Annotated in this window: 99 protein-coding genes (1 of these 99 running past the window's edge); 55 read left to right on the top strand and 44 right to left on the bottom strand. The window is 41.0% G+C overall.

All coding sequences use genetic code 11. The annotated features are described in order from the left end of the window. Positions 1 to 201: 201 nt before the first annotated feature. The 8 genes from rhuM to MMU07_RS07560 all read right to left on the bottom strand — a co-directional run bounded on the left by rhuM (position 202) and on the right by MMU07_RS07560 (position 6,615). The gene (gene rhuM, locus MMU07_RS07595) at positions 202 to 1,212 is read right to left on the bottom strand and encodes a virulence protein RhuM/Fic/DOC family protein (protein ID WP_241125254.1); all 1,011 of its coding nucleotides are present in this window, start codon (positions 1,210 to 1,212) and stop codon (positions 202 to 204) included. Between the two features lie 35 nt (positions 1,213 to 1,247). After that, complete coding sequence (locus MMU07_RS07590; protein WP_241125253.1) at positions 1,248 to 1,580, bottom strand: hypothetical protein; 333 nt, start codon at positions 1,578 to 1,580, stop codon at positions 1,248 to 1,250. 186 nt (positions 1,581 to 1,766) lie between these two features. Next, positions 1,767 to 3,884, bottom strand: coding sequence for an ethanolamine ammonia-lyase subunit EutB (eutB, locus tag MMU07_RS07585; RefSeq protein WP_241125252.1), 2,118 nt, complete (start codon positions 3,882 to 3,884; stop codon positions 1,767 to 1,769). Between the two features lie 2 nt (positions 3,885 to 3,886). Beyond that, complete coding sequence (gene eutH / locus MMU07_RS07580) at positions 3,887 to 4,975, bottom strand: ethanolamine utilization protein EutH (RefSeq protein ID WP_241125251.1); 1,089 nt, start codon at positions 4,973 to 4,975, stop codon at positions 3,887 to 3,889. A 76-nt stretch (positions 4,976 to 5,051) separates the two neighbouring features. Next, complete coding sequence (locus tag MMU07_RS07575; RefSeq protein WP_241125250.1) at positions 5,052 to 5,198, bottom strand: hypothetical protein; 147 nt, start codon at positions 5,196 to 5,198, stop codon at positions 5,052 to 5,054. Between the two features lie 325 nt (positions 5,199 to 5,523). Further along, positions 5,524 to 6,069 (bottom strand): pyridoxamine 5'-phosphate oxidase family protein, encoded by a 546-nt coding sequence (locus tag MMU07_RS07570; protein WP_241125249.1) that lies wholly within the window; start codon positions 6,067 to 6,069, stop codon positions 5,524 to 5,526. A gap of 3 nt (positions 6,070 to 6,072) precedes the next feature. After that, a complete protein-coding gene (locus tag MMU07_RS07565; protein ID WP_241125248.1) occupies positions 6,073 to 6,372 on the bottom strand; it encodes a type II toxin-antitoxin system RelE/ParE family toxin in 300 nt (99 codons plus the stop codon). Further along, positions 6,373 to 6,615 (bottom strand): type II toxin-antitoxin system ParD family antitoxin, encoded by a 243-nt coding sequence (locus tag MMU07_RS07560; RefSeq protein ID WP_241125247.1) that lies wholly within the window; start codon positions 6,613 to 6,615, stop codon positions 6,373 to 6,375. It lies immediately after the preceding gene. Positions 6,616 to 7,037: 422 nt separating this feature from the next. Here MMU07_RS07560 and MMU07_RS07555 point away from each other — a divergent pair, with 422 nt between their 5' ends. From MMU07_RS07555 to MMU07_RS07530, 6 genes are all read left to right on the top strand, one after another. After that, on the top strand, positions 7,038 to 7,607 hold the full coding sequence (locus MMU07_RS07555; RefSeq protein ID WP_241125246.1) for an RNA polymerase sigma factor: 570 nt from the start codon (positions 7,038 to 7,040) through the stop codon (positions 7,605 to 7,607). Beyond that, the gene (locus MMU07_RS07550; RefSeq protein ID WP_241125245.1) at positions 7,600 to 8,352 is read left to right on the top strand and encodes a hypothetical protein; all 753 of its coding nucleotides are present in this window, start codon (positions 7,600 to 7,602) and stop codon (positions 8,350 to 8,352) included. The genes MMU07_RS07555 and MMU07_RS07550 overlap by 8 nt, the downstream gene beginning before the upstream one ends. Before the next feature lie 28 nt (positions 8,353 to 8,380). Then, complete coding sequence (locus MMU07_RS07545; protein WP_241125244.1) at positions 8,381 to 9,406, top strand: outer membrane beta-barrel protein; 1,026 nt, start codon at positions 8,381 to 8,383, stop codon at positions 9,404 to 9,406. A 24-nt stretch (positions 9,407 to 9,430) separates the two neighbouring features. Then, a complete protein-coding gene (locus tag MMU07_RS07540) occupies positions 9,431 to 10,228 on the top strand; it encodes a hypothetical protein (RefSeq protein WP_241125243.1) in 798 nt (265 codons plus the stop codon). Positions 10,229 to 10,241: 13 nt separating this feature from the next. Beyond that, positions 10,242 to 11,177 carry a DUF4097 domain-containing protein gene (locus MMU07_RS07535; RefSeq protein WP_241125242.1) on the top strand — a complete coding sequence of 312 codons (936 nt, stop codon included), beginning with the start codon at positions 10,242 to 10,244 and terminating at the stop codon, positions 11,175 to 11,177. 234 nt (positions 11,178 to 11,411) lie between these two features. After that, positions 11,412 to 12,299 carry a dienelactone hydrolase family protein gene (locus MMU07_RS07530; RefSeq protein WP_241125241.1) on the top strand — a complete coding sequence of 296 codons (888 nt, stop codon included), beginning with the start codon at positions 11,412 to 11,414 and terminating at the stop codon, positions 12,297 to 12,299. 190 nt (positions 12,300 to 12,489) lie between these two features. Here the strand turns inward: MMU07_RS07530 and MMU07_RS07525 are convergent, their stop codons facing one another. Next, positions 12,490 to 13,356: a 3-keto-disaccharide hydrolase gene (locus MMU07_RS07525; protein WP_241125240.1), complete on the bottom strand. Its 867-nt coding sequence runs from the start codon at positions 13,354 to 13,356 to the stop codon at positions 12,490 to 12,492. Between the two features lie 81 nt (positions 13,357 to 13,437). On the opposite strand from MMU07_RS07525, the gene MMU07_RS07520 reads away from it, so the two are divergent. The 3 genes from MMU07_RS07520 to MMU07_RS07510 are packed head-to-tail and all read left to right on the top strand — an operon-like array spanning position 13,438 to position 14,753. After that, on the top strand, positions 13,438 to 13,941 hold the full coding sequence (locus MMU07_RS07520) for a DUF6265 family protein (protein WP_241125239.1): 504 nt from the start codon (positions 13,438 to 13,440) through the stop codon (positions 13,939 to 13,941). 59 nt (positions 13,942 to 14,000) lie between these two features. Beyond that, on the top strand, positions 14,001 to 14,267 hold the full coding sequence (locus MMU07_RS07515) for a UPF0175 family protein (RefSeq protein WP_241125238.1): 267 nt from the start codon (positions 14,001 to 14,003) through the stop codon (positions 14,265 to 14,267). 3 nt (positions 14,268 to 14,270) lie between these two features. Then, a complete protein-coding gene (locus tag MMU07_RS07510) occupies positions 14,271 to 14,753 on the top strand; it encodes a PIN domain-containing protein (RefSeq protein ID WP_241125237.1) in 483 nt (160 codons plus the stop codon). Between the two features lie 4 nt (positions 14,754 to 14,757). Here the strand turns inward: MMU07_RS07510 and MMU07_RS07505 are convergent, their stop codons facing one another. The 5 genes from MMU07_RS07505 to MMU07_RS07485 form a co-directional block, all read right to left on the bottom strand. Then, entirely contained in the window at positions 14,758 to 15,567 is an 810-nt protein-coding gene (locus MMU07_RS07505; RefSeq protein WP_241125236.1) for an endonuclease/exonuclease/phosphatase family protein, read from the bottom strand. Between the two features lie 66 nt (positions 15,568 to 15,633). Next, a complete protein-coding gene (locus MMU07_RS07500) occupies positions 15,634 to 16,092 on the bottom strand; it encodes a CBS domain-containing protein (RefSeq protein WP_241125235.1) in 459 nt (152 codons plus the stop codon). A 169-nt stretch (positions 16,093 to 16,261) separates the two neighbouring features. Next, positions 16,262 to 16,843, bottom strand: coding sequence for a sugar O-acetyltransferase (locus MMU07_RS07495; protein WP_241125234.1), 582 nt, complete (start codon positions 16,841 to 16,843; stop codon positions 16,262 to 16,264). Further along, positions 16,840 to 17,586, bottom strand: coding sequence for a copper homeostasis protein CutC (locus tag MMU07_RS07490; protein WP_241125233.1), 747 nt, complete (start codon positions 17,584 to 17,586; stop codon positions 16,840 to 16,842). The genes MMU07_RS07495 and MMU07_RS07490 overlap by 4 nt, the downstream gene beginning before the upstream one ends. A gap of 3 nt (positions 17,587 to 17,589) precedes the next feature. Further along, positions 17,590 to 18,576: an isoaspartyl peptidase/L-asparaginase family protein gene (locus tag MMU07_RS07485; RefSeq protein ID WP_241125232.1), complete on the bottom strand. Its 987-nt coding sequence runs from the start codon at positions 18,574 to 18,576 to the stop codon at positions 17,590 to 17,592. Positions 18,577 to 18,958: 382 nt separating this feature from the next. Between MMU07_RS07485 and MMU07_RS07480 the strand changes: the two genes are divergently transcribed. Then, on the top strand, positions 18,959 to 19,720 hold the full coding sequence (locus tag MMU07_RS07480) for a creatininase family protein (protein WP_241125231.1): 762 nt from the start codon (positions 18,959 to 18,961) through the stop codon (positions 19,718 to 19,720). A 557-nt stretch (positions 19,721 to 20,277) separates the two neighbouring features. On the opposite strand, the gene MMU07_RS07475 is transcribed toward MMU07_RS07480, so the two are convergent. The 4 genes from MMU07_RS07475 to MMU07_RS07460 all read right to left on the bottom strand — a co-directional run bounded on the left by MMU07_RS07475 (position 20,278) and on the right by MMU07_RS07460 (position 31,288). Continuing rightward, positions 20,278 to 23,799: a VCBS repeat-containing protein gene (locus MMU07_RS07475; protein ID WP_241125230.1), complete on the bottom strand. Its 3,522-nt coding sequence runs from the start codon at positions 23,797 to 23,799 to the stop codon at positions 20,278 to 20,280. 154 nt (positions 23,800 to 23,953) lie between these two features. Continuing rightward, positions 23,954 to 25,708, bottom strand: coding sequence for a RagB/SusD family nutrient uptake outer membrane protein (locus MMU07_RS07470; protein ID WP_241125229.1), 1,755 nt, complete (start codon positions 25,706 to 25,708; stop codon positions 23,954 to 23,956). A gap of 59 nt (positions 25,709 to 25,767) precedes the next feature. Then, complete coding sequence (locus MMU07_RS07465) at positions 25,768 to 29,022, bottom strand: SusC/RagA family TonB-linked outer membrane protein (protein ID WP_241125228.1); 3,255 nt, start codon at positions 29,020 to 29,022, stop codon at positions 25,768 to 25,770. Positions 29,023 to 29,500: 478 nt separating this feature from the next. After that, the gene (locus MMU07_RS07460; RefSeq protein WP_241125227.1) at positions 29,501 to 31,288 is read right to left on the bottom strand and encodes a tetratricopeptide repeat protein; all 1,788 of its coding nucleotides are present in this window, start codon (positions 31,286 to 31,288) and stop codon (positions 29,501 to 29,503) included. Between the two features lie 68 nt (positions 31,289 to 31,356). On the opposite strand from MMU07_RS07460, the gene MMU07_RS07455 reads away from it, so the two are divergent. Then, entirely contained in the window at positions 31,357 to 31,575 is a 219-nt protein-coding gene (locus MMU07_RS07455; RefSeq protein ID WP_241125226.1) for a PspC family transcriptional regulator, read from the top strand. Here the strand turns inward: MMU07_RS07455 and MMU07_RS07450 are convergent. Together MMU07_RS07450 and MMU07_RS07445 are read right to left on the bottom strand one after the other, a co-directional pair. After that, entirely contained in the window at positions 31,572 to 32,576 is a 1,005-nt protein-coding gene (locus MMU07_RS07450) for a glycosyltransferase family 2 protein (RefSeq protein WP_241125225.1), read from the bottom strand. The two genes, MMU07_RS07455 and MMU07_RS07450, sit on opposite strands and share 4 nt — an antisense overlap. Then, positions 32,576 to 32,908, bottom strand: coding sequence for a YbaB/EbfC family nucleoid-associated protein (locus MMU07_RS07445; RefSeq protein WP_241125224.1), 333 nt, complete (start codon positions 32,906 to 32,908; stop codon positions 32,576 to 32,578). Before MMU07_RS07445 ends, MMU07_RS07450 begins: the two co-directional genes overlap by 1 nt. Before the next feature lie 191 nt (positions 32,909 to 33,099). On the opposite strand from MMU07_RS07445, the gene MMU07_RS07440 reads away from it, so the two are divergent. Further along, complete coding sequence (locus MMU07_RS07440; RefSeq protein ID WP_241125223.1) at positions 33,100 to 33,381, top strand: hypothetical protein; 282 nt, start codon at positions 33,100 to 33,102, stop codon at positions 33,379 to 33,381. Between the two features lie 54 nt (positions 33,382 to 33,435). Here MMU07_RS07440 and hisS read toward each other — a convergent pair whose 3' ends face one another. Together hisS and MMU07_RS07430 are read right to left on the bottom strand one after the other, a co-directional pair. Beyond that, positions 33,436 to 34,809, bottom strand: coding sequence for a histidine--tRNA ligase (gene hisS, locus MMU07_RS07435; protein WP_241125222.1), 1,374 nt, complete (start codon positions 34,807 to 34,809; stop codon positions 33,436 to 33,438). A 483-nt stretch (positions 34,810 to 35,292) separates the two neighbouring features. Next, the gene (locus tag MMU07_RS07430) at positions 35,293 to 35,793 is read right to left on the bottom strand and encodes a metallophosphoesterase family protein (RefSeq protein WP_241125221.1); all 501 of its coding nucleotides are present in this window, start codon (positions 35,791 to 35,793) and stop codon (positions 35,293 to 35,295) included. Positions 35,794 to 36,009: 216 nt separating this feature from the next. Between MMU07_RS07430 and MMU07_RS07425 the strand changes: the two genes are divergently transcribed. Then, the gene (locus MMU07_RS07425) at positions 36,010 to 36,435 is read left to right on the top strand and encodes a rhodanese-like domain-containing protein (RefSeq protein WP_241125220.1); all 426 of its coding nucleotides are present in this window, start codon (positions 36,010 to 36,012) and stop codon (positions 36,433 to 36,435) included. Between the two features lie 116 nt (positions 36,436 to 36,551). Beyond that, the gene (locus tag MMU07_RS07420) at positions 36,552 to 37,529 is read left to right on the top strand and encodes a pyruvate dehydrogenase complex E1 component subunit beta (RefSeq protein WP_241125219.1); all 978 of its coding nucleotides are present in this window, start codon (positions 36,552 to 36,554) and stop codon (positions 37,527 to 37,529) included. Between the two features lie 426 nt (positions 37,530 to 37,955). Here the strand turns inward: MMU07_RS07420 and MMU07_RS07415 are convergent, their stop codons facing one another. Then, a complete protein-coding gene (locus MMU07_RS07415) occupies positions 37,956 to 40,469 on the bottom strand; it encodes a TonB-dependent receptor (RefSeq protein ID WP_241125218.1) in 2,514 nt (837 codons plus the stop codon). 267 nt (positions 40,470 to 40,736) lie between these two features. Between MMU07_RS07415 and MMU07_RS07410 the strand changes: the two genes are divergently transcribed. The 4 genes from MMU07_RS07410 to MMU07_RS07395 all read left to right on the top strand — a co-directional run bounded on the left by MMU07_RS07410 (position 40,737) and on the right by MMU07_RS07395 (position 44,813). Next, on the top strand, positions 40,737 to 41,813 hold the full coding sequence (locus MMU07_RS07410) for a sensor histidine kinase (protein ID WP_241125217.1): 1,077 nt from the start codon (positions 40,737 to 40,739) through the stop codon (positions 41,811 to 41,813). Next, complete coding sequence (locus MMU07_RS07405; RefSeq protein WP_241125216.1) at positions 41,810 to 42,550, top strand: LytR/AlgR family response regulator transcription factor; 741 nt, start codon at positions 41,810 to 41,812, stop codon at positions 42,548 to 42,550. The genes MMU07_RS07410 and MMU07_RS07405 overlap by 4 nt, the downstream gene beginning before the upstream one ends. Before the next feature lie 359 nt (positions 42,551 to 42,909). Next, positions 42,910 to 43,386, top strand: coding sequence for a nucleoside deaminase (locus MMU07_RS07400; protein ID WP_241125215.1), 477 nt, complete (start codon positions 42,910 to 42,912; stop codon positions 43,384 to 43,386). 164 nt (positions 43,387 to 43,550) lie between these two features. Next, entirely contained in the window at positions 43,551 to 44,813 is a 1,263-nt protein-coding gene (locus MMU07_RS07395; protein WP_241125214.1) for an NAD(P)/FAD-dependent oxidoreductase, read from the top strand. 9 nt (positions 44,814 to 44,822) lie between these two features. Here the strand turns inward: MMU07_RS07395 and MMU07_RS07390 are convergent, their stop codons facing one another. Next, positions 44,823 to 44,984, bottom strand: coding sequence for a hypothetical protein (locus MMU07_RS07390; protein WP_241125213.1), 162 nt, complete (start codon positions 44,982 to 44,984; stop codon positions 44,823 to 44,825). 112 nt (positions 44,985 to 45,096) lie between these two features. On the opposite strand from MMU07_RS07390, the gene MMU07_RS07385 reads away from it, so the two are divergent. From MMU07_RS07385 to MMU07_RS07350, 8 genes are all read left to right on the top strand, one after another. Next, on the top strand, positions 45,097 to 47,511 hold the full coding sequence (locus tag MMU07_RS07385) for a TonB-dependent receptor plug domain-containing protein (protein WP_241125212.1): 2,415 nt from the start codon (positions 45,097 to 45,099) through the stop codon (positions 47,509 to 47,511). Positions 47,512 to 47,583: 72 nt separating this feature from the next. Beyond that, positions 47,584 to 48,003: a DsrE family protein gene (locus tag MMU07_RS07380; RefSeq protein ID WP_241125211.1), complete on the top strand. Its 420-nt coding sequence runs from the start codon at positions 47,584 to 47,586 to the stop codon at positions 48,001 to 48,003. A gap of 211 nt (positions 48,004 to 48,214) precedes the next feature. Next, positions 48,215 to 49,042 (top strand): ZIP family metal transporter, encoded by an 828-nt coding sequence (locus MMU07_RS07375; RefSeq protein ID WP_241125210.1) that lies wholly within the window; start codon positions 48,215 to 48,217, stop codon positions 49,040 to 49,042. Between the two features lie 199 nt (positions 49,043 to 49,241). Continuing rightward, positions 49,242 to 49,652 (top strand): family 43 glycosylhydrolase, encoded by a 411-nt coding sequence (locus tag MMU07_RS21820; RefSeq protein WP_418884508.1) that lies wholly within the window; start codon positions 49,242 to 49,244, stop codon positions 49,650 to 49,652. A gap of 11 nt (positions 49,653 to 49,663) precedes the next feature. Beyond that, positions 49,664 to 51,235, top strand: coding sequence for a glycoside hydrolase family 43 protein (locus MMU07_RS07365; RefSeq protein ID WP_241125209.1), 1,572 nt, complete (start codon positions 49,664 to 49,666; stop codon positions 51,233 to 51,235). Positions 51,236 to 51,872: 637 nt separating this feature from the next. Further along, a complete protein-coding gene (locus MMU07_RS07360; RefSeq protein ID WP_241125208.1) occupies positions 51,873 to 54,122 on the top strand; it encodes an outer membrane protein assembly factor BamB family protein in 2,250 nt (749 codons plus the stop codon). A gap of 222 nt (positions 54,123 to 54,344) precedes the next feature. Further along, positions 54,345 to 55,559 carry a cupin domain-containing protein gene (locus MMU07_RS07355; protein ID WP_241125207.1) on the top strand — a complete coding sequence of 405 codons (1,215 nt, stop codon included), beginning with the start codon at positions 54,345 to 54,347 and terminating at the stop codon, positions 55,557 to 55,559. 120 nt (positions 55,560 to 55,679) lie between these two features. Beyond that, positions 55,680 to 56,600: an RraA family protein gene (locus tag MMU07_RS07350; RefSeq protein WP_241125206.1), complete on the top strand. Its 921-nt coding sequence runs from the start codon at positions 55,680 to 55,682 to the stop codon at positions 56,598 to 56,600. A 405-nt stretch (positions 56,601 to 57,005) separates the two neighbouring features. On the opposite strand, the gene MMU07_RS07345 is transcribed toward MMU07_RS07350, so the two are convergent. Together MMU07_RS07345 and MMU07_RS07340 are read right to left on the bottom strand one after the other, a co-directional pair. After that, positions 57,006 to 58,937: an SMP-30/gluconolactonase/LRE family protein gene (locus MMU07_RS07345; protein ID WP_241125205.1), complete on the bottom strand. Its 1,932-nt coding sequence runs from the start codon at positions 58,935 to 58,937 to the stop codon at positions 57,006 to 57,008. 142 nt (positions 58,938 to 59,079) lie between these two features. Further along, positions 59,080 to 59,835: an LOG family protein gene (locus tag MMU07_RS07340; protein ID WP_241125204.1), complete on the bottom strand. Its 756-nt coding sequence runs from the start codon at positions 59,833 to 59,835 to the stop codon at positions 59,080 to 59,082. Positions 59,836 to 60,434: 599 nt separating this feature from the next. On the opposite strand from MMU07_RS07340, the gene MMU07_RS07335 reads away from it, so the two are divergent. Beyond that, positions 60,435 to 60,893 (top strand): helix-turn-helix domain-containing protein, encoded by a 459-nt coding sequence (locus MMU07_RS07335; RefSeq protein ID WP_241125203.1) that lies wholly within the window; start codon positions 60,435 to 60,437, stop codon positions 60,891 to 60,893. Positions 60,894 to 61,174: 281 nt separating this feature from the next. On the opposite strand, the gene MMU07_RS07330 is transcribed toward MMU07_RS07335, so the two are convergent. Continuing rightward, positions 61,175 to 62,212: a DUF481 domain-containing protein gene (locus tag MMU07_RS07330; RefSeq protein ID WP_241125202.1), complete on the bottom strand. Its 1,038-nt coding sequence runs from the start codon at positions 62,210 to 62,212 to the stop codon at positions 61,175 to 61,177. 120 nt (positions 62,213 to 62,332) lie between these two features. Between MMU07_RS07330 and MMU07_RS07325 the strand changes: the two genes are divergently transcribed. Then, a complete protein-coding gene (locus MMU07_RS07325) occupies positions 62,333 to 63,265 on the top strand; it encodes a sugar phosphate isomerase/epimerase family protein (protein WP_241125201.1) in 933 nt (310 codons plus the stop codon). A 50-nt stretch (positions 63,266 to 63,315) separates the two neighbouring features. Here the strand turns inward: MMU07_RS07325 and MMU07_RS07320 are convergent, their stop codons facing one another. The 7 genes from MMU07_RS07320 to MMU07_RS07290 form a co-directional block, all read right to left on the bottom strand. Beyond that, on the bottom strand, positions 63,316 to 63,609 hold the full coding sequence (locus MMU07_RS07320; protein ID WP_241125200.1) for a chaperone modulator CbpM: 294 nt from the start codon (positions 63,607 to 63,609) through the stop codon (positions 63,316 to 63,318). After that, positions 63,596 to 64,507, bottom strand: coding sequence for a DnaJ C-terminal domain-containing protein (locus MMU07_RS07315; RefSeq protein WP_241125199.1), 912 nt, complete (start codon positions 64,505 to 64,507; stop codon positions 63,596 to 63,598). Before MMU07_RS07315 ends, MMU07_RS07320 begins: the two co-directional genes overlap by 14 nt. A gap of 7 nt (positions 64,508 to 64,514) precedes the next feature. Further along, positions 64,515 to 65,162, bottom strand: a complete 648-nt coding sequence (locus MMU07_RS07310; RefSeq protein ID WP_241125198.1) for a Crp/Fnr family transcriptional regulator — start codon at positions 65,160 to 65,162, stop codon at positions 64,515 to 64,517. 998 nt (positions 65,163 to 66,160) lie between these two features. Continuing rightward, on the bottom strand, positions 66,161 to 67,597 hold the full coding sequence (locus tag MMU07_RS07305) for an NADP-dependent isocitrate dehydrogenase (protein ID WP_241125197.1): 1,437 nt from the start codon (positions 67,595 to 67,597) through the stop codon (positions 66,161 to 66,163). Positions 67,598 to 68,272: 675 nt separating this feature from the next. Further along, positions 68,273 to 68,566: a Bor family protein gene (locus MMU07_RS07300; protein WP_241125196.1), complete on the bottom strand. Its 294-nt coding sequence runs from the start codon at positions 68,564 to 68,566 to the stop codon at positions 68,273 to 68,275. Between the two features lie 154 nt (positions 68,567 to 68,720). After that, positions 68,721 to 69,299 (bottom strand): hypothetical protein, encoded by a 579-nt coding sequence (locus MMU07_RS07295; protein ID WP_241125195.1) that lies wholly within the window; start codon positions 69,297 to 69,299, stop codon positions 68,721 to 68,723. A gap of 91 nt (positions 69,300 to 69,390) precedes the next feature. Continuing rightward, positions 69,391 to 69,954 carry a Crp/Fnr family transcriptional regulator gene (locus MMU07_RS07290; protein WP_241125194.1) on the bottom strand — a complete coding sequence of 188 codons (564 nt, stop codon included), beginning with the start codon at positions 69,952 to 69,954 and terminating at the stop codon, positions 69,391 to 69,393. Positions 69,955 to 70,165: 211 nt separating this feature from the next. Here MMU07_RS07290 and MMU07_RS07285 point away from each other — a divergent pair, with 211 nt between their 5' ends. Next, entirely contained in the window at positions 70,166 to 70,354 is a 189-nt protein-coding gene (locus MMU07_RS07285; protein ID WP_241125193.1) for a hypothetical protein, read from the top strand. Between the two features lie 556 nt (positions 70,355 to 70,910). On the opposite strand, the gene MMU07_RS07280 is transcribed toward MMU07_RS07285, so the two are convergent. Next, a complete protein-coding gene (locus tag MMU07_RS07280; RefSeq protein ID WP_241125192.1) occupies positions 70,911 to 71,831 on the bottom strand; it encodes an AraC family transcriptional regulator in 921 nt (306 codons plus the stop codon). Positions 71,832 to 72,053: 222 nt separating this feature from the next. Here MMU07_RS07280 and MMU07_RS07275 point away from each other — a divergent pair, with 222 nt between their 5' ends. From MMU07_RS07275 to MMU07_RS07255, 5 genes are all read left to right on the top strand, one after another. After that, positions 72,054 to 73,580, top strand: a complete 1,527-nt coding sequence (locus MMU07_RS07275; protein ID WP_241125191.1) for an aldehyde dehydrogenase family protein — start codon at positions 72,054 to 72,056, stop codon at positions 73,578 to 73,580. 228 nt (positions 73,581 to 73,808) lie between these two features. Further along, on the top strand, positions 73,809 to 74,216 hold the full coding sequence (locus tag MMU07_RS07270) for a DUF779 domain-containing protein (protein ID WP_241125190.1): 408 nt from the start codon (positions 73,809 to 73,811) through the stop codon (positions 74,214 to 74,216). Between the two features lie 226 nt (positions 74,217 to 74,442). Then, entirely contained in the window at positions 74,443 to 75,603 is a 1,161-nt protein-coding gene (locus tag MMU07_RS07265; RefSeq protein ID WP_241125189.1) for a dipeptidase, read from the top strand. A gap of 67 nt (positions 75,604 to 75,670) precedes the next feature. Next, entirely contained in the window at positions 75,671 to 76,399 is a 729-nt protein-coding gene (locus tag MMU07_RS07260; protein ID WP_418884507.1) for a VIT1/CCC1 transporter family protein, read from the top strand. 467 nt (positions 76,400 to 76,866) lie between these two features. Further along, on the top strand, positions 76,867 to 79,293 hold the full coding sequence (locus tag MMU07_RS07255; protein ID WP_241125187.1) for a DUF5686 and carboxypeptidase-like regulatory domain-containing protein: 2,427 nt from the start codon (positions 76,867 to 76,869) through the stop codon (positions 79,291 to 79,293). 793 nt (positions 79,294 to 80,086) lie between these two features. On the opposite strand, the gene MMU07_RS07250 is transcribed toward MMU07_RS07255, so the two are convergent. Next, complete coding sequence (locus MMU07_RS07250; protein WP_241125186.1) at positions 80,087 to 81,118, bottom strand: DUF4407 domain-containing protein; 1,032 nt, start codon at positions 81,116 to 81,118, stop codon at positions 80,087 to 80,089. 275 nt (positions 81,119 to 81,393) lie between these two features. On the opposite strand from MMU07_RS07250, the gene MMU07_RS07245 reads away from it, so the two are divergent. Then, positions 81,394 to 82,059, top strand: coding sequence for a GDSL-type esterase/lipase family protein (locus MMU07_RS07245; RefSeq protein ID WP_241125185.1), 666 nt, complete (start codon positions 81,394 to 81,396; stop codon positions 82,057 to 82,059). A 207-nt stretch (positions 82,060 to 82,266) separates the two neighbouring features. Beyond that, positions 82,267 to 82,560, top strand: coding sequence for a thiamine-binding protein (locus MMU07_RS07240; protein WP_241125184.1), 294 nt, complete (start codon positions 82,267 to 82,269; stop codon positions 82,558 to 82,560). A gap of 25 nt (positions 82,561 to 82,585) precedes the next feature. Here the strand turns inward: MMU07_RS07240 and MMU07_RS07235 are convergent, their stop codons facing one another. The 4 genes from MMU07_RS07235 to MMU07_RS07220 form a co-directional block, all read right to left on the bottom strand. Continuing rightward, a complete protein-coding gene (locus MMU07_RS07235) occupies positions 82,586 to 83,521 on the bottom strand; it encodes a glutaminase (protein ID WP_241125183.1) in 936 nt (311 codons plus the stop codon). Next, a complete protein-coding gene (locus tag MMU07_RS07230; protein ID WP_241125182.1) occupies positions 83,518 to 84,342 on the bottom strand; it encodes a hypothetical protein in 825 nt (274 codons plus the stop codon). Before MMU07_RS07230 ends, MMU07_RS07235 begins: the two co-directional genes overlap by 4 nt. 47 nt (positions 84,343 to 84,389) lie before the next feature. Beyond that, the gene (locus tag MMU07_RS07225; RefSeq protein ID WP_241125181.1) at positions 84,390 to 85,196 is read right to left on the bottom strand and encodes a hypothetical protein; all 807 of its coding nucleotides are present in this window, start codon (positions 85,194 to 85,196) and stop codon (positions 84,390 to 84,392) included. A gap of 153 nt (positions 85,197 to 85,349) precedes the next feature. After that, entirely contained in the window at positions 85,350 to 86,750 is a 1,401-nt protein-coding gene (locus MMU07_RS07220) for a hypothetical protein (protein ID WP_241125180.1), read from the bottom strand. Between the two features lie 205 nt (positions 86,751 to 86,955). Here MMU07_RS07220 and MMU07_RS07215 point away from each other — a divergent pair, with 205 nt between their 5' ends. From MMU07_RS07215 to MMU07_RS07160, 12 genes are all read left to right on the top strand, one after another. Continuing rightward, on the top strand, positions 86,956 to 87,300 hold the full coding sequence (locus tag MMU07_RS07215; protein ID WP_241125179.1) for a PadR family transcriptional regulator: 345 nt from the start codon (positions 86,956 to 86,958) through the stop codon (positions 87,298 to 87,300). A gap of 727 nt (positions 87,301 to 88,027) precedes the next feature. Further along, positions 88,028 to 88,738 (top strand): hypothetical protein, encoded by a 711-nt coding sequence (locus tag MMU07_RS07210; protein WP_241125178.1) that lies wholly within the window; start codon positions 88,028 to 88,030, stop codon positions 88,736 to 88,738. Next, positions 88,735 to 89,442, top strand: a complete 708-nt coding sequence (locus tag MMU07_RS07205) for a hypothetical protein (RefSeq protein ID WP_241125177.1) — start codon at positions 88,735 to 88,737, stop codon at positions 89,440 to 89,442. The genes MMU07_RS07210 and MMU07_RS07205 overlap by 4 nt, the downstream gene beginning before the upstream one ends. Then, positions 89,439 to 90,110 (top strand): hypothetical protein, encoded by a 672-nt coding sequence (locus MMU07_RS07200; RefSeq protein WP_241125176.1) that lies wholly within the window; start codon positions 89,439 to 89,441, stop codon positions 90,108 to 90,110. Before MMU07_RS07205 ends, MMU07_RS07200 begins: the two co-directional genes overlap by 4 nt. Then, on the top strand, positions 90,107 to 90,730 hold the full coding sequence (locus MMU07_RS07195) for a hypothetical protein (RefSeq protein ID WP_241125175.1): 624 nt from the start codon (positions 90,107 to 90,109) through the stop codon (positions 90,728 to 90,730). Before MMU07_RS07200 ends, MMU07_RS07195 begins: the two co-directional genes overlap by 4 nt. Then, the gene (locus tag MMU07_RS07190; protein ID WP_241125174.1) at positions 90,727 to 91,434 is read left to right on the top strand and encodes a hypothetical protein; all 708 of its coding nucleotides are present in this window, start codon (positions 90,727 to 90,729) and stop codon (positions 91,432 to 91,434) included. The genes MMU07_RS07195 and MMU07_RS07190 overlap by 4 nt, the downstream gene beginning before the upstream one ends. 145 nt (positions 91,435 to 91,579) lie before the next feature. Further along, a complete protein-coding gene (locus MMU07_RS07185; RefSeq protein WP_241125173.1) occupies positions 91,580 to 92,149 on the top strand; it encodes a hypothetical protein in 570 nt (189 codons plus the stop codon). After that, positions 92,136 to 92,828: a hypothetical protein gene (locus MMU07_RS07180; protein WP_241125172.1), complete on the top strand. Its 693-nt coding sequence runs from the start codon at positions 92,136 to 92,138 to the stop codon at positions 92,826 to 92,828. Before MMU07_RS07185 ends, MMU07_RS07180 begins: the two co-directional genes overlap by 14 nt. Positions 92,829 to 92,959: 131 nt before the next feature. Then, positions 92,960 to 94,156 (top strand): hypothetical protein, encoded by a 1,197-nt coding sequence (locus tag MMU07_RS07175; RefSeq protein WP_241125171.1) that lies wholly within the window; start codon positions 92,960 to 92,962, stop codon positions 94,154 to 94,156. 296 nt (positions 94,157 to 94,452) lie between these two features. After that, the gene (locus MMU07_RS07170) at positions 94,453 to 95,046 is read left to right on the top strand and encodes a hypothetical protein (RefSeq protein ID WP_241125170.1); all 594 of its coding nucleotides are present in this window, start codon (positions 94,453 to 94,455) and stop codon (positions 95,044 to 95,046) included. Beyond that, positions 95,036 to 95,635, top strand: a complete 600-nt coding sequence (locus tag MMU07_RS07165) for a hypothetical protein (RefSeq protein ID WP_241125169.1) — start codon at positions 95,036 to 95,038, stop codon at positions 95,633 to 95,635. The genes MMU07_RS07170 and MMU07_RS07165 overlap by 11 nt, the downstream gene beginning before the upstream one ends. Beyond that, the gene (locus MMU07_RS07160) at positions 95,629 to 96,408 is read left to right on the top strand and encodes a hypothetical protein (protein ID WP_241125168.1); all 780 of its coding nucleotides are present in this window, start codon (positions 95,629 to 95,631) and stop codon (positions 96,406 to 96,408) included. Before MMU07_RS07165 ends, MMU07_RS07160 begins: the two co-directional genes overlap by 7 nt. 59 nt (positions 96,409 to 96,467) lie before the next feature. Here MMU07_RS07160 and MMU07_RS07155 read toward each other — a convergent pair whose 3' ends face one another. From MMU07_RS07155 to MMU07_RS07145, 3 genes are read right to left on the bottom strand one after another with little or no spacing between them, the layout of a single operon-like run. Beyond that, on the bottom strand, positions 96,468 to 97,400 hold the full coding sequence (locus MMU07_RS07155) for a carboxypeptidase-like regulatory domain-containing protein (protein WP_241125167.1): 933 nt from the start codon (positions 97,398 to 97,400) through the stop codon (positions 96,468 to 96,470). 4 nt (positions 97,401 to 97,404) lie between these two features. After that, positions 97,405 to 97,965 carry a hypothetical protein gene (locus MMU07_RS07150; protein WP_241125166.1) on the bottom strand — a complete coding sequence of 187 codons (561 nt, stop codon included), beginning with the start codon at positions 97,963 to 97,965 and terminating at the stop codon, positions 97,405 to 97,407. After that, positions 97,962 to 99,089: a 6-bladed beta-propeller gene (locus MMU07_RS07145; RefSeq protein WP_241125165.1), complete on the bottom strand. Its 1,128-nt coding sequence runs from the start codon at positions 99,087 to 99,089 to the stop codon at positions 97,962 to 97,964. The genes MMU07_RS07150 and MMU07_RS07145 overlap by 4 nt, the downstream gene beginning before the upstream one ends. 556 nt (positions 99,090 to 99,645) lie before the next feature. Here MMU07_RS07145 and typA point away from each other — a divergent pair. Then, a complete protein-coding gene (gene typA, locus MMU07_RS07140) occupies positions 99,646 to 101,451 on the top strand; it encodes a translational GTPase TypA (protein ID WP_241125164.1) in 1,806 nt (601 codons plus the stop codon). A gap of 454 nt (positions 101,452 to 101,905) precedes the next feature. Here typA and MMU07_RS07135 read toward each other — a convergent pair whose 3' ends face one another. Continuing rightward, a complete protein-coding gene (locus MMU07_RS07135) occupies positions 101,906 to 103,360 on the bottom strand; it encodes an NADP-dependent isocitrate dehydrogenase (protein WP_241125163.1) in 1,455 nt (484 codons plus the stop codon). Positions 103,361 to 103,586: 226 nt separating this feature from the next. Here MMU07_RS07135 and MMU07_RS07130 point away from each other — a divergent pair, with 226 nt between their 5' ends. The 6 genes from MMU07_RS07130 to MMU07_RS07105 form a co-directional block, all read left to right on the top strand. Beyond that, complete coding sequence (locus MMU07_RS07130) at positions 103,587 to 104,372, top strand: enoyl-CoA hydratase/isomerase family protein (RefSeq protein WP_241125162.1); 786 nt, start codon at positions 103,587 to 103,589, stop codon at positions 104,370 to 104,372. Between the two features lie 21 nt (positions 104,373 to 104,393). Next, positions 104,394 to 105,917, top strand: coding sequence for a lipopolysaccharide biosynthesis protein (locus MMU07_RS07125; RefSeq protein ID WP_241125161.1), 1,524 nt, complete (start codon positions 104,394 to 104,396; stop codon positions 105,915 to 105,917). Then, the gene (gene dut / locus MMU07_RS07120; protein ID WP_241125160.1) at positions 105,914 to 106,348 is read left to right on the top strand and encodes a dUTP diphosphatase; all 435 of its coding nucleotides are present in this window, start codon (positions 105,914 to 105,916) and stop codon (positions 106,346 to 106,348) included. Before MMU07_RS07125 ends, dut begins: the two co-directional genes overlap by 4 nt. Before the next feature lie 202 nt (positions 106,349 to 106,550). Then, positions 106,551 to 108,275, top strand: coding sequence for a tetratricopeptide repeat protein (locus MMU07_RS07115; protein ID WP_418884509.1), 1,725 nt, complete (start codon positions 106,551 to 106,553; stop codon positions 108,273 to 108,275). Beyond that, on the top strand, positions 108,268 to 109,005 hold the full coding sequence (gene lolB1, locus MMU07_RS07110; protein WP_241125158.1) for a lipoprotein insertase outer membrane protein LolB1: 738 nt from the start codon (positions 108,268 to 108,270) through the stop codon (positions 109,003 to 109,005). Before MMU07_RS07115 ends, lolB1 begins: the two co-directional genes overlap by 8 nt. Next, positions 109,006 to 110,035, top strand: partial view of a murein hydrolase activator EnvC family protein gene (locus MMU07_RS07105; RefSeq protein ID WP_241125157.1) — the 5' portion only. It continues 215 nt past the right edge of the window; 1,030 of the gene's 1,245 nt are visible here — the first part of the coding sequence; its start codon is at positions 109,006 to 109,008; the stop codon falls past the right edge of the window.

The following is a 110,035-nucleotide window of genomic DNA, read 5'->3' as shown; positions in this document are numbered from 1 at the left end:
TGCCTCCTGCAAAGATTTCCATTGACTTTTCTTTTCCTGACCCCGCACCGCGCGTTTTCTTACAATTCAATTCAACGTGATTCAGCTTGGAGACGGCGGGCATTTGGAGCCGTTCGCTTCCAAACTACTAGTAACTTATTAAAGATAATAAACTTTCAATTTACTCTGAACCGCCCGCTGTCTTCTAAGGTGATGTTGGACTCAGTTCTTTATTAGGTTTACTATCAGTTTAATCATCAAATCCCTTTGCTCAGGTGAACTTTGTGCTACTGCCAATGCCAATGCTACCAAGGTATTTTCATTTATTTTTCTTATTCCTCTTTCATCCAAATGATAATTGTTCTGCTCTAAGAACCATACAAATAGAAATGAACCTATTCTCTTGTTTCCATCGCTGAAGGCATGACCCTTGATGACAGAATATAACAATTGTGCAGCCTGTTCTTCAATAGTTGGATATGCCAATTCTCCAAACACTGTTTGGGAGATACTTCCCAATATCCCTCGAAATGAATCATCTTTCTCGTTCCCGAAAAGCTCTCCCGCTTCTCCTTTCTGAATCAATTCCCTCTTTAATTGGTGAATGGCCTTCTTGACATCATCATAGTTGATGACGTAAATGATTTCTTTTGAAAGGTTATCGAGCTGAAGATCTTCTGAATCATACCTATTGAGCAATTCAAAAGATTTGGAATACTTTGAAATAATATCCAAAAATCCTTCAGTCAATACTCTTTGTGACTCAAAAGTTCTTTCCCTTAAAATATCAAGTTGGTTTTCTAGCTGAATTATTTTTTGACCTTGCTTGCTCAATAATTCGCTATTGATGGCATAACCTTTAACCAAGTAATCTTTGAGTCTTTGGGTTGCCCATTTTCTGAATTCAATCCCAACAGGTGATTTCACACGGTATCCTACTGAGATCACAACATCCAAATTGTAAGCTGAAACCACCCTTTTTACTTTTCTTTCCCCTTCTTTTTGAACTTGGCGGAAATTCCGCCAAGTTGACTCTTTTTCCCATTCCCCCTCTTTGTAAATGTTTCGGATGTGCTCACCAATCGTCCTTCTAGCTTTACCAAATAACTCAACAAGCTGCTGTTCGGTGACCCAAACCGTATCTTGCTCCCCATCCAAAATGATTTCAAATTCATTATTCCCTTGGGATGGTTTGAAAACTACAATTTCAGAAATAAAGTCAACTGATTCCATATAGGAAGATAAAGTATTTTGATAAAAATTTTAGTTCATTGTTTCAAAAAACCTTTGATTTCAAAATTGCCTGGATCTTTGACAGCATATTCTATTAAGACCTTCGATCCAATTTCCTTTTTATCGATTCTCTGAGAAAGTTTTTTCTTCTGAACATAAACAGAGTCATCAACCTGATAGGATATCGTTATGATTTGAGTATATCCCATTCCTTTCGAACCATACCCGAGTACATTTTCTGTAATAACTGCTTTGGCCTCTGCCGTTTTTGTCCATGGAGCAAATGGTATTTCAAAATTATTCCATGCTAGGTATAGAAAAACTCCAAAACCTAATATTCCGATTATCCAAGGATTCTGCTTTGCCATTTTAGAATTGAGTCCAACGTTTCGCTTTCTTCCATTATAGCGGAAAGCATTCCAAAATAGCGTGCTTTCCACAATATTGTGGAAAGATCTCCTATAAAACTAAAAGAATTTTTTTATGAATCCAACCTGCCAATTAGACTTTTCCTTGGTTCTCATTCATCATTCAGAATTTTTCATTTTTCAATATTACACCTTTCCCAACCTCACCCCTGTCCCTCTCTTTTCTATGGCTTTGGCAATGATGCGGAGGATTTCTTGGGCGGCGGATTGTGGGGATTTGCCTTGGGGGTGGATGCCGCAGACGGCGGTGGTCAGGCTATGGTCCATATCCGGATCAAAAATCGAAAAACCTTCCGGGCTTGTGCCGTAGGTGATGTAGGCCGAAAGTTGGTTAAGTCCGGTACCGGGACGCTCCCCGATCAGGTGTACAATCAGTTCAGGTTGCAGGATTTGACCGATATGGTAGCCTGCCCTTACCCTGCCATTGCGGACGATGATGTCATGCCGACAATAGGTGAAATGTGTTCCATAAAGTGATTTCTTCAGCGCAGGAAGTACCTGACGGAGGTGTTCGCTGACTGCATTGGCATTCAATCCATCGGAAATGACAAATTGGATTTTCGAAGTATTACCCAATCCTTTGGCCAATTTCATCAGTTCCTGTGTGCTTTCTTTACTGATCTTTTCCCCGCTTCCCGGATGGGCAAGGTAATCTTCCCGGTCTTTGGACTCGGTATGGACATAGACTGGAGATTCGCAACAGTCCCGGATCACAGCAGCATCAAGCCCTGCAAAAAGCGCTTTCCTCGCATGGGAGAAAAGTCCATCCAGGCGCTTGGTTACAAAATCAGGATCTTCATTTTGGTTGCTTACTCCATAACCCAAGTCACATCCTTTTTCCTGCAGGTTCTTGATTTTCTTTTTGGCTTCAAGTTCCAGGTCTTCGGTGTTTCTTTTATCACCTCCGGCTTTGGTGTATTGGAAATAAAGCTTTGCGATGCGGTCTGCAGTCGGATCTGTGTTCCCTTCTTCAGTCAACGCACCAATTTCAACCATACGCTTTTGAAAAGCTGAAGAAACCATTTTGCCTGAAGACTTCCTCAACCTTGGATGCTCCCGATAAGAAGTGGTAAGGTAGCCGAGCATGGGATCTGCTTTTCCCGCCACTGCCATCAGGTACGCCGGGGATGCAAGTTGCACAATTTCGGTGGTGAGTTGCTGCAATTCGGCAGGATGGATGCCCATGTGGAAAGTCGAACACACATCCAATCCCATCACCAAGCCATGGAGTTTGGCCATAACAGTATCCTCGAGGCAAGCGCGTCGGAGTTGAGCGCCGGTGCTGAAAACCTCCGGTCCAATAAATCCTGCCACGTCATTGACAATCATCCATTTGCCGGTTTCCTGTTTGATATACCGGGCAAGGCCATAACATCTCGCCTCCAATGTAACCATATCCACACCTTGGGCGGCACCGTTAGTAACTTCCGAACCTTGTCCCGTCTCAAAGTACAATCCCTCAAAATACCTGCACAAGTCCAACAATTCATCCACATCACAGCCCAACATACCTTCCAAACCTTTGGAAGTGCCTGCCAGGCTTTGGAATCCCACATCAACTTTGGTATGGGCCATGGCAGATCTTTGCTTGACCATATCCGAAAGGACACAAAAGCGCGTGGGGAGTTGGAGCCTTTCTATGATGTTTTGGAGGAGTTTTTCTGTTCGGACGATCGTCTCCAGGTCATCGCTTGCGGGGTTGAGACCGATGATCACATCCCCACAACCGTAACAAAGTCCCTCAAGGGTAGAAAACAAAATCTCATCCTCCTCATCCCCGGGGCTGTTTGGTTGGATGCGGCTGCCAAAGTGCCTCGCCGAACCTATAGCCGCTCCAAAAACTCCAAGGGTTGAGGGCATTGGATTGAAAATACTGCGTGCGACCTGCGACAATTCCGAATCTGACATGACCTTGACCACTGCGGCAATGGCTTCACTTGGAAGTCCGGTTGCGTAGATTTTGACCCAATCAGGACCTTTTTCTGACAGGAGAATGGCCTTTAATTCAGATATCCTCAAATGGGAGATTTCTTTCAAAGCCTTTCTGTTGAGACTTTTGGCGAGAGTTTCTGTAAGCCTGTCTTCGACAAAATCAGTATCAGCGATCTGGGCGATGCTGAGGTCGGATATACGGCCTCGGGCCCTTCCCCGGATGAGTTCGTCTTGGGTTCCCCCGACCAACAAGTCCCCTTCCTTGAAGGCATTGGCTTGGGCAAAAAGAGACAATAAAGAATTGGTTTCCATTTTCAGTTGTGGTTTTTGATCAGTCTATTACTCAATACCAAAGCGAGGAGTACTGCGGTGATTCCTCCGGTCATTTTTCCCATGATCACGGGAAATATCATTTCACGCTGCACTCCTGCGGTAAATCCGAGGTGATCGCCCAATACAAAAGCAGCACTGACAGCAAAGGCGGTATTGAGGATTTTGGCTTTGGGATTCATGTCTTTGAGGATATTCAGCATGGGAATGGCATTAGCCAAAGTGGCGATCATACCAGCTGCTCCAGCCGTATTCATTCCGAGACTTTGCCCTACTTTCAAAAGCGGTTTTTCGAAAACTTTGGTCAAAAAAGCCACCATCGGAAATGCCCCTATCAGGACAATGGCGATGGAACCTACGATTTTGATCCCTTCCCAAATGGGAGTCATTCCGGGGACAATCACGATTCCGGCCAAGGTCTCTACCACAATCAATACCGTGCAAATCGTGATGAATACCATCAGCCCTTTCCCGAAATAGTCAAAAAGACGGATCATCATAGTCGGGGCAAAATACATTCCTGCGGCAATCAGAAGGGAAAAAATTACGATTGGGACAAGATTGGCCAATATCATACCCAATGAAAACCCTGCCGTCAAACCGCCCACCAGACATCCCAATGGAATCGTGACCATGCCGATCATGATGCCGGAGGCAAAATAGTGTTGGTCTTCCTTTTGGAGAATTCCCAAAGCAACAGGAATGGTAAAGACGATCGTCGGTCCCATCATGGCACCCAATATCAGCCCGGCAAATAATCCTGCTTCCTCGGTCTGCGCCATTGCCATCGCAAGCGGATAGCCACCCATGTCGTTGGCGAGGAGCGTTGTGGCAAACATGGCGGGATCGGCACCCAAAAAAGAATACACCGGAACGACCACTTTGCCCAACACATCTGCGAGAGCCGGAGCAATCGAAATGATCCCCAACATCGCAATGCTGAGCGGTCCCATGGCCATAAATCCTTCGTCGAACTTTTCGCCTAGACCGTACTTGTTACCAAAAATTTTATCCAAAGCGCCCAACACCATAAAAAGCAACATGATGTAGATGATGATGTCATTGATTCCCATAAAGGCAGGTTTGAGTAGAGGCAATCAAGATAAGAAAAGAGAGATGGAAATTTAAAAAATGGGGGAAATTATGTATTCAATTATCGGCTTTTTTGCCAGTGACCCTAAATTCTTCTTCAGTCAGGACATAAGACCGAAGACCCCCGCCTGTCGTCGGGCAGGGATGCACCGGGCATTTCAGTCCGCAGACAAGAATTAAAATAGAGATCTTATCTACTGGCATAATTAAGTATCAGATATGGAGAGAGTCCAAGTCTGAAGACTTGCACTAGCATCAAAAGTCCAAGTATGGAGACTTGAACCGGCCTGAGTAGTTATAAGTCCAAGTCTGAAGGCTTGAACTAAGGGAGGACTTGAACCGGCCTGAGTAGTTATAAGTCCAAGTCTGAAGACTTGAACTAAGGGAGTATGGAGAGAGTCCAAGTCTGAAGACTTGAACTAGGCGGGGACTTGAACTAGGCGGGGACTTGAACTAGGCGGGGACTTGAATTAGGTTGGGGTCCAAGTCTGAAGACTTGAACTAGGCGGAGGTTTGAAAAATGGCGGACTTATTCATCAAAGATTTTGGTTTCAAAGCCATCGATACTTCTTACATTTTTTTCTGCCCAATATTTCTTGATGCCCTCTTCGCCCTGTTTGTCTGCCCAGTTAGTGAGAATTGTTCTTTCTTCTTTAAAATCCATAAAGGGAACCGCAAATCCACAGGAAGTCTGCACGAGGTCAACATCCATTTCGATGATTTGTCTAGCACCGGTAAAGTCCTCGAAAAGCCGGAAATATTCTTGGAATTTTTCATCCCTATTGTGAAAAATCTGAGCTGTACCATACAACCTCAGGATCATCGGCTTGCCTTCAAAGGCACAAAACATGATGGTCATCCGGTTATTTTTGAGGAGATGGGCGGCAGTTTCATTACCACTTCCGGTGAGGTTGAGCCATACGATTTTGTTTTCTCCCAACACCCTGAAGGTGTCTGTTCCTTTGGGAGAAATATTTACCCTTCCTTCCTCGGCTGCCGTACCGACAAAAAATATTTTTTGTTGTTGGATAAAGTCAGCCAACTCAGGAGTAATATGTTCAAGTCTTTTTCCCATGGGTTAATCATTTATCCTATTTTTCAAATCCATCTTTTCATGAAGAATTCTTATGATTTCAATTTCCATTTCGGATTTGACTATATAGAATATAACATGCCTATTTGCTAAGAATCCAAGTAAATTTTGGCGGATTTTATAGTATGATTTTCCTTTTTCTGGATTGAGCGCAAGTTCTTGGCAGGTACTCAGTAAAAATTCGTAATATTTATCTGCCTGATCTTCAGACCAAACATCAAAGGTATATTCCCAAATTTCTGACAAATCCTCAACAGCTTTGTTTAATAAATAATATATGCCCATTTACTTTTTTCTCTCTTTTAAGGATTCGAGATGAAGTTTGGCATCAAAGTCTTTGGCAATGCCACTATCAATTCCAACTTGAATGGCTTTTTTCAAAGCCAAGCTTTTATTTTCCTCCTCCTCCAATAAACGTAATCCTGCCCGAATCACTTCACTTGCATTTTTGAAGCGGCCTTCATTGATTTTTGTCTCCACAAAATTCTCAAAATAGTCCCCTAGTGAAACAGAAGTATTATTTCTCATAAATATAATCTTTCTTAAAAGTACCAATTTTTGGTAACAAGCCAAAAGAAAATTAAAATTGATGTGGATAATAACTACAATAATTATTCAGCAAATTTTATTAAGCAGGATTTTTACCCCTTTACCGATTGATTATCAAGATCATTTACTAGTCAGTAAATATCCAACAGGACAGAATTTACATTTTCTTAAAATTATTTATGTAAGTACGCCATGATGACGGTAAAGTGGAAGTTCAATGTAATTTTTGGCATGAGGCTGAAATGTCCGGTACTTCCGACTTCCGTCTTCCGTCCTGCTTATAGAATAATATTGAGTTAATGGCAAAGAAGCCGATAACCAAAAAAAAATTAACCTTTTTTCACATTCCCGTGCAACCTATTTTTACCAACCTGTATCTACCTATTTGAAAGCCAACAGTAATGTTATTTAGAAAAACTTTTACCACAGAGACGGACATCATCAAAGGTTGCCTCAAGGGTGAGCGAAAAGCCCAGCAGCATTTGTATGAGTCCTACTCCAAAAAGTTTTTTGCGATCTGTCTGAGGTACGTCAAGGACCGCGACCTCGCAGAGGATGTCATGATTGAAGGCTTTATGAAGATCTTTGAAAAATTACCTCGATATGAAGCCAAGGGCAGTTTCGAAGGCTGGATGAAGCGGATCGTCGTCACCCAATCTTTACTCACCCTTCGCAACAACCGCAACCTGAGTATGGAAGTGAATATGGAAAGTCACCTTGAAACGGCTGATTCTCCCTATGAACTCAACCACTTGGAGACGGCAGAACTCATGGACCTGATACAGGATTTGCCTGTGGGATACAGGACGGTATTCAACCTCTACGCCATCGAAGGGTACAGCCATGCCGAAATCGCTGACCTTCTCGGTATCACAGAATCAACATCTAAGTCCCAACTCAACAGGGCAAGAAATACATTGAAACAAAAAATAGCCGATCAACAAATCAAAGAAAGGAGAATCAATGGCTAATACAGATAAAAACTTCGACCAGTACTTCAAAGAAAGGCTGGCCAAGCATGAAGATAAACCTTCCCAACTCGCATGGGAAAAACTTGAAAGGCAGTTGCCCCAAAAAGAAAAAGGGATTTGGTTTCCTTTGATGGGCATCGCAGCCACCTTGTTGCTTTTCCTCGCTGTAGGATATGTGGTATGGCAGTTCAACCGGGAATCTGAAGCCAACATGCCGATGACAGCAGAGGTCACTACCGAAAAGGACGATTCCAATGCTGAAATCACAGAGGAAACGGAAGCAGCACTATCAAAATCTTTGGAAGAATCCACGGTGGTGCCTGAAGAGCAAACCAAACAAGAAACAAAACATGCGCAAACTCCTCTGAAAAAAGCAATTGTTCCAAAATCAATGCAGACAGAAAAACCAAAGGAATTGTTGGCTGAAGTGACACAACCTGAGGAAAGGATAGATGAAGCCACTTTTGATACGCCAGAAATCATCATTCCTGACCTTGATATCAACGAAGCCATTGCCCAAAACGACCTTGAAAAAGAAGAGGAAGTGATGACTTACAAGATCACCATCAAGTCAAACGGAATCAAAGAGGAGCCCGAGAAGCAGGGATTCATTGCCGGAATTGAAAACAAAGTAGATAAAATCGGAGGGTTACTCAGCAAAGTAGAACAGGGTTTTGCAGACCTGCAGGATGCAAAAGACAACCTATTTGTGAGCAACAATACCTCCAAAAAAGAAAGAAAGTAACCCACCAAAATTGAAAATATAGACCATCATGAAAAAATACCTGTTATTATTTTGCTTTCTCGGACTTGTGCAGTTTGCCTTCGGGATTACGGAAAGGGAGTTTTTGGCTCCAAAAGACACCATCATCGTGGAATTTGGAACTTCGGGAAAAATCGTCCTTGTCATTGACAACAAAGATGATTTTGAAAGGCTCAAAAAAATGAATATCAATCAGATCATCTCCGAACTTGATCTTAAAATCGATGAAAAGACAGGAGAACTTGTAGTCGTGGAAATTTCAGGTCAAAAGGGAACACGGGAAATCGTCAAAGTAACTGAAGACTGGAACAAAACCGAAGTGTCTGTCGCAGGCATCCGGATATTGGTAGATGAAACAAGTCCTAATACCAAAGTCAAAATTGAAACCGGGGTGAAGAAAAAAAGTGATCCTCCTTTAAGGACTTATTTTGGACTGGATCTAGGTCTCAACAATTACATTGACAACAATGGAAATTTTCCCGGCACAAGTCAACCTTATTCTGTAAGGGGTTGGGGAAGCTGGAATGTGGGGTTGAATTTCTTTGCGAGCCAAAAGATCAGCAAAGGATTCCGCTTTGACCTTGGGATGGGTGTGCAGTGGTACAATTTCAAGTTTGAAAATACTGACTTCCAAGCTGTAAGAGGTGAAAATTCCCTAGAGTTTTTACAAAGGAATGATGTCGCAGGATTCAAAAGTAAAATCTCTGCCTCCTACCTGACTACAATGGGTCTTTTCAAAATAGACTTTGGAAGAATGACCGATCAGGGAAGAAGAGGTCTTAGGTTTGCAGTTGGTCCTTACGCAGGATACAGATTGGGAGGTACCAGCAAATATGTCTTCCGGCCGCTCGAGGGTGGTGGACGTAGAAAGGAACACCTGAATACCGGAATATTCCTAAACAACTTCCGCTACGGTATCCGTGGAGAAGTAGGATTCGGCAGGGTCAATTTCTTTACTACCTACGATCTCAACCGGATGTTCCAAGACGGTAAAGGCCCTGAACTGAATCCAATCACCTTCGGAATTATATTCTAATCCCTTTTTTCGAATACTAAGCCAATGAAAACGACCACACTGATTTTGATTCCATTGCTGTTGCTGACTTCTCTGGGCTTTGCCCAAGAAGCAGATTCAGTCAAAAAAGACACGGCAAATACCACCAACTTTACTCTTTTCAATACCGATGTCATTGTCTACAAAAATGCTGATGGCACCAAAACCTGGGAATTCAATTCCAAAGATGACAAGTATAAGGAGTACTATTCCAAAAATAACAAATCAAGCAACGGCCTGACCTTGGATATCGGTATCAATACCTGGATTGGTGATGATTCCGCTCCTGCAGTCAAACCTTGGGGAAGTTGGAATCCTGCGATCAATTATCAATATACCTACAAACCGAGCAAAAACTTCAAACTGAAATCCACCATTGGCGTCAGCTGGTATAATTTCAAATTTGAGGACAGAAACCTGCAGGCCTTAAGAAGCAACGGTGGTTTGGTTTTTGAGGAACATCCCTCAGATACAGGGACAAAATCGAAAATTTCGGCTTCCTATGCCAACCTGGCCTTGATTCCGACCGTGCAGACCACCAATGGAAATTTCAGCTTCGGAGTTGGTCCTTATGCAGGTTATAGGCTTGGAGGTAGAGGTAAATTTGTCTACCGCGATCCTCAAGGCAACAGAGTCAAAGAATTTCAGATGGGCAATATGTTTGCCACTGATTTCCGATATGGCTTGAGGGCCGAGATTTGTGTGGCGGATGTAACACTCTATTTCAATTATGATTTAAATGAAACATTCCAAGAAAACAAAGGACCTAAGCTGAACACATTGAGCTTTGGCTTCATCCTATAAAACAAAACCTACTATGAAAACAAACTTAAAATTATCAACCCTGCTGCTTTTTATCTTTTCTATGGCAGCCATTTCTCCGGTTTTTGCACAGGTCAAAACGCTCGTAGATGTCACCAAATCCTTTTCCGGAATCAATAAAATTGAAGTTTCGGGAGGTCAGTTAGAAGTGGAATACATCGGAGGTTCACAAACCGATGTTTCTGTCAATGCATTTTTGGAGTCAACCAACGCTGATCAAGACATAGTTTTTGTTACCCTCGGGGATGTCTTGAAAATCTCCCATAAGGTCATTAACAGCAACAATTGGAACAACAAAACCAAAGGTCATATCAAAATTACCGGACCGGTCGGCATAAGCCTTGACATGAAAGGAGGCTCAGGATCAATTTATGTAGAAAATGTCTCTTCAGAAACAACCAACCTGTCCGTAGGCTCGGGAAGTGTTTCTGCCAAAGATATCCGTGGCGATGTATCGGCAAATGCCGGTTCAGGGTCTATCAAAATGTACGGCATTCAAGGAAATGTCAAAGGTCAGGTCGGCTCAGGTTCAGCCAATATGGAGGATATCAAGGGCAACATCAACTACTCCTCAGGCAGCGGTGGAATCAGTGTAGAGGGTGCGGAAGGTATCGTCAACGTAAGTCTCACCTCTGGTAACGCAAAACTTGAAAATGTATCGGAGTTGGGTAATTTGAAAGTGACATCAGGTAATGTCTCTGCCACCAATGCAGGATTGGGAACAGAAACTAGATTCAGCGGAACTTCAGGGAATTTTAAAATCCAGACGCCATCCAATCTTCGCAATTTCAACTACAATCTGAGCGCCACTTCAGGTAACATCACTGTCGGAAATTCCAGAGGCGGAAGAAATCTGAATATCGATAATGGAGCAAACTCGGAAATCCGGGGAAGTATCACTTCAGGCAATATTTCTATTGTGAACCAATAATCTCTACCAAAACCACAATACTTGTCGCCGGAGGGCAAGGCCAATGCAGTCAGCGAAACTGTAAGAAGCCTCGCCATCCGCCTGTTTTTTTGTTCCAAGAATTAAATGATCCTATGTATTTACACGAGCGGTTTAAACTTTTCTTCTCTCCAAAGTTCTAAAGGTTACCAAGTTTATGTCTAACTTATGGTAATATTTTAATCCTTGTTTTTACCTCAATCCGAATTGAACCAAATGGAACCAATCAAAAAAGAAGATTTAAGCCAAGAAATTTTTGACATGTATGACTACTATGTACATGGTAAAATCGACAGAAGAGAATTTGTCAACCGCCTCTCTGTATTTGCTGTTGGAGGCTTGACGGTATCAGCGATTTTGGGATTTTTATTACCCAATTATGCTGAAGCCAAGAGATTTACCCAAGATGACCCACGCCTAATATCAGAATATGTGGAGTATGATTCTCCAAAAGGCGCCGGCAAAATGAAAGGTCTGCTGACAAGGCCTGCTGACAAAAAGGGAAAACTCCCGGGTGTAATCGTGGTCCACGAAAACAGAGGATTGAATCCCTACATTGAAGACACAGCACATCAGGCAGCTTTGGATGGTTTTATTGCTTTTGCCCCGGATGCTTTGACGCCGTTTGGCGGCTATCCCGGCACAGACGATGAGGGCAGGACCATGCAGGCCAAGCGTGACAGGGAAGAGATGTTGCAGGATTTTATTGCAGGCTATGAATTTTTGAAGGAGCATGATCTCTGTACCGGCAAAGTCGGCGTAGTTGGATTTTGCTTTGGGGGCTGGATTTCCAACATGATGGCTTCCAGAATCTCCGACCTAAAAGCAGCTGTTCCTTTCTATGGAGGACAACCAACCGCCGCAGACGTGCCTACGATCAAAGCCCCGTTACAGATCCATTTTGCGGAATTGGATACAAGGGTCAATGAAGGTTGGCCGGCTTATGAAGAAGCGCTGAATGCCAATAAAAAGAAATACGAAATGCACATGTATCCGGGAGTGAACCATGGCTTTCACAACCATTCCACTCCAAGATATGACAAGGCAGCAGCCGATTTGGCTTGGGGAAGGACTATTGATTTCTTTAAGAAAAATCTGAAGTAAGATTGAAATTTCGGTATAAAGAGAAATTTTGACCGATGACGGATGTCGGATGTAGCGGACATTACTTTCTGCTGCTAAGGATTTTACTTATCCTTATTTTGCCAATAATGTTGTGACCTATTTAAATTCCAAGTCAACAAAAAAGTCAGCGGATTCGCTGACTTTTTTGTTTTTCTAAACTCTTTTGGGACTATTCTTTCCTTGCCAGGCCGGCAAGGATATTTTTCAGTTTTTCTTTATTTCCCTTGTAGCTTTCAAGGTCAAAAAACGCCACTTTTCTGAAATCTATCGGATGGCTTTCACTTTGAAGGGCAATATATCCCGACTTCAGGGGAGTTCCGTCCACTTTGACAGCAGGATCTGATGGACTGACATTTCCTCCGCCGATTTCCGGATTGAAGTATTTCAAAACAGTATCCCCTTCCAAAATATGGTACACCACAGAATCTCCCAACACCAAAAACTGTGCAGTCACCCATTGCTCTCCATGGTAGGTTTTGGAGCTTGAATTGACACAATGTGGGGTGAATAATTCCCCATCCATATACACGTTTGTACCGGGAGTACAAAGGTTGCTCGTGGTCCTTGGATTGGTACCATCACCGCCTAAAAACTGTCCTTCTATTGAAATCGGAAAATCCTGGTCTTTTAGAATCGTTTTTGGGTCCTGACAGTGGAGCATCGCTCCGGAATTCCTCAATGCCCATCCTTCACCACCTGTTGCCTGTTCACCGACAAAACGGTATTCCACATTGAGCAAATAATGAGAAAAAGGGGTATTGAAATAGATATGGCCATATTGCTGGTCAAAGGTTTCGTATCCGTCGTACCTGACTTTCATAAGACTGTCTTCTACCCGGAAAGTATTGGCAAAGTTTTCGTTGAGGTCATGTTTGGCGATTTTGATCGTCCAATCATCTAAATCCCTGCCGTTGAAAAGTTGGATCCATTCTCCTTCTTTTTCAGCCTCTGTTTGGGATGTGCCGCAGCTTGGGAAAAAGAACAATGAAAAAAGAATGAAAGCGGCAATAACCGGATTTTGTCTTTGATAGATCATATTATTTTTGGATTTAGAAGCACAAACTGAACTGGAAAATAGACAAATATTTAATAGATTGGAATAAAAAATCCGTGGATCATGACAAATAAATCAGTGCTTCTCCTTCTGTTGGTTTTTCTCTTTTCGATCAAGGGAAATGCCCAAGAAGTCTTACATCTCGATCAGGCACAACCCGCGGGAAACGGATCAATTCAAGAACTAGATTGGTTGGCTGGATATTGGATAGGAACGGGCTTGGGTGGTGACTGCGAAGAACTTTGGTTGCCGCCTATGGACAACAGCATGATTGGAACTTTCCGGTTTATCATGGAGGGGGAACTGATTTTCTCCGAATACATGCATATGATAGAAGAAGACGGCAGACTTTCACTCAAAATCAAACACTTCAACAGAGACCTCACCGCTTGGGAAGAAAAAGAGGATTGGACAGTTTTTAAATTTATCAAAACCGAGGGCCAAACGGCTTACTTCAGCGGGATAACTTTTCACCGAGCGGGTGATGAACTGATGATCAGATTGGCAATGACCAATGAAGGTAAAAAAAGCACGGAAGAATTCAGGTTAAAGAGGAAGGATTTGTAATTGATAAGTTTTAGAGCATTTTCTGATAAACTACGTATATTTAATCAAAAGATTTAAAAATGAAAACGATAACCATCCCCGTAGAAATCCCTTCTGAACTTCTTATTGCATTGAACAAAACAAGTGAGGAATTGAAATCGGATTTCCAACTTGCGATTGCGATTTCTCTATATAAAGACCAGAAAATAACAAAAGGTAAGGCAATTCAGATTTCAGGACTTTCCCGATTTGAGTTTGAAAAAGAAATTCAGAAAATCCAGGTCCTTGATTCAGAAATTGAATTTGAACAGGTCATTAACGATATCCAAAATATCAAGAATCTTTGATGAATGGCAAAAGCTATTGTGGATACAGGGGTTTTGATCTCATTAGGTTTAATCAACAAAATTCATCTTCTCGAATTGATTTTTGGGGACTACTTTATCCCTGAAGCGGTCTGGAACGAATTGTCGAGCTATGAAAATCCAGATTTTGACAAAAGAATCTTAAGCAGTCTAAAAAGCCACATCTTTCCAATTTCAACCAAAAACCATTTATCATTGATAATGGATTATGGAGAATCGGAGGCAGTAATCCTTGTTGGTGAATTAAATGCAGATTTTTTACTAATTGATGATTTTAAAGCACGAAAAATAGCAGAATCATTAGGAATCACCTGTATTGGATCAATCGGAATAATTTTAAAAGCGAAAGAAAAAGGACTTGTTGAAGAACTTTCTCCAATATTTAAATATTGGATGGAGTCAAACAGGTTCTTTACAAAGAAACTTTTGAATCAGGTTTTGGAAAAATTTGGAGAAAATCCAATTTGAAAACTTAATTCAGTAACCTAACTTTTACCAACACCGGTTTGTGGTCGGAATATTCTACATCCAAAACCTCCACGGAAATAATTTCCCAATCCGTTTCTTTTTCTAACCAAAAGTAATCGATCCTGATTTTTGGGTCTTTGGAGGAATAGGTGTTTTGAGGATTACCCTGTTTCAATGCTGCATCTAAGAAATCTTCTGAAAGGACTGAATATCCTGTTTCCTCCGAAGTAAAATTAAAATCCCCTGTCAATACCTTTGCACCCTCGAATCCTGAAAGGATATTTTTGATTGCGACTGACTGCGCAGTCCTGTTTTCAGCAAATTCATGGCATAAGTGGGTTCCGGCAAAAGTGATTGCTTTTCCATTTCCAAAATCTACACTAGCCACAGCGAGACTCCTTCCCTCCCCTCCATTTGGAGTTGGCAAAGAATAGGCATGAAAAGTGACAGGAAGTCTACTCAGAATTCCTTCTCCATACCCCCCTTCTGAAAAGTCAATTGCCTTGGCAAAAAACGGTGTCATTGCTGTCAATTTTCCCAATTCGAGCATAACATCCATCTTTCCTTCCGGGTTATAATTTTTGGTACGGCTTGTCATGCTGTCCACTTCCTGAAGGGCAACCAAGTCAGGTTTAATGATATTGATCAGGTCTGCGATTTCCCTGATATTACCCATTCCGGGATGATATGGATCTTCTCCATGGTAGATATTATAGGTCATCAAGGTGATTTCCTTTTTGACTATGCCACTTTGGGCATATGAGTTCATACTGGAAAACATGGCTAAAATCAACAAGACATAAATCTTTTTCATAGTCCAAAGTAAAAAAGGCATGCCAATAAAAAAAGCCCTGAAATCATTTCAAGGCTTTTGCTAGGACTACCAAGTCGTGGATTTCAGTTTGGGAAAGGCTCTGATGACATCGCTCAAACTGATCTGTCCAACTAATTTTCCATCCTTCATGACAGGAAATCTCCTGATTTTGTTGTCCAAAAACTTCTGAGCTGCGTCAAAAAGAGAAAGATCGGGAGAAAGGGTCATCACATCCTTTGTCATATGCTCGCCAACAGTACCTGGAAAAGTAGGCGTATTGGAATATTTACCTTTGATGATTTCCTTCAGGCAGTCCACTTCGGATATGATACCGGCGAGATTGCCATTGGTATCCAAAACCGGCGCACCGGAGATCTTCTTTTTGGTAAGCATATCCAATACGTGATCTATCGAGTCCTCAGGACGGAAGGTGATCAAATTGGTGCTCATGTGGTCACTGACCAAGATGGGAGCTATTGCTTTTTTGGGTTCGACCACCCGCACGCCTTGAAAACTTTTTACCATAGCTGTTTTGATTATTTTGAGATTAATAATTTAAGAAATTAAAAATCTAAAACAAATTAGATAGAGATAAAAAAATCAAATTCAATATATTATATCAAATTACGCAACTTTAAAAAAACAATATTAAAATATAATCAAAAATGAAAAAACATTATACTTTCACTTATTATCACTCCAAATCACGTACCAACCGTGCCGGACTGCCCATAGCCAGCTTATTGTCAGGAATATCTTTGGTGACCAAAGAACCTGCCGCGACGGTCACATTGTTTCCTATGATTATGCCCGGAAGGATTACGGTATTGCCACCAATCCAACAATTATCTCCAATCCTTACGGGAAGTGCTTTGGTTTTGTAGGGTGCCTGATTGGATTCGGGGTTTTGGACTATCCTTTCGGTAGCCGAGATCGGATGAGTCGCCGTATAAATCTGCACATTGGGTCCGATCAGCACATTATTCCCGATGTCAATCCTATTGCAATCCAAAAAAACAGCATTGACATTGATAAAAGTATTTTCCCCAATCGAAATATGCTTGCCATAATCACAGTAAAAAGGAGCTTCTATCCACACACCTTTGCCGACTCTCCCCAAAAGCTGTTGAAGTATCCGGGATTTTTCCTCTCCATTCCGGGAAGATTCATCACTCCATTGCTTTAACAACTCTTTGGCCTGATGGTACATTTCCAGCAGTTCAGGATCCCGGGAATTATAGAATTCACCCGATAGGAGCTTTTCCCTTTCTGTCATTGGACTGCAATTTCTTTTCTAAACAGATTGACCATGTTCTGATCCACAGTCAAAACCTGTCTGAATGCCAGCGGGTCAGAGGAAAGGGAAACGGAAGGATGAAAGTAACTGCTTTGGGTAGGCCTATAGCTTTTGCAGGAGGCGTGGATTTCGCGAAGGTGCCCGTTTCGGTTCAATTGCGAGACATGTTCAGGTTTGGAGCCTCCTCCCGGCATGATGATGATATCGTCTTTGGCCATTTCCAATAACTCCAGAATATTTTCCAAACCTTTGCTCACGTCATTTTCTCCTCCGGAAGTCAATATCCTTTGAAAACCCAGGTCAATGATTGTATTCAAAGCTTTTTTCTTGTCGGCAGTAATATCAAAAGCCCTGTGGAAAGTACAGGGCAGTTCCCCGGCAACATTGATCAGGTATTTGCAGGCTTCTCTGTCCACCTGTCCGTCCTGATCCAATACCCCAAAAACAAATCCATCAGCTCCTAGATTTTTGAAAATAGCGATGTCTTTTTTCATGACATAAAGCTCCTCGGAAGAATATACAAAATCTCCCCCTCTCGGTCTCAGCATGACAAAAATCGGGATATCTACTTTTTCTTTGAGAAATGTAAGCATACCGGCACTTGGAGTTTCGCCACCTTCCCCAAAATCAGAGCAAAGTTCCAACCTGTCTATTCCATATTCCGCAGCTTTGATCGCTGCCTCCACTGTAAAAACAGGAGCTTCCAACAAGATCTTTTCCATCGCTTAGAATTTACTTTTTGAATCAATCAAAAGACCACCCCCGCTGTGGTGTCTGGCAAAATTGAATCCGGGGTGGACAGCATAGGAACCGTATTCACCGTCTTTGTTGATGGCAAGAAATCCTGCCTGAATGTCTTTGATATTGGCGGAGTTTTTGGCGATCAGTCTTCTCACCGCTTCCTCACAGGCTTCTTGGGGTGTTCTACCCTGTCGCATGAGCTCCACAATCAGGAAGCTGCCGCAGATCCGGATGATGGTTTCACCAAGTCCTGTGGCTGTGGCAGCACCCACTTCATCGTCCACATAAAGCCCTGCGCCGATGATCGGGCTGTCTCCTACCCTGCCGTGCATTTTGAATGCCAGGCCGCTCGTGGTACAGGAACCGGCCAACTTTCCGTCAGGGCCCAAGGCAATCATGCCAATGGTATCATGGTTTTCGATGTTGATGATGGGCTTGTACTTGGATTCCTTTTTCCATTCCTGGTACATTTCTTCTGCTTTTGGACTGAGAGTCTCAGATTCCATAGGGAATCCTTTTGAGATCGCAAACTGTCTCGCCCCTTCACCTGCCAACATCACATGAGGGGTTTCTTCCATGACCATTCTCGCCAGAGAAATGGGATGCTTCACCTGTCTGACAAAAGCCACGGATCCGCAGCTTCCGTCTCCTTTCATAATAGAGGCATCCAAAGTAGGTATACCTTCCCGGTCAGGAAGTCCCTGCAGTCCAACTGATAAGTTGTCCATATCCAGTTCTGTGACCTTCACCCCTTCTTCCACTGCTTCCACAAGGTTGCCTGATTTCTCCAAAACCTCCCAAGCGCGGTCATTAGCCGGCATGCCATGGTTCCAGGTGGAGAGGATAAGCGGTTTGAATTTTTCGCCGGTAGATTCCTTTACAGGATTGGCACGTGCTTGGATAATTCCGCCGGGCAAAAGTAATGAGGTCGAAACAAGGGTTTTCTTTATGAATGATCTTCTATTGGACATGGTGGTTTGGTTTGTGCAAAAAAACATTAAATTGTTTGAAGATTAAAGATTCAAAAAATTTCGGATAAATATATTTGGGATCGTTGAATTTTTTGGGGAAGTTGGGGTGGGGAAGGGGGTGTAGTGGTTGTAAGGGTTGTAGTGGTTGTAATGGTTGTCTGCTTCGCGTTGTCAGTTTGTCGGTTTATCAGGTTGTCTTAATTTCAATACTTGCTACCGGGAACTTTGTACTCAAGCCTAACCACTGATCATTGAGATTGCCTACAGCGCCTCCAGAATCTCTCTTCTTGATACTTGATTCAAACCACTGCTCACTGATCACTGAGAAGCCTAACGACTCCAGAATCTCGCTTCTCGCTTCTTAATACTTGATACTAAAAATATGAGACCTTATATCCTTGCTGAAAACAACTGGAAAAACCTCGAACACCAACGCTTTGATTTGGCCATCCTGCCTTGGGGAGCCACAGAGGCGCACAATTACCATCTGCCTTATGGGACGGACATTTTTGAAGCAGAGTCGATCGCCGCGGGAGCTGGTAAATTTGCCTGGGAAAAAGGTGCCAAAGCAATTGTGTTGCCTGTCTTACCTTTTGGGGTGAATACTGGTCAAAGCGACATCTACCTCGACATCAACATGAATCCAAGTACCCAAATGTCCATCCTAAAAGATATCCTGACGGTATTGGACAGACAAGGGGTGAAGAAATTTTTGATCCTAAACAGTCACGGTGGCAATGATTTTAAGACCATGCTGCGTGAACTTGGGCTCCAATTTCCGGAGATGTTGCTCGTCACCTGCAATTGGTATCAGGCTTTGGATAAGAGTCTGTATTTTGAGGAAGCGGGAGACCATGCCGACGAGATGGAAACTAGTCTCATCATGTACCTTCATCCGCGGTTGGTGCTGCCATTGGAAGAAGCCGGAGAAGGAAAAGAAAAGAAATCCGTCATTCCCGGCATCAGGGAAAAGTGGGCTTGGGCTGAAAGGAAATGGTCAGAAGTCACCGAAGATACTGGCATCGGCAATCCCAAAAAATCTATAGCCGAAAAAGGGGAAAGGTATTTCCACGATGTCTGCGCCAAAGTCGGTCAGCTGATCATTGACCTTTGTAAAGCGGATAGAAAGAAGCTTTATGAGTGAGTAGCTAGTATATTTTTCATTAGGGAGTTTTTGAGATTTGAAGCCAGGTTGTCTGCTGCGCGTTATCTAGAGGTTGTCGGGTTGGGAAATTTGAAATGGTTGTAGTTATTTTATTTGTTATCGGATTCGTAAAAAACCCTGAAGGGATGACATGTTTATAGAAAAATAAGGATTAAAATCCAGATTAGGTTTTGACTAATTTTAGGGCAAATTGATAGTATGGCTTTCGGCCAAAACAGGGAAGAGATTTTTTAACCACAAATAAACGGGATTTTAACAGATGGAAAAATATGAATTTTTTACCACATAGGGTCAAAGAGGACACAGGGTTGGATTGGTTGTAATTGTTCCGCCCCGGCGGACAGGTGTAGTGGTTCTAATTGTTGTCGAGATCTTATGGTGTTAAGAGTCCAAGTTTTTGATAAGCAGTTATCCGGAAAGGATGATATGTTTATAGCATGGGGTTAGAAAAAACCCGTGTAGGTTTTGACAAATTTGATTTGCAAAGGGAGGGATTGGCTTTCTGCCAAAACAGAGAATGTAATTATTAATTCCAATCAAAATTCAACCCCTACCACTCCCCCTTTATAATCTATCCCTTTCAAGCTTTTCAAATTGGATGGCAAGGAAATGGCGCCTCCTGAATTGGAAAGAAATCCTGATCTATTGTAAACCTCTATTTTTTGGGTTTTGCCATTGTCTAATTCCAAAACCAAGGTGTGGATTCCTGCCGGAACTTTGAAGACCTTGCCGGGATTGGCATTCACAGCAGCATGGACTTTCAAGGCGCTTCTGTTTTGGGTTGAGATGTAGATGTTTTTACCATCAGCCATAGTAAGTATTGCTATTGATTTGGCATCACCCGGTACTACAAATCCGCTTTCTAGGCTCCTGACAGGCTCAAATCCCCCTTTTCCGTCTCCCAACAAAACCAATCCAGTCATGGCATCATACCTGCCCGAAAACACCTCATTGCCATAGTCATTGCCTACCATAATGACATCAGGGTTTCCATCGCCATTGATGTCGTCCACCACCATGCCATTGACAGGTGCGATCTGGGCCAACAAGGGCAATTCGTGGATTCGGAACTTACCATTTCCGAGATTTTCGATATAGCTGCTCCTGTCGTAATTGCCTTGTAATATTGTAGCACCATCCAATTCTTCAGGCGTAAACAAATCTGCTTCCGTTACACGTGCATATTGCTTATACCTTTCAAATTTTCTGCGGAAAAGGGTGCTCTGCCCATACAAATCATCCCAATAGTGGGCCGGAACAGGGATATATTTATTCTCATTGTCTTTGAAATAAGTGATCGTGACAGGATCGATGCTTTTGTTGTTGTCAAAGTCTTTGGCATAGATTTTCACAGGGCGGTCCACGGTCGGGTGGTAATAATTGTTTGCTCCCATGTTACCGGCCACATAGTCCATATCCCCGTCTCCATCAAAATCCCCTGCTGCGAGGCTATTCCACCAACCTGAATGGTTTTCCAAGCCTGAATCTGTCATTTTCTCCAATTTGGAATCCCTATTTAAGAAAACGGTGATGGGCATGAGTTCGCCGGCTACCATCAGGTCCGGACGGCCATCTCCATCCACATCTGTCCAAAGGGCGTCTGTCACCATACCGATCCTGCGCAATCCGGGTGCGACGATGTCTGTGACATCTTCCAACTTACCTTGGTTGTTTTTCAAAATAAGGGATTGGTCAGGCAGTGGAAATTGGGCGATGGGAGTCCTTCCTCCAACAAAAAGGTCCATAAATCCATCCCCATCAAAATCTGCCGCACGGACCACAGTACCACTTGCTTTGAATGAGGGGAGGCTTTCTTTTTGTTCGGAAAAATTCCCTCTGCCATCATTGATGTATGTCCTGTCCTGATATTCTGCTGCATCGGGCATAAACTCCGAACTGCCGGAAACAAGGTATAGGTCTAGGTCTCCGTCATTATCAATGTCAAAAAGAAGCATCCCCATTTCCTCAAAGGATTTTTCAAGGTCAGTATCAAACATATCCTTAGAAAAAAAAGTACCGTCAGGCATTTGCAAGTTGACTACGGGAGAGTAACCCGAAGCACTACCAATGATAAAGTCTTCAAGTCCGTCACCATTCACATCTCCTACTGCCAAGCTCGGACCATATTGTGTGAGTTTGTGAGGGAGTGTTCTTTGGACATTGTAGTCGATCTTGTCAGTTTCCTGATGGACAAATTCTACCCCAAGCACAGAAGAAATTTCCGAAAGAAGAGGTGCTATTGTTTTGGAACCTAAAGGAAAATAAATGTTATTGGTATTTACTGAAGCTCCTGCATGGCTAAGTTCAATCACTTGATTGGCTAGAAGCCCCTCTGTCCTTTCGTAACGCCCGTCCGGCCACAGAATTTCTAAGGAATTGACCTTATTTATGGTGTCCAAACCAAAATGAATGATATCCTCCACAGCTGACAAATAGCCTCTGGAAAGCTGCTGTTCGTGGTATTGGAATTTCTCCTCTCCAAACCTAACAACAAGTTTTGCACCGACGCCAAAGGGATTAGAGGCAGGACCTTTCAATTTTACCCTGAGATAATTTGGTTTTTCCTCTTTTTCATTTAGGGTATTTTCAAAAACGAATGCCTGGTCATTGATGTTGTTGACCACATAATCAAGGTCTCCATCCAAATCCAAATCCACAAAAACAGCTCCATTCGAAAATGAAGACTTGTTGAGTCCCCAACTGACTCCTACATTTTCAAAAGTCCAGTCTCCTTTATTCTTGTAGGCATAATTCGGGATTTTGATTATAGGAATAGAATCCAATAATTGCCTAACTGAAGCAACACCACCTACATCTGCCCGGTAATTGGCAAAGTCCTTGTCTGTGATGTCTCTTGGAAAGCCATTAGTGATCAAAAGGTCCCTGTTGCCATCATTGTCCATGTCTACAAAAAGAGGCGACCAAGACCAATCTGTCTGATACATACCGGCCATAAACCCTATCTCACTAAAGGGGATATTTGGACCATTTCCTACATGGAGCATGTTGCGCACATGTTGGTATTCATAGCCCCACTGTTCGTTGCTGATGTAGGTCTGATAGGAATTTTTGGAGATGGTGGTTTTCTTTCTAAAATTGTTTTCCCCAAGCATATCCAAAGTAACAATATCAGGAAAGCCGTCATTGTTATAATCTGAGATGTCGGACCCCATTGAAAACATACTTTGGTGGCGGAGGTTTTCTTTAGATAGGTTAGAAAAAGTACCGTCTTGGTTATTGATGTACAGGATATCATTGGTGATGTAGTCATTGCTGATGTACAGGTCAGACCATCCATCCCCGTTAAGATCGGCAACGGCTAATCCAAGACCAAAACCTTCGATGGTAATGCCTGCCTCTATGGTCACATCTGTAAAGGACCCATCGCCATTGTTGCGGTAAAGCCTGTCATTGTTGATGGCCGAACCATCGGTGATTTTCTCTCTGTAATTGGAAGGAACGGACTTGCTTTGCTCATTATTGAGTACATAAAGGTCAAGAAGACCATCGTTATTGTAGTCAAAAAAGGTAGCCATCATACTGTTATCGGCCCCTGCTATGCCATATTGTGCAGCTGATTCAATAAAAGTAGGTATGCCATCTTCGTTCAATCCCTGATTAACAAAAAGCATATTTGCTCTTTTTTCTGGTTCTTTAAACATCGCAGCACAAACATAAATATCCAAAAACCCATCACCGTTGATGTCCACCACAGTCACGCCTGTACTCCATCTGTCTTTTGCTTCTATTCCGGCGGTAGCGCTTACATCTTTGAATTTGAATTTACCTTCATTCAAATAAAGTTTGTTAGCAACCTGATTACCTGTAAAAAACAAATCAGGCAAACCATCATTATTGAAATCCCCTGTAGCTACTCCTCCTCCGTTGAAAATATATTCATCTGTAAGGATATTGAAAGAGTCAGTTTCTACGATAAGGTTATTGAATTCTATGCCCGTCTCATTATGAGACCGAAGCTGAAAAAGGGAATTGTCTTTTTTAGAGCAGGAAGATAGAAGAAGTAACAAAAATAGGACTAGGTAATTGAGATATTTCATGTCTCTGATCGGGTTAAATAATGCTTTGGGTCAGGCTTTGAATTTACGGGTATTTATGTGATCCAAAAAAAGAAAAGTCAAAAATCAATGAACCACAAAAAAAAGAGATGACCTTTCGGTCATCTCTTTACTATGTCATGCTCAATAATTCCGATTAGAATCCAGGATTCTGAATCAAAATATCAGAGCCTACCAAGTCAATTTGGTTTTGAGGCAATGGCAACACTCGGTGTTTGATGTCATAAGCGGCACCACCACCCATTGCAGCTGGCAACAATGCACCTTCCAAAGCAAAATAAGCATCCAATTCAGCCTTGTCAGTTTTCCATCTCACCAAGTCATAGAATCTATGGCCTTCCATTCCCAATTCAAGCTTACGCTCAAATCTCACTGCAGCACGTGCTGTATTGGCATCAGTCCAAGCAGCATCATAGGTATTTACCACATAATTTGCAGCAGGAGTACCATTAGCTCTCAGGATAGGAGAATTCTTAGCCCTTGTTCTCACTTGATTTACAAGTGCCCTAGCAGCCTCAAGGTTACCCAATTCTACTTCCACTTCTGCAGACATCAACAATACATCAGCAAATCTAATGATCAGGAAGTTGATACCGGTGTACCCTGGAGTCCAAGAAGAGTTGTCCTGGAAAGAACCTTGTTCAGCTCTGCTGTACACGTATTTTTTAGGAGAATATGGTCCTCCGTTTGGTTGGTTTCTGATCCAGGCTTGACCTGGAAAATCTTGCCAATCCAAGTAAGGAATACCTCTTCTACCAGTAGTGTGGTCAACCCTAGGATCAAGTGGACCTGCATCAGGCGTAAAATCCTGTGCTGAAGTAAGGCCCATGTCACTTACCACCCTATTTGCAGGGGCATTGAATGAACCATCCAACAAAGGAAGACCATTGCTAGTTCTGAAAGAGTTTACGAATGAAAAGCTTGGCTGGAAGAATCCACAGCAGTTACCTGGTCCATTAGGTCCGGTATTGTAAGGGAAGTTCAAGTCAAACTCAGGGTTTGCATTGTTTACAGAACCTGTGTTAGCTGCTGACTGATATGCCCAAATAGACTCTTGGTGGTTGTCATTAGCACCTCTAAACATATTGTCATAAAAAGGAACCAGACCATATTTCAAACCATTGCTTGTCACACCATTTGCAATTACATCATCAAACAATGTTTTTGCAGCCTGATAGTCAGAAGCGGAACCAGTTTGATTAGCTTTGTAAAGGATGATCTTACCTAAGTAAGCCTTAGCAGCCCAAGAATTCACCCTTCCCACCTGTGGTTGAGTAGCAGGAAGATTATCCGCTGCAAATCTCATTTCAGCCTCAATGTAAGGAAGCATCTCTTGGTCGTTTTTGATTTCTTCTAGACCTTTTTTATAATCTGCTTCTTTTGGAATGATTGGAACTTTGTTAAAGTTTCTCCAAAGCTGGAAGTAGAAATGTGCTTTCAGGAATCTTGCCTGTGCTTCAATACCTGTGGCAACCGCATCAGACACATCAGGGCCTTTTACATCCAACAGACGTAACACTTGGTTTGCCCTTGCAATTCCTTCAAAATTACCATTCCAGTTTTCCTCAAGGATAGCTACGGTAGGATCCGTCTCAAATCTTTGAATAGGATTAATGGTCGCAAAATCACCGGGGTCAGTGCCTTTGTTAGCATCACCACCTCTGATACTTCCCCAAACCCAATTAGACGGAGAAGCCAATCTTTGGAATCTTCCATTAACTTGAGAGTATACTGAAATCAAAACCGCATCTATACCTGCAAGGGTACTTAGCTGGCTTTCACCTAATTGCCCGACTGGAGGAACTTCCAGAAAGGAATCGTCACAACTTGTAGCAAACAGCATCATACCTGCTGTCATCATTGCCGCGAATTGGTATTTTACATTTTTCATAATTAAACTTGATTTATGAATTTTTTTAACAACAACAATTTGTTTCACAGATTGTTTGATTAGAAACTAAGATTCAAACCCATGGTATATCCTCTTGTCACAGGATAGTTACCTACATCTATACCAAAGGCAGTATCAACGTTACCACCCACCATTGGATCCAATCCATCATAACCTGTTATAGTAAACAAGTTGTTAGCAGAACCGAATACCCTCAACCTTTCAATCTTCCATCTCTGTAGTATCTCGTTTGGAAGGGTATAACCTAAAGTAAGGTTTTGCAATCTCAAATAAGACCCATCTGCCACATAGTAAGAATTGGCTACGTTAGAAGTACTGAAGTTTGCAGTTTTTTCTACAACAGGGATGGTAGCACCTAGGTTATTTGGAGTCCAAGCATCAAGAAGTCTGTTTGAAATAGCAGCGCCTTCAAATGTCTGGAAGAAATCAGTAAACCATCTCCACTGTGCCCAGACTTTATTGCCTGCTGTTCCGTAGAAATAGGCTGCCAAGTCAAAGTTCTTGTAACCGATGGTAAAATTCAAACCTCCGGAGAATTTAGGCACTGGACTTCCCAAGAAAGTTCTGTCATCAGGAGTAATCGCACCGTCACCGTTGATATCCGCGAATTTAAATCTTCCCGGAGCAGCACCCGGCTGAGTGGCATGGTTGTTTACATCTTCCTGACTGCTGAACAAACCTTCAACTTGGTATCCAAAGAATGAAGAAAGTGGCTGCCCAACGGCATTACGGATAGGCTCAATACCCCTGAAACTTGGGTTACCCGAAGTAATGAAATCCAATCCAGGTGCTAGAAACACGATCTCGTTTTTCAACAAACCACCATTGACTTGAACTTCATATCTCCAATCTTTGTTGAAATTACCTCTAGTTGCCACCATGATATCCACACCTCTATTCATCATTTCACCAATGTTAACTGATGGTGCTTGGGCATTAAAACCTGCAGTAGAAGGAACAGGGACTGTAAATAATAGATCTCGGGTATCTTTTTGCCAGAAGTCAACAATTACATCCAATTTTCCACCAAAAGCAGTACCGTCAAAACCGATGTTTTTGGTTACTGAAGTTTCCCACTTACCATCAGGGTTGCCCAATCTTTGTCTTCTAAATCCAATGATCGCAGAACTGTTAGTACCTGCAATATCATAAGAAGAAGCTCCTACGTTACCTCCAAACAAACTGAATTGGTTGTCAGGAGCCACGTTGTTTGAGTTACCCATTTGACCCCAACCACCTCGGATTTTCAAATCATCCAACCAAGTGGCAGATGCCATAAAGCTTTCAGCAGAGATCCTCCAAGCAGCAGAGAATGCCGGGAAAACACCAAATCTGTTGTTCTCACCAAATCTTGAAGAACCATCCCTTCTTACTACCGCATCAACAATATATTTATCATTGAAGGTATACCTTGCTGTAGCGAAAAGTGAATAGAAATTTACACCCTTAAACTGACTTGAGTTGACTTGTCTTGTTGGTACAGGCAAGTTGGAAATATTCACAAAGTTTGGATCTTCGGAGAATGGGTTTTGACCCAAGCCTGAAAGGTTTCTTCCTGCACCGGTATTCAAGGCTTCTTGACCTACCAATGCTCTCACTGAATGTTGGTTCCATTTTTTGGTATAAGTCAAGGTATTGGTAAATGTCCAACGCATAACATAGCCAGAAAACTCATTGTATCCGAAAGCAGAGTTGTTTTCAGAGTTTTCGTATTGTAATCTACTGAATCCAACACCGTAGAAATTATCATATTGACCACCGATGGAAGTTCTGAAGGTCAAATCCTGGATGGGATCAACTTCAAGATAAACGTTACCGAAGGCATTGGCATTGAAGTTTCTGTTATTTTGAAGCCCTTCTCTGTTTGCCACAGGGTTTCTTGGGTTGTTGAATCCTCTTGCTGCAGTACCTGCATAGCCCCCAAATTCGTCTCTCACAGGGATAATTGACGGCATCCTGAATGCCTGTAGGATATCATTTTCGTCTCCTGATACACCCTGACCACCATTGCCACCTGTCTGTCCTAGAACAGAACGATAGGTTGCCTGGAAGTTTTGACCGATTCTTACCTTTGATCCTAGGTCATGTTCAGAGTTTGCCCTCAAGGAAATCCTCCTGAAATCGTTGCCTGTCAGGATACCTGCCTGATCTTGAATACCCAAACCTAAGAAGAATCTGCTGGTACCGTTACCGCCATAGAAACCTAAGGAATGTCTTGTTATTGGAGCTCTTCTTGTGACAGCCTCATACCAATCAGTTCCTTCACCTGTTGCTGCTCTCACCAATTGGTGAACTCGGCCTTTTCTAGGATCTGTATTGTATAATGCTCTCTGCTCATCAATTTGAGCCTGGCTAAATGGACCTGCAACGCCTGCAGCACCACCTACATTGATATAGTAAGGCAAAACTGGGGAAGATCCGGAACCGAACTGAGGGTGTCCATAATTTGGAGACCTGCCATCAATTCTTGCTTGATTTGTCTCAGCTAACCAAGTTAAATTGGCGAAATCCTGAGGATTTGCCATACTCAAACCCGCTCCCGGATCAGTAAATCCATACATACCATTGTAGTCAAATCTCAATTTCTGAGCTTTTTTGCTACCTCCTTTGGTAGTGTAGATAATGACACCGTTAGCTGCTCTAGCACCATAGATAGAGGCTGCTGCTGCATCTTTCAATACAGTAGTGGATTCGATATCGTCAGGGTTTAGGAAGTCAGTGTTTTCTACAGGCACACCATCCACTACATAAAGTGGTTGGTTACCTCCAAATGCACCAAAACCACGCACCCTAACTTGGGAGGTTGTACCAGGCTGTCCGTTAGTTACAACAGTTACACCGGCAATCCTACCTTGAAGAACCTGCTCCACGTTACCTGTTGGTATGATGGTCAAGTCTCTTGGGTTTACTGTAGATATCGCACCGGTAGTTTCTCTTCGGCTATCAATGGTATAACCTGTGATGACCAATTCTGACAGTTGTCTTTCATCCGGTGCCATAGACAAGTCGATAACAGAACGGTTTCCCACCAATTGCTCGACAGCCTTATAGCCAATAAAAGAGAAAACAAGCACACTTTCGTTGCTTGGTACATTGAGGGAGAATTTTCCGTCAATATCAGTGGCTGTACCGGTGGTGGTTCCTTTTACCAACACGGTTACGCCCGGCAATCCGTCACCGAACTCATCCAAGATGGTTCCTGTGACCGTTTTTTGAGCCAACGCCGTAGCGCTGGAAAGAACTAAGAGTAGTAGGAATACACTTAGGCTTTTGTAGAGTTTTTCCATAAACATAGATTGATTGGGTAATAATTATTAATTGATAAGATTTTAAAGTTTTTCATCAATTCAACCGATAGTGCAATCGTTTGCAAGTATCTTTAAAATAATTGCAACAGTTTTAAGGGATATAAGTCTGAATTCCCGAACTATTGCTGATTATACCTTGACAGTGAACCTGTCTCTACACCGTCTTGAATAAGTGATCCAAAACGCCAATTTAAGGGGTGCTAAAACGATTTATTTTACTCTTCAAAAAAAAAGAATGGAATCATAGGCATTGAGATTTTGGGTTAATGTTAATAGATGTTAATTTCTACGGATGCCAATATAATAGAAAATATATTAGTCCGCAACCATTTAATTAATTGTTGTTTTCTACTGCAAACGCACAACTCAGGAACTAATATAAAATGATAAAACACAAATTCAAAAGTTTTTATGCAAAAATGAAATTTGTTTGTAAGGCAAAGAATATTTGCTTTTTTGCATACTATTTAAACAGGTTTATAAAATCCTGCCCCTCTCTGTAATTTTGGAAATTAATATCATTGAGTGCCCTTTGTTTTAGGTACTCGCTTCGCTCTACAGCTTTACCAAGATTCTCCATGACGGCATCTCTATCTCTGTTTATTGCCGCCACCAAAGCCAAGCCATAAAATCCGTATCCTGTCTCCCTGTCAGCCTGAACAGCGGCTTCAAAGTTTTCCATGGCTTTCAAATAATCCTCGGATAGAAAGTAGGCAATTCCTCTATTGAAAAAATTACTTTCATTTTCGACAGTTCTGTTGAACCTGATCGTAGCTAGTCTGTAATCGCCATTGATGATATCCAAAGCTCCACGTAGTCCTTCATTATAATTCAGAAAATCGTTGGTTTCTTCCTTTTCCATGCCTGAGGCTTCCGAAATGGCAATGTAGGATTCAAAATAATCACCTCTCAATAAATAAGCCCTGCCGATGTTGTGCAATGGTATTGAACCTGGTTTGATTTTATTTGCCTGTTTCAAATTTGCAAGGGCATCGGAAATGAGAATGTTTTTTCTTCTTACATCCAACTCACGCTGAGCCATATTTAAATAGACAACACCAAGGTTGTTGTAGGAAAGTTGTGTTGGAAAAAGCTCGATAAGCTTTTTGTAAATCGCTTCCTTCTCATCGAGTTTAAGGGCATTTTGAGCGGCATAGGTAAGGTGATCTTCTCCAAATCCTTCCAATGGGGAACTGCTGTTTAGCAAGGCAAAAACACTAGCTGAAATTTCAGTATCATTAAACCTTGTGTTTTCAAGTTCAAAAGAAACTTTTGCTGACCTCAACTTTGGAAATAAATCCCTGGAAATGTTCCTATACGCCTGCAGTTTCTGCAGTGAGGCCAATTGGGATGCAAAGCTACTGCCATTCAGAAGTACATTATAAACCTCTGCTTTTTGTTCTTGGGTGATGCCCTCATAATCCGTCAATAACTGCCTGAGGTCAAACCAATCCCCAGACCTGTACATCGACTCTACCCGAACGTTTGACAAGGACCTGCTCATTTTTAGCTTTTCGGCTACAAAATCACTTCTCTTTTTTGCCAATCCCATGACATTGTCTTTAGATTCAGGGGAAGACAATCCCGTCACCACGACTTTATTGATTTTCATTCCCGGCTCTCCTTTTATGAGGTAATCAGAAAAAGCCACAGGAAACACGGGACTTGGCTTTTGCGCATTTCCAAGGTCAAAAGGAATGTAAAATTCCCTTGTTTCGGTTCGGTTCATATCCTCAAAATCCCTGAGAATATACATGCCGATATCCGGAATGGGCTGATCTGGAAGTACTTGCCCGTACCTTGTAAGAAGTGGTGTGGTTTCGAGCCCATCAGCAAGGACTTTATTTGGAGCCTGAAAAGTTCCTTTTTCTCTTTCCACCATTCCTTTGAGAACCAACTGCCCTTTTTCCATGCCGGGCAAAAAAGGAAATACAATGGTTTCATCCACTTTGGCATCAATAAGATTTTTGGTGTAAGCCCCGTCAAAGGGAATGATTTCTCCCAATCTCAAAGAACCTTCGCCATATATATATTCGGGGTAAAGGTAAATTTTTGAATCCTTGTTTAAATAGACTAGCGGAACAGCACCTTGAATCGTGATCCTTACCGAATCCCTGTGTAATTGTAATATTTCGGGTTTAGCAATGATTCCCTGCATGAGGTTGTCATAAAGGCCGGTTTTGGGGCTACACGCACCATAAATATGAAGGACTAAAAAAAATACTGTTGATTTTATCAGTTTATTAAACATTTGGCATTCAATTAGATTAATGAATTTAAATTAGTACTTTTATCAAGCTAACCAAAACCAACTAGATAATGAATGAAATTAAGCTTTTTTTTCAAGATAGGGCTTTTGGCGTATGCTATAAGCTCGGTGAACGTCTCCATTTCCCGATTGACAGTATCCGATTATTCTTTATCTACAGCTCCTTCATTACTCTAGGATCTCCTATCATCCTTTATGTAAGTCTTGCAATGATGATGAAAATCAGGAAATATTTTCGCAAGATGAACAATCCTGTGCTTTTTGACTAGAGGTCTCGATATGTCTTCTTTCTCCTTATATAGTAGTCCCACAATATCGATTTCCTAAAATTCTTACCCAGTGAAGAATTATTTGGATCTTGGATTGATGGAACCGCTGAGGTAGATTTCATTTTGTGGAATTCAACATGCGCATTCAAGACGGCTTTGCCATCCTGAATATTTCCCTTGGCTACAAATACGCAAGCGGCAAGTAAATCCAAAATTACCCTTATCAAATAGACAAAAGTAAAGTATCGATATGTCAAGTTTTGGTGAAGCATCAGCAGGTTGTTTCTGAAGTTCAGAAAAGTCTTCCAAGGATTGGACCTGTCAAGGGTTCCTCCTCCGACATGCCAAACTTTAGAAATACCCAAGTAATGGATGGTATAGCCCATTTTTTTGATCTTCCAGCAAATATCGATTTCTTCCATGTGGGCAAAAAACCTTTCATCAAATCCTCCTGCAAGAAAAAAAGCTTCGGACTTTATTGCCATACAGGCACCTGATGCCCAATCCACCTCTATGGTATCGTCGTATTGGTTCTCATCCTTTTCAATAGCATCAAAAATCCTCCCCCTACAATAAGGATAGCCTAGGCTATCCAAAAAACCACCTCCTGCACCGGCATAGTCAAAATAGCCTTTGTTGGGAACTGAAAGAATTTTCGGCTGCACAGCTGCGGACTCTTTATTTTCTTCTAAAAACCGGATCAGTTTTACATCCCAATCCTGTTCTACCTGTACATCAGAATTGAGCAAGATATAATAGTCAAAATATCCCCTTAGCAGGTTCAATGCCCTATTGTAGCCACCGGTAAAGCCAAAATTTGATCCTAATTGGATCAACCGGATATGTGGAAAATCGCTGGTAAGGAGCAATATAGAATCATCCGTACTACCATTGTCGGCCACAATAACCTGAAAAGTAGAGAATCGGACCACTGAGGGGAGAAAATTTCGCAACATCTCCACTCCGTTGTAATTCAATATGACTATTGCGGCATTTTGCATCAAAACATACTACCAAGATCCATTCCGGGAATATTTGGCATCATGCCATCTGTAGCGGATTTAAGCTCTTCTTTGATCTTGATTTCTATTGCCTCAAGTGCCTTATTGGTCGCAGCCACTATAAGGTCACTGAGCATTTCTTTATCCGAAAGGTTTACCAAAGAATCATCCATATCGATGGACATGACCTTGCGGTTTCCATTTACGGTGACTTTAACCAATCCTGCACCGGATTCGCCTTCTGCTGTAAGGTGGACCAATTTGGCCTGGGCTTCTTTGATTTTGGCCTGGGCTTCCTTCACCTTATTCATGATACTCATAAAATCAAACATAGAATTTGTTTTTTTTAGGTTGCAAATATAAAAGAAATCATGCCATTTGGGTACATGTAAGCTCTGTGCAGGATACACAAAATTTAATTCTTTTAATCATAACGATTAACAAATTAAATGAATAGCTTGAAACATTTCGTAAGAATTAATCGATTGATAGTCTGTATATTCACACTATTACTGTTATTCCTATGAAAACAATTGAGAAAATAGAAAAGGAAAAAATCAACGAACTCCGATTTTCGGGTAAAGAGGTTCTCGAAGATGACATAGCGAGAAGGCGGAGGACTTTTGATCTCATGCGGGCACAGGCTATAGGAAACCTTCTCCGAAGCAAATCGACCATTATTTTTGAAGATGCTTTGGGAAATACGTATCAGGTCAGCACGACGGTCTGGGCGGTCGGAGACCGGTTTATCTCTTTAAAATGTAATATACATATCCCTATCAATGCCATCTTGGAAGTGAATTAGGGATTTGGGTTATTTGGTTATTGGTTATTGGTTATTGGGTTATTGGTTATTGGGTTAACTGTTGATGAGGATTTCGATGGCTCTATCCACACTTACAGTTTCTTGGGTACCGGAATTTAGGTTTTTGAGACTGATGTTTCTCTGTTGGATTTCGTTATCACCTAAAATGATGACAAATGGAATCTGCTTTTTGTCCGCATAGGTCAATTGCTTTTTGATTTTCCCGATTTCGGGAAATAATTCCGAAGAAATCCCTTCAGCTCTCAACTTCTGAAGAATCTGAAGTCCGTAAGTGAATCCTTTTTCATCAAAATGTGTGATCAGTACTTTTGTTTTGTCCAGATTGCTTTCCGGAAAAATTCCAAGCTCATCCATCACATCATATAGCCTGTCCACACCAAAAGAGAATCCCACACCCGATACACCATCCAACCCAAATACCCCTGTGAGGTTGTCATACCTTCCTCCCCCACTTACTGATCCAATTGTCACGTTGTTGACTTTGACTTCAAAAATCGCACCTGTGTAATATGTCAAGCCTCTCGCCAACACAACGTCAAAATCTACATGTTCTTCGGAATCTCCATATTGATGAAGCAAATCCAAAACTTCTTCTAGTTCGGCGATTCCCTTTAATCCGGTTTCGGATTCCTTTAGAAAGGTCTTTAAGAAATTGAGTTTGTCTGCATTCTTTTGTCTAAGACTGACAATCGGCTCCAATTTGGAAATAGAATCCAGCGCAAAATTTCTCTGGGCCAACTCTTCCTGTACTTTTTCCCAACCGATTTTATCCAATTTGTCGATGGCGACGCACAATTCGCCCTCTCTTCCTTTTTCACCTATCACCTCAGAAATTCCGGTCAGGATTTTTCTATTGTTGACTTTGATATCATAATCCGTGATACCAAGTTTGGAAAAAACCCGCTTGATCATGAGCAGTATTTCAAGCTCGCATACCAAACTGTCGGTTCCCACTACATCAGCATCACATTGGTAAAACTCCCTATACCTACCCCGCTGAGGCCGGTCGGCTCTCCAAACAGGCTGTATCTGAAAACGCTTAAAAGGAAAGGAAATGTCATTCCTGTTCATCACCACATACCGTGCAAATGGAACCGTCAAATCATAGCGCAGGCCTTTTTCAGCTACTTTGGGCAATACTTGGGGACTTCCGGACAGGAGGTCTTCCGGATTGACATCTTTGATAAAATCACCGCTGTTGAGTATTTTAAAAAGCAATTGATCCCCTTCATCTCCGTATTTGCCTGTCAGGGTACTCAGGTTTTCCATGGCAGGAGTTTCGATCTGCTGGAATCCAAAAAGCCTGAAGGTATCTTTGATCGTATCTAAAATAAAATTTCTCCTTGCCATTTGGAGCGGACCGAAATCTCGGGTTCCTTTTGGCAAACTTGGTTTTTGGATGGACATTTTTGTTTTTAATTTTGGCCAAAGTTAAGCAAAATCAAATTTTTATCTTAATTTTGCGCTTCATTTGCGTTAACATAAAGAATAAGACAATGGGAGTTACTGCATTAAAAAGAAAATTGAAAAGAAAGAGACTAAAACAAAATACAAGAGTCATTAAGATCAAACAGTTGAGTGCCAAGCCGGTAATCAAGAATGTAGATATCGAAGAGTTGAAAAAGAACTTCGCTTAAAACTGTTTTATTTTTCTTTCCAAAGAAATAAAAAAGGCAACGCTAGACACGTTGTCTTTTTTTGTTTGGGTAATGGTTATCTGGTTAATGGTTATTTGTTTAGAGTGCTAATTCGTTAATTGTTTAAAGGGTTATTGGTTATTGGTTATTTGACCACTGTCCGATGCTTTGACTGATCAATAAAACCTGTATCTTACTACTGAAAACCCATTTCTGAACACTTTTTATTGCAAACTGATCACTGCCAGCTCTCCTATCTCCCCCTTTTCCCTAATTCCACCACCCTGAGGTTTTGGATCTTGCCGCTTTCAATCTCAAAAAGCAACAATGTCCTGATGGCATGAAAGCCGGATTGACCTATAGCGCCGGAATTCATATAAAGGCAATTTAGGTTTTTATCAAATTCTACTTTGCAGATATGGGAGTGCCCACATACAAATAACCTAACACCGTGTTGCCTGATAAGATTTTTTACCCCTTTGGCATATTGGGGAGGTTTTCCCCCGATATGAATCATTCCTACTTTGAGGTCCTCGACTTCAAACCATAATTCTTCCGGAAAAAAATTTCTTGCATCAAGTCCGTCAATATTACCGGTGATGATCCTCAATACTTTATCGGAAGGTAGTTGATCCAAAATAGACAAATCGCCTATATCACCGGCATGCCATATTTCATCCACATCCACCAAATAGCCGATCACATTAGCATCGATATATCCATGCGAGTCAGAAATAAGGCCGATTTTCTTCATTTTGGATTATTTAAATTTTTTAATCAGTAAATTCGTTGCTAAAGAAATAAAGAAAAATGATTATCCGCTACATTGCCACAAGCTCATTTCACAAAGATTAATAACGCGGACCTTTATGCTTGTCCATATTTATTGTAATCGCTCTGAGATACTTTATGTTAAATAGCAAGTATGCATAAAACTAAAAAAACTTAAAAAATCTAATTCCAATACATCATGAACAGTAAAACCACTTGGGGAAAATCAGTATGCACACTGATGGTCCTGACCCTTTTCTTTGCATTTCCCAAAATATCCACAGCACAGGAAGGAGCACCAAAGCTGAGCCCTGCAGAATTTGACATCCAAGCCTACAAAGGAAAAAAAGCGGTAATCTTAGATATCCGTACCCCTGAAGAGATTGCTGAAGGACACATCGAAGGGGCAACTTTCATCAATTGGACAGGAGGTAACTTTGAGGAAGAAGTAAGTAAACTCAACAGGAAAAAAACCTATTATGTCTACTGCAGGTCAGCCAAAAGAACCATTCCTGCAACAGAAAAAATGATGGGACTCGGCTTCAAAAAAATATACATGCTCGAAGGCGGACTGAATAATTGGGTAGAATCAGGCAAGCCTGTAACCAAACCGGAAAAAAAATAAACCTAGGCACATTCCCTTTCCAAAAAACCATTCCTAAAATATAGGCCTTCAAACCAAAGCTTGTTTTGGAATTGAGGGATTACTTCCTATTTTTGCGGGCGAAAATACTGTTTAAAATGAGAGTTATTCAATTTAGAGAAGCATTAAGAGAAGCCATGTCCGAAGAAATGAGACGCGATAAAAACGTCTTTCTAATGGGCGAAGAAGTGGCAGAATACAACGGTGCCTACAAGGTATCTCAAGGAATGTTAGATGAATTTGGACCTGAGAGGGTCTATGATACGCCGATTGCAGAACTTGGTTTTGCCGGATTGGGAGTGGGTGCAGCCATGAATGGTCTAAAGCCTATCATAGAATTCATGACATTCAACTTTTCATTGGTCGCTATAGATCAGATTGTCAACTCTGCAGCCAAGATGCTTTCTATGTCGGGAGGGGCCTACAGTGTTCCTATCGTATTCAGAGGACCGACAGGAAATGCAGGTCAGCTTGGTGCAACCCACTCTTCAAATTTTGAGAATTGGTTTGCAAATACCCCAGGACTAAAAGTTATCGTTCCTTCCAATCCTTATGATGCAAAGGGCTTGATGAAAGCTGCCATCAGAGATCCAGACCCTGTGATTTTTATGGAGTCCGAATTGATGTACAGTGACAAAGGTGAAGTTCCTGAAGGAGAATATTTATTACCTATCGGTGTAGCTGATGTCAAAAGAAAAGGAAAAGATGTCACCCTTATTTCATTTGGGAAAATGATGAAGGTTGTATTTGAAGCTGCTGATGAATTGGCAAAAGAAGGTATTGAAGCAGAAATCATCGATTTGAGAACTGTCAGACCAATAGATTATGCTACTTGTCTGGAATCTGTAAAGAAAACCAACAGGTGCGTAGTCGTAGAAGAAGCCAATCCTATTGCAGGACTTTCTTCAGAACTCGCTTACCATATCCAAAGAAATGCTTTTGACTACCTTGACGCTCCTGTAATCCGGGTCAATTCCATGGATATTCCATTGAGTTACTCCCCTACCTACATCGAAGCTACATTGCCAAATGTAAAAAGAACAATTGAGGCAGTGAAAAAAGTAATGTATAAGTAGGAAGTTAGGAAGTTGGGAAGTTGGGACGTGGGAAAGTAGGAGGTAAGAGGTAAGCAGTTTGAGAAATAGAAATAAAGGTATAAAAACCACTTGGTAGGACCGGGTGGTTTTTTTGTGCCTTTACCATTTTAAAATCTTTAGTAAAAGTCAATAAAAAGGTTTTTGGCCATTCTATCTAATATGATCTTCCGCTATGTCAGTAATGACCTAATCATATTTTGATTTATGCCTCGACTTGGTTAGTCAGGCTCACCAACCGTCGTCCGGTACCCGATGGTTTTGTTTTTAGAGCGCGAAGTCGAGGTCATTTTTTAAATAGTAATGGTGGTAAAAAAGCGGATCAACATAATATCAAAAAAACAAAAAAACCGCTAGGCAAAACCTAGCGGTTAATTAATAACTATTACCCAATCATTTAACTATGTATTAATTGCGCGATCCGCCTGCGGCAGCACCGCTGTTACCGTCTCCACCTTCTTTAAGATCGTCGTTGGTCACTCCTCTTTTCTTTTTTCTGGAAGGTCCATCCACTGACAGTTTCCCTATTCTATAGTTGAAGTTAATCTTGAAGTTCATGTTTTGTAATCCCACTGTACTCTGTTGAATGATCGTTGGCGTGATTAGTTCATTGTTGATTCTGAATACTTTGGTAAAGAAGTTTTCAGCACCAAAACCGATTGAACCTCTTTTCTCATTGAATGACTTGTTGAAGTTCAAACCATATACTCCGAATCCACCTGAAGATCCCTGCAATTCAACCCTTCTTCCTCTTTGGAAAGTGAAAGCCTGTACCTGCCAGTCTTTTGGTAAGGTATAGTTCGCAAATATTCTTCCGCTGAATACAAAACCGTCATTGGATGCTGCATACAAGGGATCGCTCAAGCCATTGTCCAATTGTGCGAAATATCCTTCCACGCTTCCGTTGACAGAAAACTTACCTGAGAGGTTGACATTGGCAAATACCGACAAACCATAAGCTTTTTCCTGTCCGATATTTTCAAAAGTAGTGAAGATGATATCATCCTCTCTCACAGTCCTAACAGGCTGAATTGAGCCTGATGTATTCCTGAAATAGGAAGTGAAATTTAAGTTTGAACCTTTGAAGAAGGTGCTGTAGGACATTTCATAATTGTCTGTCAACTCAGGCTCCAACAAAGGGTTACCTTGAGATACCTGCTGCGGGTTAGCAGCATTGATGTTTGGATTCAGGAAGTTCAAGGACGGTCTCTGCACCCTTCTGTTGTAGGCTGCTTTGATCATGTTTCCTTTTTCCAATTTCCTGCTCAGGTTCAAACTTGGAACCCATACCCCAAAAGAAGGGATTTCACCGTCAAGTTCTGAGTTGGCAAAATCCGCATTGATACTGGTATATTCATACCTCATGCCTCCTTTCAAAGCGTAATTCTTTAGAAAATTTGTGGTATATGAGGCATAGGCTGCAGATACATTCTGGTCATAGCTGAATTCGTTGGAGAAGGTCACGTCGTCCACTTCTACAAATTCACCATCTGCCCCTTCGGCAGTGAAGTATGCGAAGTCACTGACTGCTTTTCTGAGGATATTTTTTGCACCGTATTCCAAAATCTGATTTTCTGCCAAAGGCGTGACATAATCTAATTGTATCGTAAATTCCCTGTTCCTACCAGAGTTAAGGTTTTTCACCCTGCTTGCTATATCTTCAAAATTGAGATCATACTGGCTGTTGATGAAATCATTGGTCAGGTTATTCTGGCTGAACAATCCTGAGATACTGAATTCCTTACCTTTTTTCTCGTAAGACTTGGTGTAGTTGAAGTTCATGTCAATGTTGTTTGAAAGGTTGTCAGTATTGACATCTCTCAACAGTGAACTTTGCAACACATCTTCCAGAAAAGTATTTGTCAACAAACCATCCTGTCTGTTTCTCATGTTTCGGACTCCATAACTTACTGAAGCGGTCAGGAAGTTGAACTTGTTGATTTCATAATCCCAACCCAAGTTGTATCTGCCAAATAGCATATTGCTTCTAGTGTCGGCATATTGGGAGATGTTTCTTGTCGTTCCATCTGCATTGGTGATGTATTGTTGATTTTCAAAAAAACCAAGGATATTGTATCCTGATCTACCAAATCCTCCCAATGTCCAGGACATTTTCTTTTGTTTCAAACTTGCATTTAATCCAAGGTTAGAACCCCTGAATCCCACACTGCTGTTGATATTCAAAGATGCTCCCTGAATGTTGTTTTTCTTGGTGATGATGTTGATGACTCCTCCGGTACCTTCCGCATCATATTTGGCAGAAGGGGAGGTGATTACCTCTACAGATTTGATTTCTTCGGCAGGAATCTGCTTCAATGCTTCAGCAACGTTGGTCGCTACTATAGCAGATTGCTTCCCGTTTAACAAAACCAAAATGCTTGAACTTCCTCTCATAGAAACGTTGCCGTCTAAATCTACAGAAAGCATCGGAACCCTTCTCAACACATCTGCGGCATCGCCACCGACCAGCGTTTTGTCATTTTCTGCATTATATATAGTCCTGTCCACTTTTTCCTCGATTAAGTCCCGCTGGCCCAAGACAGTCACTTCTTGAAGGGCTACTGCTTCCTGTTCTAATGAAAGAGACCCAAGATCGAAAGTCGATTTTTCATCCGTCACTGCCAGAGGTCCGGATGTGATGGATTGAAAACCCATAAAAGTTACCTGGACAAGGTAATTTCCGTTTTTGAAACCCGAGATAATGAATACCCCGTCAAAATCGGCAACTGCGCCGGCTAAATTCTGACCGGTTTCGGCATCTACCAATGACACAGCCGCATATGCTACTGGCTGGTTATTGGATTTGTCAAGAACCTTTCCTGATATTTTATATTCAGGCTTTGATCCTTGAGCATGCCCCTGCGAGACATTCATTCCTGTTGTAAGGAGAAGAACAAATAATAGTTGGATTGCGGTTTTCATCACTTTAAAATTTTGTGGATGTCTTGTGGACAGATTACCCAACAAAGGAATATCTGATTCAAATCAAAAAAAAATCAAATAGATAGGGAGTGGAATTGCATCGACCAAAGGATGGGAAAGCCTGATAAACCCAAAAATTTTCTCTTTTTGAGGTCTTAACCCCCAAATCTCCCATTTGGGCGATTAAATAGGCTGATTGGTAGATTGTTGTGGTTTAACCATAAAACTTTTCCTTAGTTTACATCACATTTACAAAATATCTGTATCATGCCTGAGATCACTATCAAAAAAAGTCTGCCTCTACTCATCCATATTTTGGGCTGGAGTCTGTTTGGATCAGTCATCTTTGTGCTTTCACCGCTCACCTCTGAAGTAGAGCGTCCAAATGAATTTTGGATTAAGCAAGCATTGCAATTTATTTCACTTGTGTTGACTTTTTATTTTAATTTTTTCTATTTAATTCCCAATGTGCTATTCAAAAACAAAACTTACTTGTTTCTTTTCCTCAATCTGCTCGGAGGAATATTTTATGTGGTAATTTTCGTTTTTTATGACCAATACACCAATATGCCGGAATTGATGCACAAAGCATTTAGGCCTGGTGTGCCTTACAAACCTAAATCCAACTTGTTCAATTATTATGATTTCTTTTCCTTTTTGATCTTCAGTATGTCTGTGGGAATCAGTACCAGTATCGGTGCGGTCCAAAAATGGCAGTCAGATGAAAAAATCAGACTTGAACTCCAACAGCAGCAGATCAATTCTGAACTTTCCTACCTCAAAGCACAGATCAACCCACACTTCTTTTTCAATACGCTCAATAATATCTACGCCCTCACCAATATCGATGTGGAAAAGGCCAAAACGGCCTTGTTGAAACTGAGCAGGATGATGCGGTATGTACTCTATGAAACCGAAAAAAACCAAACCCTTCTGACCAAGGAAAATGAGTTTATCAAAGACTTTATCGAGTTGATGAAACTGAGACTGACAAACAAAGTAAAATTAGACCTTCAGATTCCTGAAAAAATCGAAGAAGCCGAAATCGCACCCATGCTTCTTCTGCCATTCATCGAAAACTGCTTCAAGCACGGCATCAGCTCACAAAAAGAAAGCGTTATTCTTATTTCACTTTCAAGAGAGAAAAACTACCTTGTCTTACGCACAGAAAATACCATTTTCAAATCAACAGAAAATACGCCGGAAGGAAGTGCAAGCGGAATCGGGATGACCAATACCATCAGAAGGCTTGACCTACTTTATCCGGGCAAATACAAACTGGACATTGACCAAAGTAACGCTGAAAACCAATTCAAGATCACTTTGAAAATTGACCTCTCATGACAATCAAATGTATTGCGGTAGATGATGAACCATTGGCTTTGGATTTGGTCGCCAAATTCATAGAACAAACTTCATTTCTCAGCCTGCAATCCAAATTTGACAATGCGATCCAAGCTTTGGGTTATGTCAATCAAAATGAGGTAGACCTGATTTTTTTAGATATCCAGATGCCTGACCTTTCAGGAATGGAATTGGCCAGGATTCTAGACGGAAAGACAACTTCCAAAAAACCAAAAATCATTTTTACTACCGCCTACAACCAATTTGCGGTAGAGGGATATAAAGTAGATGCTTTGGATTATCTTCTCAAACCCTTCAGTTATGAAGATTTTTTGAAAGCAGCCACCAAAGCTTACCAGTTTTTTGAGAACCAGAAAAAAAACATAGTCGTCAAGGTTGAATCCGAAAAACAGGTCGATTACATTTTTCTCAAAGTAGAATACCAGCTCGTGAAGATCATACTCAGAGACATTACCTACATCGAGGCCTACAAAGATTATGTAAAAGTACATTTGAAAGACAAACCTAACCCCCTACTCTCCCTCACTAGCATGAAAAGTATGGAGGAGCTTTTACCATCAGACAACTTCATGCGCGTCCACCGTTCGTTTATCATCAACCTTGACCATATTGACTCTGTATCCCGAAATGTCATCCATATTGGAAATGCCCAGATTGTCGTCAGCGAAAATTACAAAGATTCCTTTATGGAGTTTTTGGGTAAGTGGATTGGGTGAGGGGGTTGTTATTGGGTTGATGGTTATTGGGTTAATGGTTATTTGGTTGTAATTGTTGTAGTGGTTGTAATTGTTGTCGGGTTGTCAGGTTGTCAGGTTATCATTGTTATCGAGTTGTCAAGTTTGGGTTGTGAAGATGTCGGAGGATTGGAGTAGTGGTGAATAGTTATTTGGTTGATGGTTAATGGGTTATTTGGTTAATTGATACAAAGTCGGAAACGAAATCTTGATCTTCTTATGTCTGGTCTTGATACTTGGTACTTAGTACTTGATACTTGGTAATTAATACTTTGTACTCAGATCTTGCCTCTCGTTTCTCGTTTCTCGCTTCTTGATACTTGATACTTAAAAAAATCCCCATGAAAGAAATCCACGAAAAATTCATGAAAATGGCCATTGACTTGTCCCGTTCAGGAATGGTGCAGGGAAAAGGAGGTCCTTTTGGCTGTGTAATCGTAAAAGACGGGAAGGTAGTCGGTCAAGGATGTAACTCTGTCCTCGACACCAATGACCCTACTGCCCATGCGGAGGTAGTCGCCATCAGGGATGCCTGCAAAAACCTGGGAAGTTTTCAATTGGAAGGCTGTTACCTCTATACTTCCTGTGAACCTTGCCCTATGTGTCTTGGAGCCATTTATTGGGCGAGACCAGAGAGGGTATTTTTTGCCAATACCAAGAAGGATGCTGCCGCAATAGGCTTCGATGACCAGTTTATTTATGAGGAATTGGAGTTACCTCTGAAAAAAAGGAAAATCCCATTTTCCCAACTTTCTAAGAAAGAAGCCAATCAGGTATTCAAAGAATGGGTTTTGCTGGACAACAAAACACTGTACTAAAGACCATAATGAAATTGCGCTATTGATCTTTTATGATAGCGTGAGATTGAAGATGGTATTTTTTGTTGCAAAATTTTTTTTCAAACATTCGATAAATGTGATTTTAATCACTGTTTCCATTTTTTTTGGATACTACTTTTATTGTACACAAAACCAAAATATCCATGAGCCACTATCAGATATTGATCATTGGGGGAGGAACCGCAGGAATCACAGTTGCTGCACAGCTCAGAAACAAAGATAAAAGCCTTCAGGTAGCGATTCTCGAACCTTCCGAAAAACATTATTACCAGCCTGCATGGACCTTGGTAGGAGCTGGAACATACAAGTTTGAAGATACAGAAAGGTCAGAAGCAAAGTATATTCCCAAAGGAGTCACTTGGGTCAAAGACAAAGCTACAGAGTTGATACCGGAAAAAAACATGGTGAAAACAGGTAAATCCGGAGACCTTACCTATGATTTTTTGGTTTTGGCGCCGGGTCTGATCATGGCTCCCGAACTTCTCCCTGGGCTATCCGAAGTGATGGACAAAGGTGTCGTATGTAGCAATTACACCAATCCAAAACATACTTGGGAAGTTTTACAGAATTTTAAAGGCGGCAATGCCGTATTTACCCAGCCCACTACTCCCATTAAATGCGGAGGTGCTCCACAAAAAATCATGTACATGGCTGAGGAATATTTCAGGAGATCCGGTGTACGGGACAAAACCAATGTGGTCTTTGCTACTCCAGGGACAGTAATCTTTGGAGTACCGGATTTTGCCAAAACACTCACCAAAATCATCGCCGACAGGGATATTATTCTCAAAACATTCTATGCTCCTGTCAAAATAGACGGAGCAAAACAAGAAATAACATTCAAGTATATCAAAGATGACTTTGATGAATATTCCAAAAAACTCGATGCCAGAATTATGGAAAAAATAAGTGGAGAAACCGAAATCACCATTCATTATGACATGCTTCACATTGCTCCGCCACAGCAGGCTCCGGATTTTGTGAGGAACTCCCCCATCTCCATGAAAGAAGGCCCGGGCAAAGGTTGGGTGGATGTGGACATCAACACACTTCAGCACCTGAGATTTCCCAATGTCTTTTCCTTAGGCGATGTAGCCGCCTTGCCGACTGCCAAAACCGGTGCTGCCGTGAGAAAGCAAGCTCCTGTGGTGGTGGGCAATTTGATCCATCTGATGAAAACCAAGAAGGTCGGCGAAATGAAATATGAGGGTTATTCCTCTTGCCCTTTGGTAACGGGCTACAGCAAAATGGTATTGGCAGAATTCAAATATGACAACGTCAGAGACAGTGACCCGCTCATCTCCACTTTTGTAGATACCAGCAAAGAGCAATACAGCATGTGGCTGCTCAAAAAATATGTACTCCCAAGAATGTATTGGGACATGATGCTCAGAGGAAGGGCCTGATAGCGTATTTTAGGGTGTTTCTCCATCTCCGCAAGTTTTGGATACCATCGGAGTAACTATTAGGGTCGTCACTCCGAATGTAGTGAAGAATCTCATTTCAGGGAGATTCTTCACCTCCGCAAGCTCCTGTTCAGAATGACGGGCCTCCACTGTCATCCCAATTCTGTTCAATTTTTTCTCATGATGAATACTTAGAATGATGGAGAAACAACCGTCATTCACATAAAATCCACTTCTTATTTTTCAAAAGTTACCTAACTTCCCGAGCGAATTTTAAAAAAGAATGCTCAGAACAGGATTATTGCTTTTGATTTTATTTCAATTCAATATGGCCCTTGGTCAGGTACTTTCGGTCCGGGAATCAGGTTCGGAGATCCCAATGGATTTTGTGACTATCGCATCCCCAAAAGCAAAACTCATGGTACATACCAATGCTCAGGGAGAGGCCGATATAAGCTCTTTCAAGGGTCAGGAAAAAATTGAAATCCGGATTTTTGGTTATATCCCGGTTTCCAAAAGCTTCGACCAACTTGAAAAGGAAGGATTCCGCGTTTACCTCCAGCATTCCGAAATCACCTTGCAGCAAGCAGTCGTCTCCGCTACCAAATGGAGTCAATCCCGGCAGGAAATTCCTGCAAGGATTACAACCATCACTACCGAAGAAAGAAATCTCCTCAATCCCCAAACTGCCGCCGACTTATTGGGTATTTCGAGTGAGGTCTTTGTTCAAAAAAGCCAACAGGGAGGCGGAAGTCCGATGATTAGGGGTTTTTCGACCAACCGCCTTTTGTATACCGTAGACGGTGTGAGGATGAATACTGCCATTTTCAGAAGCGGCAACCTCCACAATGTTATCTCCTTGGATCCATTTGCCACCGAAAGTACGGAAGTTTTTTTTGGTCCGGGATCTATTATTTATGGCTCTGATGCAATCGGAGCAGTGATGAGCTTCCAAACCTTGCAGCCCAATCTTTCAAAAACAGGAAAAACAGATGTTTCTGGAAATGTAACTCTTCGGACCAGCACAGCCAATAAAGAGAAAACAGGACATGTCCACCTGAAATATGGAGGTAAAAAATGGGCCGGCGTCAGCAGTTTTAGCAACCATCATTTTGACGACCTCAAGATGGGAAGCCATGGTCCCGAGGATTTTTTGCGACCGACTTATGTGGTCACCAAAGATAACCAAGACCTTTTGGTAGAAAATACCAATCCCAAAATCCAGGTTCCTTCAGGTTACAGCCAACTCAACCTGATGCAAAAAATTAGATTCGCTCCCAATCAAAAATGGGATTTTCAATATGGATTCCATTATTCGGAGACTTCCACGTTTTCGAGGTATGACAGGTTGATCCGGTTTAGGCCAAATGGCCAACCCCGCAGTGCAGAATGGAAATATGGACCCCAGTCTTGGACGATGAACCACCTGAAGATTTCACACACTTCCGATGCCAGAGCCTTTGATCAGGTGACCTTGAATCTTGCCCTTCAAAAATTCGGAGAAAGTAGAATCGACCGAAATTTCAACGATCCCATCCGGCGCACAAGAACAGAAGAGGTCATGGCTTATTCTGCCAACCTTGATTTTCTGAAGACCTTTCCAAAAAACGCCAAGCTTTTTTACGGCTTGGAACTGATTCAAAATGATGTTCTATCAACCGGGCAGGATGAAAATATCAGTTCCGGGGAAATTTCAGTAGGGCCAGCGAGGTATCCCTATGCGACATGGAAATCTTATGCCGCCTATGGTTCCTATCAAAAGAAACTCACTGCAAAATCACTCATTCAGGCAGGACTGAGGTATAATTACTTTGGACTGAAAGCCGACTTCCGCAATAACCTGGATTTTTATCCCTTCCCTTTTGAACAAAGCAACAACAGGGAAGGTGCACTCACCGCAAGTACAGGCTGGGTCTACACCCCTGCACCGGACTGGACGATTCATGTCAACGCCTCCACGGGATTCCGGGCTCCGAATGTAGACGATATTGGAAAAGTTTTTGATTCTGAACCTGGTACTGTCATGGTGCCAAATCCTGATATCACCGCGGAATATGCCTATAACCTGGAAGCCAATGTGGGAAAGGTTTTTGGGGATTGGATGATGATCGACCTTACAGGATATTATACCCATTTGGACAATGCCTTGGTAAGAAGAAACTTTACCATCAATGGTCAGGACAGTATCTTGTATGACGGCGAAATGAGTAAAGTATTGGCTTTGCAAAATGCGGCTTTCGTCCGAATCCTTGGATTACAGGCAGCTTTGGAAATCAAGTTACCTATGAATCTGACCTTTTCCTCAAGATTAAATCTCCAAAAAGGAACAGAAGAAACCGATGATGGCAGCCAAAGTCCAACCCGTCATGCCCCGCCGACTTTTGGCGTAAGCCGGTTGGAATACCGAAAAGAAAAACTGACTGTTCAGATTTTTTCTGAATATTCCCGTGGGTTTTCATTCGGACAGCTTCCCCTTGAGGAAAGAGGGAAGCCTGAATTATACGCCATAGATGCCAATGGAAACCCGTACAGTCCCTCCTGGACGACATTGAACTTGAAAGGATTGTACCAAGCTCACAAGCATTTGTCTATCAGCATTGGACTGGAAAACATTACTGATGTCAGGTTTAGGACATACAGCTCAGGAATAGGTGCCCCGGGCAGGAATTTTGTTTTGGGTCTTTTGGCAAACTTTTGAGTATGATTAACTTGTAGGTGACTCAGATCACGAAAACACAATTACAAAAACGGTAGCTTAACAGATAAAACCATGCGAACTTCCCTAACATTACTCCTTTTGGTATTATTTACAGCCTTTGCCTCTGCGCAGGTGGTCTCCACAGCCGAACATAAAATTCTTTATCAACTGACAGACGGTGAACAGGAAATCCACAAGAAATTTATCAGACAGCTCAATAACGTACTTACTGCCGCCCCAAATGCAAAAATCGAAGTGGTCACGCATGGAATGGGTATAGATTTGCTTCGCAAAGTGGATAACCCATTTGAAAGCGATCTGCAAAAATTGGTGGACAAAGGAGTGGTTTTTGTCATCTGCGAAAACACCCTGAAGCAAAGGGAAATGAAAAAAGAGCAGTTTCTTCCTTTGGCAGGATTTGTCCCTGCGGCCATCATCGAACTTGTCATGAAGCAGGAAGCAGGTTGGATTTATATCAAAGCAGGGGGATAAGAGAGAAGGCCATATCAAGGTCAATTAGTCCATAGTCCACAGACGACAGCCGGCTCAACCGAATTTCAGTCCGGATCTTAATGATTGGTGCCATTCTGAAAACAAAAAAGGTAAGAAGGTTTAATTATCGGGGACAGCTGATTCTTTACTGCATTTTTCTTTTTTTCTTGCTATTCAAAAAACTTGGATAATTTTGTGGAAACAATTTCCTATGCTTGAATCAATTGAAATTTATGCAACTGAGATTGGACCAGTCAAAGCCGCTTTGCTTGCGACTTTGTTTACCTGGTTTTTGACTGCCCTAGGGGCGTCTTTGGTGTTTTTTTTCAAAACCATCAACAGGGCAGTTTTTGATACCATGCTGGGATTCACGGGAGGGGTGATGATTGCAGCAAGTTTTTGGTCACTTTTGGCACCGAGTATCAAGAATTCTGAAAAATTATATCCAACCATGCCTTGGTTGCCAGCTGCAATCGGGTTCCTTTTAGGCGGTTTTTTCATATTTGGGTTAGATAAGCTCATGCCCCACCTCCACATCAACTTCAACAAAGAAGAAAGTGAAGGCGTAGCTACCAAATGGCACAAGTCAACCTTACTGCTTTTGGCCATCACGCTGCACAATATCCCTGAGGGACTTGCAGTAGGAATTCTTTTTGGTGCAGCTGCCAACGGCATGGATGGCGCAAGTATCTCTGCTGCAGTAGCCTTGGCTATCGGTATTGGTATCCAAAACTTTCCTGAAGGTCTGGCTGTTGCAGTCCCGCTGAGAAGACAAGGAGTAAGCCGAAGAAAAAGCTTTTGGTACGGACAATTATCCGCAGTAGTTGAACCTATTGCGGGTGTCTTGGGTGCTGTTGCAGTCATACACATGCAGGACGTATTGCCTTATGCGCTTTCATTCGCTGCAGGCGCGATGATCTATGTCGTAGTCGAAGAGGTTATTCCCGAAACACAGCGCGACAAGTACACTGATTTGGCAGTGCTTGGATTTATGTTGGGATTTACCGTCATGATGATTTTGGATGTGGCTTTGGGGTAAAGTTTATGTAGATTTTTTTTGGAATTCAATAAGAGTCAATTGATATAAGATCCAAACCACTTACCAATGATTTTGAATTCAATTACTATCCCTTAATACGATATTGAGGGATATTGGATATTTTTGGTTAATTCAGAAGTATTGAATTCTTTAAAATGTAAATTCTCAAACCAATTCCAAAAAACCTAAACCTATAACCATGAATAGTTCAAAACCTATTTTGCTGAGCCTTCTAGCCATTTTGCTTTCATTCTCGGAAGCATTCAGCCAGAAAAGCAATGGCCCCATATTTTCCAAAGCTACTTATGAGGGAAATGACCAAGTCTACAAGGATTATCCATTGGCTGCAGATGAATTTTACAATCCCATCCTTCAAGGCTGCTATCCGGATCCTTCCATCACCAGAAAAGGAGAGGATTATTACTTGGTCAATTCATCCTTTGCGATGTTTCCCGGAGTACCGATATTTCATTCCAAAGACCTGGTCAATTGGTTCCAAATCGGTCACGTACTTGACAGGAAATCCCAACTCAAAGTGGAAGATTCAGGAATCAGTGCGGGTATCTATGCCCCTGATATCCTGTATAACCAATACAACGATACTTTTTAAAGGATTATCCATTGGCTGCAGATGAATTTTACAATCCCATCCTTCAAGGCTGCTATCCGGATCCTTCCATCACCAGAAAAGGAGAGGATTATTACTTGGTCAATTCATCCTTTGCGATGTTTCCCGGAGTACCGATATTTCATTCCAAAGACCTGGTCAATTGGTTCCAAATCGGTCACGTACTTGACAGGAAATCCCAACTCAAAGTGGAAGATTCAGGAATCAGTGCGGGTATCTATGCCCCTGATATCCTGTATAACCAATACAACGATACTTTTTATATGATCACTACGCAGTTTTCGGGAGGAATGGGGAATATCGTGGTAAAAACCAAAGACCCTAAACAAGGTTGGAGCGATCCCAACAAACTTAATTTTTCAGGAATTGATCCTGCCTTATTTTTTGATGAAGACGGCAAAGCATACGTCGTCCACAATGATGCCCCGGACAAAGGAAAGGAACTCTACAACGGTCACCGTGTGATCAAAATCTGGGAATACGATATGGCAGCAGACCAGGTCATCGAGGGAACAGACAAGATAATTGTTGACGGAGGGGTGGATATCAGACAAAAACCAATCTGGATCGAAGCGCCACATATCTATAAGAAAAACGGAAAATATTACTTGATGTGCGCGGAAGGCGGAACAGGTGGCTGGCACAGCGAAGTGATTTTTGTGAGTGACAATCCAAAAGGACCATACATTCCCGCTCCAAGCAATCCGATCTTGACACAAAGGTATTTTGCCAAAGACCGAAAAAACAAAGTGGATTGGGCAGGACATGCGGATCTGGTTTTGGGACCTGATGACAAATACTATGGCGTTTTCTTGGGGATCCGTCCAAATAGTAAGGACAGGGTGAATTCCGGTAGGGAAACATTCATTTTACCGGTAGACTGGTCGGGAGAATTCCCTGTATTTGAAAATGGGATGATCCCGATGGAACCCAAAATCAAAATGCCAAAGGGTGTGACAGAAAACAAAGCCGGAAAGGATGGCTTTTTTCCCAATGGCAATTTTACCTATACCGAAGATTTCAAATCTGACAAGTTGGATTACCGATGGATCGGCCTGAGAGGTCCAAGGGAAAATTTTATGACCATCACCAAAAATGGAGTAGAGATCAAACCTTTTGCAGTGAATATCAAAGAGGTAAAACCAATCTCTACCCTATTCTACAGACAGCAGCATAAAGATTTTTCCTTTTCCACAATCCTGAATTATAAACCTGCCTCAGAAAAAGATTTGGCGGGAATCACCCTTCTGCAGAGTGAGAAATTCCATTATGTTTTTGGAGTCACCAAAAAAGGAAACGACTTCTATATTGTACTTGAAAGAACAGAAAAAGGAACTTCAAGCATCATCTCCAGCCAAAAAATTGAGCTGAAAGGACCCATCCAACTGGAAGTAAAGGCCAAAGGAGATGACCATGAATTTAGCTATAGCCTTGATGGTGGGGAAATGAAAAAACTTGGAGGTGTGATTTCGGGTGATATCTTATCCACCAATGTAGCTGGGGGATTTACAGGAACCCTTCTCGGATTATATGCCACTGCGGCGAATGATGCGGTGCCGAAGTAAGTGATCGCTGTAGGTTAATTAATTAAAAGGACGGAATTAGAGATTCCGCCTTTTTTTCAATTAATGCAATTTGACTATCCAAATAATGGCCGAAACTGATTAAAATTAAAAGAAGACGTATTAACAAATTAATCAGAAACTACTTTCGACAAACAGTCCGCCGCGGCGGAGCTGAATATGAATAGCCCCGTGCAAGGTGCTAACCTGATTTTTATACTTTGACCAATTCTTTTGCACCGCAGCTCGGGGTTATCAAAATGCGTGATCTCCGGTTTTTGGGAGCAAAATCTTAAAGTGTGGAATTGGGTTTCCCCCAAAAACAGGGAAGGTTGATAATCTAATTCCATTACTTAATATATAATGGTTGTTAGGAAATAGACTAATGAATTTCCTCCTTTTCCAAATCAAAAAACACCCTTCACTAAACTGAATTTTAATCCATAATCCCCCTCAATCAGGTATTTAGTGTCAATTTTACACTAAAAGAATTACAAGCGGTCAATACTCCTTTTGACCTTCTTTGCTGTAATTGATTCTGAACATATATTTAATCCTGCATATTGTCACAAAATCCAAACGTTCCATAAAAGGAATTTGTGAAATCAAAATACAAAGTGCCTATTAACCTTATTTCCAAATGTTACACAACCCAAAACAACCAGGCTACTTATCATTATTGATTTTTGCCATTCCTTTGGCCATCGGATTATTTTCCGGTTGCAAGACGGAAAATCCAGATGACCATAACACCTGGACGCATTATGGCGGTTCACCGGACCAATCCAGATTTTTTAATGCCAAAGAAATCACCAAAGAAAATGTATCGGAACTCGAAGTAGCATGGATGTTTCCTACAGGAGACGAGACCCCCTATTTCTTCAGCCCTATTATCGTTGATACCACGATGTATCTGATGGGGAAAAATTCCTCCCTGATTGCTGTCAATGTGGTGACAGGAAAAGAAATATGGATCCATGCGAACTTGAATGGCATCACAAGAAGAGGGATCAACTATTGGGAAAGTAAGGATAAAACTGACAAGCGGTTATTGTTTACCATCAACAATACACTTCAGGCTATCGATGCCGTCACCGGCCTATCTATTCTCAATTTTGGAAATGAGGGCTATGTGGATCTGAGGGAAGGACTTGACAGGGACCCAACTTCCATCCGAAGAATGCAGGCCATGATGCCCGGAGTTTTATTTGAAGACCTTTTGATCTTGGGTTCAGCGCCGGGGGAAAGCTACTTTTCCCCACCGGGGTATGTGCGTGCTTACAATGTTGTCACCGGAGAACATGTCTGGACATTCCATACCATTCCCCACCCTGGAGAATTCGGGTATGAAACCTGGCCAAAAGATGCTTACAAATACGTAGGTGGCGTCAATGTATGGAGCGAAATTTCTGTAGACACAGAGCGAGGCATTGCTTATTTGCCGATTGGTTCACCGACTTATGATTACTATGGTGCAGACAGAATCGGAAGTAATCTTTTTGCCAATTCCTTAGTAGCGATAAATGCACGAACCGGTGAGAGAATCTGGCATTACCAGACCGTCCACCATGACCTGTGGGATTATGACCTTTCGCCGGCACCGCAGTTGATGACTGTAAAGAAGGATGGAAAAGAGATCGATGCAGTCGCAGTGGCAACCAAGCATGGTTTTGTCTTTGTTTTTGACAGAGTAACAGGTGAACCCGTATTTCCTATTGAAGAAAAACCATTTCCAAAAAGTGAAATGCCTGGTGAGGAATCTTGGCCAACCCAACCTATCCCATCACTTCCGCGCTTTACTAAGCATGAGGTCACGAGAGAGACTCTAAACCCATATTTTCCTGACAGCATCAAACAAGTTTGGAACAACAAACTTTCGGCCGCAAAATCCGGCTTATACATTCCTCCTTCAGACAAATACGAAACCGTCATGATGCCTGGAGCTTTGGGTGGTTCCAATTATGGAAATACCGCTGCCGATCCTGAAAACGGAATCATGTACATCCTGACCCAAGAGCATGCCTCGATATACAAGCTCAACAAAGTTGAACCTCCCAAAATAAACTTATCAGACGATGAACTGAAAAGGGTAAAAACCATGTATGCCACCACCTGCAAAACCTGTCATGGCGAAGACATGTCGGGAGGTGTCGGACCTTCCTTATTGAATGTAGGCCAACATGTGATCTATGATGAATTCAGAAGTACTGTCATCAATGGCCGTGGGCAGATGCCGGGTTTTGTCCATGTCGATGAAGAGACGCTAAAGGCTTTATATCGATACCTTGGTGGAAATCCAGCCACTTTCAATTTCCGAAGAAATACAGAAACCAAAACCCCGGAAGGTAACGTGGTGGCTTCGGGAGGCGCTACTATAAAACCAGATTCGGCCAAAGGAGCTCCGATGTCAGACTATCCTGAAGGAGTTGAGCACCCTGAGGCTCGCTATACTACCGAATATGGACTCGAATGGCCCGGATTGGCGGCTCCGCCTTGGTCATCCTTATTGGCTTATGACCTGAATAATGGAACCATCAAATGGAGCAAACCCGTTGGTCAAGATTCGCTCTATGTGCAGGGCGATCAGTCCAAAGGCGCTCCGGGAGGTGTATTGAGAAAAGGCATGGTCGTCACTTCCACAGGTATTGTATTCGCTACCGCAAAAGGAGGGAAATTGTATGCCTTCGATGGGGCGAATGGAAATATCCTTTGGGAAGAAACCCTCAGCCACGAATCAAATGCCCAGCCAAGTATGTACACTATTAATGGCAAACAATACCTGGTCATCAACGCAACTTCGAACTTTGCAAAGGACAGCTATGACCATTCCAAGAAAGAAGGTGCTTTGCCAAAGGGTTATATCGTGTATGCACTTCCGAATGAAAAATAAAAAGACCATCCTATGATTAGCCGGTAACCTGAAATACAAATTCAAACAGGACGGAAGACCGAAGACGGAAGACGGATGTATCGGACATTTTATACATTAAGCAAGAATTGATTGGATTACCGCTTTATCGGCAACTTAGCTTTCTTATTTTAGAAGTTAATTCTAAGTTTCTTTAATTAAATAATTAACATTTCAACGACGCCATCAAAACCCAGACATACCATGAAGAAACTTGTTTATTTAATCTCCTTTTTCCTGACTTTTCAGGTAACGGCCCAGTCACTCAAGGACCGGATCATCCCAAATGATCCTGCCAAATACCGGGAATTGACCGGGGTCCATGCAGGTGCCGGGAAAATGGGATTTACCCAATTGATAGGGAGAACCGAGCTGTCCACAAACTTCCTCTACCTCCACGCAGGAAAGATCGAAGCCAAATCCGGGATAGGCCACCATTTCCACCATTCGATTGAGGAGATGTTTGTCATCCTGGATGGTGAAGCCGAATTTACTGTCAATGGTAAAACCTCAAAAATCAAAGCCCCTGCCATCGTTCCCTGCAAAATGGGTGATTCGCATGCGATCTATAATTCTTCTGACAAAAGTCTGACCTGGATGAACTTTGCTGTAAGCCGCACCAAAGGAAAAACGGATGCCTTTGATTTGGGAGATACCCGTGTTGGTGCTACGCTTGATCCTGTGCCGACTTTTGTAAATGGAAGGCTGGAAAAGGAAAAAATGAAACCGAACAATCCTGCCTATGCTGGAGAGAACGTCTTGTACCGCAGGATATTGGGACCTGAGGTATTTAGCACAGACTGGAACCATGTCGATCATGTGGTTATTCCTGCCGGGAGTAAAGGCATAAGCAGGAAATTGGAAGGTTTTGAGGAAGTATATTATGTAACCAAAGGAACCGGAACAATTGCTTTGGGCGGGGAAAATGGAAACATCAAAGCTAATGATGCACTTTATGGATTGTTGGGGGAAAGCATCACCCTGTCCAATTCCGGAACAGAAGACCTTGAGCTTTTGGTGATCGGAATTGTTCCTTCCAAGCAAAAGGGATTGGCGATCCAAAAACCATTGGCGGAACCAAAATCCATTGCCTTGCAAATGGAATTTGTCGTGCCTGCAGAAAATGCCAAAGCCTTTGAACAGATGTATTATTCAATCTATGTCCCCGCCATGACGGTACAGCAGGGTTACCTCAGTTCCAAATTGCTAAGGATTTTCCCTGAAACCATTTCTAAGGAAATCCAGGCTGAACAGACCTCCCACAATTATCAGATCATGATCGAGTTTGATACAGAAGCAAGCCGAAGAAAATGGGTTGCGAGTGATCAGCACCAAATCGCATGGCCTGCCGCTTCCGGTCTTGCCACAAGTTTCAAATGGAAAGGATATGAAGTTATGGGCGATGATGATCAGAAATGAGAAACTTGTATGACGGAAGACCGATGTACCGGACATTTCAAGCTACAGTTGAGAATTTAATTGAATTAACATTTTACTTTCAACCTAAGGTAAAAACGTAAAACATAAACCAAGTTAATTATGAAATTCTATTTATTACTTTTTTTAATGGTAATTGTCTCGTTGACAAAACCCGTTTCGGCACAAACTATCTCTAAAGAAGAAATCATATTCCTAACTTCAGAATGGAAAGGGGAACGGTTTGCTGATGGTCGGCCAAAGATCTCCGATGAGCTTTTGGAGAGGGCAAAACACATCATGGTCGATGATGCATGGACTGTTCTGAAAAACGAAGGCTATCTCAACCAATATGAAGGAGGTTGGAAAACTGTCAACGATACCATGATGACCGGAAGGGCAGTGACGGCCATGTATATGCCAAGTCGTCCGGATGTAGAAAAAAACATCAAAGCCCGGGGAGCTTCCCAAGGCCGAAAAGGAAATACCAACGCTTGGCCAATCGATATTCTTACCCAAGGTGACCTGTATGTAGCAGACGCCTTCGGCAAAATTTCCGGAGGAGGTATCATGGGCGCTACTTTGGCCAATTCTATTTTGAGCAAATCAGGAAACGGAGTTGTATTTGATGGGGCTGCGAGAGACCTTCAGGAAATCCGGAATATCAAAGGATTCAATGCGTTTGTTCGGGATTTTCATCCATCATTTACTGAGGAGATGGTTCTGATGGGACTCAATACTCCAATCCGAATCGGAAATGCAATTGTACTTCCAGGTGACTTGGTAATCGCTACAATAGAGGGAGTCCTTTTTATTCCGGCTCACATGGCGGAGCAGGTGGTCAGCACTGCTGAATTTGTTATCCGCAAAGACCAGTTCGGATTCGAGATGGTGCGGGAAGGCATTTATAGCACTGGAGAAATCGACAGCCAATGGACTCCTGAAATCAAAGGTGCGTTCCTGACTTGGCTCAAAAAGCATCCTGAATTGGGAACCATGACTGCAGCAGAATTGGATCAGATGATGAGTAAGAGGACTTGGTGATTTAAAAGATATTGGAAATGATATTGGTGGATATTTAAAATGATATTGATGGATATTTAAAATGATATTAATTGATATTAGTAGATATTGATTCAGAAATAAGCGTTTCGGCTGTGGTTAATATCCATAAATATCCAGTATCAATTAATATCTATTCAACATAAATAAACATCAGATTACCAATTACAGATAATTCACATACCCCTCCTTGTTAGTCTTGATCTTGTAGACTTTACTGAAGCTTACTAGTGGATATTTAAAATGATATTGATGGATATTTAAAATGATATTAATTGATATTAGTAGATATTGATTCAGAAATAAGCGTTTCGGCTGTGGTTAATATCCATAAATATCCAGTATCAATTAATATCTATTCAACACAAATAAACATCCGATTACCAATTACAGATAATTCACATACCCCTCCTTGTTAGTCTTGATCTTGTAGACTTTACTGAAGCTTACTATAAACAGTGTCTTCATATCATTCCCTCCAAAGCAAAGACTGACCGGAAAAGATGGCAAATTGATCATACCGACATAGGTGCCTTGGTTGTTAAAAATCTGCACCCCATTGTAAGTGGCGACATAGACATTCCCTTCTTTGTCGATAGCCATCCCATCTGCACCTGAAGATCTTCCCTTCCTGTCCAATACATCTCCATTGAGCAATACCTTTGCGAATTTCCGTCCATTACTGACCGAACCGTCGTCATTGACATCATAAGCCCAGATGAAATTATCTTTTTCACTTTGGACCGGAAACCACGATTCTTTGTCGTAGCAGTTGTTGATATATAGTGTTTTTTCATCAGGACTTAACAATATCCCATTGGGCATGGCAAATTCATTGGGTTCTGTAATCCTTGAGATATCACCTTCAGGTGACACATAATAAACTGCACGACCGGGTTGGAATTTCTCAGGTTCCATGGTGAATTGTGGGTCAGTAAAGTAAAAACCTCCTTTGGAATCTGTGATGACATCATTGGGTCCATCGATTGGTTTTCCATCAAATTTGTCTGCAAGAACCCTGACCACCTGCCCTTTTGTGGTCATTTCGACAACCTGATGTCCCATCATGTCGCAGACGATCAGGTTTCCGTTTTTGTAAGGATAAAGTCCATTGGTCTGCATCTTTCCTGCTGTGATGTTGCGGTAAGTTCCATCAGGATCCATTTCTACTGTCGAACTCCTTTTAGGATCTGCATTGAAATCCTTGTCAAAAAACATATTGGAGAAATAGACTTTGCCATTCATCCATTTTGGTCCTTCAGTAAAAAACAGTTCAGGTTGGGTTTTCTTTCCATCGATAAGCAATTCCAACTTTGCATCTTCAGGAATAATGGCATGGAATGCAGCAATTTTTTCTTTTTCTTTGGTTAGATAATCAGCTCGGGAAGGCCAAAAAACATCCATCACATCAGCGCCTAGTTCACCGATTTCAGATCCATGCACCATATTTCCCGGGATTCGGACGATCTCATTGATTCCCATCTGCTTCTTTTCATCCATCAAAATTTGATTCACAGACCCCCTAAGTACCATCATCATCTGCTCTTCGGGATGGATATGTTGTGCAAATACCGAATCAGGATCCATGGATACAAAACTCAGCAACATGTTTTTGCCGGAAATCAATCTTGAAAATGCCCCAGGTGCCAATTCAGTAAGCTGTATGTCATAGAGGTCATACACTTTATTTGGACTCAGGTTGGGAGATTGAGGGGATTCTATGTCTGCGAATTCTGCAGGAAGGTCTTTTGCACCGGCTTTTTGAAGATAATCAATACGGAATGGACTGTAAACTTCGAGCAATTTGGCACCATTTGGTCCTGCTGTCAGGGCATTTTTACTGCCTTTTTCCAAATAGACAATATCCGCTCTTGGCGTTCCTCCATTTACCCCATCAGGAGCTTGTCTTTTGATAAAAATCATCTCAGTTAGAGCGCCATTGATGAGTTGCATGACTTCGCCTTCCATGACCAACATGATCCTGTCGGCAGGCAGGATTTCCTCAGGAATGGTAGCGTTGGGTTGAATCTCCACAATACTTCCCATCGCACCACTTCCCCAAAAAACCTTTGCCATTATACCGGGATAGAGTTCAACGGATTCGAAACTCTCCATTTTCATTGGCTTGCCATTTTCAAGATTTGGAGCCACTCCTGTCTCAGGCAGGTCTAGATTTCTCTCTGTCAAACCATACTGTTGAATGAGTTCCCTATTCTTCTTATCCCAATCAGAAGCAGAGGAAGTGCATCGAATCATGACAAATACCAAAGGGACTGACAGTCCCCAAAAAATAGCTTTCGGGTTTATTTTGAAGGTCATTGATTTAACAGGTTTATTTGGAATGCAAAAATTAGCTATAAAAATCTAATTTTTGGAGCAATCGGAATTCTGAAAAACCACTTGGGCAAGTTTTGAAAGGATTTGGTTAACAAAAGGCAGGGAAATATTTTCTGTGACCAAATCACCTTTTCTCTCCTAGAATAGCAGCAGGCTTTAGGACAGTTCTTTTCTTGAGTCCAAAACCTTCGATGGCGTATTTGCGAATATGTTCCTCCATCTCCTCCACAGAATCAGTAAGTAAAAATAATTCCAAATCTTCCTTATTGATCGTGCCATACTCGGCCAGGTGCTGTATGTACGCATACAGGTCATGGTGAAAATCCCTGCACATCAACACAACCGGAAACCTACGCATGACTTTGGTCTGGATCAAGGTCAAAGCTTCAAAGAATTCATCCAAAGTCCCAAATCCTCCCGGCATGACCACAAACGCAAAGCTATATTTGGAAAGCAGCACTTTTCTCACAAAAAAGAAATTGAAATCCATCCATTTGTCCAGGTAAGGATTCGGTTTTTGCTCAAAGGGAAGGATGATGTTGCAGCCTATGGATTTGCCACCGATATTTTTGGCACCACGGTTTGCTGCTTCCATGATGCCCGGGCCGCCACCTGTCATGACGGTAAATCCCAATTTGCTAACGCTTTCCCCCACCCTGACTGCGAGCTTGTAGAATTTGTCATCTTCTTCAAATCTTGCCGACCCAAAAACAGTGACACAGGGCCCCACAAAGTGCAGCATCCGAAATCCCCTGATAAATTCCATCATTACTTTAATGACAAATTTAAAATCTTGCCACCTAGTCTGTGGACCTGCATAAAAATCCTCCTCTTCGGGATTGACTAAGGGCGTAAACCCTGTAAAATTTTCTTTAATCATTGCTAAACGTATTTATAAGTGTAAAAATTGATATGGGAAATTTATGGTTCCCTTTGCAGTAAAAAAAATTTATGCTAAAAGGATTATACCTTTTATCTTAGGAGCATGACTTTACAACAATACCTCCACTTTATGAATTAAAAAGGATCAGGTTTGTGATGACACAATCAATGGCGGAGTAAGGGAAAATGAAGAATAAATAATTCAGAATGAAGAATGTTTGTGGAGACACAAACATTGGCGGAAAGAGAGAAAAAATGAATAATTCTGAATGAGAAATGATCAATGAAATATAATGTTGGTGTGAGATCAGGTTCAATTGCCACCTGCTTTAGCTGGTGGATAAAAAAATGAAAAGGGGCATTTAGGCTTTAGCCGAAAAGAATGAATAATTCAGAATGAAAAATGATTATGACACAAACCTTGATACCGGCGAATGATCCCAAGGGAATCAAATATAAATAACCCCGAGTGAGGAACGCAACTCGGGGATAACGAATACCAAGACGATTCCGGTTTTTTGGCAGAGCAAAGCAAAATATAGAATTTCAGTTTCCGCCAAAAACAGGGAAATTTAAACACATAAACAATAAATGCACATGAGCACTATAAAAAAAATTCAACTGATCAAAAGGTTTTTGACACCGGCCAAACTTGAAAAACTTGAAAAGCATGCTGAATTTTTTGAAGAAAGAAGCTATATCAATTTTGAAATCCTCGATGTTGCCGGCGATATAATTGCAGTCAAGGTCTCCCAAGGTCAAGGCAATTCCATAATAATGGAAAGCCAAAGAGAACTTTTGACCATTGCAAAATCCTTATTTGAATTTTATGTTCCTGAAAAGCGGATACATGTAGGTGAGTCTGCTTATACTGAGGCAAAAGGAATAAAAATCCCCCCCGGATGGATAAAAGATCAAATGAAAGCCAAAGGGATAACTATCGAACAAATCGTAGAAGAAACAGGAATAGCGAGAACTACAATTTCAAATTGGATCAATAATCCTATTTCGATGTCAAATCTTGCGAAGGCCATGTTTTGGTATATGCTGAAGTAAAATTTTTTCTTAAAGAATTCAACCCCTTGCAGGGTTGGTTTGACATCACACCCCATTCTATCGCCTGTCCACGATAGCGATCGGGAGCAACCCGGGGTAATTAATGATTTGACCCCTTTGGGGTTATTAATAATTTCTCATTTTCTCTCTGTGCCCTCAGCGTCCTCCGTGGTAATTTTTTTTCCTCCGCACTCTTTGCGATATCTTCTTTTCCTTTGATGTAAAAGGAAAAAAGACTCACGCAGAGTCGCAAAGAAAAAGTAAAAACCCGGGCAAATTTTTTACTTAAACTTATACCCCACATTAAAAACGATACCGTAGTCAAAATTGGTAGTGCTTCCTGCCAATGCCTGATTGTCATAACTGGCATAAAACTGAAGCCCCAAATCCAAGTTATTGATCACTTCCCAGTTGACCCTTGCATCTCCATCAAATCTTTTTCTTCCGTTTTGGTTCAATCCCAAGAAAAATTTTGGAAAAACAGTAAATGATAGATTTGGGGCTGCATAATGGAAATAATCCAGCTTGAATTGGGCAGGGATTTCGTAAAGATTGCCCGATGAACTTCCTTCCAAGCTTCTTTCCCTATTGATTACAGCTCCTGAGATCAAAGTCCCCTGAAGGTTGCTTTTGAATAAAAACCTGCGTCCAAGTCCCACTACTTGTTGGATACGGCTTGCCAATCCCAACTCTATATTCCTCTGGTAATTCAACCCCAATCCTGCCACAAGTACTGAATTCAGATTGTAATAACCGCCAAATCCCACGGATTCACGGTCTCGGGTCTTTACTCCTTGGTTATTGGTAAAAATAAAAGAACCCACAAATTCTACTTGGTATTTTTGCTCTGTAAAATTCAAATTCCAATCAAAATTGGTCCTGCCGATATCACTTGATTTGGTATAGGAATAACCGAGGACCACAGTTCCCTTGATTTTTTTGATAAATTTTTTCTCCAAAGAAACCAAGTTGAAAATATTGACGATGGGATAAGGCTTTGATACCACCCCATCATCTACTATCACCTCACCATAATTCTTGGAAGGTTTCAAGACACCATAATACACGGATTGATCTATGGTCTGGATCCTATAAGTGGCCATGCTCGCCTTGATGGTTTTGATTTTGTGGTACTTTACGTTTTGGACTGAAAGGTCTATGTCATCAAATTGAATGATGCCGAGACTGATACTGTTTAGTTTCCCGATCATGATCTGCCCATTTCTGAGAAAAAGTGTATCTTTTTCTTGTGCAAAGGCATTGAAAGTGACTGTAAATAGGGAAAAACCAATAAAAACGAGAAAAATCCTCCAATTCATGATTTTAATTCAAAATTAATTCATCCAAAGAAAGTTGATTTAAAATTAAATTACGGAAAATTGGAAAGGAATTTTCCGTAAGATTAAATCACGCTTTGAAGTGAATTAAAACCCAATACTATGGACAGACGCAAATTTTCCAAAGTTACTTCCCTGACCCTGCTGGGATCGGGATTATTGGCTTCTTTTCCCTCTATAGGATCCGATCTCAAAGCCAAAAGTAAACTACGGCTTGGTGGGCCGATCTTCGAAAAATTTGACTCCCCCGAAAGTTGGGTGGCAGCTGTGAAAAACGCCGGCTATAGAGCGGCTTATTGCCCTGTTGGATTGAATGCCAGTAAGGATGACATCAAAGCCTACAAAAAAGCAGCCGACAAGGCAGATATCCTCATCGCGGAAGTGGGTGCCTGGTCCAATCCCATCAGCCCTGACAAAAAAACCGCCAAAGAAGCCTTTGAAAAATGTGTCGCCTCGCTAGACCTCGCTGATCAAATAGAGGCCAAATGCTGCGTCAACATCGCCGGTTCCAAAAACGTGACGAACTGGGCGGGGCCCCACGCCGATAATTTTTCGGACGATACCTTTGACCTGATCGTAGAGACCACCAGAAACATTATCGATGAGGTCAAGCCAAAAAATACTTTTTACACTTTGGAAGCCATGCCTTGGGTCTTCCCTGAGTCAGCAGATGCTTACCTTAGGTTGATCAAGGCCATCGACCGAAAAGCTTTTGCAGTCCACCTTGACCCGGTAAATATGGTCGTCAGCCCTGCTGTGTTCTACCGCAACGGTGACCTGATCAAAGACTGTTTCAAAAAACTTGGTCCCAATATCAAGAGTTGTCATGCCAAGGACCTGATCCTTAAGGAACCAACTTTTATGCCCGAATTCAATGAAGTTAGGCCTGGACTTGGGCAGATGGATTACAGGGTATTTCTAACAGAAATGAAAAAATTTCCAGAGGTCCCCTTGATGATGGAGCACCTGCAGACTGCGGAAGATTACAAAGCCGGGGCGGAGTATATCCTGAAAGTGGAGCAAGAAATCAGGTAGCTTGGGCAGCTCCCTGAAAGGAATGATTTAATATCTGGAATGGGATGTGCCTATTTCTCCCATTTTCTCAATTTTCTGATCAGGGAGAGGTTTTCTTCCTGCAGTTGCTCTATTTTGCCCAAAAGCCCCATCACCACCTCCACCCCTTCAGGGTTGAGGTCAAGGTCTTTGTACAGCCTCACGATTTGTTCCATCCGGCTAAAGGCCTCCTCTTCCAGAAAAAACCCGGCTTCCTCTTCGACGATTTCTACCAAGCCAAGTTCTTGAAAGGTGAAAATCAATCTCGATTCTATGCCATGGTATTGGCAGAAAGTGTGGATGCTGATGTGGTTAGATGGTACCATGGTTTCTGAGTTTGGCTAATTGTTCGAAAAGTGATTTTTCCTGCTCCGTAATGTTTTTTGGGATTTCTACCTTGTAGGTCACATATAGGTCTCCAAATTTTCCTTCTTCCTTGTAAACAGGAAAACCCTTGCCTTTGAGCCTGACTTTGGTGTCGTTTTGCGTTCCGGGGCTGAGTTTGAGTTTGACTTTGCCATCCATCGTGGGCACTGTGATTTCCCCTCCCAAGATCGCTGTGTATAGGTCTACATTGACTTTGACATATAAATCATTCCCTTCCCTGACAAAGCCGGTGTCATTCTTGACCACAAACTTGACATACAGGTCCCCGGATGGTCCACCATTCATTCCCTCCCCTCCATAGCCCCGGATATTGATCGTCTGCCCATCTTCTACTCCTGCCGGGATAGTCAAGCGGATATTTTTCCCATCCACTGTCAATGTTTGCTTTTGGGTCTGGTAGACATCCGAGAGCCTGAGGTGGAGTTCGGCTTTATAATCCGCTCCCTTATATTTTAGATTTTCCCTACCCGAACTTTGGAAGCCACCGCCTCCAAACATAGAACTGAAAAAATCCGAAAAGTCTTCTTCTGTATAATGTCCTGAATATGCCTTGCTACTTGCCTGTTCCCTTGGGCGGGACTGTCTCTGACCTGCTTTTTCAAACTCCTCGGCATGTTTCCAATCCTTTCCGTAATGGTCGTATTTTTTTCTTTTCTCCGGATCACTGAGTACCTCATTGGCTTCGTTGACCTGTTTGAATTTGGATTCAGCCTCCTTATTATTGGGATTGAGATCGGGGTGATATTTCCTTGCAAGCTTCCTGTAGGCTTTTTTGATATCCTCGGGAGAGGAATTTTTATCAATCTCCAAGATTTTATAATAATCTATAAATTCCATTTTCAGTTTATTTTATGACTTCAATCTGATGTCTGCCGATTTTGACTGTTCCGTCTTGCTCCAGTTTTTTGAGCAACCTCCCCACCACCTCGCGGGAGGTGTTCAGTTCATTGGCAATCTGCTGCTGTGTGGCTTTGATGGTTGGGGAATGGTTGACTTCGACCCATTTTCGAAGGTAAGCGAGCAGTCTTTCGTCCATTTGGTGGAAGGCGATTTCCTCCACGACTTTGAGGAGTTCTTCGAATCTTTCCTGATAGCTGTCCATGACAAAGTAGTACCAGGATTTGTACTTGAACATCCATTCGTCGAGTTTTTTGATGGGAAGCGTGATGGCGATCGTGTCCTCTATGGGTATGGCTTTGATCTTGGAATACCCTTCCCGCTCGGAGCATATCAGCGTAATGGCACATGCTTCACCTTCTTTGAGGTAATAAAGGAAAATCTCATGGTCGGCTTCATCTTCCCGAAAAACTTTCACTGTCCCCTGTACTATCAGGGGAATCTGCTCGACCCGCTGTCCGATATCCATCATCAATTCACCTTCTGGAAATAGGACGAGCTGTCCCTCTTTGACTATTTCTTCAAACAATTCTTTTTCAAACTGAGAAAAATTGGCAGCCAACAGTCCTTTCAAGTCACCTTTTGCACCCATCATAATTTCAATTTTTCAAGATTGATATGCCTTCATCCTTCCGTATTTCCTTATGTAATTTAACGCTTTCCATTTCAAAAAAACATGAAACAGCGTATTTAAATAGCCCGATTTTGGTAAAAAAACAGCTTTTTCATGGATATCAGGATTCAAAAATTAAGTTAAAGAAATAAAAAGCAAATCCCCGGCAATGTGATTTTTGGTACAGATCTGAAAATCCAATTGAGGAAATTTTAGAGATTGAAATAATGTTGATTATCATTTACGGGTTCCCGCTTTAGTGCACGCAGCCAAACAAATAATGGTTGGGGAACGATTAGCGGTGCTGTGGACAGCGGACCCACGTACATGAACAAGTAATCGCACCCTACAAAGTCCTTTCAAACCCAACCTGCGACATTGCAGATATTCATATTATTGTTTATTCACCTTTCAATGGATTTGATTTCAGATTAGACTAAATTTCATGCTTGGCTTTGAAAATAATGTTAGAGATCTCCGATTCTAACTCAGCTTTCCAAAAAAGCCCATTGCAGCCTTTTCTGATTGCAATGTCTCTGGTAATTGGATTATAATTTTACGGCTAACTTTGATATCAGCCATTTGGAAAATGGAGGTGCCTTTAATGAAATAAACAATACCAAGGCATCCACTCCACTTGTTTCGTTTCAAAACATACATTTTGCAGACCTCGCCACTTTTGAAAAGAAATAGAAAGAGGAAAAAACAGAATCTGAATCTGAATCACAATATTGTTTGTGGCAATAGAGTGCATTTATAAATTATTAAAAACAAAAAGGGTGCAGATTCATATCCGCACCCTTTTTGTTTTCAGGCATTCCTATTTCAATATCGGGTAGGTAGTTAGCGGGGATTCGATAAACTTTTTCAAAGTTTGGAATGGATGTTTTAAGATTTTTATGGTCAGGACCCAACTTTGGAAAAGATTTATATAATGAAAAGCTTATCTAAACGACATGGATTCTTGTTTTACTTTCATTCTATTGGCCTTGTCCAAGAGAAAAACCTTGAACCCCATCAAAGAAGTACAGGTTTTCGGTTTTGATCACATCTATATCAAATTGGGAAGCCCTTGAAAGCAGTTCAATGATATCTGCTTTGGATAGCGTCCCGCTATTTGTTGGCTTGAATCTACATCTCCAATGGTCTGTGCAGAAGGTTTCTTCAAATCCCTCGGGCCAAACCTTGATGCCCCGATTGGTAATCATGGAAAGCTTGATTTCTGAGAAGTTTAATTTCTGAACCATGCCTGCCAACTCATCTGCATTGGTGCCGTTCCAATGGACAAAAACATCAACCCCTACCAATTCCTTTTTAGCAGGTTGTTTTTTCTTGTATTTAGGTAATACCATGGGAATGTTTTTATCATAATGGACCGCAGAGAATACCTGTGGTTTCTGACCTAATCTGGCGATTACAGCGGCCGCAAATTCTTTGGTTCCTACTTTTTCTTTACTTACACCTTCTTTGTAGATATCGTAAGTATGAATGCCTTCCTCTATGGTCCTTAACCATGCGTTTTGTACTTTCTCTGCTACATCTGACTGCCCGATGTGATTGAGCATCATGATGGCACCTTGAAGTAGCCCCGAAGGATTTGCGATATTTTGGCCTGCCCTTCGCGGTGCTGAACCATGAATTGCTTCAAACATAGCGCATTCCTCTCCGATATTTGCCGATCCCGCTAGTCCCACAGAACCTGTGATCTGTGCGGCTACATCAGATAGTACATCCCCATAAAGATTTGGCATGACCAACACGTCAAACGCTTCCGGGCTATCCGCCAATTTGGCCGCGCCGATATCTATGATCCAATGTTCGTTTTCTATTTCGGGGTATTCCTTTGCGATTTCATCAAAAACTTTATGGAAAAGCCCGTCTGTCTGCTTCATGATATTGTCTTTGGTGAAGCAGGTCACTTTTTTTCTATTCTGTTGTCGGGCATACTCAAATGCATACCTGACAATTTTTTCACAACCAGGCCTACTGATAAGCTTGAGGCATTGGATGACCTCATCAGTCTGCTGATGCTCTATCCCTGCATAAAGATCTTCCTCATTTTCCCTGACGATCACTACATCCATCACAGGATGTTTTGTAGATACAAAGGGATGTAAGCTTCTGCAGGGTCTTACATTTGAATAGAGTCCCAAAAACTTCCTTGTGGTCACATTCAGACTTTTGTATCCGCCACCTTGTGGCGTAGTAATCGGAGCCTTCAAAAAAATCTTGTTTCTCCGAATAATATCCCAAGAGGAATTTGCTATCCCTGAGGTATTGCCGGAAAGGTATACTTTCTCGCCTACCTCAATCTCTTCAATTTCAATTTTGGCGCCGGCTGCCAAAATAATGTCCAATGTGGCATCCATTATTTCCGGCCCAATACCGTCGCCTTTGGCTATTGTAATTTTTTTCATATGGAGGATTTGATTTGGTTTAAACAAAATTCCAATATAAATCACATAAATAAAACTTTATGTTTTTAATATTTGTTATAAAATATTTTTATAATTTAACTTGATTTTAGGCATCTAACAACTTTTCTAAAAGCCGGAATTTTCATTTTATGTACAAAAAAGATAATGCCTATTTTTTGATCCAACATCCAAAGCGGGTGGCAGTACACTAAAGCAGCAGGCAATCAAAACCAAGGACACGCTGCTACTGAATTTCATTCCTCATACTGAATTCATCATTTTTTCCCCTTTCTTCCCCGCCAATGTTTGTGTCTTCACAAACATTCAATCTGAATTCCCCATTCTGAATTCTTCATTTTTTCTAGCTTCTCGCCTCTTCAAAAACTACTGCTAAAGGGCCTCTAGACATGAGGTCCAATGTCGAGGGTCAGATGTGCTTCTCTGGATTTATTGTGGTTGACAAAAAAAAGCCGAACCAAACGGTCCGGCATAAATGGAGTTTATCCAACATAGCAATCAAATTTTGGCACTGTGACAGTGCTAGTTCCACTTTTCCTTTTGCTTTCAAAGCTCTTTTTCAGGTCTTGATAGATAGCTTTGGCATTGGAAGCATTGACCTTCTCGGGCTAAGGCAATTACTTTTTCTCCTTTTGAACTGTAAAGCTTTAAACGCTGTCACTTGGTGATTTTGGTGGTGGTAGGGTTATAAACCCCAAACGTAATTGCAGAAATGAAGCCATCTACAAAAGTGTGGGAAATGTTCACTTCATAATCTTCGGCTTCTCCAGCCATCTTGGTTGGGTCGGAAGTTTTGCCTTTGGCTAGACCATAGACAAAGTAGTGGTTTTTTTCTTTTACATCAATTCCCGTTTGTGGTCCTTTTCCTACCGAATAGGTAAGGGAGTAGCAAGAGGATAACAGGAGAGAGAAAGTCAAAACGGAAATCAGATTTAAAACTGTTTTTTTCATAAAATTATAGATTTTAGTCCTACTCCTATGGCTTTTCGGTTTGGCCCCGTTTATTTAATTGTGGTTTCTGGACTCCACTTTTCATTTTTATTGGAAATTTGGTTTTATAATGAAGGAAATGAAATGGACTTGAAGCGATCAAAGTAGCAGGAGTCTAAAACCTTATACCCAAGTTGAGAGTGCCCACATAAACCGGCTGCTCCTCTTCAAAATTCCTTATCGGGTGGGGGTTACTTTTGGCGGCGACATAGTAAAAGCCATGCTGCGTGCTGAGGTAGGGGCTGAATTTTATTTTTTCGCGTTTCTCTTGTTTGAAAAGTTCAAGTCGGTACCCTAGCAACAAGCCTACTTCGTAATCCCAACTTGTGTAATCTTTGCCATCAATCACATTGTTACTGTTAAACCCCGGACCTAAAGCCTGATATATCTCCGCGTGGAGTCCTTTCCAAAAAAATTGCCTATATCCAAAAGTCAGGGCATAATTGGCAAAATCCCCTTCATCCTCTCGAAACTCTGTTGGTCTGATGTGAAAACCCACATAGGCATCGCCTGCAAGGTTATTTTTCCTCCAGGTTTCGTAGGTTACCTGCCCCTTGTAAATGTTGCCCGGAAAAATGGGCCAAAGAATGTTGATTTCAGCTCCCCATTTTTTGGAGGGGGAAGACATTTCCTGAGCGTGGACATGCAGCACCGAAGAGAATACAATAGCCACCAACAATGTTGTTTTTTTCATTCTACCAATAGTTTATTTGTAAATACTGGTACGAATGTCGGTGCGTCAAAAAAGAATTTCATTGACCAAAGTCAAGAAATGATCAGAGATGTTATTTTCTTGCCCTGATGCGGCTCAAAGTCTCCGGTTTGATACCGAGGTAGGAGGCTAACATATATTGAGGAACTTCCTGAAGAAGTTTTGAATTTCGGTTTAAAAGTTCTTGGTTCCTGTTTTCAGGATTATCATGTAAAAAAGAGTCGAGCCTTTTTGCGACAGTCAGGTAAAGATTTTCGGCTATATACCTGCCAAGACGTTCGATGTTTTTATGTCTGTCATATAGCAAATTAAGGTCTTGCCTGTGGATTTTATATATAACTGATGGCTTTAAAGTTTCGATAAAATGCTCAGAAGGTTTGCCTGTCAGAAAACTCCTGTAATTGGTAACAAAGTCACCTGGAAAAAAGAATGCAGTTACTTTTTCTTCCCCTTCCTGTAGGTAATAAAAGCGGTAAACACCCTCAGCAATAAAGGCAATGAAGTCGCAGGATTCACCGGCCCGCACCAAATATTCCTTTTTTGCATAAGTTTCTTTTTTGAAGCAGGACGAAAAGTCTTCCCATTCATTGTCAGTGAGCGGCAAAAAATTGTTGAAATAGGCTCGGATCTGTTCCATTGATAATTATTTATGATCGTTTGACAATAGTAAGGCAGTTTTTATAACTTATTTTTATTGAATAAGTTCTATACCATTAAACAATTTGATTTGAAAGAAAAGGCTGTAGGTTTAGGCTTCCCCCTCAAGGCAGTGTCGATAGCTAGCAGTATGGAATTACGCCCTTTTACTTTTTGGGTTTTAGGATAGCGTTTAATTCATTATTCATTCTTTGGCTAAACCCTTTCAGCCTGATTACTTTTTTGATCCAACGGCTATAGCAGGCGGCAATACACTGCAAGCAGGCAATCAAAACCAAGGTCAGGCTTCTACTGAATTTCATTCAGAATTCCTGATTAAGAATTTTCCATTTACCGTCATTGATTTTCCACTCCGCATCCATTGTATGTATCTCCACTAACATTTCTAATTCCAACCTCTTTAGTTCCTTTGCCTTAGAGTTATTTGAAATTCTGTCCAAATTACGATCTACAAGACAATCATTGGCAGTAATAAAATTTCAGGTCAAAAATGAAGCCCCTTATCACACTTTATCCACTTATTCTTAAAAAAATTATTGGTTTTCGAAAAGATTTTGTGGAGCCAAGGTCAAATTTTAACTGAAATACAGAAAATTATATCTCAATTTCTTAATGTTGGGTATTTATAACGAAAGGTGATAAATAAAAATATTTAAAAACAAAAAATAGGTTAATTTTTAAACCGCATTTTCAAAATTTTTTGTAAAAAATTAAAAAATAGGTTAAAATTTTAGGCATAAAAAAAGGAGTCTTTGTAAAAGACTCCAAGAGTGGGTTTATTTGTAACTGACTACAGCCGTATAAACTTTGGCAAATGGTTAACTTTTAAAGTTTTTTCGCTACCAAAATTTTTTAAACTTAACAAAAGCATATCAAAAGACCATAAAAACCATAAAATATTTTTTAACAATTTTTGAATATCCAAAGGATGTTTGGTTATTTCTTTGTTAACTGAAAAACCTTCGGCGTAACACCGAATTCACTTTTGAATGCCCGGATAAAGTAAGTGATATTGTTGAAGCCGGACATAAAACACACTTCTTGGATCTGATAATTTGCAATTTGCAGATAGTGCCTTGCAAGTTTGAGCCTTTCCTTCAGGATATAATCCATCGGAGAGATGCCCAGTTCCATTTTGAAAGTTCTGGAAAAATGAGCCTTGCTCATACAGGCCTTTGAACTGAGTTCATCCAAGTTTAGGTTTTCGCGGATATTGGCCTTAATAAAATCAACCACAAATGCCATCCTGTTTGAGGATGACAATGTCTTATAAGTTTTTTCCAACATTTCCCTTGCTTGGGTTTGAGAAAGCCTGATCAAAAGCTCCTTAAGCGCAAATGAGGCAATGAGGTCTTTTTCTTTAGACCTCTCTTTTACCCCTATTCTGATAAACCTGTTAATAATTTCAGAAAGGTCTTGGGTATTGATCAAATGAAAGTAAGAAAGGTCCAAGCCCCAATCTTTGGTTACTTCTTTATTTGGAAGCCTTTCGTTGAGAAGGTTGAAGGTATTTTCAATCATTTCCTTGGAGATAGACAATGCGATGCACTGAGTAGGATTGTCCATTTTGGCCTCAGGGAAGTCAATTTTCATGATTTCATTGGGTGGTACTATTACAGATTCCCCGGGCAAATAATCAAATCCGGGTTTTTCGAAGAGATGCATGACCTTCTTCCCTTTGAGCATGGTGGTCAATACCAGATCTCCAAAACTCAGATTAACATTCTTTGCCTCTTGGTGGGTCTCAAAAATATTGAGTTCACAATCGTCTAAAGTATAGGTAGTCCTGTTTTCCACAAGTGTTTTCAGGTCTTTTTCCTTCCTCCAAGGGACTCCGGCGATAAAGTTATTTTGCATTTTGGATATTTTGGGTAATGTTAAAGTTAGTAATTAAGAATTATTTTCAAAAACCAATCGGCCTTACAAGGGCAAAATTGTAAAAGTCTTTTCCTTTATTTTTAGGGTTGGATTGGCCGGAAACACCAAATTGATCAAGTCAGGTGGATGACATGATCAGATTGGTGGATTTTTTGGAAAAAATATGGGTGAAATTTGAGTCAATCCAAAATAATCTAAATCATGACAACACTAACATTATCAGAAGCGAAGCCTGTAGAGAGGCCTCACATCAAAGAAAAGTATGACCACTTTATCGGCGGAAACTGGGTGGCCCCCTCTTCCGGTGAGTATTTTGACAACATCTCCCCGATCGATGGCAAGGTATTTTCAAAAGCAGCAAGAGGCAACAAAGCAGATATTGAAAAAGCATTAGACGCAGCCCATGCGGCATTTCCCTCTTGGTCCAAAACTTCAGTAACTGAAAGAAGCAAATTATTGAATAAAATAGCCGATGTCATCGAAGAGAATCTTGAGATGCTGGCAAGGATAGAAACAATAGACAACGGAAAAGCGCTCAGGGAAACAAGGGCTGCGGATCTGCCGCTTGTAATTGACCATTTTAGGTACTTTGCAAGTGTCATCAGGGCTGACGAAAGCACCATCTCAGAGCACGACGAGCATACTGTCAGCATCGCCCTTCATGAACCGCTTGGGGTCGTGGCACAGATCATTCCTTGGAATTTTCCACTCTTGATGGCGACATGGAAAATAGCTCCTGCGCTTGCTGCCGGCTGCTGCACGGTCGTGAAGCCTGCCGAACAAACCCCAACAAGCATCATGGTCCTTATGGAACTGATCGGCGACATCCTTCCTCCGGGAGTACTTAATGTGGTAACCGGATTTGGTGTAGAAGCCGGAAAACCACTTGCTTCCTCCAATAGAGTTGCCAAAGTCTCCTTTACAGGAGAGACAACTACAGGTCGCTTGATCATGCAATACGCCTCCGAAAATCTTGTTCCTGTCACCATGGAGCTCGGCGGAAAATCCCCAAATATCTTTATGAAATCCGTGGCTGATGCCGATGATGATTTCTTCGACAAAGCGGTAGAAGGTGCAGTTTTATTTGCTTTGAACCAAGGCGAAGTCTGTACCTGCCCATCCAGAATTCTGGTCCATGAGGACATCTATGAGGTATTTATGGAAAGGGTAATCGCACGCACCAAGGCCATCAAAATGGGACATCCTCTGGCTGAAGATACCATGATGGGCGCGCAGGCTTCTAATGATCAGTTCGAAAAAATCCTATCCTATCTCGATATCGGAAAGCAGGAAGGTGCAGAAGTACTTTGCGGCGGTGAAAAAGCGTCACTGAATTCCGGATTGGAAAATGGCTACTATATACAGCCGACGATTTTCAAGGGCCATAACAAAATGCGGATTTTCCAAGAGGAAATTTTCGGACCTGTGGTTTCGGTGACTACTTTCAAAACCACAGAAGAAGCCATTGCCATCGCCAATGACACCATGTATGGTTTGGGAGCAGGACTTTGGTCAAGGGATGCCCATGAATTGTATCAGGTACCAAGAGCGATACTTGCAGGTCGGGTTTGGGTCAATTGCTACCATGCTTATCCGGCACATGCACCATTTGGAGGGTACAAAAAATCAGGTTTTGGAAGAGAGAATCACCTGATGATGCTCAACCATTACCGTCAGACCAAAAACATGCTCATCTCTTACAATAAGAAAAAACTCGGCTTCTTTTAAGGAGATTTGAGACGTGAGATTTGAGATTTGAGAGGTTTCCTTTGAATGGAGGAAACTTCTCATTTTTTACAAAAAATAGTTATTATAGATAATTATGTTGTTCCTTGCCGCCAGCCATATAAGACTCGGATCGAAGTGCATTTGTAGCGGCTCCGCCACGGCGGACAGGTATGGACTGTGGACCGTCGTCTATGGTCAAATTAGCTTTAAAAATAAAACCAAAAAACCATGACACAAGCGACCAATTTGCCAAGAGTCCTGATTACAGAGGCTGCGATGGAGGTGATTGACACTTTAAGAAAACGCTTTGGAACTGACCTTATGTTTCATCAAAGTGGGGGCTGCTGTGACGGTTCATCGCCAATGTGCTTCGAAAAGGGAGATTTCAAAGTTGGCGCCAATGACATTTGGATGGGAAAAGTATATGACTGCGATTTTTTTATGAGTGCAGATCAATTTGAATACTGGAAGCATACCGAACTCACCTTGGACGTGACACCGGGAAGAGGCAGCAGTTTTTCGATAGAAATACCGATGGGGATCCGTTTTTTGATCAGGTCAAGGCTGTTTACAATGGAAGAATTTGAAAACCTGATCCCTATCAAAACCGGAGAGGAGGTTTTGGAGGAAAATTGAGAGTCCGAAAAAACACTTCCCCCCTGTTGTTTCATTTTGTTATTTTTATTTCATTCTATTAAAATTATATAATTTGGGTGAAAATTTCATTGTAACCTATTTACTGTCAACGGTAGTCTAAAAAATGATTATTTGTTACTTTTTTCTTGAATTTTGAGTTATTGGCAAGCCATAGAAAACCATATTTTATTTTTTGCTTATATTCAAAGCTAAAGCCCCAAATACAATGAAGCAAACCCTTGTGACTTTAATTAGCCTTTTTCTTATCTATTGGATTGCCACCATGGTGGTTCCTGCCAAAATCGAAAAAGAGGGGAATCCTGTCAAATCTCTCCCCCCCTATAAGGTCTCTCCCGAGGCATTGACACTTTTCAATTCCCTTGACTTTGTGGCGGATCTGCATTGCGATGCATTGCTTTGGGGAAGAGACCTTACCCAAAAGTCTGAATATGGACATGTGGATTTTCCAAGAATGCAAGAAGGAAATGTAGCCATGCAGGTATTCACGGTGGTATCAAAGACCCCGACTGGCCAAAACATGGAAATCAACACCGCTGATGCCACAGACAACATTACTTTACTCAATATCGCTCAGGGCAGACCGGTATCAAATTGGTTTAGCCTGATGAAGCGTACCCTTTACCAAACTGCCCAGCTAGAGGAGTTTTCACAGGACTTTAATGGAAATTTCATCATAATTAAATCCCGAGAAGATGTAATGCGGCTGGCTGAAATGAGAAAAACAAATAAAAACATCATAGGAGGATTGTTAGGTATCGAAGGCGGGCATGCACTAGAGGGAAAAATAGAAAATCTTGAAAAAGCTTATGAAGCAGGTGTCCGGCTTATTGGTCCTTCCCACTTTTTTGACAATGAACTAGGCGGATCAGCACATGGTATGAGTGGGGAAGGCCTGACAGATTTTGGAAAAATGGTTGTCAAAAGGATGAATGAACTCAATATGATCATTGACTTGGCGCATGCTTCCCCGAAGATGTTTGATGATGTTTTGTCTCTTTCAACCAAACCGGTGATGGTCTCACATACCGGTATACGTGCGGTGCTGAATTCCCCTCGCAACCTTTCTGATGATCAAATTAGAGGGATAGCAGCCAATGGTGGGATTATCGGAATTGCATTTTTTGATATGGCTGTCGGAGAGGATGAAATCAAAGGAATCGTAGCCTGCATGAAGCGGGTCAAAAACCTTGTCGGCATACAGCATATTGCCCTTGGATCGGATTATGATGGCTTTGTCGCCGTGCCTTTTGATATCACAGGTTTGTCAATTATCGTGGAAGAACTGATGAAAGAGGGTTTTTCTGATGAAGAAATCAAATCCATCATGGGAGAGAATGTGAAAAGATTTTTGATGGAAAACCTGTAAATCACCTGTTTTACGATTTTAGAATGAAAGTTATTTTTTTTGAATGTATATTGTTTGAACCATGAAGATGCAGGAAGCAAAAATTCACAAGGAAATCAGCTTTGCAGGAAATCTCCAAAACTACCTCAGAGAGTTTGTATATGGAGGCATAGATGGGGCTGTCACCACTTTTGCTGTCGTAGCAGGTGCTGTCGGCGCAAATCTAGATGCCTCAATCATCATCATTTTGGGATTTGCCAATCTCCTTGCCGATGGATTTTCGATGTCTGTTGGGGCTTACCTTTCTGCCAAGTCTGAAAAAGAAAATTATACAAAGCACCAAAATATTGAATATTGGGAAGTCGAAAACATTCCTGACAAAGAAAGGCAAGAAATCGTCGACATATACCAATCCAAAGGTTTTGAAGGTGAATTACTGGAAAAAGTGGTCGACGTCATCGTGTCAGACAAGGACCGTTGGGTAAATGAAATGATGAAAGATGAACTCAATATGATGGAGGATTCCAAGAGCCCTTTCAAAATCGGATTGGCTACCTTAGTTTCTTTTATCTTGGTGGGATTTATCCCATTGATGATCTATGTGTATGATTTGCTCTGGGTCACAGAAATTGATCTTTTTTTCTGGACAAGTTTATTTACGGGTTTCGCATTTTTAGTAGTGGGGTGGTTGAAGAGTTTTGTAAATCAGACCAACACGCTCAAAAGCATTACAGAAACCTTGTTGCTGGGCTTTCTCGCTGCTTTGGTAGCTTATTTTGTAGGCGACTTTTTGGAATCTCTTCTCACAAAACTCTAAAAGACAACTGCCGGATGACAAGTAACTATAAAAAGTCAAACAATGAATCCGCTACCAGGAATTTTAAGAAAATCCAAGATCATAAAAACTTACTGTTCTTTTTGTAAAACAATTAATTGATGCAAACAGCACCTATCAGTCCAACAAAAAAAATCCAAATTAGTGACATACCCTTAATAAAGACGGAACTTTGCATAAATATGGCCATCTGCTGCAGAAAAAATCGGAATCATACCAGAAAATGACAACATCCTAATGATGACTTCATTGCTGATAAGTCCAATAAATAAGATGCAATTTTGGGATTGGCGGATAATTGGCAAAGCGGAGACCTTTCCCTGAAATTGTATGACTAGCGGGCAAGGCCTCCAAAACTTCTAATCCGGTCACTTAAAACCTGCTTTGGTGTAAATAGGAAAACATTTTCACACTGGAAGGGTATAAGAATTCGTTTAGAGATTCAATCTATGAAAATCAGCCACATACTATTTTTGGGTACCTTGTTGGTTTTGTTTCCTTTAACCATTTTTGGTCAATCCCTGCTATCAGGTCATGTTTATGACCAAAAAACAAACCAACCCATTCCTTTTGTAAATATCCAGGTAAAAGGAAAAGAACGAAAGGGAACGACTACCGATGTCAGGGGATTGTTTATACTGGATCCGTTTGTAGACAATGAGGTTTTGATCATTTCACATGTCGGATATTTCCAACAAGAAATTACCCTTCAGGCTCTACAGTCAAGACCGGATGTTTTTTTGGTACCACGGACTGTAGAATTGGGCGAAGTACAAATCCTTGCCGGTGAAAATCCTGCCTTGCCCATCATCCGCAAAGCAATTGCCAACAAAAACCTAAACAATCCTGACAGACTCGATTCATACAAATTTTCGAGCTACAATAAAATGGTCATGACTTTGGATGGGCTCAACGAACAGCCTGAAGTGGATGATACCACAGTAAATTTTCTCCAAGGCGGGCACATTTTTATGACTGAAAGCTTCTCCGAAGTGGTATTCAAAAAGCCCGGAAAAAGGAACGAAACAGTCAAAGCCTCCAAAATGTCGGGCATAGTAAACCCGCTTGTGGCCATGGCTTCGAGCAGTTTTCAGCCCTTCTCATTTTACACAGACCATATCAAAATCCTTGAAGTCCCTTATGTCAACCCACTCTCCAATGACGGGTTGCGGAAATACGATTACTTCCTCGAAGACAGTATCCAAAATGAAATCGGCACTTCTTACATCATCAGCTACCAACCCAAAGAAGGTAAAGTCTACCAATTGGGTAAAGGTTTGATGTACATTTCTTCTATCCAATTTGCCTTGGAAAACATGGTCATCAAACCATCAGACCCAGATACAAACCTACTTTTTGAATTGCAACAAAAGAACCGTTGGGATGGCAAAAATTGGTTTCCTGAGCAACTGAACAGTATCTACCTTGCGCCGGAAATGGAATTTGAGGGGAAAGCTTTTAAGATTACAAACCAGACTTTCCTCTCCGATGTACAAATCAATGAGCTAGATCGGAGTACGAAGTTCGGGCCGATTGCACTCAACTTTGACATTCAAAATGACCTTTATGATTGGGGAAATCTCCGTTTGGATTCCCTTACTTCCCGGGAGTATCTCACCTATGTGAGGTTTGACAATATGCCCGAAAAAGACAAAAAAAGGCTCAATATGGCTTCCAAATTATTGACTCAACTGAGTTCGGGAAGAATTCCATTGGGCCCTGTTGACCTGATTCCAAACAGGGTATTGAGATTCAATAGGTTTGAGAGTGTGGGATTGGGTTTGGGCCTGTCTTCCAATGAAACCCTGTCCGATGTAGTTAGATTTGAGGGTTATTTCAGGTATGGATTCAGAGACAAAGGCTGGAAATATGGAGCAGGAACAGAACTCAGATTGGATAAAAAATATGACTCCAAATTACTTTTTTACTATAGCCAAGACATCTCCGAACCGGGAAAACCGTTGTTGCCCAAAACAAATTCCTTCAGTTCTGCAGGTAATATATTTAGAAATTTCCTTGCAGACCGCATGGATGAAGTGGAACGCTATTCCGTAGAATTTTCCCAAATGCCCTTAAAGGGCGTCAGATTGGGCTTTTTCGGATCAGTAGAAAACAGGGCCAATTTTTTGAATTATGCTTCAGGAGTGCCTTCGGATGATTTCCCGAGCGTATTCACGGCAACGGAAACAGGCATCGACTTTCGTTTTGTTGGGGGAGAAAGTGTATCGAGAATCGGAAACAACCTCATATCATGGACAATGTCCTATCCCGTCGTCAGCTTGCGGGCGTCCAAAGCCATTCCGGATGCGATTGGGGGAAATGTGGATTTTTGGAATACCGAGTTCAAATTCCAACACCAATGGAGTTCCGGTAATTCTCTCAATCAATTCCACCTTTCTGCACATGGGATTTGGGGAGATAACCTGCCGATTTCCTACCTCAATTCAGGTTATGGTATCAATGTCGGTCAGAGGAACGCATTGGACTTTGCCCTATCATTTCCTGGATATTTACAGACCATGTTTTTGTATGAATTCCTTTCTGACAGGAGTATGCATGCCAGCTATTCCCATCAGACAGGTCCTTTGTTCTACAAAAAAGCAGGGAAGGCGATCTTTGCCCCACAACTCAAATTTCACCAAAGCTTTGCTATCGGAAGTTTGAGTAATCCTGAGTTTTATGATTTTGTCGATTTCAAAACCATGGAAAAAGGTTTCCTCGAATCGGGAATTGAATTAAACAACATACTCAAACAAAAATCAGGTTTCCAATACAGGGGTTGGGGACTCGGTGCATTTTACAGATATGGTCCCTATGCCAATCCGACATTTAAAGAAAACCTGACCATCACATTATCCATTACTGCTTCATTTTGATGTGAATAATTACAATAATCCATAAAGATTTGATCAAGATCTATGTGATCTATATGAACTATGTGGTAAATATTTCCTTACGAAAGTTGAAATAATCATTGGATAAAAGGATTTGAAGGATTTGATTTTTGAGGTTTTTTGCTTACCATATAGACACATAGTCCACATAGCTTTTAAAGGAAATCAAAAAAGGATTTGATCAAGATCTATGTGATCTATATGAACTATGTGGTAAATATTTCCTTACGAAAGTTGAAATAATCATTGAATAAAAGGATTTGAAGGATTTGATTTTTGAGGTTTTTTATTTTACCATATAGACACATAGTCCACATAGCTTTTAAAGTGAAAAAAAATGATCACGATCTATGTGTTCTAAGTGAACTGTGTGGTAAATTTTCCCTAACGAATGCTGGAATGATCATTGGATAAAAGGATTTGAAGGATTTGATTTTTGAGGTTTTTTGCTTACCATATAGACTCATAGTCCACATAGCTTTTAAAGGAAATCAAAAAAGGATTTGATCAAGATCTATGTGTTCTAAGTGAACTGTGTGGTAAATTTTCCCTAACGAATGCTGGAATAATCATTGGATAAAAGGATTTGATTTTTGAGGTTTTTTGCTTACCATTTAGACACATAGTCCACATAGCTTTTAAAGGAAATCAAAAAAGGATTTGATCAAGATCTATGTGATCTATATGAACTATGTGGTAAAATTTATGTGTTAAATTTTTTCTAAGAATGTTACTGAGTCACCGGGAAAGTAGCAGATGACCATAAACCATTTAATCACACCCTTACCCCATTTGCTGTTCTGAATACCTGAATATTCTGTTCGCTTTTTTCCCGGGTTTTGACAGTTTGTTCATTGGCATATACCTGAACTCTCAATTCTGCCAAGTCCAACAATTCGTCATAAGGTCCTCTAGGAGAAATCAATTTTACAAAAATCGGAGCGGTCTCCACTGCCACAAAAAGCAGCATGATCATGATATTGGCCCAAAACATGGCATTGCTCTCTTTGGTCAAAATCTCCAAAGCATCCAATCTCGCTGCCAATCCATCAAATCCGTCAATATTGGGTTGGATCTTATCAAATTCCGCCTGTCTCAAAGCCGTCAGTTTTCTGATTTCTGAATCCAATGTGTCCATACGTACCTGATTTGCAGCACGGAGGGCTTCTAGGTCTTTTTGTGCTACGTCAAGTTGCTGTTCTTTTTTCTTGGCATTGCTTCCCAATCCGACTATCCCGCTTGTCCCGTCTGTTTTGGTACCGAAGCGCTCATAATCATATTCCTGCTGGACTTTGTCCCGGAAAGTTGTCGCAGCAACAACTTCTGATTTCAAACTGTCTTTCTTGGCTTCCAATCCATTGATTTCTGAAAATCCAGCTTTCAACGCTTCCTTACTTTGGGCGATCATTTCGGTCTTTTTCTCATCCAATTTCCTGTTGATTTCCCTTTCGAAAATCTTAAGCTCCAATGGTCTGGAAATCACAATGGCCAAAAGGACAGCGAAGACCAATCTCGGAATGGCCATTTTCCATTCTGCCCAAGCATTGTTGCGCTTGCGCATACTTGCCACGATAAACCTGTCCAAATTGAAGATCATCAAACCCCAAACCAATCCAAATCCGATGGCGTACCATGGTGATTCGAAAACAGTATAGAGGGCATATCCCGCAGAAATCGCTGCCAAAAGTCCAGTAAAAAATACAGTTCCGCCGATACCGACATATTTGTGTGTTTCGGTGGGTGTTTTGGTCAAAAGAGGGGCATAAGCACCGGAACAGAACCAAAAGAATTTGGTGATTTTATTCATAATCGGATGGGGTTGCTTGGAACACAAAACTGCTAACAAAAAACGAACTAGAACGGGCGAAAGTATGGAGTTTTTGAGATCAACCGGTTAAAATGGGTTGGAATCATAGAAATAAGGTTTAGAAAAAGGATTTGGAGAAAAAAATCTCTCAAACCACGGGGAGGTGCTGACTTTCACTATTCTGTCCGAATCTGGAAAATTTTTGACAAGTGTTCATTTTTTGTCCGAAATTGGCACATCATAAGTTTAAAGCAATTATTGAAAAACAATTGAATATGAAAAATCCTTTTGGTACAAAGATCCTTCTGCTTGTTTTCTTTTTTTCCTACAGTTTGGTAAATATCCAGGCACAGGAAAATAGATTCGCAGGTGAGGTTGCGTCTTTGGTCGTCAAATACGCAGATCTTCCAACTTATAGAGGCGGAATTGTCTTTACCGGAAGTTCAAGTATTCGTTTATGGAAAACATTGGAAAAAGACTTTCCAAAATCGAAAATCGTCAATACCGGATTTGGAGGATCTCAGACCGATGACCTTTTGCTTTACCTTGATGAACTGGTCATTAATTTTGAACCCAAAAAAATCTTTATCTACGTAGGAGAGAATGACATCAATGCCGGCAAACCTGTCAGGCAGGTGCTCAGCGAATATGCGGTACTGATGGAAAGGGTAAGTACAAAATTTCCTGAAACAGAATTTTACTTTATCGGAACCAAGCCGAGTCCAAGCCGTTGGGAGAAAAGAGGTCAAATGATGGCCCTCAATGAGGAAGTCAGGATGCTGGCCCAAAACAAGGAAAAGGTAACTTACATCGATGTTTGGGCACCAATGCTTGACAATTCAGGAAGACCAAAGGAGGAATTATTTGTCGAAGACCGTCTCCACATGAATGCCAAAGGCTACAAAATCTGGAAGGAAGCAGTGAAGGGGCACTTGAGGTAGGGGGAAAAGTTGTATTGGTTGTAATTGTTCTATTTGTTGTAAGGGTTGTCTGCGCTGCGTTACCAGGTTCGTCACCCTGAGGAACGAAGGGTCTCACTTATTATCATAGTGACAAATTCGGATAGAGACTCTTCGCTTCACTCAGAGTGACGGAGACCTCCCTCGTTTCTCGCATCTTTCTCAAGTCTCAAGTCTCAAATCTAAACCATGTCAAAATCCATCAACCTCGGAATTCAGATCGTCCCAAAAAGCAAAACCCTTGATAGTTTTGCTTTGGTGGACAAAGCCATTGAAGTCATCCAAAAATCAGGCGTCAAATATGAAGTCACCCCATTTGAAACCGTCATGGAAGGAGCCCAAGATGAGCTGATGGAGATCGCGAGACAAGCCCAAGAGGCTGTTCTCGAAGCAGGTGCAGAAGAAATTTTAGTGTATTACCGGATGCAGATCAGAAAAGAAGCCGATGTTAGCATGGCGGAAAAAACCGCTAAATTTAAATGACTAGGCATTAGAGATTTTTCAAATCTCAATCTTCTCGCTTTCTTTCTTCGAATAGTGAATATTTTAATTTCTCCCGGAGCAGCTGCAATGCTTTGACCCCTTTGGGAGAATTTCCTTTTTCATTGAGCGGCGGACTCCAGACGGCGACAGAAAATCTATTTGGCATCACAGCGGCAATTCCTCCACCGACGCCGCTTTTGCCGGGCAAGCCCACACGAAAAGCAAACTCTCCCGACTCGTCATAAAATCCGCAGGTCAGCATCAGTGCGTTGATCCTTTGGGCATCTAGAGGGCTGAGGATTTCTCTTTTTGCAAAAATCGAATAGCCATGATTGGCCAAAAAGGAGAAAGATCTTGCCAAGTCCGCACAACACAATTCGATGGCACATTGGCCGCAATAAGTCCTGATGACTTCTTGGATGTCATTTTCGAAGTTATTGTAAGCCTTAAGAAAATAAGCCAAAGCTGTATTCCTTTCCGAGTGGGCGATCTCCGAGTTCATCACCGATTCATCGATTTGGACACAGGTTCTTCCCACGATTTCGTTGATGAAAGCGTGGATTTCCTCCAAAGGATTTTGGTGTAAAGTGCTGAGTGCATCCGTGATTACGAGAGCTCCCGCATTGATAAAGGGGTTTCTCGGGATTCCTTTTTCGAATTCCAATTGGGCAATCGAGTTGAAAGGATTGCCACTTGGTTCGACATTGACCCTGGACCAAAGTTTATCTTTGAAGACATGTGCTACCATCGTCAAGGTCAAGACTTTTGAAATACTTTGGATTGAAAAAGGAACCTCAAAATCTCCGGCACCATAGACTTTCCCCTCCAGATCTACCAAGGCCATCCCAAAATAATCGGGATCGACTTTTGCCAATTCGGGGATATAGTCGGCGACTTTGCCTCCAAAATTCTGTTCCTTTAATTCGTGATAGATGTCGTCAATGATTGCTTGGTAGTTCATGGTTCAATTTGCTTATTTAATTTGGCACCCAACACTTTCAAGGGGATTTTGTAGGCGATTTCAAACATATATCCGTCTATCACACTATCTACTTGAAAACTTCCCTCCTGCCCTTTACCGGTCCATTCATAATTGAAAGTTACGGATGGATTCAGCATAAATGCACGGGATACTTGAAATATCAAAAAGGAAGATTTCAAAAACTGCAACTCTCCATGAATTCCCGCTTTGAAGAAAAACCTGCTTCTTTGCTTGTCAGCTTCCCAAGTGTACACCAACCTATCGGAAGCAGGTACATCGCCTTGCCAATAATATACACCCTTGCCGGATTCGTTATTTTTTCCTAGTGGGATGGCAATCCAATTTACCCCGAAATTTGCTCCAAACCTGAATTTTTCCTTTTCTCCAACAGGAATATTGAAACGGATACCGATAGGGACGATGAGGCTGGTTATCCCGGGTGGAGAATAAACTGAATGGTCCAATTCGGGGATATAAAAAAAATCATCCGGACTGTGATAGATAATATTCAGGCCGATCTCATAGCTGAGATTGGATTTGCGGTAGCCATAATTTATACCATGCGTCCCGCTCCAATTGGAATATGAACTTTCCACTTTGTCAGGTTCTGATTCAATCCGCCAACCACCATTGTAAAACAAATAGCCTCCATCTTCCCTACTCAATTTCTGGTATTGTTCCTGTCGGTGCCACCGTGCTACGCGCCTGTGGTCATCAGACATATATTGAGCCTCCACTTCCCATGATTGGAGGAAAAGTATCAAAGGCAAAAAATAAAAAGCAAGGATCTTTGGCTTCATAAAAGAACTCCTATTCACTTCTCCTGGGACCTTCAAAATCCTGCAATTTATTTGGTAGCTGAAAATAGATTCAATGGCAATTTGTAGGCAATTTCAAACATATACCCATCTATTTTAAGCTCATCTGTGAAACCTCCCATCTGTCCCTGATATTCCCATTCATAGGTGATTGTCCTTAAAGGACTTAAAGCTATTGCTTTGGAAAACTGGAGATTAAGAAAAGAGGACTTGAATACCTGAAATTCCGCATACAATCCTGCTTTAAAAAACCCGGATATCTTAGGCCTGTCCCAATAATACTTGTACTCCACATAATTATCCCGATCATTAAAATAATCGAAATATTGGATGTCTTTTCCCAGTTGGTCCCAGGTTCTTGTTTGATAAAGAAGAATATTGAGAGAACCCATTGCACCAAATCTAAATTTTTTGGATGGGCCTGTAGGTACATCATACTTTAAAACAAGGGGAAGGAATATGGAATTGTAATTCCCATAAGTCCTGAAATTTTCACCTGCCTCTTCGAGAAAATAGCTTCCCCGATGATCATGCCATAAGAAACCCAGACCTGTTTCGAGAGAAGCATTGTTTAACCGATAACCATAATTTACCCCCACTACACCATTGAATTCTCCATTCCCACCGTAAAAAATATCGTTGCCTATTGCATTCTCATGTTTCCGAAGTCCCCCCTGAAAAAGTACATAGGCACCATCTGCCACACTGGCTTTTTGCCGGGATTCTTTCCTCTCCATCCTGGTAGAAAGCAGTTCTTCTTCATAGTACCGCTGCGAAAAACCATCCAAATCAAAACCTAAAAATAGCAATCCAATAATAGTAACTCTTAATTTCATCAACAGGCAGTTTAAAATTAAAACATGCTATTATAACTGATAATAGGTTGGTTTATTTTAATCCTTCAAAATTAAAAACATCATTATTTGATTCTAGATTCTTGCTTTTAATTTGGTAACGTACACATTCAAGGAGGTTTTGTCTGCGGTTATTTATTTTTTGAACCAGATATTCAACGGCAATTTATACCCCAATTCCAGCATAAATCCATTCAGCGTGCCTGAACTCTCAAAGTTCACAGGCTGACCGTTCACCTCTCCTGTCACATCCATCAGGCCTACTTTTGGACTGCCAAAATTCTGCGAAACCTTGAAATTCAACAAACTTGAATTGAAGATAGGGACTTCGGCAAATATGCCCGCATTGAAAAATATAGCACCTTTCGGATCAGTAGGATTTGTTCTAAAATCCAGGTTAAATTCTCCGTCCGGTCCTGTACCACCGAAACTTCCTTCTCGGAGTCTTTCTCCATTGGTACCTAAAGCGTAGAATGCAGAGAAAGTGGGCCCAAATCGAAGCCTATTTTTATCACCCACCTGAAAGTCATATTTGAAAGTCAGTGGAATAGCAGTCACCAAAAAGTAATTTGTAAGGTTCGAGTTGACATTTGTTCCTGCAACAGCTATGTTGGTTTGGGCATTAAATCGTGCATACCCAGTTTCCACGCTAAAAGCATTGAATCTGTAACCTGCCGTAAAAGTACTTCCTCCCGAAATATGTGAAAACTCAAGATTGGGTTCTCTCTCTGACCTAGGTCTAAAGCGGAGAAATCCTGAAGCCATCACATAGGGACCACTTTTCCAGGCAAGATCTCTTTTTTCATCTTTTCGTTCAGGACGGTTTGACCTGAATTGTTCCCTGCTGCTTTTGTTGCCAAAGTTGATCCCATAGCCCATAAATAAACCTGCATAGGAGCCTCTTCTTTTATCTTCTATTCTCAAATTTGTTGACGGATTATAGAAGCCATTAGTGTTTAACTGTCCAATACCTTGTTGGAACCTTGCACCGAAGACAACATAATTTTTCCTTGGCGTGTACAGTTTTATCCCGCCTTCAAGCCTGACATTACCAACAATGGCGGTCTGTTTTGGACTGTAGCCAACAAAGTAATTCGAATCATTTAAAATCATTTCACTGTAATTATTGACAGTAAATCCTACGGAAGGCTGGGCAAAAAGCGCATATTTTTCTTTTTCCCAGTTATATCTTGCTCCAATACTATAATTTCCCAAAAGTTCTGATGACCTGCCTTTGATCTGGGGATTCGCATCAGGAAAATTTGGATACCAAGTAGTCATCCGTGAATTCCTCAAAGCCTCGGCTTGTAGTGACAATTGCCAAGGACCCTTGAGCCTGTAAAGAATGTTGGCTCCAAGATGGTAATCTAATAGTGAAGAGACTTTCAAATCGGAATTTTGAGGAAACTCTATTGCTTTGTTAAATGACTTTAGCGGTCCCCCGTAGAGCTCAAGGTTCAGTTTACCTTGGCCATAAGATTGTTGGGAAATAATTACCAACAGCGAGAAAGATAAATAGATGTAGATTTTTTTCATGACGGAATAATTTGATTAATCCAAAGGTAGTTGATTTCAACATAGGCAATCCATCAGAATTTTAAAAATATGTTAAAAGGTTAGTTAATCAATGTTAAACCACCAATGCCACTACAAAAAAAAAAAAAAAAAAATTGAATGCATAATTTTCTTATGTATATAATTTTCTTTTATATTCGTTTTATATTCTGGATGCGATACTCACATGTCAAACAATAACCTGATCAAAGGAAGTCTACAAACCATAATCCTCAAACTGCTCGAGGAAAATGAAAGGATGTACGGTTATGAAATTACCCAAAAAGTCAAGGAACTGACCGCCGGGGAAATCAAAATTACGGAAGGTGCCCTCTACCCTGCCTTGCACAAGCTGGAGGCAGAAGGATTGCTGACGACCGAAATCGAGCAGGTCGATAACCGTGTCAGGAAATACTATAGCCTAACCAAAGACGGTCAAAAGGAAGTGGACAACAAAATTGTAGAGTTGCAGGGATTTGTAGAAAACCTCCAAAGGATCCTGAATCCCACTTGGAATCCGGGATTGACATAACCTTTGAGGTTTTTGGAACCTCGAAGGTTTGTTTGAGAAACCCAATGTTGTGAATGAAAAAAGTGAATCTAAATACCAAATCCTTCGAGGTTTGAAAAAAAACCTCAAAGGATACTTAAACCTTTGAGGTTTTTGGAACCTCGAAGGTTTCTTTATGAATCCAAGTGAATCTAAAAACCGAATCCTTCGAGGTTTGAAAAGAAACCTCAAAGGATACAACACCTTTGAGGTTTTTGGAACCTCGAAGGTTTGTTTGAGAAACCCAATGTTTTGAATGAAAAAGTGAATCTAAAAACCAAATCCTTCGAGGTTTGAAAAAAAACCTCAAAGGATACTTAAACCTTTGAGGTTTTTGGAACCTCGAAGGTTGATTGATTGAAAATTTAACCTTTGAGGTTTTTGGAACCTCGAAGGTTTGTTTGAGAAACTCAATGTTTTGAATGAAAAAGTGAATCTAAAAACCGAATCCTTTGAGGTTTTTGGAACCTCGAAGGTTTCTTTATGAATCCAAATGCTATCAATGAAAAAATTGGCTATGACATCCTAATCCATCGAGGTTTGAAAAAAAAACCCAAAAGATACTTAAACCTTTGAGGTTTTTGGAACCTCGAAGGTTGATTGATTGAAAATGTAACCTTTGAGGTTTTTGGAACCTCGAAGGTTTAAGTAAAAATTCAGCCTTTCCGAGGTAAAAAAATTATCCATGATTAAATAAACCTTCGAGGTCTTGAAGACCTCAAAGGTTGTCCGAAGAGAAATGCGAAACCTGACTGCCATAGAATTGCAAGCCATCAAAAACTCCATCGTCCGAAAAGAAATCTCTTCGGCTGAAATCCTCATGGAAGTCTATGACCATTATGTCAGCCACCTGCAGGAATTTGGAGAAGTTGATTTTGATGATCAATTGGCAGAACTGGAGGAAAAATTCACTTATGGATATTGCCATGCCTTGCAGGCAAAATTCAACAAAGAAATCCGCAAAGAAATCGGTGCCCTCCAGTGGAAAGTAGTCAAGAAGAATTTTTGTTTATCGAGAATTCTTTACGTGCTGGGATTTATGATGATTGCTTTTTACTTGGGTTCGAATGTGAAAAACGAAAAAGAAGGAGCAATATTGATGGTTACGCCGTTGCTGATACTTACGGTTTTCCATATTTATTTCTTATTCAAATCAAGCAGCAGAATCAAAAAAATCAAGGAAAGCATCAGTCAGACAAGTCCATTGCAATCTTCTTTATTTTATCCCTTTTCTGAAAGGATGTATTTGCCTGTAGTTATGGCATATTCCCTTGTTTGGTTTGCGGACCTCATGTTTGAGGTAAAGGTACTTTCAAACATTGCCCCGCAGATAGCCGCTACATTTTCAATCCTTCTTTTCATTTATGTGATTTCCCTGATGGAAGTCTGGAAAATCAAATCCAAAAAATCCCTGATATGAAACTGAATGAGCAACAAATTAAAGAACTCCATTACCGCATCAATGCCAAACAGATTCCATTCACTGAGGTAAGGGACGAGGTCTTGGACCATTATCAGACAGCTTTGGAGATGGAACAGGAAAGACCCATGGAGGAGGTTTTGGCTGAGCTCGATAAAACTTTTACAATTTCCTATTGTAAAGAAGTGGCTGATAATTATATCAAAGGATTGAGATCCGAATATCCCTCCTTAATCAGGAGGAAGTTTTTAGAAATGTTTGAGTGGCGAAGGTTACCCTTAACGCTGATTATTTTTTCTTTGGGTTTATCCATTCCTTATCTGTTTCCCGACCCAAAGAAATTGGTGCATCTGGTTAATGCCTTTATCCTAATCATGATGTCAATTGAATCCTTGATGATTGAATATGCCTATCCTAAAAAATCCATCAAACACCATTACAGAATAGTCGACGACAAACCTAGATTAGCAAGATTGCAGAGCCGGCCACTTCGGGGATGGGGAATATTCCCTGCAGTTACAGCAATTTTTTTGATGGTTCCTTTATTTGTGATTTACTTAGGGAATCTTGAGGAGGGCTTTGCAGCTTATCTCTTCACTCCTCCATACATATACAGTATCTGCTTTTTGACAGGTGTGATGGTGCTCTTTCAGATTGCCAATTTTAAAGTTTCCCAAGACCGAATGAAACCATTTATTCGATGAAAAGAAGACTATATAATATTGAGATCCAGACCATCAAAGACCGGCTAAACCGGTTGCAGATTGCTTATGTGGAAATCTACGATGAGCTTTTGGACCACTATATTTCCTCATTGGAACAATTTCCTGCAAGTGAATTTGACAAAAAAAGGGAAGCATTGGATGATGAATTTGGTTGGTCCGTGGTGAGGAGTTTGGAAAAAGAACTTTTGAATGCCGTATCCAAGGAATTAAAAAATTCCCAGTTAGAAGCCCTTAAAATTTGGAAACTGGATGTATTGAAAGTGATGGGTATATTTTCTTACGCTTCCTTTCTTCTGATCATTTACCATTTAATCAGTTTGGATGTTATGATGATTTTCTCCTTTCTGCCCGCCTTGGGAATATTGGTGGCTTTACTTTATCATTCAGGCAATTACTTCTCTTTATCCCTTGACCCAAACTATCATAGACCAAGAAATGTAATCCTTCAAGCAGCCTTGGGTAAATATGTACTGATCTTCAATTTCTTCAACGCTTTTTTTGTATTCACTTCAATTTTTCTAAACAACATTGGTCTTGAAAGCTGGGCAATGGTCTTGATGATTTTTTATACAACTTTTATGAATATTTATGCCCTATCGCTTTATGGATCTATCAATCTCAAAAACTTTAAACTGATCGGATCATGAAACTCTCCAAACCCCAAATCGAAAAGATAAATGAATCCATCAAATCGGGGATTTATTACCAAGACATTCGATCGGAATTGGTGGACCACTTGGCATCAGCCGTCGAGCAGGAAATGGAAGAAGGTGAGATTTCCTTCGAGTCGACTTTGGATCAAGAGCTTGCAAAGTTGAATTTAGACAGATTCCAAAGACAAGTTTTGATCAGTCATCATTCTTCCGCATTCAAAAAGTTATTTGCAGGTTGGGTCAATCTAGAAAATTTTGGTTTGGCTTTGCTCGCATTTTGTGTAACCTATTTCTTGATCCATATCGGCTCCATAGAAGCAAGTCATACATATTCAACTTTCCTGATCGTCATGATCACTGTAAATACGGCACCATTTTTCTATTGGATTTTCACTAAGCCCATGCGCAATAGCAGTGAGTTTATGTCCGTCATCAATAGCATGTTTTTACTGTACGTATGCATGTCATTTTCTTTTGACTTGTTACTTGAATTTTCACCCATTCCAAAGCAAATCTTCATGCCGGCCTTTATGGGAATCTTAGCCGGGCAACTGATCATCGGGATCAGGTTGGTCAGCACTACTTATGAAAAATTGAAACTTGCCAAACAATGAAACTTTCTTTAGACCAAATCGAGCAACTCCATTCCCACATCAATGCCAAACATATCCCATACACAGAGGTAAGGGATGAGGTGTTGGACCATTATCAGACAGCTTTGGAAATTGAAGAAGAGAAATCCATCGAGGAAGTTTTAACTGAATTGGACGAGACTTTCACTTGGAATTACCGAAAGGAATTATGCGAAAATTATCTTAAAGTATTGAAAAAAGAATATCCAGAATTATTGAGAAACAAGTTTTTGGAAATGTTTTCTTGGAATAGATTGCCTTCAACATTCATGATTTTGGCTCTGAGCTTCACGATACCATATCTTTTACCCAATCCAAGGGTTCTGGTACATTTGATTACTGCTTTTGTAATTATAATTCAGACAATGGAATCTTCGATACTGAAATTTAGCTACTCAAAAAGTAAAATTAACTATCAATTTAAAACAATAGATGACGAACCAACTTTGGCCAGAATCCGAAGTCGCTCACTTCGAGGATGGGGTATATTTCCTTTAATCACCTACATCCTTTTGATAATTCCACTGTTTGTAATTTATCCTAGAGACTTAAATGACAACTTTGTAATGTTTTTATTTTCCCCTCCATACTTATTCAGCATTTGTACCCTTACCGCTTTAATGATACTTTTTCATATCGCCAGTTTTGAAGTTTCCCGAGACCGTATGAAACCTTATGTTCGATAAATCTCAAAAACTTAAAACTGATTGGATCATGAACGCATCTGACTTTCAATATATAGAGGAAAAACTTGCCGAAAGACCTTTTCGATGGGAGGAGTTGTACTTTGAAATTCTCGATCATGTACTTTGCAAATTTGAAGCCTCAGGTATGGATGATGTAGTGGCTTTTTGGGAGCAGGAGAAATTAAATTGGAGTAGGTGGAAAATTTTTAGATTAAGGATAAAATTTCACAATTTGACCATTTGGCAATTTTTAAAATGTTATATCAAGTCTTTGGTTTCAACCAAAACCCAAGACCTTAAAATCAACTTGCTATTTCTTGTAATTGCTGCTTTCCTTGGATTAAAATTTTTTCAAAATGAAGCTATTATGACAAGTGTTTTTGTCAGCCTCTGGTTTGTATTTCCAGTTGTTTTTCAAAGTTGGATTTATCATTCCGGTGCTACTTTGGGAGAAAAATCAATCATCTTTAAAAACAAAAGGTATGCTAGCGCAAAACGGGACTCCATGTGGTCTGTGTTATTGGCTAGTTTCTTTTTATGGCAAATTATTCTTACAAAAGGGAGGGAATACTTAGGTCTTGAAGGTTTTTTTGGAATAACCTATTTCCATCCCAGTATTTCCGTTTCTATTATATTTATGATGCTGGTATCTGCAAGGGCATTTTATTTAGTATATAAAACCCAGCTCAAACCATTTTTGTATGAAGTTAAATAAACCACAAATCGAGCAACTCAAAACCCTGATTTCCTACAAGGGCTATACAGAGATCGATGTCCAATTTGAAATCTTGGACCATGTGGCCTGCAAGGTAGAAGTAATGATGCAAGATAATCCAAAGCTGAGTTTGCCTGATGCTTTTCAAAAAGTGCACGCTTCTTTCGGGATTTTTGGTTTTTCGGAATTGGAGGAGTCTTACAAGAAAATGATTCAAAAGAGACTTTGGGGCTACTATTGGACTGCACTCAAAGATATTTTCCTGAGCTACAGGGTAATCTTCCCTGTTGGTCTTATTTACCTTTTTTTTCAATCATCAATTCTGCTTAAGGATTCCAAAGCTTGGCTTTTAATGGTTATCGTATTCCTTTTGTTTTCATTCTTTTGGGTGGTGGTCAGGTACTGGGGCAAACATAAAAAGTACAAAAAATATGCGTCATACATTGCCTCCAACAGTGTTTTTCAAGTTATCAACTTCGGCGTGATTGTATGTATGCAGGGTCATTCCTTTGTATATAGACAGCAAGACTTACAAGAAGGCATTTTTGCTCAAATATTCATTGGATCGATTTTGCTGGCACTTACCTTTCTGTATATCAGTATTTTTATCCTCCCCACAGTATTGGATCGAAGCATTTCAGATACAGAGGCATTGATCAAAGTTTATGGGGAAGGTTAACCATCTAGTTAAAAATATTTTTTTATATTTCATTCGTGTACTTACGATATCAATTATTCTATTTTGCGGCTCCATATTATTTAGATTCCAATATACCATTCATTAATACAAACTGATTTTTGTTCATACTTATGGAAAAAGAAAATACAGATCTTTCTTGGTTTAAAAAACTTCAAAAAAACAGTTGGAATCCAGAAGTAATTATTTCGGGTTTGACCTTGGCCTTTATTCTGGCTTTTCCAAAGGATCTTTATGAATTCTCGGCCAAAATCATCCAAGATTGGGGAGTTAACTATATCGGAGGTCTACTCACTTTGGTGTACAGTTCCTTTTTGCTGAATGTGTTTATGATTTTTTTGATTACCCATTTGGCATTGCGGTTTATTTGGACAGGTCTCTTGGGTGTCAGCTATGCTTTCCCAAAAGGAGTCATTGACGAAAACCTACCCAAAACTTTAAAGGGAATCACTTTCGGAGACCTGAATGAATGGACAATGAAACTTGAACGAATCTGCAGCCTGTTTTTTGGAATCCCCGTCTATCTTGCATTTATTTTTCTTCCCATTACTTTGTTTCTCCTATTACTATTGGCTATTTACAAGATATTTAACATCAGCTTTTTTTTAGTCTATATTATTTTCATGCTTTCTATGTTTGGAATGGCCCTACTGCAATTTTTCTTTAAAAAATTCTACAAGGAAACACCAAAAGCCCAAAATCTCTTCAGTACAATGGGGGCTACCTACGTCAGCAATATAGGTAAATGGAAATTTCAATTGTATCAGGCTTTAATTATACTGATTGCTATACCTTTGGTGATCAATGACATTAAAAACTTCACCCTATTTTTTCAGGAAGTAAGTTTGAACGAAAATCAATTGGAATGGCCTCAAAAAAACTGGTATTACGAAGACCAAAGAGACCCAACACAGAGGTTTGGAAGAGTGACGATTCCTTCTGACAAAATTTCTGGAGAATTCCTCCAGCTTCGAATTGCCTACTATGGAGAGGACGATAAATACCTTGATTTACTGAACGGCCCATTTTCGACTACTTTTGATACTTTAAGCTGGCAAAAGCTATCCAAAGCCCCCGACCTCTATAGAATCAGTATTGACGATTCAGTATACCAAATATCTAAATGGAACAAAGTGATATTGGACAAATCAAATCAGCGCATCTACGAAACACAAATTCCGATTGCTGAGTTATCGACCGGTTTTCATGAAATCAATGTAGAAAAATTGGTCATGAGGATGGAATTTTTTTCAGATTCAGAGCCCAAACTCAGGAAAAAATGGGCCAACGTTGTCTTTTTTAAGGAGTAGGTCTTTGTATTGGAAAAAAACGAAAATACTGTGATTTTGTAACATGTAAATCCAAACCCTGGCCAATCATTTTTTGCCACTTGATAAATCATACAACAGACTATAGCTGATTGGATTTGGGTATGTCAATCCGCGGAGATACCCCGTCCCATTTTTGGAAAGGCAATGCATAAAAAGATGTTATAATAACATTCAAAATATTAAATGTTTACTTGTGTTTTTTCTTTAAACGTTCATGTTTTCCAATACGTTTTTTAGAGAAATTTACAGTGGTCACCTAAAGCAGGTTAAAATAAATGCAAAACCTGAATATTTTCAAAATTTGTCTGATTACCCTCATCCTCATTACAGGTAGTTTTCATTTGCTTGCCCAAAAAGGGAACAGCCACTTTTCATTTGGAGCGGAATTTGGGCCTGCTATCAATTGGCAAAGATCTGGTTTTCCTTTCCAAGTGGGAGTTCCTGTCAAAGCTTACCTTGGAACAGGCAAAAAAGGTCAACTGATGTTGCGTTCCGGATTGCACTATTTCCCCAATTTATCAAAAAAAATGGATCTTGATATCGAAAGTCTAACCCGAACAGCAATTCCTCTTGCCTTTGGTTATAGGCACAATACCGGTGATTGGTATGTGGAAGGAAGTTTTGGACTGGCCTATGATGCAATTATCACTACTTACAAAGATCCTTTGATTGGCCGGGAAGAGGACATTACATTGGAACTTCACCAAGGCATAGAGTTTGGAAAAAGATTTTCCAGATACGACATAGGGATGTCGATTTACAATCAGGGAAGTGCGCCTTTCAGTATTCTGTTTGTCGGATTCAAAATTATGTACCGCCTAGGTGGAAAAAAGAAAGAACAAGAAAACTGGTGGGAAAATGAAGACTAAAACACTATTGATGTTCATAGCCCTGAGCTATAGCTTTTTGGCTACAGCACAAGAAGAAAACTTTGATAATGAATATTCAGAAACCAAGAAAAAAGCTAACCCCATGCATGCCAATGGCTTTAACTATATCAGTTTTGGAGCAGAAGTGGGACCTACACTTAACAGGGCAGGCCAATCCTACCCTATTCATTTTGCCCTTCCCACAAAAGTCTATCTCGGAAGACAAAAGAAAGGAAGATTTATTATCCGAACAGGGCTTCACTATTTCCCCAGCAATTTTCCGGATCGATTTGTTGATGTCAAAAGATCTTATACAACAATAATCCCTTTAGCCGTTGGCTATCGAAAAAACATTCAAAAATGGTATATCGAAGGATCATTGGGGGCTGCATTAAACACAAGTACTACTGTTTTTAAAGATTCATCGATCGAGAACTGGACCGTAACCTATAGGGAAATCAACTATGGGCTTGAAGTAGGAAAACAGATCGGGGATTTTGATGTAGGAGTAGCAGTGTATAATACCGGACCTATCCCTTTCCATATACTCTATGCCGGGGTTAAAACCAGTTACCGAATCAGATGGTAAAAATGAGATATACCGGTAGGTTAAAAATTCTTCTGATTATTATAATCACCACTTTGAGCATTGATTCTTCCAATGCCCAAAGTAAATTTTCCCTCGGCATAGATGCAGGCGTGAGAAATGAAAAGCCCAATTTTACAGATCCACAAGGATATCTGTTTCGGGACCTCTATCCTTCCGGTACAATTGGACTTGGACTGGCTTATGCCCAATCAGAAAGATGGGATTTTGAAATTGCAGCTTATAGAACCACTTTCAACACAGGAGTAAGTGCCTTCTACAATGAGCCTGGATTTATACCATTTACCAGATATGGCGACATGGGAGGAGGTGGTTTTGCGACTTTACAAATTCCCTTACGGGCTATATATTATACAGGGATAGGTTTCGGCAAATTCAGCCTCCATCTTATGGGAGGCATAACTACATTCTTTCAATTTGACAATAGAGATTGGACAGGAAGTATTGGTTCGGGAACCCCTGTTTTCCCACAGCCAGCACCGAATATTGGGATGGAATTTGAAAGTAGAGTAATAAACCGTTTGTCATTGGCCCCGGAATTGGGTGCAGAAATACGCTATCAATTATCCCAAAGGTTTCATCTTGCCTACAGATTCTCCGGAATTTTGGGTACAAGAAACATGGTGTCAAATGAAGGAACCTATACCGTAAGCAATAGCCCAAGCATCGTTCATGAATTTCAAGTTATTCAAAGAGGAACTTCGCTAAACCATTTCTTTAGTATGCGCTTTCGGTTGGGGAAAAAAGTCATTTAAAAACAACAAGTCCGACATCTTGACTTGAAATGTCAATCCCTAAATTTCAAATCCAGAAGTTATTTTTTAAATAGGCTCTTAAACCAACCAAAAATCCCCTTGTTTTCTTCTAATTCTACATACCGGAAACCCAACATATACTTTGGCAGGTAGGAAGGGAAAATCGTGTAATGCTTAGGGTTAAGAGAAAACCTCAAAACTTCTTTTCCTGAGGATTTTTGTTGGTAAATAGTCAGTTTTTGATTTGGAACACCATTGATATCCGCAGTAACAGCAATTATCAAAAAACCTGGATTGGCCACGATATTTTCCCCAGATATATCTACACTATTGAAACCATTTTTGAGATGATCCAATTGAAGTGTTCTAGAAGTCAACTCTGTCAAATTCTCCAAAGGTTCGTTTTTTGATAAATCAGGCTTTTCTTCAGCACTAAAAATTCTCATGTACAGTTTATCCGGGAAACCTTCTTCAAGAAAAAAATGAAAACCAATCTCTTTTAACATGACCATATCTTTCAGCTTGAAAGCATTTCCATGAAACTCCCCACTACTTTCCAAACCCATCATCATTGGCACAAACCTTCCATTTTCATCATTCGAACCAAATAATTTTAAATTTTCAGAATCTTCGAACCAATTGATTTCCCCCTCCTTCAATGGGCGGACCACTACCTCATTCAACTCCAAAACCTTTTCCTCCAATTCAATTAATTGTGGTGACTCTTTGCCTTGGAGATAAACATTCTTAGAGTAATAGGAAGAAGCACTGATATGAAAGTTTAGAGAATCAAGATCGCTGCCTAACAGTATTTTGAAGTTTCCTTCCTCATCGGTAACAGCACCTAAGTTTTTTTGATCTATTGCAACAATTGTCGCATAAGCAATTCCTTTTCCTGTCTTTTGATCCACCACACGACCATTTAGAGCATTTTGGGCAACGACACTGATTGGACAGATTATCCATAATAGTATGAAGACTATCAGTTTCATGATTTTATTCCGTATTTAAGGTTTCAATAAATTTTTTTAAATAATCAAAGTGATTGATATCGGATTTTACCGCAGCATAATTCAAATAGGTATCTGTTTTTTTTCGGTAAAACATCATATGTGACAATGCTACCAAACCATTAAAAATTTCCATATTTTGTATAAAAAGGACATCCCTGATTTCAGAATGATTTCTTTTTAGTTCAATTAGGTAATTGGAGTTGGCATCAAATCCTAAAATGTATTTACCAAAATCTCCCTCCCAATCTAAAAATTTTTGAAATTCCTGTTCCAAACAGGGATTACATGTTTCCCCGGGAAAAAGAAAAAATAATGCGTCATCTTTGATAAATGTGTCTAACGAACCCGCGCTTTTAATATCGTAAACATTAATTTTATGAACGTTAAAAACTGCACTTAATTTCCAAGAATCAATCATACTGAACATGATTTCTTCGTATGTAAATTTTTCTTCTTGAATTATCGGTTTATTACAGGAAACTAAACAGACAATAAAACTTGAAAATAAAGCGGATTTTAACTTTACCTTATATTTATTAATCATCTCAGGTAAAATTTAAATAAAAACAACTTTTCTTTAAAATCAGGAAATTCAACACTCTTTTGATGAATTCCCATAAGCTCAATAACCTTTTCATAATCGGATTTGGAGAGGTAATCCACCGCATAATAAAAATCATCTCCTGAACCAAAAGGGACAGGAACATTTGCATTTCGAAACAATCCCTCCCAAGAAACCGAGACATTATCGGAAAAATCTGTTTTATTGATTTTTACAAAATTGTAGCTTTCCAAATCTCTGTGGTAAAAAAGGTAATAATATCCGTTAAACTCAGTCCCATTAAAAGAAACAAAATTCTTTTGGGATTCAAGCAGGTGGCTTTGCAAAGCCAAGATATCATTCTCGTTTAACAATTCTTCTGGGATTTCATCTGTGTTTAACATCAGCTGAAAAAGAGGTACAAATTTCCCATCCTTGGGCCCAAAACGGAAAATTTTATCTTCAAACGGAAGATGATAAAAGCTGGAATGATCATTATAAAATATCTTCTCACTTAGGTGAGGGATGATTTGATATTTGGTATGCAAAATGGATTCATTTTTTTCATTGATATTTTTATAAACAAGAACAAACCCGTCCGATTCGCTGATTATATCGTCAGGGAATAACAAAAGTCCGTCTCCACTTTTGGAATGTGCAATACCGCTGTAATATTTATCAATCTTTTCTGATCTTAAATAATTGAAATCCATATCATAAAAAACAAATTTGAGCAATGTCCTATCAAAAATAACCAGCTCATTCTTTGATTCATCTATACTCAAAAGGGAAGGTTTATTAAAACCCTCAGGTGAATCTCCTACGGAATTAATTTCAGAAACATAATTTCCAAGAAGGTCGAATTTTGCTATTTTTTGACCTTGAGACTCATCCAATAGAAAGATATGATCTCCTGCGATTTTATATTGATCAATATAACCTATCCATTCACCTTCATTATCAAAACTCAATTCCATCAATTCGACTTTATGAAAAACTTGATTGATCTCTAAATCCGGGCTTTCTTCTTTTAAAAAAACTTTTTCGAAGTCAATATTCTGATCTTTTTTGCATGAAAAAGAACCGATAAATCCCAACAGTAAAAGAAGCAATTTGATTATTTTCATTGAGATGATTAAATATTATGAGTATCCGCAATGTAGCACGTCGGGCTATAAGAGCTTGTATCCAATGCGGATACTCGTCCACAGACGTCATTACAGTGACCACCGGGTGTTTAATGGCTCTTTTTACAAATTATTGTTTGGCTACGTGCAATAAAGCGGATACACATATTAAATATTGATAATTTGATTGAAACAATTCGATAGTATGAAATCTTGGACGCATATTATCTTCGACCCTACTATTATAAGAAAGTAACGCTTAATTTAACTGTATGTTTAATATTTTAAATCAATCATCATAACCTTAAAACCATTTAAAATTCCAACACTCCCGAATTCTAAAATCTTCCAATCTTTCAATTCTAATCGATCAATCTTCCAACTTTTTAACATTACAACTTTGTAACCACACCCCAATTTTCCAATCTTTCAATTCTCACCGAACAACCTTCCAACTTTTAATCCTTCCCAACATTAACTTTTCATTTCCTTTTTGAAGTGCATCAAGAGTAAACCAAATATTATTCCTACCTTTGCACCCTAATTCAATTTTACAATGCTTAATATTCGGAATATCGCGATTATCGCACACGTTGACCACGGCAAAACCACCCTGGTGGACAAGATCATACACGTTTCCAAAATCTTCCGTGAAAACCAACAGTTTGACGACCTGATCCTGGACAGCAATGACCTAGAAAGGGAAAGAGGAATCACCATCCTTTCCAAAAACGTTTCCGTAAGGTACAAAGACCACAAGATCAATATCATTGACACCCCCGGTCACGCTGACTTTGGTGGTGAAGTAGAAAGGGTACTGAAAATGGCCGATGGGGTAATCCTTTTGGTTGATGCTTTTGAAGGACCGATGCCACAGACAAGGTTTGTATTGGGCAAAGCATTGGCACTTGGATTGACACCGATCGTGGTGGTCAACAAAGTCGATAAAGAAAATTGCCGTCCAGATGAAGTACATGAGGCTGTATTTGACCTGATGTTCAACTTGGACGCTACCGAAGAGCAACTGGAATTCCAGACGCTATACGGTTCAGCAAAACAAAACTGGATGGGTCCTGATTGGAAAAACCCAACTGACTCTATCCTTCCTCTATTGGATGCCATCATCGAACATATCCCTGCGCCGAAAATCGACGAAGGAACATTACAGATGCAGATCACTTCTCTGGATTATTCCAGTTTTGTGGGACGTATTGCTATCGGTAGGGTAAAAAGAGGCTCCATCAAGGAAGGCGCTCAATTGTCCCTTTGCAAAGCAGACGGTGTCATCAAAAAAGTGAAAGTAAAAGAATTGCAGGTATTTGAAGGACTTGGAAGGGTTAAGGTAACTGAAGTACACGCTGGAGATATCTGCGCAGTCACCGGTATCGAGGATTTCGAAATCGGAGATACGATAGCAGATCTCGAAAAGCCTGAAGCATTGGTTCGGATCTCTATCGACGAGCCTACTATGAACATGCTTTTTACGATCAACAACTCTCCGTTTTTTGGTAAAGAAGGTAAGTTTGTCACTTCCCGTCACTTAAGGGACAGACTTTTTAAGGAAACTGAAAAAAACCTTGCATTGAAAGTGGAGCCTACGGACAGCGAAGATAAATTTTTGGTCTATGGCCGTGGTATCCTCCACTTGTCTATTCTGATTGAAACGATGAGAAGAGAAGGCTATGAACTTCAGGTTGGTCAGCCACAAGTTATCTTCAAAGAAATCGACGGAGTCAAATGTGAACCGATCGAAACATTGGTGGTGGACGTTCCGGATGCTACAGCAGGAAAAGTAATCGAAATGGCTACCCAAAGAAAAGGTGAACTCCTGATCATGGAACCAAAAGGCGATCTACAACACCTTGAGTTTAGAATCCCTTCAAGAGGATTGATCGGATTAAGGAACAACATGTTGACAGCCACTCAAGGTGAAGCCATCATGAACCATAGATTTACCGCATATGAGCCATTCAAAGGCCCAATTCCGGGACGGATCAACGGTTCTTTGATCTCTATGGAAGGCGGACAGTGTACGGCATATGCCATTGACAAATTGCAGGACAGGGGTTCTTTTTTCGTCGATCCGGGAGACGAATTGTATGCAGGTCAGGTTATCGGGGAAAACTCCCGAGACAATGACATTGTCGTCAACGTGCAGAAAGGCAAGAAACTGACCAACATGCGTGCTTCAGGTTCGGATGACAACGTAAGAATAGTTCCTGCCAAAAAATTCTCTTTGGAAGAAGCCATGGAATACATCCAAAAGGATGAATACCTTGAAATCACTCCAAAATCCATCCGTATGAGAAAAATCTATCTGGATGAAAACGAGAGAACAAGAATGGCAAAGAAAGATTCTTAAGAAGTGGGAAAGAGGAAGTATGAAGTTGGAAGTACGAAACTTTCGTCATTCTGAACCGCAGCTTGCGGAGGTGAAGATTCTCTGAAAGTACTAAGGTGAGAGGTGATAAGCTAGAGGTACGGAAAACTTGAAAATAAATAAAAATCCCCTGAGCGAAAGCTAAGGGGGTTTTTTTATGAGACACTAAATTCTTGAAAGGAAGGGTTTTAGAAGTATTGAATAGTGTTGTTTAGTAAACAATACTATTGTTGTGTACTAAGCAACAATAAAAAAACCGGAACATCTCTGTCCGGTTTTTTTGATTATTAATCCGCAAGACCTTCCTACATCGAGGTGACAAGACAAAGCTGTTTCAGATTCTCGCTTCTCGTCTCTTTTTTCTCGTTTCTCGCTTCTCGCCTCTTAAAGCGTATCAACCTTTAAACATTTTAACTTTTCAACCTTCAAACCCTCTTTACTCCCCCTGCGCCAGACTATAAGCCCTGACCCCGTCAAAAGCATAAAGATGCTCTGTTTTGATAAAATCAAATCCCAAGCCTTCGATCTGGGAAAGTAGATCCAAAACCTGCTTGTGGGTGATCACCGACTGACCCGCAGTCTGGAACCGACACCTCCAATGGTCAGTGCAAAACGTTTCTGCCATACCTCCGGGATATACTTTGATACCCCTGTTGGTGATTAATTGGAGAACGAGTCCGTCAGCATTTGCCTTTCTTAACTTCTCCCCGATGACATCCGGGTTTCTTCCCTCTGCATCCCAATCCACAAAAACATCCACACCAATCAGTTCTTTCTTGGATTTGGTGACAGGACTCAATTTGATTTGCATAGGTGCAGTTGCAGATTTATCGAAAACCGCCGGAATTAGGCTTGAAGGCACTTGTCCCAATCTTTCGATGATTGCCTTTGCAAATTCGTTTGTACCGACTTTTTTGGAAGAAAGGGCAGGTTGGAAGATGTCTCCGGTATGGATGCCATCCTCAAGGGTCTTCATCCAGGCGTTGGAGATTTTTTCAGCTACTTCGGGTTGTCCGATATGAACAAGCATCATGATGGCACCATTGAGCAATCCTGAAGGGTTGGCAATATCCATACCTGCAATGTCAGGCGCCGAACCGTGAATCGCCTCAAACATGGCGACTTCCTCTCCTACATTGGCCGAACCACCCAATCCTACAGAGCCTGTGACCTGTGCAGCCACATCCGAAATTATATCGCCATACAGATTCAATGTCACAATTACATCAAAAATCTCCGGTCTCTCTGCAATCAAGGCTGTTCCGATATCAATGATCTTATGGTCAGTCTGGATTTCAGGATATTCCTTGGCTACTTCCAAAAATGTCTTGTGAAACAAGCCGTCTGCCAACTTCATGATGTTGTCTTTGGTCATGCAGGTCACTTTCTTGCGTCCGTACTTCCTCGCATATTCAAAGGCATAGCGGATGATTTTTTCGGAACCAGGTTTGGATATCAATTTCAAACACTGATACACCTCTTGAGTCTGTCTGTGTTCAATTCCCGCATAAAGGTCTTCTTCATTTTCACGGATAATGACAAGGTCAGTTTTTGGAAAATAAGTCTTTACAAAAGGGGAAAATGCCTTGCAAGGTCTGACATTGGCAAATAATCCAAAGGATTTTCTGGTAGTCACATTCAGACTTTTGAATCCTCCACCTTGTGGCGTAGTGATAGGAGATTTAAGAAATACTTTTGTCCTTCTCAAAGAGTCAAAAGCTCCCGGTTCCATCCCAGAGCTGATTCCCTTTAAATATACCTGTTCGCCGATTTCTATTACTTCATATTCCAACTGTGCGCCTGCCGCTTCGAGGATTTCAAGCGTGGCTTTCATGATCTCGGGACCTATACCATCTCCGTAGGCTACGGTGATTTTTGTTTTTGATGACATAAATAAAAGAAGTTAGTTTTATTTGGATTATTGCGCAAAAATAAGAAAATAAGCCGAAAGCCTCGGGTGACCTTCCATAAATTAGCATAATACCAATCATAAATTATACCGAGAATTCTTATTATCCCCACCCTGCTTGATTTGGGCTTCAAGGTATTTTTTAGGGCAATGCTTGGGGAATGAATGCCATGCTTGTATATTTGATATTCACATCTACCTCATAATCATGCCTGACAGCAAGAACATTCTCTCCAAAGAAAAACTTGGCATTCTGTATTTGACCATCAACAGGGAATCTAAATTGAATGCACTCAATTTTGCCACCTTAACGGAAATCAGGGAAATCTTCACAGAAGTTGCAGACAACAAAGATATCAAAGCTGTAATCATCACAGGTTCAGGCGAAAAAGCGTTTATTGCAGGTGCAGATATCAGTGAAATCGCAGAACTCAACGAATTGAATGCAAGAAAATTTGCAGAGAACGGTCAGGACATATTTAGCATGATAGAGAATTGCCACAAGCCGGTCATTGCTGTCATCAATGGTTTTGCATTAGGTGGCGGATGTGAGCTGGCTATGGCCTGTCACATGCGAATAGCGGTAGCTGCAGCCAAATTTGGACAGCCGGAAGTCAATCTAGGAATCATTCCCGGATATGGCGGGACTCAGAGACTGACCTACCTTATCGGAAGGGGAAAAGCCAACGAGCTGATGATGACCGGAGATATGATCGGTGCTGATGAGGCAAAATCGCTAGGCCTGGTCAACCATGTGCTTTCCACCAAAGAAGAGGCCTTGGGCAAAGCCGAAGAAATTATCAAAAAAATCATGAGCAAAGCCCCTCTTGCCATAGGAATGATCGTGGATTGCGTCAATTCGGTCTTTGTACCTGACGAGGACGGATACCAAACCGAGGCCAACAGTTTTGCAAGATGTGTCAAATCAGGCGATTATAAAGAAGGTACTTCTGCTTTCCTTGAAAAAAGAAAACCGGTTTTCAAAGGGGAGTAAGTCCCCTTTCCTATTTTAGAAATGAGCCAACTCAAAAGACTTGCCGGACAGACCGCCATCTATGGCATCAGCAGCATCCTTGGCAAGACCATTAATTTTTTACTTCTCCCCATTTATACCGCATACCTTGCCAAAGAAGAATTAGGATCTTTCACTGCGATTTATGCTTTCATAGCTTTTTTAAATATCATTTTCACCTTTGGTATGGAGACAACCTACTTCCGCTATGCCACGGGAAAAGGCCTCGATCCCCAAAAGGTATTTGCACAGATCCAATCGCTGTTGATTACCACATCCATTTCGATGGGAGCAATTATCTATTTCAGTGCACCTGCTATTGCAAGTTGGCTTGGGTACGAGGGACAGGAATACCTGTTCCGTTGGATGGCGTGGATATTGGCCATAGATGCAGTTTTGGCTTTGCCTTATGCCAAGTTGCGAAAGGAAAACAAAGCGCTTCCCTTTGCACTTACCAAGCTTGGCAATATTCTGCTGAATGTATGTTTCAACATTTTCTTCATCGTATTCTGTTTTCATGTGTGGAATGGAGACCTCCTTCCTACTCTTCAGCCTTTTGTCAATACCATTTACAATTCTGATTGGGGGGTAGAATACATTTTACTCTCCAACCTTCTTGCCAATGCACTGATGATTCCGGTTTTGTTCAGACTATCAGGAAAATTCTCGTTTGGGATGAACAAAGAAATCCTCCAACCGATGTGGCATTATGCAGTTCCCCTGCTGTTTATGGGTCTGGCGGGTGTGACCAATGAAGTGTTTTCCAGAGGCTTGTTTGAATACGTATTGCCCGAAAACTTTTACGAAGGTTTGAGCCAAAGAGAAGCCGGTGGTGTTTTTGGAGCGAATTTCCGATTGGCCATATTCATGAACCTAATTATTCAGGCATTCAAATATGCTGCCGAACCCTTTTTTTTCAACCAATCCATAGACAAAAACAGTCCCGCTCTTTTTGCAAGGGTGATGCATGCTTTTGTGATTTTCTGTTCGCTTTTGATGGTGATGGTTTCGGTCAATCTGGATCTGCTTGGCAGTTTTTTCCTCCGTGGGGAAGGCTATAGCGAAGCGTTATATATCGTCCCGGTTTTATTGTTGGGATATCTTTTCTTGGGGATATATTTCAATCTCAGTATTTGGTTTAAGTTGACCGATCAGACCAAATACAGTTTTTATATCACCGCCATCGGGGCGCTGGTGACAGTCCTTGTGATTTTTGTTTTTGTTCCGATTCTCGGTTATATGGGGGCTGCGTTGAGCACCTTGTTGAGTTATTTTATTATGGCAGTTGTTTGTTACTTTTTTGGGCAGAAATATTTCCCGATTCCTTACCAGACAGGAAAAGATTCCTTTTACCTCATATTTGCTTTTGGATTAAGCTATCTGGGATTTTTCTTGGAAATAGAGCAGGCTGTCCTTCAATTTATTACAAGAAATAGCCTTGTGATTGTTTTTGTTCTTGTAGTTTTGTGGCTTGAAAAAGAGGAACTCCGAAAGTTCTCCGATCCTTTGAAAAAAAGAAAACCATGAAAATCAAGGTAATCAACCAATCCAAACACACTTTACCAGAATACCAGACTCCCTTGGCTGCAGGTCTTGACCTCAGGGCAAACATTGATGAACCCGTTTCATTGGGGCCATTGGAGAGAAAGCTGATAGGTACAGGACTTTTTATTGAGTTGCCGGCAGGATATGAAGCCCAGATCAGGCCGAGAAGTGGCTTGGCCTTTAAATATGGCCTTTCGGTCCTCAATACTCCAGGAACAGTCGATGCGGACTATCGAGGTGAGGTCAAGGTTTTGTTGGTAAACCTTTCGAGTGAAACTTTCGTGGTACAGGACGGAGAGCGAATCGCACAAATGGTCATTGCCAAGCATGAACAAATCCAATGGGATGCTACGGAAAACCTTTCCGAAACCGAGCGTGGAGCAGGAGGGTATGGCAGTACCGGCAAATCTTAAGTACAAACATCCTTGAAAAAACAGGAGTTTTGGGCTATGTGTTAAAATTGACTTTAGCCAGAAAGAACAAAAAGGTACTATGTTTGCGTTAAGTATCAGGTCTCCATATTCAATGGAACAATATCGGTATAAATATAAGGAAACAGCATTTCTGAAAATTTGCCAATCAAATCAAAATCGTAATCATACCTTGCCTGTGGCCATACACATAAAAAAAACATTAAGTATTTCATTGTTGATCTTGGTCAGCTTCGGTGCATTTTCCCAAGAAAAACTTTCCCGAAAAGAAAGAAAAAAGCAATTGAATGAAGCCCAAGCCTCTAGGTTATTTATTGATGGGCAGCGGTTTTTGATACAGGAGGATTTTGATAGGGCTTATTTTTACTTCCAGAAAGCAAAAGAATTGAGTCCCGAACAACCTGCGATCAATTTTAAAATTGCCGAGATTCTTTTACGGGCAAACCAAGTGGACAAGGCTTTGGAATTTGGGATGAGAGCGGTGGAGTTGGATCCTGACAATAAATACTATAACCTTGTGATGGCTGAAGTTTATTCCAAGAAAGGCGAACCAAAAAAGGCTGCCGCGATTTTGGAAAAACTCATGGCCAATTCGGGCGAAAATCAAAACTATATCCTTGACCTTGCATCATTGTATCTTGCTGCCGGCGATTTTGAAAAGGCACTTGAGGCCCTAACCGCAGCGGAAGAGTATTATGGCATGGCTTCGCAGATCACCACACAAAAACAGCGAATTTACCTCCGAAAAAATGACCTCAGCAGTGCCATTGCCGAAGGAGAAAAGCTGATTGATTCACAGCCGGGAAACTCCCAATTTGTAATCAGTCTTGTCGAAATCCTTTTTAATAATGGGAAAACCGATCAGGCTATTCAACACGTCGAAAAATCTCTTACAGCCTATCCCAATCAGCCGGACCTTCAGATGGCTGTCTATGCATTGTACAAAGACAAGGGTGAAATTGACAAAGCCGAGGAATCTATCAAAGCCGCATTTGCCAATCCAGACCTTGAAGCACAGGTTAAAGCCCAGGCATTTGCAGGCATCCTTCAGGAAACCAAATCAGCAAGAAGAGACGCTCTTTTAGAACACCTGACAGGAAGCATGCTTACCAACCATTCCAATGATGCGGATATCCTGACCGTCTTGGGAGACAAGAAATTATTTGAAGGTGACAGGGAAGGAGCTTTGGAACTTTACAAAAAATCCATAAGGATCAATCCCTCAAACGCCCAGGTTTTACAGGGAGTGATCACTACGATGTTTGAATCGGGAAAAGATTTCGGCGAGATCGAGCAACTGACTTCGACAGCTGTAGAGGAATTTCCTGAAAGGGCTGAATTCTGGTTTTTTGACGGCACTGCAAAGCTCGCATTGAAAAAGGGACCAGAAGCTGAAAGTTCCTTAAACAAAGCCCTTGAAGTCAATAAAGGAAAAAACCCGCAATTGGATCTTTTGGTAAATGGACAATTGGGCGATGCCTACCATTTGACCGGTGCTACCGAAAAAGCTTTTGAAGCCTACGAGGCCGTGCTGAAAGTAAGACCTGATGATGAACATGTCCTTAATAATTATGCCTATTACCTTTCATTAGCGAAAAAAGATCTTGAAAAAGCCAAGACCATGTCCAGCCAATTGGTCAAAAGATTTCCAAAAAACGCCACTTACCTTGATACCCATGCATGGGTTCTATTTCAGCTGAAAGATTATGAAGGAGCAAAAAAATACATGGAACTTGCTTTGGAATACGAAGAATCTCCCAGCGGAGTGATGTTGGAGCATTATGGTGACATTCTATTTCATTTGGGCAATAGCAATGAAGCCATCGCCTACTGGAAAAAAGCCGAAGGCGGGGAAGATACCTCTGAATTTTTATTGAAAAAGATAAAGGATAAAAAGTATTATGATTAGGCCTTTAATAGCTTTATTACTTCTTTTTGCTGTTTTCATTTCGGGTTGTGCAAAAAAAACCAACCTCTACACCTCTGATGAGATTATGCAGGAGTTCAATCCTGGATATTTTGAATTCCAATATATCAGTGCCAAGGGAAGAATAGTCCTGGAGGAATCTGATGGCAAAATTACCAAAGGAACAATCAACTTAAGAGCAAAAAAAGACAGTGTTGTATGGTTCAGCATCACCCCAGGATTGGGAGTGGAAGCTATACGAGGCATTGTCACTCCTGACAAAATGCGGATCAAAGACCGAATCAATGGAGAGGATATCAGCATAAGTTTTGTTGAAATGCTAGACAGGTATGGACTTAAACTGGATCTTCCGTTGATTCAAAACCTTGTATTTGCCAATGTACCCCAAGAATTTAGCTACAGGGACAGGTTACTCAGAGCCGGCAAGTACTTTGAACTGACCCAAGTAAGGGAAGGTGTCAGGTACCACTCGCGCGTAAGCACCAATCATGGGAAAGTTGTGGAACTGACTAGCAACACTCTTGATGACAAGGGGGCTTTAATAGCCAGTTATCCCACCTTCGAAGTCGTCAATGGTCAGCCCTTCCCAAACAAGATGTTGCTTAAACTTTCATTTAATTCAAATGAAGGTCTTCAAAACGCCATTATTCATCTTGAATTCAGCAAGATAGAGTACCAAAGCGAAGCCCTTACCTTTCCATTTCATTTTTGAATGATGAAAATAAAAATTGTTCTCTTTCTACTCTTGCTGTCAATTGGATTTCTTGAAGGGGAAGCTTTTGCCCAAACCAAGAAAACAAGAACACAGCTAGAGAAGGAAAAGGCAGATATTCAAAAGCGATTGTCTGAATTTGACCAAATACTTAAAAAAACTTCAGAAACAAAAAAAGCATCCGTAGGGCAGCTCAATGCAGTAAACAAACAGCTACAGACACGGATCACCTTTATCAGAACCCTAAGCAACGAAGTCACGCTTATAAACAGAGAAATCAAAGAAACAGAGAGCTCCATCAGTTCTCTTGAATCAGATCTCAAAAATCTGAAAGAAGAGTATGCAGGTATGGTCTATACCTCTTCAAAGTTGAATTCCGGTATGACGATGACTGCCTTTATATTCAGCTCCAAGACTTTCAAACAGTTTTACATGAGACTGAAATACCTCAAACAATACTCTGACGCCAGAAGAAAGCAGGTAGAGCTGATCAATGAAAAAACCTCAGAGCTAGCATTCCAAAAGAACCTATTGGAAGCAAAGAAAAAAGAGAAACAAGTCGTATTGACCAAAGAACAGGAACAAAAGCAGCAGCTCGATAAGCAAAAAAGGGAACAACAGGGAATAGTAAACAATCTTTCGAAGCAGGAGCAAGACCTCAGAAAAAAAATTGCAGCAGCCAAAAAACAGCAGGAAAACCTCAACAGTATGATCAAAAGGATCATAGAGGAAGAAATAAGGCTGGCAGAAGCTGAGGCAAAAAAGAAAAACAGCACCGCATCCAAATCTTCAGGCAGCAGTATCCCGTTGACACCAGAGGCGGCAGCACTGTCAAGCTCCTTTGCGGGTAACAGAGGGAAATTGCCTTGGCCGGTGGAAACGGGTTTTGTTACCAAAAGATATGGAACCCATCCCCACCCCACGCTTAAGGGAATCACAGAGGATAACGACGGCGTAGATATTCAGACCACTCCCAATTCCAATGTCAGGGCGGTGTTTGAAGGCGAGGTCACCAAAATATTTACACTCC

Origin of the sequence: Cognataquiflexum nitidum (assembly GCF_022538055.1) — a bacterium.
GTDB classification, from domain to species: domain Bacteria; phylum Bacteroidota; class Bacteroidia; order Cytophagales; family Cyclobacteriaceae; genus Cognataquiflexum; species Cognataquiflexum nitidum.
Note: the sequence above shows the minus strand (reverse complement) of the source record. Positions and strands in the feature narration are given on the sequence as shown.

Coding starts and splice junctions, on each gene's coding strand:
- rhuM (WP_241125254.1), bottom strand. CDS start 1,212: ATGGAATCAGTTGACTTTATTTCTGAAATTGTAGTTTTCAAACCATCC.
- MMU07_RS07590 (WP_241125253.1), bottom strand. CDS start 1,580: ATGGCAAAGCAGAATCCTTGGATAATCGGAATATTAGGTTTTGGAGTT.
- eutB (WP_241125252.1), bottom strand. CDS start 3,884: ATGGAAACCAATTCTTTATTGTCTCTTTTTGCCCAAGCCAATGCCTTC.
- eutH (WP_241125251.1), bottom strand. CDS start 4,975: ATGGGAATCAATGACATCATCATCTACATCATGTTGCTTTTTATGGTG.
- MMU07_RS07575 (WP_241125250.1), bottom strand. CDS start 5,198: ATGCCAGTAGATAAGATCTCTATTTTAATTCTTGTCTGCGGACTGAAA.
- MMU07_RS07570 (WP_241125249.1), bottom strand. CDS start 6,069: ATGGGAAAAAGACTTGAACATATTACTCCTGAGTTGGCTGACTTTATC.
- MMU07_RS07565 (WP_241125248.1), bottom strand. CDS start 6,372: ATGGGCATATATTATTTATTAAACAAAGCTGTTGAGGATTTGTCAGAA.
- MMU07_RS07560 (WP_241125247.1), bottom strand. CDS start 6,615: ATGAGAAATAATACTTCTGTTTCACTAGGGGACTATTTTGAGAATTTT.
- MMU07_RS07555 (WP_241125246.1), top strand. CDS start 7,038: ATGTTATTTAGAAAAACTTTTACCACAGAGACGGACATCATCAAAGGT.
- MMU07_RS07550 (WP_241125245.1), top strand. CDS start 7,600: ATGGCTAATACAGATAAAAACTTCGACCAGTACTTCAAAGAAAGGCTG.
- MMU07_RS07545 (WP_241125244.1), top strand. CDS start 8,381: ATGAAAAAATACCTGTTATTATTTTGCTTTCTCGGACTTGTGCAGTTT.
- MMU07_RS07540 (WP_241125243.1), top strand. CDS start 9,431: ATGAAAACGACCACACTGATTTTGATTCCATTGCTGTTGCTGACTTCT.
- MMU07_RS07535 (WP_241125242.1), top strand. CDS start 10,242: ATGAAAACAAACTTAAAATTATCAACCCTGCTGCTTTTTATCTTTTCT.
- MMU07_RS07530 (WP_241125241.1), top strand. CDS start 11,412: ATGGAACCAATCAAAAAAGAAGATTTAAGCCAAGAAATTTTTGACATG.
- MMU07_RS07525 (WP_241125240.1), bottom strand. CDS start 13,356: ATGATCTATCAAAGACAAAATCCGGTTATTGCCGCTTTCATTCTTTTT.
- MMU07_RS07520 (WP_241125239.1), top strand. CDS start 13,438: ATGACAAATAAATCAGTGCTTCTCCTTCTGTTGGTTTTTCTCTTTTCG.
- MMU07_RS07515 (WP_241125238.1), top strand. CDS start 14,001: ATGAAAACGATAACCATCCCCGTAGAAATCCCTTCTGAACTTCTTATT.
- MMU07_RS07510 (WP_241125237.1), top strand. CDS start 14,271: ATGGCAAAAGCTATTGTGGATACAGGGGTTTTGATCTCATTAGGTTTA.
- MMU07_RS07505 (WP_241125236.1), bottom strand. CDS start 15,567: ATGAAAAAGATTTATGTCTTGTTGATTTTAGCCATGTTTTCCAGTATG.
- MMU07_RS07500 (WP_241125235.1), bottom strand. CDS start 16,092: ATGGTAAAAAGTTTTCAAGGCGTGCGGGTGGTCGAACCCAAAAAAGCA.
- MMU07_RS07495 (WP_241125234.1), bottom strand. CDS start 16,843: ATGACAGAAAGGGAAAAGCTCCTATCGGGTGAATTCTATAATTCCCGG.
- MMU07_RS07490 (WP_241125233.1), bottom strand. CDS start 17,586: ATGGAAAAGATCTTGTTGGAAGCTCCTGTTTTTACAGTGGAGGCAGCG.
- MMU07_RS07485 (WP_241125232.1), bottom strand. CDS start 18,576: ATGTCCAATAGAAGATCATTCATAAAGAAAACCCTTGTTTCGACCTCA.
- MMU07_RS07480 (WP_241125231.1), top strand. CDS start 18,959: ATGAGACCTTATATCCTTGCTGAAAACAACTGGAAAAACCTCGAACAC.
- MMU07_RS07475 (WP_241125230.1), bottom strand. CDS start 23,799: ATGAAATATCTCAATTACCTAGTCCTATTTTTGTTACTTCTTCTATCT.
- MMU07_RS07470 (WP_241125229.1), bottom strand. CDS start 25,708: ATGAAAAATGTAAAATACCAATTCGCGGCAATGATGACAGCAGGTATG.
- MMU07_RS07465 (WP_241125228.1), bottom strand. CDS start 29,022: ATGTTTATGGAAAAACTCTACAAAAGCCTAAGTGTATTCCTACTACTC.
- MMU07_RS07460 (WP_241125227.1), bottom strand. CDS start 31,288: ATGTTTAATAAACTGATAAAATCAACAGTATTTTTTTTAGTCCTTCAT.
- MMU07_RS07455 (WP_241125226.1), top strand. CDS start 31,357: ATGAATGAAATTAAGCTTTTTTTTCAAGATAGGGCTTTTGGCGTATGC.
- MMU07_RS07450 (WP_241125225.1), bottom strand. CDS start 32,576: ATGCAAAATGCCGCAATAGTCATATTGAATTACAACGGAGTGGAGATG.
- MMU07_RS07445 (WP_241125224.1), bottom strand. CDS start 32,908: ATGTTTGATTTTATGAGTATCATGAATAAGGTGAAGGAAGCCCAGGCC.
- MMU07_RS07440 (WP_241125223.1), top strand. CDS start 33,100: ATGAAAACAATTGAGAAAATAGAAAAGGAAAAAATCAACGAACTCCGA.
- hisS (WP_241125222.1), bottom strand. CDS start 34,809: ATGTCCATCCAAAAACCAAGTTTGCCAAAAGGAACCCGAGATTTCGGT.
- MMU07_RS07430 (WP_241125221.1), bottom strand. CDS start 35,793: ATGAAGAAAATCGGCCTTATTTCTGACTCGCATGGATATATCGATGCT.
- MMU07_RS07425 (WP_241125220.1), top strand. CDS start 36,010: ATGAACAGTAAAACCACTTGGGGAAAATCAGTATGCACACTGATGGTC.
- MMU07_RS07420 (WP_241125219.1), top strand. CDS start 36,552: ATGAGAGTTATTCAATTTAGAGAAGCATTAAGAGAAGCCATGTCCGAA.
- MMU07_RS07415 (WP_241125218.1), bottom strand. CDS start 40,469: ATGAAAACCGCAATCCAACTATTATTTGTTCTTCTCCTTACAACAGGA.
- MMU07_RS07410 (WP_241125217.1), top strand. CDS start 40,737: ATGCCTGAGATCACTATCAAAAAAAGTCTGCCTCTACTCATCCATATT.
- MMU07_RS07405 (WP_241125216.1), top strand. CDS start 41,810: ATGACAATCAAATGTATTGCGGTAGATGATGAACCATTGGCTTTGGAT.
- MMU07_RS07400 (WP_241125215.1), top strand. CDS start 42,910: ATGAAAGAAATCCACGAAAAATTCATGAAAATGGCCATTGACTTGTCC.
- MMU07_RS07395 (WP_241125214.1), top strand. CDS start 43,551: ATGAGCCACTATCAGATATTGATCATTGGGGGAGGAACCGCAGGAATC.
- MMU07_RS07385 (WP_241125212.1), top strand. CDS start 45,097: ATGCTCAGAACAGGATTATTGCTTTTGATTTTATTTCAATTCAATATG.
- MMU07_RS07380 (WP_241125211.1), top strand. CDS start 47,584: ATGCGAACTTCCCTAACATTACTCCTTTTGGTATTATTTACAGCCTTT.
- MMU07_RS07375 (WP_241125210.1), top strand. CDS start 48,215: ATGCTTGAATCAATTGAAATTTATGCAACTGAGATTGGACCAGTCAAA.
- MMU07_RS21820 (WP_418884508.1), top strand. CDS start 49,242: ATGAATAGTTCAAAACCTATTTTGCTGAGCCTTCTAGCCATTTTGCTT.
- MMU07_RS07360 (WP_241125208.1), top strand. CDS start 51,873: ATGTTACACAACCCAAAACAACCAGGCTACTTATCATTATTGATTTTT.
- MMU07_RS07355 (WP_241125207.1), top strand. CDS start 54,345: ATGAAGAAACTTGTTTATTTAATCTCCTTTTTCCTGACTTTTCAGGTA.
- MMU07_RS07350 (WP_241125206.1), top strand. CDS start 55,680: ATGAAATTCTATTTATTACTTTTTTTAATGGTAATTGTCTCGTTGACA.
- MMU07_RS07345 (WP_241125205.1), bottom strand. CDS start 58,937: ATGACCTTCAAAATAAACCCGAAAGCTATTTTTTGGGGACTGTCAGTC.
- MMU07_RS07340 (WP_241125204.1), bottom strand. CDS start 59,835: ATGATTAAAGAAAATTTTACAGGGTTTACGCCCTTAGTCAATCCCGAA.
- MMU07_RS07335 (WP_241125203.1), top strand. CDS start 60,435: ATGAGCACTATAAAAAAAATTCAACTGATCAAAAGGTTTTTGACACCG.
- MMU07_RS07330 (WP_241125202.1), bottom strand. CDS start 62,212: ATGAATTGGAGGATTTTTCTCGTTTTTATTGGTTTTTCCCTATTTACA.
- MMU07_RS07325 (WP_241125201.1), top strand. CDS start 62,333: ATGGACAGACGCAAATTTTCCAAAGTTACTTCCCTGACCCTGCTGGGA.
- MMU07_RS07320 (WP_241125200.1), bottom strand. CDS start 63,609: ATGGTACCATCTAACCACATCAGCATCCACACTTTCTGCCAATACCAT.
- MMU07_RS07315 (WP_241125199.1), bottom strand. CDS start 64,507: ATGGAATTTATAGATTATTATAAAATCTTGGAGATTGATAAAAATTCC.
- MMU07_RS07310 (WP_241125198.1), bottom strand. CDS start 65,162: ATGATGGGTGCAAAAGGTGACTTGAAAGGACTGTTGGCTGCCAATTTT.
- MMU07_RS07305 (WP_241125197.1), bottom strand. CDS start 67,597: ATGAAAAAAATTACAATAGCCAAAGGCGACGGTATTGGGCCGGAAATA.
- MMU07_RS07300 (WP_241125196.1), bottom strand. CDS start 68,566: ATGAAAAAAACAGTTTTAAATCTGATTTCCGTTTTGACTTTCTCTCTC.
- MMU07_RS07295 (WP_241125195.1), bottom strand. CDS start 69,299: ATGAAAAAAACAACATTGTTGGTGGCTATTGTATTCTCTTCGGTGCTG.
- MMU07_RS07290 (WP_241125194.1), bottom strand. CDS start 69,954: ATGGAACAGATCCGAGCCTATTTCAACAATTTTTTGCCGCTCACTGAC.
- MMU07_RS07280 (WP_241125192.1), bottom strand. CDS start 71,831: ATGCAAAATAACTTTATCGCCGGAGTCCCTTGGAGGAAGGAAAAAGAC.
- MMU07_RS07275 (WP_241125191.1), top strand. CDS start 72,054: ATGACAACACTAACATTATCAGAAGCGAAGCCTGTAGAGAGGCCTCAC.
- MMU07_RS07270 (WP_241125190.1), top strand. CDS start 73,809: ATGACACAAGCGACCAATTTGCCAAGAGTCCTGATTACAGAGGCTGCG.
- MMU07_RS07265 (WP_241125189.1), top strand. CDS start 74,443: ATGAAGCAAACCCTTGTGACTTTAATTAGCCTTTTTCTTATCTATTGG.
- MMU07_RS07260 (WP_418884507.1), top strand. CDS start 75,671: ATGCAGGAAGCAAAAATTCACAAGGAAATCAGCTTTGCAGGAAATCTC.
- MMU07_RS07255 (WP_241125187.1), top strand. CDS start 76,867: ATGAAAATCAGCCACATACTATTTTTGGGTACCTTGTTGGTTTTGTTT.
- MMU07_RS07250 (WP_241125186.1), bottom strand. CDS start 81,118: ATGAATAAAATCACCAAATTCTTTTGGTTCTGTTCCGGTGCTTATGCC.
- MMU07_RS07245 (WP_241125185.1), top strand. CDS start 81,394: ATGAAAAATCCTTTTGGTACAAAGATCCTTCTGCTTGTTTTCTTTTTT.
- MMU07_RS07240 (WP_241125184.1), top strand. CDS start 82,267: ATGTCAAAATCCATCAACCTCGGAATTCAGATCGTCCCAAAAAGCAAA.
- MMU07_RS07235 (WP_241125183.1), bottom strand. CDS start 83,521: ATGAACTACCAAGCAATCATTGACGACATCTATCACGAATTAAAGGAA.
- MMU07_RS07230 (WP_241125182.1), bottom strand. CDS start 84,342: ATGAAGCCAAAGATCCTTGCTTTTTATTTTTTGCCTTTGATACTTTTC.
- MMU07_RS07225 (WP_241125181.1), bottom strand. CDS start 85,196: ATGAAATTAAGAGTTACTATTATTGGATTGCTATTTTTAGGTTTTGAT.
- MMU07_RS07220 (WP_241125180.1), bottom strand. CDS start 86,750: ATGAAAAAAATCTACATCTATTTATCTTTCTCGCTGTTGGTAATTATT.
- MMU07_RS07215 (WP_241125179.1), top strand. CDS start 86,956: ATGTCAAACAATAACCTGATCAAAGGAAGTCTACAAACCATAATCCTC.
- MMU07_RS07205 (WP_241125177.1), top strand. CDS start 88,735: ATGAAACTGAATGAGCAACAAATTAAAGAACTCCATTACCGCATCAAT.
- MMU07_RS07200 (WP_241125176.1), top strand. CDS start 89,439: ATGAAAAGAAGACTATATAATATTGAGATCCAGACCATCAAAGACCGG.
- MMU07_RS07195 (WP_241125175.1), top strand. CDS start 90,107: ATGAAACTCTCCAAACCCCAAATCGAAAAGATAAATGAATCCATCAAA.
- MMU07_RS07190 (WP_241125174.1), top strand. CDS start 90,727: ATGAAACTTTCTTTAGACCAAATCGAGCAACTCCATTCCCACATCAAT.
- MMU07_RS07185 (WP_241125173.1), top strand. CDS start 91,580: ATGGATGATGTAGTGGCTTTTTGGGAGCAGGAGAAATTAAATTGGAGT.
- MMU07_RS07180 (WP_241125172.1), top strand. CDS start 92,136: ATGAAGTTAAATAAACCACAAATCGAGCAACTCAAAACCCTGATTTCC.
- MMU07_RS07175 (WP_241125171.1), top strand. CDS start 92,960: ATGGAAAAAGAAAATACAGATCTTTCTTGGTTTAAAAAACTTCAAAAA.
- MMU07_RS07170 (WP_241125170.1), top strand. CDS start 94,453: ATGCAAAACCTGAATATTTTCAAAATTTGTCTGATTACCCTCATCCTC.
- MMU07_RS07165 (WP_241125169.1), top strand. CDS start 95,036: ATGAAGACTAAAACACTATTGATGTTCATAGCCCTGAGCTATAGCTTT.
- MMU07_RS07160 (WP_241125168.1), top strand. CDS start 95,629: ATGGTAAAAATGAGATATACCGGTAGGTTAAAAATTCTTCTGATTATT.
- MMU07_RS07155 (WP_241125167.1), bottom strand. CDS start 97,400: ATGAAACTGATAGTCTTCATACTATTATGGATAATCTGTCCAATCAGT.
- MMU07_RS07150 (WP_241125166.1), bottom strand. CDS start 97,965: ATGATTAATAAATATAAGGTAAAGTTAAAATCCGCTTTATTTTCAAGT.
- MMU07_RS07145 (WP_241125165.1), bottom strand. CDS start 99,089: ATGAAAATAATCAAATTGCTTCTTTTACTGTTGGGATTTATCGGTTCT.
- typA (WP_241125164.1), top strand. CDS start 99,646: ATGCTTAATATTCGGAATATCGCGATTATCGCACACGTTGACCACGGC.
- MMU07_RS07135 (WP_241125163.1), bottom strand. CDS start 103,360: ATGTCATCAAAAACAAAAATCACCGTAGCCTACGGAGATGGTATAGGT.
- MMU07_RS07130 (WP_241125162.1), top strand. CDS start 103,587: ATGCCTGACAGCAAGAACATTCTCTCCAAAGAAAAACTTGGCATTCTG.
- MMU07_RS07125 (WP_241125161.1), top strand. CDS start 104,394: ATGAGCCAACTCAAAAGACTTGCCGGACAGACCGCCATCTATGGCATC.
- dut (WP_241125160.1), top strand. CDS start 105,914: ATGAAAATCAAGGTAATCAACCAATCCAAACACACTTTACCAGAATAC.
- lolB1 (WP_241125158.1), top strand. CDS start 108,268: ATGATTAGGCCTTTAATAGCTTTATTACTTCTTTTTGCTGTTTTCATT.